Raw genomic sequence first — 115,343 nt, forward strand, 5'->3', positions numbered from 1 at the left:
TTGGTGGGTCGTGCAGGATTCGAACCTGCGACCAATTGATTAAAAGTCAACTGCTCTACCAACTGAGCTAACGACCCAATTTCCTTGCTGCTTTAACATCTTGCAAGATGTCTTGGCAACGGCGGCATATATTACTAATTTATCTTGGCAGCGCAACCTAAATTTTTGAACAAGGGGTTCAACTGCTTGTTCTTCACGCGAATGAGCCCAGAAAGCGGTCAAATCGACTAACTTCTGGGCTCATTATTTTTTCTGACTAACCGGCTACGCGACTTTTCGCCTGTTTGGCCGCCGCACTGGTTGGGTATTGTTTAATCACCTGCTGGAACACGGCTTTGGCTTTATCGGCCTGCCCTTTCTCCTGCATGATGATACCTACCTTGTACATGGCGTCCGGCGCCTTAGGTGACTTTGAGTAATTCTTCACCACGACCGCATAATAGTAAGCCGCATCGTCTTTCTTACCCTTGTTGTAATACAACTGGCCCAGCCAATAGTTGGCATTAGGCTGGTAAGTAGACTTTGGGTACTGTTTTACGAAGGTCTGAAAAGCAGAAATTGCCTGGTCATACTGTTTTTTTTCCAGCGCTAATGAAACAGCGGCATTGTAGTCGCTGTTTTCATCACCCTTGCTGGCCGGCGCTGCGGCTGTAGCGCCCGCAGACGCACTGTCAGCGCCTTCGGAGGACGCAGCCGCTGCTGCTCCACCCGCGGCACCCGCTGCGGCAACAGAGCTCTGAGCGCCGCCCTGGCTGATGCTATCCATCTGCTGATAGATTTGCTTTTGGCGTTCAACGACCTGATTCAGTTGATATTGGCTTTCCTGGATTTGCCCGCGGAGCGAGTCAATATCGCGCTGATTGTCAGAGAGTTGTTGCTGGAGTTGGTTTAAAAGCTGGCCTTGAGCATTGCTGATGCGCTCAAGCGAGGTGACACGGTCTTCGACCGAGCCGGAGCCGACATTACTGATTGGCGCTTGGGCAGTAGCGGCCCATGGGACCGCTACGCCAACCAGTAACGACAGACTCAACAAGTGACGTCTGAAGTTACTGTTCATGCGATTCTCTTAGTAAACCAGAACTGCACGACGGTTTTTAGCATAAGCCGCTTCGTCGTGGCCCAGTACTGCTGGTTTTTCTTTACCGTAAGAAACGATAGAGATTTGGTCAGCTGAAACGCCTTTACCTTGCAGGTACATTTTCACGGAGTTAGCACGACGCTCACCCAGGGCAATGTTGTATTCCGGCGTACCGCGCTCATCCGCGTGGCCTTCTACGGTCACTTTGTAAGACGGGTTGTTACGCAGGAATGCAGCGTGCGCGTCCAGCATCTGAGCGAACTCAGAGCTCACGTCATACTTGTCCAGACCGAAGTAAACAATGTTGTTCTTCTGCAGTTCTTGCATCTGCAGACGAGCTTGTTCTTCAGAAGACAGGTTGCTGCTGCCGTTTTCTGTACCAGTGCCAGCGCCAGCGCCCAGACCAGATTGGTCGTTGTTTGCGCTTTTGTTAGAACTACAAGCTGCTACAGCCAGGACTGGCAGTGCCAGCAGAAGCCCTTTCAGCACTTTGTTCAGTTGCATTTCTTTAATCCTTTTATAGTTTGCCATACATATTTACACATGCATCACAGATACGGCGACCAGGCAGGGAATTTGACCTGTCCATCAGTTGCCGGAAGACGCGCTTTAAAACGCCCATCAGTCGATACCAGTTGCAACACGGAGCCCATACCTTGCGTGGAGCTATAGATCACCATGGTGCCGTTTGGCGCAATACTAGGCGTTTCGTCCAGGAAGGTGCCGGTCAAAACTTGAACTGCACCCGATCCGAGATCTTGTTTGGCGATATGCTGAGCACCGTTGTTTGAGCTCACCATCACCAGGAATTTACCATCAGAGCTGACTTCAGAATCCTGATTCTGAGAGCCTTCCCATGTCAGACGCTGTGACGCACCGCCACTGGCACTGACTTTATAAATCTGTGGCCGGCCACCCTGATCGGAGGTATACGCCAGAGACTGGCCATCCGGGAACCAGGTCGGTTCAGTATTGTTGCTGCGCCCGTCGGTGATTTGAGTGATCTGGCCAGAGCCCAGATTCATCACGTACAGGTTCAGGCTGCCGCTTTTAGACAGCGCGAAGGCCAGACGGCTGCCGTCCGGTGAGAACGCCGGTGCACCGTTGTGGCGCGGGAACGAGGCGATCTGACGGATAGCACCGTTAGCCAGGGTCTGAACCACCAGCGCAGAGCGGCCGCTTTCAAAGGTCACGTACGCCAGTTTGCTGCCATCCGGCGACCAGGCCGGGGACATCAGTGGTTCCGGTGAACGGTGTACCACAAACTGGTTGTAGCCGTCGTAATCCGCTACGCGCAGCTCGTACGGGAATTTCCCGCCGTTGGTCTGCACAACGTAAGCGATACGGGTACGGAATGCGCCCTTGATACCGGTCAGCTTTTCAAACACTTCGTCACTGGCGGTGTGAGCAGAATAACGCAACCACTGCTTGGTCACTTTATACTGGTTCTGCGCCAATACGGTGCCTGGAGAACCTGAAGTGTCCACCAGTTGATAAGAGATCAGGTAGCCGCCGTCCGCACCAGGTTGAACCTGTCCGACCACGACTGCGTCAATGCCCAATGCAGTCCAGGCCGCCGGCGTCACTTCAGACGCGGTGGTCGGTTGCTGCGGCATGCGCGCTACGTCAATTGGGTTGAATTTGCCGCTGTTGCGCAGGTCTGCGCCGACAATCTTGCCAATATCTTCCGGAGGCGTGCCTGGGCCAGCCCATTTAAACGGCACCACACCAATCGGGCGAGCGGAGTCGACCCCTTGGGTGATTTCAATGCGAACTTCCGCGTGAAGAACGGAGGCCCACAGTATTAAAAAACCTAACGCTACTCGAAATGCCTGCTTCATCTCATCTCCCTTATCCAGGCGGGATGCCTGCGATAAATTAGCAGAATTTTAACAAACCAACGCAAACAAAACTACATAATCCCTGTTGGTTACCTTAGTACATCCCTGCGATATGACTTAGCTAATCAACCGTTATTGTGGCTTAAATACAAGGGTCGAATTCTTAAAGTGCTGATAAACGGCATCGCTCGGTGGTTTCGGGATCTTCGCCTGATTCGCAGCAGCTACAGCCGCCTGGCACAGGGCAGGATCGCCACCTACCGATTTCACGTCAATCAAAAAGCCATCAGGCCCCAGCTTGATGCGTAGGTCACAGGTCTTACCGGCAAACGAACTGGCATCATAAAACTTATTCTGAATTGCTGTACGAATCTGCCCCGCATAGCCATCAATATCGGCACCACTCGCCCCTGCAGCCTTGGCATTGCCCTGACCGGCCGGTTTACCGTCACCCTTCGCTTTAGCCCCGCCGCCTTTCGGCGCGTTTTTACCGTCCGCCAGGTCGCCAAACAGATCATTGACGTCCGAAGACTGAGCTGCCGCTGCGGCAGCCGCTTTCTTCTTGGCGTCTGCGGCTTTCTTGGCAGCAGCTTTCTCAGCGGCGGCTTTTTCGGCAGCGGCGGCTTTTTTCTCAGCTTCTGCAGCCGCTTTCTTCTCGGCATCAGCTGCGGCTTTTTTCTCGGCTTCTGCTGCAGCTTTCTTCTCGGCTTCGGCAGCGGCCTTTTTCTCTGCAGCTTCGGCAGCAGCGGCTTTCTTCGCTTCTTCCGCCTGTTTCTTGGCGGCAGCGGCAGCAGCCGCTTCTTTCTTGGCTTCAGACTCCGCTTTCTTCTGCGCGTCGGCCTGTGCTTTAGCGACTTTATCTGCCTCGGCCTTGGCCTTGGCGGCGGCAGCTTCCGCTACTTTCTGTTGTTCTTTGGCTTTCGCCGCGGCGTTCTCGGCCGCTTTTTGCTGTTCAGCAGCCTGCTTTTGTTGCTCCGCCGCCTGTTTTTGCTGCTCTGCGGCCTGCTTCTGCTGTTCAGCCTGTTCTTTCGCGTCCTGCGCCGCTTTTTCCTGCGCAGACAAACGCTCTTTCTCCAGCTCTTTCAGGCGCTGTTGCTCCGCCGCTTGCTTCTGCTGAAGTTCTTCGGCTTGTTGTTCCGCTTTTTTCTGGCGCTGCTTTTCAGCACGCTGCGCGTCGTTACTCTGCTGTTGCTGGCGGTTGTACTGCTCCACCACTGCCCCGGGATCGACCATCACTGCACCGACGACAGAACCATCGCCACCGCCGCCGGCACTGTTCATGTCGACGTTTTCTTGCAGCGATCCCCAAATCAGCAGGGCAATCAATACAAAGTGCAGAACGACCGAAACAATAACGGCGCGGTTCAGCTTATCGTTTTGCTCAGTTGCCTTTACCAAAATAGATTCCCAAAAACTGGTGTTGCTTATACGGGGTTCCTGAGCCAACGGCACAGGAACCGGGTTGCCACTGACCTTAGGGTCAGATTGGCTGGGTCATTAGCCCCACGGAAGCCACGCCCGCCTGATGGAGAATATTCAATGCCTTGATAATCTCATCGTACGGTACTTCCTTCGCCCCACCGATCAAAAAGACCGTTTTCGGGTTAGCCGCTAAACGCGACTTGGCTTCGGCGGCAACCTGTTCCGGCGGCAGCAGCTCCATGCGGTTGTGATCCACCACCAGGGTGTATTGACCCACGCCTGAAACCTCAAGGATCACCGGCGGGTTATCATCGCTGGACACCGTCTTGGAATCGGTGGCGTCCGGCAGATCAACCTCAACGCTCTGCGTGATAATCGGCGCCGTTGCCATAAAGATCAGCAACAGCACCAGCAACACGTCGAGCAACGGAACGATGTTTATTTCGGACTTCAGCTCGCGCCGATTACGTCCACGAACTCTCGCCATGCTACCTCCTACTTATTTGCTGTCGCTGGAGAAGGCCTGACGATGCAGAATAGCGGTGAACTCTTCCATAAAGTTGTCGTAATTCTGCTCAAGCTTGTTGACGCGCTGGTTGAGGCGGTTATAGGCCATAACGGCCGGAATAGCGGCGAACAAACCGATGGCGGTTGCGATCAGTGCTTCGGCGATACCCGGTGCTACCATTTGCAGCGTGGCCTGCTTCACCGCGCCCAGTGCGATAAAGGCGTGCATAATCCCCCACACGGTGCCGAACAGACCGATATACGGACTGATCGAACCCACGGTGCCGAGGAAAGGAATGTGGTTTTCCAGCGTTTCCAACTCGCGGTTCATCGAGATACGCATGGCGCGTGACGCCCCTTCGATCACCGATTCCGGCGCATGGTTGTTAGCGCGGTGTAAACGAGCGAACTCTTTGAAACCAGAGTGGAAAATTTGCTCTGAGCCGGTCAGGCTATCGCGACGCGCCTGGCTTTCCTGGTACAGACGAGAAAGCTCGATACCGGACCAGAATTTGTCTTCAAAGGCTTCGGCGTCACGCGTGGCCGCATTCAGGATGCGGGTGCGCTGGATGATGATCGCCCAAGAGGCCACTGAGAAGCATATCAAAATCAACATGATAAGCTTAACCAGCAGGCTCGCCTTCAAGAATAAATCTAGGATGTTCATGTCAGTCACTGCTTAAACTCCGCGACAATAGACTTAGGAAGCGCTATCGGCTTCATTTGGTGTGGATCAATGCATGCAATCAACACATCGGCCTGACTCAAGAGAGTCCCGTCAGAATTGACAATGCGTTGGGCAAACGTGAGAGAGGCCCCGCGCATTGAGGTGATTTCACTCTGCACTTCCAGCTGTTCGTCGAGACGAGCCGGAGCCAGGTAATCCACCGTCATGCGCCGAACCACGAAAGCGACATGTTCACTGAGCAGCTGCTGTTGATGAAAGTTGTGATGACGCAGCATCTCGGTGCGCGCTCTTTCAAAAAAGGCGACATAGCGGGCGTGATAGACCACACCACTGGCATCGGTATCCTCGTAGTAAACGCGAACCGGCCATCGAAACAACGTATTACTCACTCTACTTCCCAGCAATGCAATTTAACGGTGCTACTATACGCAAGACAGATCGGGTTGGGAATGGGTTACAAGAGGGGAACGAAAATAATTATGGGCCGGAAGGGCCCATAACTCGGGGTTATAACGGAGATTATAAAGAAACGTAAAGTAATCCTGCGGCGAGGATCACAATTGCCGGAAGTGGCGCGAAAAAAGCGCGCCATAACGTCCGCTGCGGTTTGAAGCCAACGCCGTGAACCACCCCGGCGCAAACTGCCCAAATCAGCAGCAGCCCTTCCCAAATCTCCAGCGAGCTGGTCTTCGCCGCAAAGCGGGTCGGATCCCAAAAAATACAGCCCGCCAAAATCAACGCCAGCACCAGTGAAAGGGCCCGGACAGGGCCCTTGTCAGTCATGGCGTACAGCTTGTCAGTTAATGACGAACTCATCACTTACCGTCTTGCTGTGCTTTTGAATCTTCGTGGTGCTCAAGCGCCAGCGCCGTGATGATACCGAAGGCACAGGCAAGAAGCGTTCCGAGAATCCAGGCAAAATACCACATGGTTTAGCTCCCTATCCTTAATACAGCGAATGCTTGTTGTTCTCGACGAAGTTTTTGTCGAGACGGCCGAACATTTTGTAGTACGACCAGCTGGTGTACCCCAGAACGATAGGCACGAAGATCGCCGCGACAACGGTCATCACTTCCAACGTCAACAGACTGGAGGTGGCATCCCACATGGTCAGGCTGATGTTAGGCACGGTGCTTGACGGCATCACGAACGGGAACATGGTCACACCGGCAGTCAGGATCACGCAGGCAATGGTCAGTGACGAAGTCACGAACGCCAGCGCGTCTTTCGACATGCGGGAGAACAGCACCGTAAACAGCGGCAGCACCACACCCAGGGCAGGCAATGCCCACAGCAGCGGATACTTGTTGAAGTTGATCAACCAGGCACCGGCCTGATGAGCCACTTCTTTACGCATCGGGTTAGACTCCGCCATGGTATCCAGCGCCGAGGTAATCACATAACCATCGATGCCTTTCACCAGCCAAATACCACCCAACAGGAAGAACACCGCCATCACCAACGTGGAGATCTGCGCCGCAGCACGTGCACGCAGGTGGATCTCACCGCTAGTACGCATCTGCAGGTAGGTTGCCCCCTGGGTCACCAGCATGGTCAGACTGACGACACCCGCCAACAGGCCAAACGGATTCAGCAGTTGGAAGAAGTTGCCGGTGTAGAACAGACGCATGTATTCGTCCATGTGGAACGGCACGCCCTGCAGCAGGTTGCCGAACGCCACGCCGAACACCACCGCCGGCACGAAGCTGCCGATGAAGATGCCCCAGTCCCACATGTTGCGCCAGCGGCTGCTTTCCAGCTTCGAGCGGTAGTCAAAACCGACCGGGCGGAAGAACAAGGCGGACAGCACCAAGATCATGGCGACGTAGAAACCGGAGAACGCCGCCGCATAGACCATTGGCCAGGCGGCGAACAGCGCACCACCGGCCGTGATCAGCCACACCTGGTTACCGTCCCAGTGCGGCGCGATGGAGTTGATCATCACCCGGCGCTCGGTATCGGTTTTACCGATAATGCGCACCAGGATGCCGACCCCCATGTCGAAACCGTCGGTGACGGCGAAACCGATCAGCAGTACGCCAATCAGGACCCACCAGATAAATCGCAGTACTTCATAATCAAACATACGTGGACTCCTGTTTAGCGCGCTTCCTGCACGGCGGCAGTCGGTTGTTCAAAGTGGTAGCGGCCAGTTTTCAGGCTGCTTGGACCCAGACGTGCAAATTTGAACATCAGGTACATTTCAGCCACCAGGAACAGGGTGTACAAGCCGCAAATCAGCCCCATCGAGAACAGAATGTCGCCCGCAGTCAGTGAAGAGTTGGCAACCGCAGTCGGCAGCACCTCACCAATCGCCCAAGGTTGACGACCGTATTCAGCCACAAACCAGCCGGCTTCGATGGCAATCCACGGCAGCGGCAGGCCATACAGCGCCGCACGGTGTAGCCACTTTCTCTGGCCAATGCGGCCACGAAGCACGCTCCAGAATGACAAACCGATAATCAGCAACATCAGCACGCCACAGGCCACCATGATACGGAAGGCGAAGTACAGCGGTGCTACGCGTGGGATCGAGTCTTTGGTCGCCTGCTGGATCTGCGTTTCCGTCGCGTCGGTGACGTTCTGGGTATAGCGCTTCAGCAGTAAACCGTAGCCCAAGTCTTGCTTGGCTTTATTGAACTCGGCGCGAACCGCCGGATCGGTATTGCCACTGCGCAACTCTTCCAGCAGTTGGTAGGCTTTCATCCCGTTGCGGATACGCACTTCATGCTGCGCCATCAGATCTTTCAGGCCGGTGACCTGAGTATCCGTTGAGCGGGTGGCAATCAGGCCGAGCGCATAAGGAATTTGGATCGCGTAGGAGTTTTCCATTTTATCCTGATTCGGAATACCGAACAGGGTAAAGGAAGCCGGAGCCGGTTGAGTGTCCCATTCGGCTTCGATGGCGGCCAGTTTGGTTTTCTGCACGTCACCCATTTCGTAGCCGGATTCATCACCCAGTACGATTACGGACAGTACGGCAGCCATACCGAAGCTGGCAGCGATTGCGAAGGAACGTTTGGCAAAGGCAGTATCACGGCCTTTCAACAGGTAGTAAGAACTGATACCCAGTACGAACATCGCACCACAGGTGTAGCCGGCAGCTACGGTGTGAACGAACTTAACCTGCGCAACCGGGTTGAGCACCAGTTCGGAGAAGCTGAGCATCTCCATGCGCATGGTTTCGAAGTTGAAGTCCGAGGCAATAGGGTTCTGCATCCAGCCGTTGGCCACCAGGATCCACAGCGCGGAGAAGTTTGAGCCCAGTGCCACCAGCCAGGTTACGGCCATGTGCTGCACCTTGCCCAGACGATCCCAGCCGAAGAAGAACAGGCCGACCAGCGTCGATTCAAGGAAGAACGCCATCAGACCTTCGATGGCCAGAGGGGCCCCGAAAATATCACCGACGTAGTGTGAGAAATATGACCAGTTGGTCCCGAACTGGAACTCCATGGTCAAACCGGTGGCCACACCCAGAGCAAAGTTAATTGCAAATAACTTGCCCCAGAATTTGGTCATATCTTTATAGATTTGTTTGCCTGACAGTACATATACCGTTTCCATAATTGCCAGCAAAAACGCCATGCCTAGCGTTAATGGGACAAATAAGAAGTGGTACATCGCCGTTAAAGCAAACTGTAAGCGCGACAGTTCGACAATATCAAACATCTTGACTCCTTGCTCCTCGCAGGAAGACTCCGACATGCGGTTATCGATATGACTTCGGGTGAAGCTACCGGTAACGCCCCGCAGTGAATGCCCTTAAACACAACAAAAATTTGATCCAGCTTCTCCGCTTTCAACCATGCATTCGACGCGGGCCGTACTGGCCAGTGCACTAAACACACCACTGAAAACCGACAACGGGTAACAAATGCAACAAGATCAACCATCCATATTCACCATGGATGATACTCGCCCAATCCCACACAATAAATAGGTTTTTACGTGATATGGGTTAGACTTTTGGTTACAGGTCAAATTTTAGCCCAAAGAGGTACTCAGCCCTAATTTGATCTGGAACAATTTAAGCCTATCTGAATTTTATTTCCAGATTCAGCTCACAATTTCTCATAATTATCTTGTGGTTATGTTACATAATGGTTTCGTAGTCTATCCAGGTACTTTTTGTGTTAAATAGATGTGATATTTAATGGTTATCTGTATTTAAATGAAGTCTCGAGTGTGAATGATGTTAACGTTTATTAACCTGCTAATAGGACAAGCTTAGCTTATTTTTTTACTCTGATAATTGTAGGCAATAAAAAGAATAATTATCGATAAAGCAGCGCTTAAATACGTCCGCCCATCCCCCCCCTTTAATTGATGCCGCTAACGCTCACCACGGCCACCGCAATGCCCTATTCCCTCTCGCGCAGGCAAAAAAAAACAGGGCCAGACACTTGGTCTGACCCTGCTTGAATACGGACTACCGCAGATTAAATTAGCGGTTCAGAACCGCTTTAACTGCCTCGCCGATGTCAGCCAGGCTGCGCACGGTTTTAACCCCTGCCGCTTCCAGCGCTGCGAACTTCTCGTCCGCAGTGCCTTTGCCGCCGGCAATGATGGCGCCGGCATGGCCCATACGCTTGCCTTTAGGCGCGGTAACACCCGCGATGTAGCCAACTACCGGCTTGGTCACGTGTTCTTTGATGTACGCCGCTGCTTCTTCTTCTGCGCTGCCGCCGATTTCACCGATCATGACGATCGCTTCAGTTTGCGGATCTTCCTGGAACAACTTCAGGATATCGATGAAGTTAGAACCTGGGATCGGGTCACCGCCGATGCCTACGCAGGTAGACTGGCCCAGACCGGTATCGGTGGTTTGCTTCACCGCTTCGTAGGTCAGGGTGCCGGAGCGGGAAACGATGCCCACTTTGCCTGGCAGGTGGATGTGGCCTGGCATGATGCCGATTTTGCACTCGCCCGGGGTGATAACGCCTGGGCAGTTCGGGCCAATCATACGCACGCCGGCTTCATCCAGCTTCACCTTGACGGTCAGCATATCCAGCGTCGGGATGCCTTCGGTAATGGTGATGATCAGTTTGATGCCTGCATCGATAGCTTCCAGAATGGAGTCTTTGCAGAATGGTGCCGGTACGTAGATAACGGACGCCGTGGCGCCGGTCGCTTCTACCGCTTCACGCACGGTGTTGAACACCGGCAGGCCCAGGTGCTGAGTGCCGCCTTTGCCCGGCGTCACGCCACCGACCATTTTGGTGCCGTAAGCGATAGCTTGTTCGGAGTGGAAGGTCCCCTGGCTACCGGTGAAACCCTGACAGATAACTTTGGTGTTCTTATCGATTAAAATGGACATTATTTACCCTCCACTGCCGCAACAACTTGCTGAGCCGCATCAGTCAGGCTGGTCGCAGCAATGATATTCAGACCGCTGTCCGCCAGTTTCTTGGCGCCCAGTTCGGCGTTATTCCCTTCCAGACGCACCACCACCGGGACGTTAACGCCCACTTCGGCTACTGCGCCAATGATACCGTCAGCGATCAGGTCGCAACGCACGATACCACCGAAAATGTTAACCAATACCGCTTTCACCTTGTCGTCGGACAGGATGATTTTGAAGGCTTCGGTCACGCGCTCTTTGGTTGCACCACCGCCTACGTCGAGGAAGTTGGCTGGCTCACCGCCGTGCAGCTTAACGATGTCCATGGTCCCCATCGCCAGGCCTGCGCCGTTAACCATGCAGCCGATGTTGCCGTCGAGAGCAACGTAGTTCAGCTCCCACTGTGCCGCACGGGATTCACGCTCGTCTTCCTGAGACAGGTCGCGCATTTCACGCAGCTCAGGTTGACGGAACAGCGCGTTACCGTCAGCGCCCAGTTTACCGTCCAGACAGATCAGATCGCCCTGCTTGGTCACCACCAGCGGGTTAATCTCAACCATCGCCAGGTCGCGCTCCAGGAACAAGGTTGCCAGGCCCATGAAGATCTTGGCGAACTGGCCAACTTGCTTGCCGGTCAGGCCCAGTTTGAAGGCCAGTTCACGGCCCTGGTAAGGCTGTGGGCCTGCCAGTGGGTCGATGGTCATTTTGTGGATCAGTTCCGGCGTTTCTTCCGCAACTTTCTCAATCTCAACGCCACCCTCGGTGGATGCCATGAACACCACGCGACGGCTGGCACGGTCTACTACCGCGCCCAGGTACAGTTCTTTATCGATGTCGGTCGCGGCTTCTACCAGGATCTGGTGAACCGGTTGGCCCAGCGCGTCAGTCTGGTAGGTCACCAGACGCTTGCCCAGCCAGGCTTCAGCGAAAGCGCGGATATCTTCTTTGCTGTTTACAACTTTAACGCCGCCAGCTTTACCGCGGCCGCCAGCATGAACCTGACATTTAACCACCCACGGGCCGGAGCCGATTTTGGATGCGGCTTCTTCCGCTTCACGCGGTGTGGTACAGGCGTAACCGGTTGGTGCCGGCATGCCATACCGAGCAAACAGCTGTTTTGCCTGATATTCGTGTAAATTCATGATGTTCTATCCATTCAGTTCTGAAGGTTTTAGCCGAGTCATTTTGGCGGAAAACCGCATGACTTTCGTCGGCCACATAGCACAGAGTGTGGGCGCGGCAATCTCTGTCATCCTTAAAGCTGCATCTTTGTTGGCTGCCTTCTCTCACCCCAGTCACATAGTTGACTATGCTCCTGGGGATTCGCTCCGTTGCCGCCGCGATGCAACTTCAATGATTTAAGATATACGCGCCCATCAGGGTTATACGTCCAGCAGCAGACGAGCCGGATCTTCCAGCATCTCTTTTACCGTCACCAGGTAACCGACGGATTCTTTACCGTCGATCAGGCGGTGATCGTAAGACAGTGCCAGATACATCATTGGCTGGATCACAACCTGGCCTTTAACCGCCATTGGGCGATCTTTAATGGCGTGCATGCCCAGGATGGCGCTCTGCGGTGGGTTGATGATCGGGGTAGACATCAGTGAACCGAATACGCCGCCGTTGGTAATGGTGAAGTTACCGCCGGTCAGCTCTTCCACAGTCAATTTGCCGTCACGGCCTTTAACTGCCAGCTCTTTGATTTTCTTCTCGATGTCCGCCATGCTCATGGTGTCTACGTCACGCAGTACCGGGGTTACCAGGCCGCGTGGGGTAGATACCGCAATGCTGATATCGAAGTAGTTGTGGTACACCACGTCGGTACCGTCGATGGAAGCGTTCACTTCCGGGAAGCGCTTCAGGGCTTCAACCACCGCCTTGATGTAGAAGGACATGAAGCCCAGACGTACACCGTGACGTTTTTCGAAGGCTTCACCGTACTGCTTGCGCAGGTCCATGATCGGCTGCATGTTGATTTCGTTGAAGGTGGTCAGCATCGCAGTGCTGTTCTTCGCTTCCAACAGGCGCTCGGCCACGCGTTTGCGCAGGCGGGTCATCGGCACGCGTTTTTCGCTGCGGCTGCTCAGAGCAGGCTGCGGTGCGGCTTCGACGGCGGCAGGTTTGTCGGCTTTTTTGCCGTTAGCCAGGTGCGCTTCCACGTCTTCACGGGTGATACGGCCACCCACGCCGCTGCCTTTGATGGCGGCAGCATCGAGATCGTGTTCGGCAATCAGACGGCGGATCGCCGGGCTGAGCGCGTCGTTGCTCTCTTCTTCCAGGCTGGCAGTCGCGCGCTGTGCAGGCGTGGCTTCTTTCTCCTGGCTCTTCTCAGCGGTCGGCTTGCCGGAGCTGTCGCCCGGGCGGATGCGGCCTAGCAGTTGGCGAGAAAGCACGGTTGCGCCCTCTTCTTCCACGATCGCATCGAGGATCCCGGCTTCACTTGCCGGAACTTCCAGAACCACTTTGTCAGTTTCGATTTCAACCAGAACTTCGTCACGCTGGACGCTGTCACCTGGTTTCTTGTGCCAGGTGGCTACGGTCGCATCCGCAACCGATTCAGGAAGGTCAGGTACCAGAATATCTACGCTACTCATTTAGCTTTCCCTTAATCTTTAACAATATTCAGCGCGTCATTAACCAGAGCCTGCTGCTGCTTCTGGTGTACGGACATGTAACCGACTGCCGGAGAGGCAGAGGCTGGACGTCCTGCGTAACGTAAAGAAGCCCCGAACGGCACCACTTCACGGAAGTTGTGTTGGCTGCAGTACCAGGCGCCCTGGTTCAGCGGCTCTTCCTGACACCAGACGAAATCATGCACGTGAGCATACTTCTCCAGCACCGCCTGAACGGCCTGATGCGGGAACGGGTACAGCTGCTCGATACGGATGATAGCCACGTCTTTCTGGTCGTTCTTGCGGCGTTGTTCCAGCAGATCGTAATAGACCTTACCGGAGCACATGACCACGCGTTTGACCGCTTTCGGATCCAACTCGTCGATCTCGCCGATAGCCGGCAGGAAGGTGCCGTTAGCCAGCTCTTCCAGAGACGAGGTTGCCAGCGGGTGACGCAGCAGAGATTTCGGCGACATCACCACCAACGGACGGCGCATACCGCGCAGCGCCTGACGACGCAGCATATGGTAGACCTGTGCCGGAGTGGACGGGATGCACACCTGCATGTTCTGCTCAGCACACAGCTGCAGGTAACGTTCCAGACGCGCAGAGGAGTGCTCTGGACCCTGGCCTTCGTAACCGTGCGGCAGCAGCATCACCAGGCCACACATACGGCCCCATTTCTGCTCGCCGGAGCTGATGAACTGGTCGATCACCACCTGCGCGCCGTTGGCGAAGTCACCGAACTGCGCTTCCCAAATGGTCAGGGTGCGCGGTTCTGCGGTGGCGTAACCATATTCGAACGCCAGTACGGCTTCTTCCGACAGTACGGAGTCCCACACTTTGAACTCGCCCTGCCCGCTGTGAACATTGGCCAGCGGAACGTAGACCGAACCGTTTTTCTGGTTGTGCACCACAGCGTGACGGTGGAAGAAGGTACCGCGACCGGCATCTTCGCCGGAAAGGCGAATCGGGATGCCTTCATCGACCATGGTGGCATAGGCCAGCGTTTCCGCCGCGCCCCAGTCGAACGCTTTGTTGCCTGCCGCCATCTCGGCGCGGTCTGCGTAGATTTTCGCTACGCGTGACTGCATTTCGATCGCTTCCGGCACGGTGCTGATGCGACGGGCCAGTTCCTGCAGGCGCTTCATCTCAACCTTGCTTGGGTACTCTTCATCCCATTCGTGGTTAAGGTACGGCGACCAGGTAAAGCTATGCAGGTTCATCGGACGCCACTCTTCAACCACGCAATCGCCGCGGTCGAGTGCATCACGATACAGGTTGACCATTTCCGTGGCATCTTCCAGGCTGGCGACTTTTTGTTCGGTCAGCACGTCAGCATAAAGCTTGCGCGGCGTTGGGTGTTTTTTGATCTTCTGGTACATCACCGGCTGGGTTGCACTTGGCTCATCGGCCTCGTTATGCCCATGGCGACGGTAGCAGACCAGATCGATCATCACGTCACGTTTGAAGGTGTTACGGAAATCCAACGCCAGGCGGGTCACAAAGGCCACCGCTTCCGGATCGTCAGCATTTACGTGGAAGATCGGCGACTGCACCATCTTGGCGATGTCAGTACAATATTCGGTAGAACGCGCATCCAACGGGTTGGAGGTAGTGAAACCAACCTGGTTGTTGATCACGATACGCACCGTGCCGCCCACTTCGTAGCCGCGAGCCTGCGACATGTTCAGGGTTTCCTGAACCACGCCCTGGCCGGTAATGGCGGCGTCACCGTGGATGGTGATTGGCAGTACCATATTGCTGCGCGCTTCGTCCAGACGGTCACGACGAGCACGAACTGAGCCCATGACCACCGGGCTGACGATCTCCAGGTGCGACGGGTTAAACGCCAGCGCCAGGTGAACCATGCCGCCTTCGGTTTCTACGTCGGAGGAGAAGCCCTGGTGATATTTAACGTCACCGGTGCCGAGGTGTTCTTTATGCTTGCCGGCAAACTCGTCGAACAGATCGGCAGGTTTTTTGCCCAGTACGTTGATCAACACGTTCAGACGGCCGCGGTGGGCCATGCCCAATACCACTTCGCGCGTACCGTTCTTACCGGCGTGACGCACCATCTCTTTGAGCATCGGTACCAGCGCATCGCCACCTTCCAGCGAGAAGCGTTTCGCCCCTGGGAATTTGGCACCGAGGTAACGCTCCAGACCTTCCGCTGCGGTCAGTTCGTTCAGGAAGCGGCGTTTCTCATCATCGGTAAAGCTGGCGTGCCCCACCACCGATTCAATACGCTGCTGGATCCAGCGTTTCTCTTCAGTGTTGGTAATGTGCATGTATTCCGCACCGATCGAGCCGCAGTAAGTCTGCTTCAGCGCGGCATACAGGTCGCCCAGCTTCATGGTTTCTTTGCCGATAGCGAAAGAACCCACGTTGAAGGTTTCCTGGAAGTCGGCTTCGGTCAGGTTGTGATAGGCGGGTTCAAGGTCAGGAACTTGCTCACGCTGCCACAGACCGAGCGGATCGAGGTTGGCATGCTGATGTCCGCGGAAACGGAAGGCGTTAATCAGCTGCAGTACCTTGACCTGTTTGGCATCGGTGTCTGGGTCGTTGATGGTGGTGTTGTAACGCGCGGAGTCTTTCGCCAGGCGGCGGAAGTAGTCACGCGTTTGAGAGTGAAGCTGATCGGGTTTTACACCCGCGGTTGGTAGCTGTTGAAAAATGGAACGCCAGCTATCTTCAACGGAGCCCGGATCGGTTAAGAAGTCTTCATAGAGCTGTTCTATGTAAGACTGGTTCGCGCCCGCCAGATAGGAGGAATCCAGCCAGGCCTTCATTGCGCCGTTCTGCATCATGATCCCTTAAGCTTTGAAGCTTTAGTTTTCGCCGTGGTTAACATAATTACCGTGATGGATACGGTTTGCCGTAGAAACGGTTCACTCGACGTACTTTTACGGTACGTTCTGCTATGGACCTTGCGGTCCCTTACAAGGAACCTCTAAAAACCGGCGGGCGAACCTGGCTGCATAGTGCCGCAGCCACGGGTCAGTTTTTAGAGGCTCCCTCCTTTGTGATGTGCGCCGGAAACTGCCCGGCGCAGCATCTCATTCCGCTTATGCGCCGCGTTGCAGCAGCATAGACTTGATATGACCGATAGCACGCGTCGGGTTCAAGCCTTTAGGACATACACTGACACAATTCATAATGCTATGGCAGCGGAAAACACTGAAAGCGTCGTCTAGATCGTCTAAACGTTCTTCGGTTTCCGTGTCGCGGCTGTCAATCAGGAAGCGGTATGCCGCCAGCAGGCCAGCCGGGCCAATGAATTTGTCCGGGTTCCACCAGAATGACGGGCAAGAGGTCGAACAACAAGCGCATAAAATGCACTCATAAAGTCCGTCCAGCTTGGCGCGCTGCTCTGGCGATTGCAGGTGTTCACGCGCCGGCGGGTTCTTGCCGTCGTTCTGCAGGTAAGGTTTGATCTTTTCATACTGGGTGTAGAACTGACCCATATCCACCACCAGATCGCGCACTACCGGCAAGCCAGGCAGCGGGCGGATCACAATCTTGTTGTTGCCTTTACGCAGCGACGAGATCGGGGTGATGCACGCCAGGCCGTTTTTACCGTTCATGTTGATCCCGTCGGAACCACACACGCCTTCGCGGCAGGAACGACGGAACGACAGGCTAGGATCTTTTTCTTTCAGCAGGATCAAGGCATCCAGCAACATCATGTCGCGACCTTCTTCCGCTTCCAGGCTGTAATCCTGCATGTGCGGAGCGTCATCAACATCCGGATTGTAGCGATAAATTGAAAATTCGAGTTTCATCAATCGATCTCCGCAATTAGTAAGAACGCACTTTCGGCGGGAATGCCGGGCGCAGCTTCGGTTGCATGTTCACTTCACGACGCGTCATGCTTTCCGATTGCGGCTGATACAGCGAGTGACACAGCCAGTTGGCGTCATCACGTTCCGGGAAGTCGAAGCGGCTGTGTGCGCCACGGCTTTCGGTACGGAAGTTGGCCGACACGGCGGTGGAAAACGCGGTCTCCATCAGGTTATCCAACTCCAGGCATTCGATGCGCTGGGTGTTGAACTCGCTGGAGGTATCGTCCAGACGTGCGTTCTTCAGACGTTCACGGATCACTTTCAGCTCTTCCAGGCCTTTCGCCATCGCATCGCCTTCGCGGAATACCGAGAAGTTGTGCTGCATGCAGGCTTGAAGCGCCTTACGGATTTCGACCGGATCTTCACCGGAACGGGTGTTGTTCCAGCGGTTCAGACGATCCAGCGATGCTTCTACATCAGAATCGCTGGCATCACGGCTTTCGCCCTGCTCCGCCAGAGACTCATGCAGATGCATGCCGGCGGCACGACCGAACACCACCAGGTCCAGCAACGAGTTGCCGCCCAGACGGTTGGCACCGTGCACTGAAACGCAGGCAATTTCGCCCACGGCGAACAGACCCGGGATCACCACGTCTTCGCCTTTTTCGTTCACGGTCAACGCCTGGCCGGTCACTTTGGTCGGAATACCGCCCATCATGTAGTGGCAGGTTGGGATAACCGGAATCGGCTCTTTCACCGGGTCGACGTGCGCGAAGGTGCGCGACAGTTCCAGAATGCCCGGCAGACGGGATTCCAGTACTTCTTTGCCCAGGTGATCCAGCTTCAGCTTGACGTGTGGGCCCCATGGACCGTCACAGCCGCGGCCTTCGCGGATTTCAATCATGATAGAACGGGCTACGACGTCACGGCCCGCCAGGTCTTTGGCATTCGGCGCATAGCGCTCCATGAAACGCTCGCCGTGTTTGTTCAGCAGATAACCGCCTTCACCACGGCAACCTTCGGTCACCAAGACCCCGGCGCCGGCGATGCCGGTCGGGTGGAACTGCCACATTTCCATGTCCTGCACCGGCACGCCGGCGCGCAGCGCCATGCCGACACCGTCGCCGGTGTTGATATGGGCGTTGGTGGTGGACTGGTAAATACGGCCCGCACCGCCGGTCGCCAGCACGGTGGCCTTGGCTTTGAAGTAAACCACTTCACCGGTTTCGATGCAGATAGCCGTGGTGCCGACCACTGCGCCATCCTGGTTTTTCACCAGATCCAACGCATACCACTCGGAGAAGATAGTGGTGTGGTTTTTCAAATTCTGTTGGTACAGGGTGTGCAGCAACGCGTGACCGGTACGGTCAGCCGCCGCAGCGGTGCGTGCCGCCTGTGCGCCACCGAAGTTCAGTGACTGGCCGCCGAACGGACGCTGATAAATGCGGCCTTCGTCCGTACGGGAGAACGGCAGGCCCATATGTTCCAGCTCCAGAACCGCTTCCGGGCCGGTTTTACACATATATTCAATGGCGTCCTGGTCACCGATATAATCGGAACCTTTCACCGTGTCATACATATGCCATTCCCAGTTATCATCGTGGTTGTTACCCAGCGCGACGGTGATGCCGCCCTGCGCAGACACGGTATGGGAACGGGTCGGGAATACTTTGGACAGCAGGGCACAGCTGGAGCCTGCTTGAGAAATTTGCAGTGCCGCGCGCATACCTGCGCCGCCTGCACCGATAACTACAGCATCAAATTCTCTGATCGGCAGTTTCATCTTATGCACCCCACACTACGATTGTTCCGTACAGTAAATAGACCAGCAACACGACAACAATCGCCAGTTGCAACACCAGACGTACCGCCAAAGGTTTGACGTAATCCGTCAATACCTGCCACAAACCGACCCAGGCGTGAACCAGAATCGACAGCAGCGTCAGCAGAGTGAACACTTTCGTAATAGAGGTGGCAAAGAAGCCGCGCCAGATTTCGTAGGTGAGATCCGGAGCCGTAACGAAGAAGCCCAGGATATACAGAACATACAGGGTGATGACGATAGCGGAAGCACGCAGTAACAACCAGTCGTGTACGCCGTTGCGTCCTAATGCAGAAACATTGTTTACCATACGAGGACTCCAGCCAGAACTGACAGCACGACGGTCAGACCGATCGCCACCTGGGCAGAACGGGTACCGGCAGCTAAACTCTCTTCGATATAGCCAAAATCCATTAACAAGTGGCGAATACCACCGCAAATGTGATAGGCCAGCGCCGTGAGGATGCCCCAGAATATGAATTTGACAACGAAGCTATTCATGATGGCGGCAGCCTGCATGAACCCCTCTTGGGAAGAGAGAGACAGGCCCAGCAGCCAGAGGAGGATACCCACGGCAACGAAGGTAATTACGCCAGAGACTCGGTGTAAGATGGACGCTATCGCAGTTACGGGAAACCGGATCGTTTGCAGATCCAGGTTGACAGGTCTTTGTTTTTTCACGTTTTTGCCCACACAGCTCTTATTATTTTCCTTCCTCCGGCCTGGGCGGGGATCAGACAGCGTTAAGAGCCAAAACCCTCACACGTCACGCGCTCAAACAACAACATCCTCTGTGCTTAAACGGCGCGTAGTTATAACGCTGGGTGCTCCTACTTCAGGGTATCCCGGAGACCTGGCGGCAGTATAGGAGGATCACATTCTGATTACAATTCCCATACAATCCCTTTGGTAACATTTCCCCCGAACAGTGATTTAGATCACGAATTTCACAATTGGCACAAAATTAATTATCTGATTTGACAAGAGATCAACAATTCCATTACATATAGGGGCACAAACGGTCCTATGATGCGCTATAGGTCAGCAGATACACTTCCCCCTGTGTTCAAGATATGCAACAGTGTATTTGGCAGAACCTATCCCAATGGCGGTTTTTGCCGGACATGTTTGCAGCAGTTCGCCGCAGATTAAACAAAATAAGGCATATAAAACAGTTTATTGGGATAGGTTCAACAACCCCCGAACACGTCGTAGGTAAGATTAACAGAATATAACGAATTCCGATGAATCGTTAACAACTGGTCACCCGCCTCGTTCGCCTGGTTAGCACTCTGTACCCTACCCGCGCATTTGCGCAGTCGCTCACAGAGTTAGCGTCCGCACCATTTTTTGCGGGCAACCTGAGGAGAATTAAGGTATTTCAGTTGTTAGAGGTTTTTAAAATAAGGCGCTAAGGAGACAGTAAATGACTGATAAGAAAGCGACGCTAACCATTAATGATGGTGAAGCTCCAATCGAACTGGGCGTATTATCCCCGACACTGGGCCCCGATGTCCTCGATGTCCGCGCCCTGGGCTCCAAAGGTTATTTCACGTTTGATCCCGGCTTTACCTCTACCGCTTCCTGCGAATCAAAAATCACCTTTATCGACGGTGACAAAGGCGTGCTGCTGCACCGCGGTTTCCCGATTGAACAGCTGGCGAAAGAGTCTTCTTACCTGGAAGTGTGCTACATCCTGCTGTACGGCGAGACCCCAACCGCAGAAGAGTTCGAAACCTTTAAAACGACCGTAACCCGCCACACCATGATCCACGACCAGATCACCCATCTGTTCCGTGGTTTCCGCCGCGACTCGCACCCAATGGCAGTACTGTGCGGCGTGACCGGTGCCCTGGCGGCGTTCTACCACGATGCGCTGGACGTCAACAACGAGCGTCACCGCGAGATCACCGCGTTCCGCCTGCTGTCCAAAATGCCTACCGTGGCGGCCATGTGTTACAAATATTCCCTGGGCCAGCCTTTCGTTTATCCACGTAACGACCTGTCCTACGCCGGTAACTTCCTGCACATGATGTTCGCAACCCCGTGTGAAGAATACGTGGTGAACCCTGTGCTGGAACGCGCAATGGATCGCATCCTGATCCTGCACGCAGACCACGAGCAGAACGCTTCCACCTCTACCGTACGTACCGCAGGTTCTTCAGGCGCTAACCCGTTTGCCTGTATCGCGGCCGGTATCGCCTCCCTGTGGGGGCCGGCACACGGCGGCGCCAACGAAGCCGCGCTGAAAATGCTGGAAGAGATCAAAACCGTTGAGCACATCCCTGAGTTTATCAAGCGCGCCAAGGACAAGAACGACTCCTTCCGCCTGATGGGCTTTGGCCACCGCGTGTACAAGAACTACGACCCACGCGCCACCGTGATGCGCGAAACCTGTCACGAAGTGCTGAAAGAACTGAACAAGAAGGACGACAACCTGCTGGAAGTGGCGATGGAGCTGGAACACATCGCGCTGAACGACCCGTACTTCATCGAGAAGAAGCTGTACCCGAACGTCGACTTCTACTCAGGCATCATTCTGAAGGCAATGGGTATTCCTTCATCCATGTTCACCGTAATCTTCGCCATCGCCCGTACCATCGGCTGGATTGCACACTGGAACGAAATGCACGACGAAGGCATCAAGATTGCCCGTCCGCGCCAGCTGTACACCGGCTATGCCGAACGCGATTTCAAATCCCAGGTGAAAAACAAATAACGCCGCTTTACCCTACATAAAGCAGCACAAGCCGCCCGATGGGCGGCTTGTGACTGCTGACAAACATATAGTTTGGCAGCAGTCACCAAAGGTTTGATAATAATAAGGAAAATCAATTTATTGATTTTCGGCTGATAACACAAAGGGGGAAAAACCACGCTTTTATCCCCCTTTGTCAATAATCTGAAGCCGCCCGATGGGCGGCTTTTTTTTTGCTATTTCTGACAGCCTGGACACCAATAAAACGGCCGCGACGACAACGAGGTACGGACGATCATCGCGCCGCAACGTTCACAGGGTTCACCGCTGCGGTGAAACACCTTGAAACTGAATAACGCGCCGTGATGACGGTTCTCATCCACCTGCCCGCGAGTCTGGTAAGACAGCCTCGGTACCGCCAGCAGGGCCTTTGCCAGCCGTTGCAAAGCCTCCGGTGACAGATCCTGCGGCTTATGCTGCGGTGCCAGTTCGGCCTGCCAGAGAATTTCGGCGCGCAGGTAATTGCCCAGCCCGGCGAGAAACGCCTGATCGAGCAACATGCCACCCAGTTGCCTGCGACGAAACTTCGGCGACAACAGTCGCTGTTCTACCGCGGTTTCCGTCAGCGTCATATCCAGCACGTCGGGGCCGATCCGTTGCAAAAACGGATGCTGTTCAATTTCTTCGCGCGGCCCCAGGGTAATATCTGACGCGCTGTACAACAGAATTGCCCGCTCCGCCGTTTCCAGCCGTACGCGCAGATCCCGTTTGGTTTCCGGCGTTTCCCCCGCGTTCACCACCTTCCACACGCCATACAATTGGTTATGGCTATAAAGCGTCAGCCCATTGGAAAAGTGGGTCAGTAACGCCTTGCCGCGCGGTTCGATAGCAATGATCCGCTCACCGATTAACCGGTCGCGATAGTGTTTAAGCTGGGGAAAGGCAAAACCGACGTCGGTCAGCGGCTGGTCGATCACCGCCGCCGCCAATGCATCTGCCGCCCGGCGAATCTCCGGTCCTTCCGGCATAGAATCACTCCTGAGTAGCCCCGACGCGACAAACCGCGCCGGGGGTAAAAACGGCGATTAATGCGTCGCGCCGCCGACGACTTTCAAATCGTGTTCAACCTGCAGCGCAATGGAAACGGCCAATTCCAGCGCAAACAGGACCGTGGTTGCCGCCATACTGGGGGCACCAGGATGGACAGCAGCCTGCTCCGGCAGATAAGGAATATGAATAAATCCGCCCTTGATCGCCTGCTGTTTGCTCAAACGGTGCAACAAGCCGTACATCACATGGTTGCAAACGTAGGTGCCGGCCGTTTGCGATACCGAAGCAGGGATACCCGCTTCACGCATCGCCTCGACCATAGCCTTGACGGGCAAGGTACTGAAATAAGCCGCAGGCCCCTTTTCAACGATAGGCTCGTCTATCGGCTGCTGCCCCTGATTATCCGGAATACGCGCATCGTCGATATTGATTGCCACGCGTTCCAGCGTAATGTCAGTCCGTCCACCGGCCTGGCCGATAGCTAACACCATCACTGGCTGCACGTCATCAATCGCCTCATTGAGCGCTTCCAGCGCCGCGCCGAATACGCAGGGCAGCTGGCGCGCAATAATGCGCGCGCCGGAAAGCTCCATATCATTGAGTTGCTTTACCACTTCCCACGAAGGATTAACGCGCTCGCCGCCAAAGGGCTCAAAGCCCGTGATCAATACCTTTTGCATGCGTTCTCCTTAAAGGAACATCAGGAAATAAAGCAGGAACACGTTCACCAGCAGCAGCAGCACCCCGGTCGGCACCTGCGCCTTGATCACCGCATTCTTGTCCGGCAATTCCAGCAACGCCGCCGGTACAATATTAAAGTTAGCAGCCATTGGCGTCATCAGCGTGCCGCAATAGCCGGAAAACATGCCGATGGCCGCCATCACCGCCGGGTTACCACCGTGTTGCAGCACCAGGATCGGAATACCGATACCGGCGGTGACGATAGGGAAAGCGGCAAAGGCGTTACCCATCACCATAGTCAACAGCGCCATACCGATGGCATAAACCGCCACCGCGATGAAGCGGTTATCCACCGCCAGATACTCTTGAGTCAGATGAGAGATGGCGGTACCGACGCCTGCGGTGGTAAACAGCAGGCCCAGCGTGGCGAGGATTTGCGGCAAAATAAACGCCCAACCGATGGAGTCCAGCAGGCGGCGCGCTTCCTGAATCGGCTGCAGCGCTTTCTCATGGGTCATTTTCACCGCAATGACCAACCCCAGCAAACAACCGACGGTCATCGAGAACAAAGTAATCAAGGTTGCGTGGTTACCGCTGCCGAATACCGCCGTTTGCAATGCAGGAATATTGTTGAACAGCAGCACGCCAATCACCGTCACCACCGGGATGGCCAGTGCCGGAATAAACAGCCGGTTACCCAGACGTTTCGCGCTCTCTTCGCGCTGCTGTGGGGTACGTTGATGATAGCTACCCAGACGCACGCCGCCAAAGCCGGCGATCAACGCCATCACCACGACCACCACGCCGACGATAATATGCAGCATGCGTTTTTCGTTGCTGCCCTCCCCCAGCACGTTGCCCAACAGGCTATAGGTCCAGTCGCCAACCAGGAACACCACACCGTACAACGCCCAGAACAAACCGGTGGTAATACGCCGCGGGTTGGCGCGATCGCGGAACGACATCACGGCGACAATCAGCAGCACCACGCCAGCCAGCCAATAGAGATATTGTTGTTGGAAAGTCATTGGGCATCTCCTTTGGCCTGCAGTGCCGCCTGATTAAGCTGCGACAATTCAGCGCTGAGCTGCTTATCCATCCGGTAAAGTCGAAACGCATGGATCAGGAAGGCGAAGATAGCGGTGGGAATGCCCCACAAGGCGATATGCAGCGGCTCGGTCTGGATACCGCCGGATTCCAGCATAAAGTTGTGCATGAAGATGATCGCGCCGAAGGCCACAAAAATGTCTTCGCCAAAGAACAACCCGACGTTATCCGTCGCGGCAGACATGGCACGCAGGCGGTGACGCGTACGCTCCGGCAGCTCACCGTAACGGTTTTCCGCAGCCCCTTCCGCCATGGGGGCCAACAGTGGACGCACCATTTGCGGGTGCCCGCCCAGGCTGGTCAGCCCCATGGCGGCAGTAATTTCACGCACGAACAGATAGACGATCAACAAACGTCCAGCGGTGGCGCTTTTGATCTTGGCGATCCATGCCTGTGCACGCTCTTTCAAACCGTGGCGTTCCAGCAAACCGATCACCGCCAACGGCAGCAGCAGGATCAGCGGCAGGTTACGGGTATTCAAGAAGCCCTCACCGAGTTTTTCCAGGATCACATCCAGCGGCATCAATGCCGCCAGCCCGGTGATAATGCCGGCGACAATCACCACCAGCACGGGGTTAAAGCGTAAAACAAACCCGACCACGATGGCGGCAATGCCAATCAGTGGCCATAAGTTAACAACCTGTTCCATAGCGCCTTCCTTTTCCCCTCGTCTTTCAAGCCACAGCGTTGTTAGCTGCATGGGCAAACGCCAGTCACTTACTCAAGTAAGCTCCTGGAGATTTACCCCCTTGCTGCCTGGCTGTGACTCGAAATCCATTGGGTATTATTGTGTTGTGTGTTGTGTATGTTTAATTATTTTTATTCTGCGCTGACGTTAATGCCTTCCACGGCAAAACGTTGGCGCAGCGTGCGCGCGTATTCCAGCGCATGTTCACCGTCGCCATGCAGGCAGACGGTTTCGGCCCGAACAGCGGCCCAGGTGCCCTCCAGAGTGCGAACCCGATGGTGGCGTACCATTTCCAGCGTTTGCGCCAGCGCCAGTTCGTCGCTGGTAATCAAAGCCCCTGGCTGGCCCCGTGGTACCAGCGTGCCATCGGCCTGATAACCGCGATCGGCAAAGACCTCTTGTCGCGTCGCCAAACCTTGCTTTTCACCGGCGCGGATCAGTTCGCTGCCCGCCAGCCCCACCAGACGCAAAGCCGGATCGACTGCTTTAACCGCGCGGGCAATGGCTTCCGCCAGCGCCGGCTCCACGGCCGCCTGGTTGTACAACATGCCGTGCGGCTTCACGTGCACCATTACCCCGCCTTCTGCACGGGCGATCGCCGCCAGCGCACCGAGCTGATACACCACCTGCGCATACACCGTTTCCGGCGGCAACTGCATGCGGGTACGACCAAAGTTCTCGCGATCGGGAAAACTCGGATGCGCGCCAATCGCCACGCCGTACTGCAGCGCCCAACGCACCGACTGGCGCATGGTTTGCGCATCTCCGGCGTGAAAACCGCAGGCGATATTGGCCGAACTGACCAATTGCAGCAGCGCCTGATCGTTAGCGCAGCCCTCACCCAGATCGGCATTCAAATCAACGTTCATCTAACCCCCAGGCAATCTGTTGGATAAAGTGCTCCTGTTCGGCCTTGGCGCGCTGCGCCTGGGCCAGGGTACAGGGTACAAAGTGGATAGCTTCGCCCAGACGGATTTGCGCCAGATGATAGAGATCGGCTTCGATCACGCAGGCAATGCGCGGGTAACCACCGGTAGTTTGAGCATCGGCCATCAACACAATAGGCTGACCGTTATGCGGCACCTGCACCACACCCGGCAACAGGCCATGAGACAACATTTCGCGTTCGGTGGTACGGTTCAGCGCGCTGCTGCCGTGCAAACGGTAGCCCATGCGGTTGCTCTGCGGGCTCAGTTGCCAGGCAGTACGCCAGAAAGACTCTTTCGCCTCTTCGCTGAATTCGTCATATTCCGGCCCCGGCAAGGCCCGGATACGGTTGTTGAACAACAGTTGTTTCACGCCGGTGCTTTGCTTTTGCAATTCGCGCCCCGCTCCCAACGGCAGGCAGTCGCCATCTCGCAGGTTACGTCCTTCCAGCCCGCCAAAAGCGGCTTTGTTGTCGGTGCTGCGTGAGCCGAGTATTTCCGGCACCGCGATACCACCGTCTATCGCCAGATAGCTGCGCATGCCACGTTTTGGCATTTTCAACATCAGCTGTTGACCCGCACTGACCTGATAACGCCAGCCGGTCCACAGCGGCTTGCCGTCCAGTTGCGCATCACAACCGGCGCCGGTCAGCGCGATCCAGCCTGGCCGGGTAAATTCGGCGCTAAATTGCCCGAGGGTGATTTCCAGCCCGGCGGCATTCGTATCGTTACCCACCAGCAGATTGGCGATCCTCAACGCGGGTTCGTCGAGCGCGCCGCCCTGGCTGACGCCCAGACGACGGAAACCGTTACGGCCCAAATCCTGCACCGTGGTGTAAATGCCCGCACGCAGGATCTTCAGCATACGCCCTCCTTCTGTGGCACAAACCGCACGCTGTCGCCAGGGCGCAGCAGGGTGGGCGGCATTTCATAGGGATTAAACAACGCCAGAGGTGTACGGCCAATCAACTGCCAGCCGCCGGGGGTCACCAGCGGATAAATACCGGTCTGACTGCCACCGATCCCCACGGAGCCGGCCGCCACCGACAGGCGCGGTTCGGCACGGCGCGGCGTTGCCAACTTGTCCGGCATGCCGCCCATGTAGGAGAAACCAGGTTGAAAACCAAGGAAATAGACTACGTAATCCGCAGAGGAGTGGCACTCCACCACCTGCTGCGGAGTCATGCCGGTGTGGCGCGCGACCTCATCCAGATCGGGCCCGTCCTGGCCGCCGTAGATCACCGGAATATCCACCTGACGTGATTCCGGCACCAGGATCTCCTCGCTGTCCCATCCCTGTTGCAACAGCGCTAACATCATTTCGGCATCGGCCTGCGGCGTCTTCAGCAGCAGCGTAAGGTTGTTCATGCCGGGCACCACTTCGCGCACGTCGGGATGATGATTCAGCTTTTCGGCCAGCGCCCAAATCCGCTGCTGGCTTGGCAGCGTCACCGGCGGCGACAGTTCAAGCACTACCGCGCGTTCACCTAACAGGTAACATCGTGCTCGTTGCACCCTTTTCTCCTTATTATTATCGCGATGAAAACACATCAGTTATGCGCGACAGCGCTCCGGCTGTCAATAGAACAACCTTCGAGAAAATAAGGGATTAGGCTATTAAAAGGATTCAGCCTCGGTATAAACCGGGCTGGATCCTCGGAGGGAAATCAGGCGGGATTTGGGATATCGATAAAGGTCACATCAAAACCATGCTGCTCAGCCAGCCATTCACCGAGCGCCTTGACGCCACCGCGTTCAGTGGCATGATGCCCGGCGGCAAAAAAGTGAATGCCCATTTCACGCGCGCTGTGAATGGTTTGCTCAGAAACCTCTCCGGTAATGAAAGCATCGACGCCAAATCGCGCGGCGCTGTCGATAAAGCCCTGACCGCCACCGGTGCACCAGGCCACACGGCGGATATGCGCCGGGGCGTTATCACCACAGTGCAGTACGGCCCGCCCGAGGCGGCTCTCAATACGTTGCTGCAGTTCAACGCCGGTCAGCGGTTGCTCAAATTCCCCGTGCGGCACCAGCGGTTCCACTTCGCCAATCACCCGAATGCCCAGTTGATGCGCCAGCTGCGCGTTGTTGCCCAACACCGGATGCGCGTCCAGCGGCAGGTGATAAGCGTACAGGTTGATATCATTGCTCAACAGCGTTTTCAGCCGATTGCGCTTCATGCCACGTACCGAGGGCGCCTCGTTTTTCCAGAAGTAGCCGTGATGTACCACAACGGCGTCGGCCTGGTGTTCCACCGCCGCATCCAGCAGCGCCTGACAGGCGGTAACGCCGGTAACGATACGCTGCACATGGGGCCGCCCTTCCACCTGCAACCCATTAGGGCCGTAATCCTGAAACGCGCCGGTATTCAGTTCGGTGTTGATCAACTTTTCAAGATCGAGGTTACGCATAAAAATTCTCTCTTCAATTCAAAATGTCTGGCGGTCGCCCTGTTCCATCAGGATAAATTTCACGCCCAGATCGTTGCCCTGTTCCAACTGCTGTTTGATGGTCGCCCGCACATCTTGCCCTTGCTTCAGGCTGGGTTTGATATGGCTGATGACCACCGGGAAATCCTTCAGCGATCCTTCTCCCCCACTGTACTGGGTCAAATTTTTCAACTCTTTCAACAACCATGCCGGCGTCAGGTGCCCGTAGAGATTTTTATCTTCAACCTCGTTGGGATAGGAGCTTTCGATGATCATGCCTTTCAGCTTTTTCTGCTCGATGAGCGGCCCCAACGCGCGCCAGGCACCGTCCAGATTGCGCGACTGCTCAAGCGCATCCGGGCCGGTATCACCGAAATAGGCGAAAGAGCCGCTGCGATCGGAGACCAGCAGCATCGAAGAAGGATACCGATCGTGGCTGAGCGGATACATTACGCCGCTCAAACCGGTCACGCCCAGGGTCACACGCTGCTGCGGGCGCACGGTTTGCAGCCGGTAAGTCCCCAACCGCGATCCGTTGCCGGAATCGGTGAAGTTGGGCCAGGCCTTCCAGTTAAAGTAATGATTGCGCAGGGTCAGAATGGTATCGGCCTGGGCATAGATATTCTTCTTGCTGTCCTCCGGCGAACCGATTATCAACCCCGCCACGTGGTCCAGATGACCATGGCTGATAAAGTAAGCGCCGATCAGTTGGCGGAATACATAACCCTGCGGAGTATAAGGCGCCGCCAGTTCAGGGGTCACCTGCGGGAAACTACCCTTCTCCAGCCCTTTGGCAATACCCGGTAACAACGAGCCGGCATCCAGCGCCAGATACTGCGGTTGGTTGTCGCTGCGGATCAGATAAGAGGTCAGATTGCCGTCGCTAACGCCGCCATCCACGCCCAGCGCCACCACGTCAAAACCGGCCAGCGCCAGGGCTGAATAGCCGCTCAGGCACAGGGCCAGCACCTTTTTCATCATTATTTCGCTCCTTGCTGTTGCCTTAATATTCCCCGCGCTTCGCCGCCTCAAAGGCCGCCAGCGTTTCCAGCCGCGCCTGCTTGTGGTCGACAATCGGCAGCGGATAATCCAGCACGCGCTGCTGTTGTTCTGCCCAGCGATGGGGTTGATGGATAGCATTGTCCGGTACATCCGCCAGCTCGGGCAACCATTTACGGATAAAAGTGCCTTGCGGATCAAAACGTTCGCCCTGAGTGGTCGGGTTAAAGATGCGGAAATACGGCGCGGCGTCGGTACCGGTGGAGGCCGCCCACTGCCAACCGCCGTTGTTGGCCGCCAGATCGCCGTCCAGCAGTTGCGACATGAAATAGCGCTCACCTTCGCGCCAGTCGATCAGTAAGTCTTTCACCAGAAAACTGGCGCTGATCATGCGTAACCGGTTATGCATCCAGCCTGTTTTATTCAATTGGCGCATAGCGGCATCAACGATCGGATAGCCGGTGGCGCCCTGCTGCCAGGCCTGCAGCAGCTCACTGTCGTTCCGCCAGCGTACCTTATCCGTCCAATCGATAAAGGGACGGTGCTTGCATAACGCAGGATAGGCCACCATCAAATGCCGATAAAACTCGCGCCAGACCAGTTCATTCAGCCAGCCAAAAGCGCCGCCGTCGGGATTTTCCAGCACCTGTGGGCATTCAGCACGCAGGCGGTTAAAGCATTGGCGCGGTGACAACACGCCAATCGCCAAATAGGGCGACAGGCCGCTGGTACCATCAATGGCCGGCAGATCGCGCTGCTTAAGATAGTCTTGCACCTGCTCCCGGCAAAAAGAACGTAATCGCTGCAAAGCCGCCTCTTCCCCGCTTGGAAAATCCCCGGTCGGCTCTGCCGGTGGATAATCGAACGCCTCAGGTACCGCAGGGGTGGGCAGTGCGCCACCGGCTCGCGGTTTGGGGGCGGGAACAGAGCGGATGTCGGATTCGGTCAGACGCTGGATAAAGGCTTTACGAAAAGGCGTATAGACCTTGTACATTTCACCGCCGCCGGTTTGCACGCTCCCCGGCGGCAGCAGCAGGCTGTCGTCGAAACTCTGGCAAATCACCTGCCCGGCTAAACGCTGTTCCAGCCGTTGGTCGCGCTGGCGCTCGTTGATTTCGTACTGGCGATTGTAAAACAGCGCATCCACCCGCTCCTGTGTGCAGTACGCCACCAGCCAATCCACTGCAGCTGAGAAGTCGTCGCATTGGTGATAGCTAAGGGGAATGCCGCGCTCGGCAAGGGCCTGCTGTACCTGCAGCAAACCCGCATGGATAAACGCCGCCTGACGTGGCGCCATTTGGTGCTGCTGCCATTGTTGCGGCGTGGCGATAAACACCGCCAGCACCCGAGCTTCGGGATCGCTACAGGCGGCGTGCAGGGCTTTGTTGTCGGTGATACGCAAATCGTTACGCAACCAGACCAGATGCGTGGTCATAAAACTCCTTGTCAATCAGTGGCCATAACGCAGGCGCAGCGCCTCTGGATAGGGCTCGAAATAGCGTTGGTCGGCCAGATAACGATCGGGGTATTCGGCCATGTAGTGTTTGAGCAGGGTTATCGGTGCCAACAACGGCTGCACCCCCTGCCGATAACGATCGATCAACTGCGCCAGTTCCTGGCGCTGCGCGGAGCTCAGATGATTGCGGAAATAGCCCTGCACATGCATCAATACGTTGGTGTGGTTACGACGGGTAGCCTTGTGCGCCAGCAGTTTCATCAGGCGACTGCGGTATTCTAGGGTGAAGGCTTCCAGCGAATCCCATTTATCGATGCCCGCCACAAAACGCCCAAGCTCCCGGTATTCCTGCTGCGAATGCGCCAACAGCGACAGCTTATAGCGACTGTGAAAGGCGATCAGGCCGCCGCGGCTCAGGCCTTTACGCCACAGCATGTTTAACTCATACAGCGCATAAACGCGTTCGACAAAGTTTTCCCGCAGCGTTGCGTCGTTCAGCCGCCCGTCCTCCTCCACCGGCAGCCAGGGCATTTGCCGCAGTAGCTCGGCGGTGAACAATCCGACGCCACTTTTACGCGCGCCGCTACCGTTCTCATCATACAGACGGACCCGCTCCATGCCGCAGCTTGGCGAGTTGGCGCAAACAATGTAACCGCACAGGTGCTGCAAAGCGGCGATTCGATGCTCGGAAAACTGCTGCATCCGCTCGGTTACGTCAATGCTATCGTCATTGCTGTGGCGCAATGCCACGTGATGTTGTTTTTTGATCAACCGCAGCGCCGGGCGCGGGGTCGGTAAACCGATGGCCATTTCCGGGCAAATCGGCTCAAAACGCACAAAAGGGGCCAGTTGTTCCACCGCAAAGGCCAGCCGTTTATGGCCGCCGTCAAAACGCACCGTCTCACCAAGCAGGCAAGCGCTGATACCGACCGGAATTTTGTCACTCATTGATAGGCTCCCGCAGCGTTGGATGTGACTAAAAGTGTAGAAGAATTCGCGCTATGACACGAACGCTATCGACACCATGCCCGAACCGCAGCCATAAAAAAACCCCCGCTGGAAAGCGAGGGTTTTCGTTGGGGCAAGCTGCGATCAGTAGAAATCGCAGGACGCCAGTTCCGCCTGTTGCAGCCAGACCGGCTTATCGCTGGTTTTTGACCAGACGCGGTGCAAATAGCTGTAAAAACGGGCGCGGTCGCTGCGGAACAGCATTACCGGTAAAGCCAACACACCTGCCAGGATCACTGCGCTGCGGCGCAGGAGAATCCGATGCAATGAATAAGCGTGATAAGTAGACATGCGAACCTCCTCAAAAACGCCTGGCCGTTGATTTACTGCGAAACAGCGCTGGCGTAAACAATAGAAACAAGACCATTTGGTAACTGGACAAAATTTTAGCGCAATTGATGAAAGTTTACTACTCATCCGACCACTGAATCGCACAAAAAATCGCAAATAATTCGCCAAATCCGTAATTTTGTTACATCAAGGTTAATAATTAACTAACCATTGGTTACATTGTGGTTATTTACGCCCTGTTTACGCAAACCTTCATCTTCACGCCCCCAAACAGGAGTCCAATCGCGCTACGCCCCCCAAAATCGAGGCTAAAAAGCCATTTTCTGCTGTAATTTCAGCCATTTTTATACTTTTTTTACACCGGCCAACGCTATTTTTTCATCTTCTTTCTACCGCCCTCCCTACACTCGCTCTATCAAAAACTACACCTCTGGAGGTGTCCCGTGAGTATCAGCGTTATTGGTGGTGCGCTGTTGGTTCTGCTGCTGTTGGGCTATCTGGTTTATGCCCTGTTCAATGCGGAGGATTTCTGATGGCAGCTTCAGCCTTTTTATTGATTGCCAGCTTCCTGCTGGTGCTTCTGCTGCTGGCGCGACCGCTGGGCGGTTTCCTGGCACGCCTGATTGAAGGAGAGCCGCTGCCGGCGCTGCGTCGGCTGGAAGCCGGCATTTGGCGTTGCTGTGGCACAACCCCCGCCGAAATGAACTGGTGGCAATACGCACTGGCGATCCTGTGGTTTAACCTGCTCGGTCTGGTGCTGCTGTTCGCGTTGCTGATGGCGCAAGGCTCGCTGCCGCTTAACCCACAGGGCTTCCCCGGCCTGTCCTGGGATCTGGCGTTCAATACCGCGGTCAGCTTTGTCACCAACACCAACTGGCAAGCCTACAGCGGTGAAAGCACTCTCAGCTATCTCAGCCAAATGGCCGGTCTGGCAGTGCAGAACTTCCTGTCCGCCGCGACCGGTATCGCCGTGGCCTTCGCGTTGATCCGCGCCTTCACCCGTCGTTCCAGCGCCACTATTGGCAACGCCTGGATCGATATGTTCCGCGTGACGCTGTATGTGCTGCTGCCGATTTCGCTGTTGATCGCTTTGTTCTTCGTCAGCCAGGGCACGCTGCAAAACTTCCTGCCCTACCTGCACATCAACACGCTGGAAGGCGCACAGCAGACGCTGCCGATGGGGCCAGTGGCCTCTCAGGAAGCGATCAAGATGCTCGGCACCAATGGCGGCGGTTTCTTCGGCGCCAACTCGGCTCACCCGTTCGAAAACCCGACCGTGCTGACCAACTTTGTGCAAATGCTGGCGATCTTCCTGATCCCCTGCGCGTTGTGTTTTGCTTTCGGTCAGGTTGCCGGTGAAAACCGCCAGGGCCACGCGCTGATCTGGGCGATGGCGCTGATCTTCGTGGTTGCCGTGGTGGTGGTGATGTTCGCCGAACTGGCGGGTAACCCTCATCTGGGCGAATTGGGCAGTGCCAGCAACATCAATATGGAAGGCAAGGAGTCGCGCTTTGGCATTCTCGCCACCAGCCTGTTCTCGGTGGTGACCACCGCGGCGTCCTGCGGTGCGGTCAATGCGATGCATGACTCCTTCACCGCGCTGGGCGGCATGGTGCCGATGTGGCTGATGCAGATTGGCGAAGTGGTGTTTGGCGGTGTGGGCTCGGGCCTGTACGGCATGCTGTTGTTCGTCCTGCTGACGGTGTTTATTGCCGGGCTGATGATCGGGCGCACACCGGAATACCTGGGCAAAAAGATTGACGTCTACGACATGAAAATGACCGCTCTGGCGATCCTGGTCACGCCGACGCTGGTGCTGTTGGGCACGGCGCTGGCCATCGCCACCGACGCCGGTCGTGCAGGCATCCTTAACCCGGGCGCGCACGGCTTCAGCGAAGTGCTGTATGCGCTGTCTTCCGCCGCCAACAACAACGGTAGCGCCTTTGCCGGCCTGAGCGTCAATACGCCGTTCTATAACCTGCTGCTGGCCTTCGCCATGTTCGTCGGCCGCTTTGGGGTGATCCTGCCGGTGCTGGCCATTGCCGGTTCGCTGTGTGCGAAGAAACGTCAGCCGGCGGGCAACGGTACTCTGCCAACCTACGGGCCGCTGTTTATCGGTCTGCTGATCGGCACCGTGCTGCTGGTGGGCGCATTGACCTTCGTACCGGCGCTGGCGCTGGGACCGGTGGCCGAACATTTGCAACTTTGGCTGGCCAAATAACAGGCGCATTCCCGTCGCCTTTCGAGCCGCAGCGTTGTTACCTGGCACTCGCTCACCCCAGTTACTTACTCAAGTAAGCGCCTGGGGATGAGCGAGTTGGGTGCCTAGTTGCAACTCGAAATCCATAGGGAATGAAATAAAGAGAGAGATTAAGAGATGACTCGCAAACAACGTGCGCTGTTTGAACCGGCACTGGTCCGTACCGCGCTGATCGATGCGCTGAAAAAGCTGGATCCACGCACCCAGTGGCGTAACCCGGTGATGTTCGTGGTGTATATAGGCAGCATCCTGACTACGGCCATCTGGCTGGCGATCCTCGCCGGACAGACCGACGGCAGCGCGGCTTTCACCGGCAGTATCGCTCTGTGGCTGTGGTTCACCGTGCTGTTCGCCAACTTTGCCGAAGCGCTGGCCGAAGGGCGCAGCAAAGCCCAGGCGGAAAGCCTGAGGGGCACCAAGAAAACCAGTTGGGCGAAAAAATTGGCCGCGCCGCGCCGTGATGGTGCCACCGAGAAAGTGTCCGCCGAAAGCCTGCGCAAGGGTGACATCGTACTGGTGGAAGCCGGCGATACCATCCCCTGCGACGGCGAAGTGCTGGAAGGTGGCGCCTCCGTGGACGAAAGCGCCATTACCGGCGAATCCGCCCCGGTGATCCGCGAATCCGGCGGTGACTTCTCGTCGGTGACCGGCGGTACCCGCGTGCTGTCCGACTGGCTGGTGGTGCAGTGCAGCGTTAACCCGGGCGAAACCTTCCTCGACAGGATGATCGCCATGGTGGAAGGCGCCAAACGGCGTAAAACCCCGAACGAAGTAGCGTTGACCATTCTGCTGGTCGCACTGACCATCGTGTTCGTGCTGGCGACCGCGACGCTGTTTCCGTTCTCGCAGTACAGCGTGGACGCCGCCAACGGCGGTTCGGTAGTCACCATTACCGTGCTGGTGGCGCTGCTGGTCTGCCTGATCCCTACCACCATCGGCGGGTTGCTGTCGGCCATTGGCGTGGCCGGGATGAGCCGAATGCTGGGGGCCAACGTGATCGCCACCAGCGGGCGGGCGGTGGAAGCCGCTGGTGACGTTGATGTGCTGCTGCTGGACAAAACCGGCACCATTACGCTGGGTAACCGTCAGGCCTCCGAGTTCTTGCCTGCGCCGGGCGTGAAGGAGCAAGATCTGGCCGACGCGGCCCAGCTGTCATCCCTGGCGGACGAAACGCCGGAAGGCCGTAGCATCGTGGTGCTGGCGAAGCAACGCTTCAACCTGCGCGAACGTGACCTGCAGGCGCTGAACGCCACTTTCGTGCCCTTCTCCGCCCAAACGCGCATGAGCGGCGTCAACGTGCAGGACCGGATGATCCGCAAAGGCGCGGTGGACGCCATTCGTCGTCACGTGGAGTCCAATCAGGGCCACTTCCCGCAGGCGGTGGACGAACTGGTCGCCAGCGTGGCGCGCACTGGCGGCACGCCGCTGGTGGTAGCAGAAGGCCCGCGCGTATTGGGCGTGGTAGCGCTGAAGGATATCGTCAAGGGCGGCATTAAAGAGCGTTTCGCCGAGCTGCGTAAAATGGGCATCAAAACGGTGATGATCACCGGTGATAACCCACTGACCGCCGCCGCGATCGCCGCCGAAGCCGGGGTAGACGACTTCCTGTCAGAAGCGACGCCGGAAGCCAAGCTGGCGTTGATTCGCCAATATCAGGCGGAAGGCCGTCTGGTAGCGATGACCGGTGACGGCACCAACGACGCCCCAGCGCTGGCTCAGGCTGATGTGGCGGTGGCGATGAACTCGGGCACTCAGGCCGCCAAAGAGGCGGGCAATATGGTCGATCTGGACTCTAACCCGACCAAGTTGATTGAAGTGGTGCACATCGGCAAACAAATGCTGATGACGCGCGGTTCATTGACCACCTTCAGCATCGCCAACGACGTGGCCAAGTATTTCGCCATTATCCCGGCGGCGTTTGCGGCAACCTATCCGCAGCTTAACGCCCTGAACGTGATGCATTTGCACTCCCCAGCCTCCGCCATTATGTCGGCGGTGATCTTCAACGCCCTGGTGATCGTATTCCTGATCCCGCTGGCGCTGAAAGGGGTGAGCTATAAACCGATGAGCGCAGCTGCACTGCTACGACGCAACCTGTGGCTCTATGGCGTGGGCGGTCTGTTGGTGCCTTTTGTCGGCATCAAGCTGATCGACCTGATCCTGGTCGCCTTGCACATCGCCGGTTAATCATTGAGAGGAAATGAAAATGTCTTATTTACGCCCTTCGTTGGTGATGTTGATCCTGCTGACGTTGATTACCGGTATCGCCTACCCGTTGCTGACGACCGGACTTTCACAGCTGCTGTTTTCCGGCGCGGCCAACGGTTCGCTGCTGTATCAGGGCGATAAGGTGGTCGGCTCCGCGTTAATCGGCCAAAACTTTACCAAACCCGAGTATTTCTGGGGCCGCCCTTCTGCCACCGGCGATTCGGCCTATAATGCGATGGCGTCCGCCGGCAGCAACCTGGCCGCCACCAACCCGGCGCTGGATAAAGCCATCGCCGAGCGTGCCGCGCAATTGCGTCTGGCCAACCCGGCGATGAAGGGCCCGATCCCGGTCGATCTGCTGACGGCCTCGGGGAGTGGACTGGATCCGCAGATCTCCCTCGCGGCGGCGCAATATCAACTGGCCCGGGTTGCGGCGGCGCGCCAACTACCGCCGGAGCAAATCGCCAAACTGATTGATCAAAGCACCGATCAGGCCACCCCCAACTTTATGGGCGAGTCGGTGGTAAACGTGCTGAAATTGAACCTGGCGCTCGACGCATTGAAATAATCCGTTGCGTGTTAAAGGATAAGTATCGGGTTCGGCGTGCCGAACCCGATATATATACCCAAAATAATTCGAGTTGCTTGTAGGCGGCAACTGAGTGAATCCCCAGGAGCTTACTCGAGTAAGCGGCTGGGGTGAGTGAAGGCAGCCAACACCCAAGCAGCTTGCAGTATGACGGGTACATTGCTGCAAAAGGAACTCCGATGGTGGATGAGGAACAACAACGCCCTGACCCTGACAGCCTGCTGGCGCTGGCCAATGAAAAGCCCCGCGGCCGGTTGAAGGTTTTCTTCGGCGCCTGTGCCGGGGTGGGCAAAACCTACGCCATGCTGCAGGAAGCCCAGCGGCTGCGCAGCCAGGGGTTGGACGTGCTGGTCGGCGTGGTGGAAACCCATGGCCGCAGCGAAACCGCAGCGCTGCTGAACGGCTTGGATCTGCTGGCGCAAAAACGCATCCAGCATCGCGGACGCTTAGTGCAGGAATTTGACCTCGATGCCGCGCTGGCACGCCACCCGGCACTGATCCTGATGGATGAGCTGGCGCACAGTAACGCCTACGGTTCACGCCATCCGAAGCGCTGGCAGGATGTGGAAGAGCTGTTGGACGCCGGTATCGACGTGCTGACCACCGTCAATGTCCAACATCTGGAAAGCCTGAACGACGTGGTCGGCGGCGTGACCGGCGTGCGGGTACGTGAAACGGTGCCCGATCACGTGTTCGACGAGGCCACCGAGGTGGTGCTGGTTGACCTGCCGCCAGACGATCTTCGTCAGCGATTAAATGAAGGCAAGGTGTACATTCCCGGCCAGGCCGAGCGCGCCATCGAGCACTTTTTCCGCAAGGGCAATCTGATCGCGCTGCGCGAACTGGCGCTGCGCCGCACCGCCGACCGGGTCGATGACCAGATGCGCGCCTTTCGCGATACTCAGGGCCGCGAGCGCGTATGGCACACTCGCGACAGCATTTTGCTGTGCGTGGGGCATAGCAGCGGCAATGAGAAACTGGTGCGTATCGCGGCGCGGCTGGCGGCCCGATTGGGTTGCCACTGGCACGCGGTATATGTAGAAACACCGAAACTGCACCGCTTGCCGGAAAATCAACGCCGGGCGATCCTGCGGGCGCTGCGGCTGGCGCAGGAGTTGGGGGCTGAAACCGCTACCCTGTCTGAACCTTATGAAGAACGTGCGGTGTTGCGCTATGCCCGCGAACATAACCTGGGCAAAATCATTATCGGCCGCCGCAGCGAACAACGCTGGAAACTGCGCGGCAGCTTTGCCGATCGTCTCGGTCGCCTGGGACCCGATCTCGATCTGGTGATCGTCGCGCTGGAAAACGACACCCCTGCGCCGCAGGGGAAAGAACATGATGGCCGCAACTTTACCGAAAAATGGCGCATGCAATTGCGCGGCTGCGCCGTGGCCGTTGCACTCTGCGCCCTGATCACCCTGCTCTCCCAATGGTTGTTGCCGGGCTTTGACCAGGCCAACCTGGTGATGGTGTATCTGCTCGGGGTGGCGATCGTCGCGCTGTTCTTCGGTCGCTGGCCCTCGGTACTGGCGGCGGTGATTAACGTCGCCAGCTTTGATCTGTTTTTCGTCCAGCCTGAATGGTCGTTTGCCGTCAGCGATATGCAGTATCTGCTGACCTTCGGCGTCATGCTGATCGTCGGCATCACCATCGGCAACCTGACCGCCGGCGTGCGTTATCAGGCGCGAGTGGCCCGTTATCGCGAGCAAAGAGCTCGGCACCTGTATGAAATATCTCGTGGGCTGAGCCAGGCGCTGACCACCGAAGATATCGCCAAAACCAGCCGCCACTTCCTTTCCAGCAGCTTCCAGGCCAAAACCGTCCTGCTACTGCCGCAGGAAGACGGCAAGCTGCAGCAAATGGTTGGCGAAACGGGCGGGCTGCTGTCGGTGGATGAGGCTATCGCCCGTTGGAGTTTCGACAAGGGCATGCCGGCCGGCGCCGGTACCGACACCTTGCCTGGCGTGCCTTACCAACTGCTCCCGCTCACCACGTCGAAACAAACCTTCGGCCTGCTGGCTATCGAACCCAGTAACCTGCGCCAACTGATGGTGCCGGAACAACAGCGGCTGCTGCAAACCTTTGCGGTGCTGATCGCCAGCGCACTGGAACGATTGCATCTGGCGCGCAGCGCCGAGGAAGCAAAACTGGACGCCGAGCGGGAGCAGCTGCGCAACTCGCTGCTGGCGGCGCTGTCCCACGATTTGCGCACGCCGCTGACGGTGCTGTTCGGCCAGGCGGAAATTCTGACGCTCGATCTGGCCGCGGAAGGCTCCAACCATGCTCCGCAGGCCAGTCAGATCCGCCAGCAGGTATTGAGCACCACCCGGCTGGTGAACAACCTGCTGGATATGGCACGCATTCAATCCGGTGGCTTTAACCTGCGAAAAGAGTGGCAGTCGCTGGAGGAGATCGTCGGCGCTTCGCTGCACATGCTGGAACCGCTGATGACCCAACACCAGATCAAGGTTGAGCTGCCGCCGGAGCTGATATTGGTTAATTGCGACGGCAGCCTGCTGGAGCGGGTTTTCACTAACCTGTTGGAAAATGCCAATAAATACGCCGGTATCGATGCTACTATCGGCATTCGCGCCCATACGCTGCCCGACTGGCTGGAAGTCGAAGTCTGGGACGATGGCCCAGGCATTCCTGAAGGGAAAAAACAGCTTATCTTCGATAAGTTTTCCCGCGGCAATAAAGAGTCGGCCATTCCCGGCGTAGGTTTGGGGTTAGCGATTTGCCGTGCCATTATTGAAGTGCACGGCGGCCGCATTTGGGCGGAAAACGGCGCTAACGGCGGTGCCAGCTTCCGCTTTGTGCTGCCGCTGGAAAAACCGCCGGAAATAGACAGCGAAGCCTTTGATCTCTAACCAACTCCAGGGAGCCTTGTGAGCAGCACGCCAACCAATATTCTGATTGTCGAAGATGAGAAAGAGATCCGGCGCTTCGTCCGTACCGCGCTCGAAAGTGAGGGGCTACGGGTGTTTGAAAGCGAAACGCTGCAGCGCGGGCTGATTGAAGCCGGCACGCGCAAGCCGGATCTGATTATTCTCGATTTAGGGTTGCCGGACGGTGACGGGCTTAACTATATCCGCGATCTACGCCAGTGGAGCGCCATTCCGGTGATTGTGCTGTCGGCGCGTAATGCCGAAGAAGACAAAATTGCCGCGCTGGACGCCGGGGCGGATGACTATCTCAGCAAACCGTTTGGCATCGGCGAACTGCTGGCCCGCGTGCGAGTCGCCTTGCGCCGCCATTCAGGCAGCCAGCAGGAGAGTCCGTTGGTCAGCTTTTCCGAAATCACCGTCGATCTGATCAACCGCCGGGTACTGCGCCAGGGTGAAGATCTGCATCTGACACCGATAGAGTTTCGCCTGCTGGCCGAACTGCTGGCCAACTCCGGCAAGGTCATCACCCAGCGTCAGCTATTAAGCCACGTCTGGGGACCGAACTACGTCGAACACAGCCACTATCTGCGAATTTATATGGGGCATCTGCGGCAAAAACTGGAGGCCGATCCGGCCCGGCCAAAACACTTGCTGACCGAAACCGGCGTCGGTTACCGCTTTATGCCATGAGGTGAAAGGGTGCAGCATGCGGTTAAGCTGATGCAATATTCGATTAAACGGGTGCAGCATGCGGCACCCCTACACGTTTTGGCCTTTCTTCAGCCCCACCATAAATTCTTTGAACGCCTCGCGCAGCGGGGCAAACACCGGGTGCTTGCGGTTTTCGATCATCACTTCAGAGAACAGCTTCAAGCCGACGGCGAAGGCCGCGCTGTTATTTTCGCCAAAGTTCAGATCTTCGCGCGCTTTGATGCGCTCAACGATGCCAAGAATATCGTCGTGGTTTTCCACCTCAAAACTCAGTGGCGTTTTCTCAACGGGCTCGCCTTGGCGATCGCTCAGGGCTTCAACGGTAATGCGGAAACGGTGGCCAGGCATCAGTTGTTTTCCTTATCTGTATCTGTTGGAGCAATGTTCATTTCACTTTCAATTTCCGCCACCGCGGTGAGCAGCGCCGCATTGATGCGTTCTACCTGCTGTGGCGAAAGATCGGCGCGCATCACATTGCCACGCAACAAACTGCGCAGGCGGTTCATGGCGTCGGAGATGCCTTCCGCCAGATTGCCATGATGATGGTGGCCGCGACCGGCACCGGCCAAACGGGCCAGGATCACATCGACGACGGCCTGGTGTTTTTGTAATTCACTCTGGCCCAGCTCGGTGATCTGATAGCTTTTACGGCCGTTGCCGCTGGTGATCGGCTCGAGGAAATCCTGCTCTTCCAGCAGCGTCAGTGTCGGATAAATCACCCCTGGGCTTGGCACATAGAGACCGGAAGACGCCTCGTCGATCGCCTTGATCAGTTCGTAACCGTGGCTCGGTTTACGCGCCACCAGCGCCAGCAGCACCAGCCGCAGATCGCCGTGTTCAAACATGCGGTGACGGCCGCCACGACCGCCGCGCCCTCCCCGGCCATGCTCTTCACCATGGTCGCCGCCAAAATGATGGCGACCGCCACGACGACGATGATGATGTTCGTGCCCTTCTTCGCTGTCATGGCGGCAGCCGTGACGACGGTGTAAATCTAAACGGTGAAACATAGTCTGTACCTCGCATTGGATAATCAGTTTACGAGGTGATTTAGATATATCTAAGTCACTTCGATATATCTAATCTAGATCGATATATCTAAATGCGCAAGAGGGGAAGAATGAAAAAGATATATCTAAATTGCAGACATAAAAAAAGCGCTGTTTTTACAGCGCTTTTTTTCAAGGGAGAGAGGCCTTACTTGGCAGAAGCCAGCACTTCGCTGACGATTTCTACCGCTTCGTGCTCGATCTTTTCACGGTGCTCAGCACCGAGGAAGCTCTCACAGTAAATCTTGTAGGCTTCTTCGGTACCAGAAGGACGTGCCGCGAACCAGCCGTTGTCGGTCATCACTTTCAGGCCACCAATCGATGCGCCGTTGCCCGGTGCCGCCGTCAAACGTGCGGTAATAGGATCACCCGCCAGAGTATCGGCCTTGACCATTTCCGGTGACAGCTTGGACAACGCCGCTTTCTGCGCAGAAGTTGCCGGTGCCTGAATGCGGTTGTAGCTCGGGGCACCAAAACGCTTGGCCAGGTCTTCGTAGTGATGCTGCGGATTTTCGCCGGTCACTGCGGTGATTTCCGCCGCCAACAGGCACATGATGATACCGTCTTTATCAGTAGACCACGGGGTAGCATTGAAACGCAGGAACGAAGCCCCTGCGCTCTCTTCGCCGCCAAAGCCCAGGCTACCGTCATGCAGGCCATCAACGAACCATTTGAAGCCCACCGGCACTTCCACCAGCTTGCGGCCCAAATCAGCCACCACGCGGTCAATCATCGCGCTGGAAACCAGCGTCTTGCCTACCGCTACGTTAGCACTCCACTGTGGACGATGCTGGAACAGATAGTTGATGGCAACCGCCAGATAATGGTTCGGGTTCATCAGCCCCGCAGGCGTAACTATGCCGTGGCGGTCGTAATCCGGATCGTTGGCAAACGCCAGGTCGAACTTGTCGCGCAGCGCGAGCAGGCCACCCATCGCCGGTTCTGAAGAGCAGTCCATACGGATCACACCGTCGTGGTCCAGGTGCATAAAGCGGAAGGTCTGATCGATAGCATCGTTCACCAGCGTCAGATCCAGCTTGTAATGCTCGGCGATACGCTGCCAGTAGGCGATGCCGGAACCGCCGAGCGGATCGACGCCCAGCTTCAGGCCGGCACGCTGAATCGCAGGCATATCAACCACGTCCACCAGCCCTTCAACATATGGCTGCACCAGGTCCTGCGCATGCACACGGCCGCTGGCCCAGGCCTTATCCAGCGATTGACGCTGAACGCCTTTCAACTGCAGAGACAGCAGTTCATTGGCGCGCTTTTCAATCACCGAGGTCAGATTGGTGTCCGCCGGGCCGCCGTTGGTCGGGTTATATTTGATGCCGCCATCTTCAGGCGGATTGTGGGACGGGGTGATCACGATGCCATCGGCCAATGCCCCACCGTTACGGTTGTGGCACAGGATGGCATGGGAGACCGCAGGCGTTGGCGTGAAGCCATTATTTTCCTGCACGATCACATCAACGCCGTTGGCGCTCAACACTTCCAGCACTGAAATGAAGGCAGGCTCCGACAACGCATGGGTGTCTTTACCCACGTAGCATGGACCGGTCACGCCCTGCTGATGACGCACTTCGGCAATCGCCTGCGCGATCGCGAGAATGTGGGCTTCGTTAAAGCTGTGGCGCAGCGCACTGCCGCGATGGCCTGAAGTCCCGAACTTGACCGCGTGTGCGGCGTTGCCCGCTTCAGGTTGCAGTACATAGTACTGCGACGTCAGCTGGGCTACGTTGATCAAATCGCTTTGCTGAGCCGGCTGCCCGGCACGTGGGTTATTCGCCATCGACATATCTCCCTAATCCCTGTCCTGCGGCCTGGCAATATGTCGCTCACGGCCACCATGACGGGCTGTTCGCTAAATTAGATAGTGCCGCAAACTTTTTCAGTCAGTTCCGTCGGGAACTGCATAGCCTGCATGATGTGTTCAACCATGCTGCGTTTGCGACCGGTATTGGTATTGGTGATCACCCAGTAAGGCGTGCCCGGAACGTGCTTTGGCTTGGTGTGCGTTCCGTTCGCCAACAGGGTTTGCTGATCGCCGGCAAAATAGGTACGGGTACGGCCATGTAACGCATCGGTGGCGCTGGCAAAGCCGGCCGCATCGAGGGTATACAGGGTGGAAAGTACCAGCATAAAACGGTTCACCGCTTTGCTCTGTTCGGCGTACTCGTCCGACAACAACAGTTCACGCACGGCACGTACGCGATCGCGCGGGCGCGATGCGGCAACGATTTTTTCCTGTTCTGCGCTCTGTGCGCTGGCGGCCGGCGCTGCACGTAACGGCTGGCCTGCGGTAAATTTCAACATACGGCGCAAAATATCGGACGCGCTCTCACCAATATGTTGCGTGTGGCTGGCAATATAGCGGTAGAGCTCTTCGTCGACTTCAATAGTTTTCATCTTTATCCAGTACTGTTTTTTTCTACTTAGAACCTGAAGCCAGATCCGGCATTCAAGCCATGGGATTATAAGGTTAAAAGCGCAGAGGCGAACATAACAATGTGCCCCAATACGGCAAAAGCAGACTAATACCTATAGCCCGCCGGACACCGGCGCTGCCAAACCTGCACCTTACCATGAAAAATCCACGTTTTATCCTATGGATTTTAAGTTGCAGCAAGTACAGCGAACAACCCTGCCGCTTGAAAGGCGACGGGTTTATTCATCGAGTGTTTTAATCATGATAACCTAATCTGAATCTCTCTCAGTATGAACTTCGCCATGAAATTACATTATCAACTGCTGGCCACCGAGTCCGATGCATTGCCGGTGATCCTGATCCACGGGCTGTTTGGCAATTTGGACAACCTGGGCGTGCTGGCGCGCGACCTGAACCAGCAGCACAGCGTAGTTAAAGTCGATCTGCGCAACCACGGCCTGTCACCGCGTTCTGAGGTCATGACCTACCCGGAGATGGCGCAGGATCTGCTGACGTTGCTGGACGATTTGCAGTTGGAAAAAGTGATTGTCATTGGCCACTCGATGGGCGGCAAAGCGGCCATGGCGCTGACGGCAATCGCCCCGCAGCGCGTGGAGAAGCTGATCATCATTGACGTTGCGCCGGTGGACTATCAAACGCGCCGCCACGACGAAATTTTTGTCGCGTTGCAGGCGGTAAGCGCCGCAGGCATTACCCAACGCCAGCAGGCGGCGGAATTGATGCGCGGCTACCTGAAAGAGGAAGGCGTGATCCAGTTCCTGCTGAAATCCTTCCACCAAGGCGAATGGCGTTTCAATCTGCCGGTGCTGATCGAAGAGTACGAGAACATCACCGGCTGGCAGGAAGTGCCGGCCTGGCCTCACCCGACGCTGTTTATCCGCGGCGGCCTGTCGCCTTACGTGCAGGACAGCTATCGCGAAGATATTGCCCGTCAATTCCCGCAGGCTCGCGCTCACGTCGTTGCCGGTACCGGACATTGGGTTCATGCGGAAAAACCGGAGGCGGTGTTGCGCGCCATTCACCGCTTTCTCGGCGAAGCCTGAGTCGCGCCAGGCCCAACAAATGGGCCGTTTCCCTCCCAAAGTCACCATCTGATGAAAAAACGCGCTAAAGATAACGGCTTAGCGCGTTTTCGGCTCAGTTAAGCATTGTCGTCGCTCTACCTGCTGGGGTAATATGGCGCGCTATAATTTTACCGCCGTGCCGAGCGTGTTCGCTAACGTCAGGCTGGGGTGAATTTGGGTTAGGGTTTATTGGCCCGAAGTGTGTTAACCGAACCGTCCGGAAGCGTGTAAGCGCTTTTTGATGCAAACTCCCTTGCAGTACCGCTACCTATGGCAAAAGAACAAACGGATCGCACGACGCTGGATCTGTTCGCAGATGAACGCCGTCCGGGGCGCCCGAAAACCAACCCGCTATCCCGAGATGAACAGCTTAGAATCAATAAGCGTAATCAGCTTCGACGCGATAAAGTCCGTGGCTTACGGCGTGTGGAACTGAAGATCAACGCGGATGCGGTGGACGCCCTGAACAAACTGGCGGAACAGCGTAATATCAGCCGCAGCGAGCTTATTGAGCAAATGCTGCTGGCACAACTGGCGGACGAGCAGCCAGAACATTGATCATTGCAGCCGCACATGCGGCGCGGCGTTAAGGATGACGCCCGATCAACACCGCTTTATTCCACCCGGCATCGCATTAAAGTGATAAATACCCGGGGTAAATTTCTGGCATGATACGCACTTACCGGTAAGAGATAATCTCTTGCCATGGCATCATTTTAATCGGTGTTATCGTAGTCTACGCTAACATCGTGAATGCAATTTATTGAATTTAAAGGTTATACGCGATATGGCTAATGTAGGCATTTTCTTTGGCAGCGACACTGGCAATACCGAAAACATTGCCAAGATGATCCAGAAAATTCTTCAGCAGCAGTTTGGTAAAGAGGTGGCTGAAATTCATGACATCGCCAAAAGCAGCAAAGAAGATCTGGAAGCTTTCGATATCCTGCTGCTCGGTATCCCAACCTGGTACTACGGCGAAGCGCAGTGCGACTGGGACGATTTCTTCCCAACGCTGGAAGAAATTGACTTCAACGGCAAGCTGGTTGCGCTGTTCGGCTGTGGCGATCAGGAAGACTACGCAGAGTATTTCTGTGATGCGATGGGTACCATTCGCGACATCATTGAACCGCGTGGCGCCGCGATCGTAGGCCACTGGCCGACCAAGGGTTACCACTTTGAAGCGTCCAAAGGCTTGGCCAACGACAGCCATTTCATCGGCCTGGCCATTGACGAAGATCGCCAACCTGAGCTGACCAACGAACGTGTTGAAGGCTGGGTAAAACAAATCGTCGAAGAGCTAAGCCTGGCCGAAATCGTCGGGTAACGCCAAAGGTTGAACAAAAGCCCTGCAAAGTGCATAGTGTGCCGGCAGGGCCATCATTGGCAGTACAAATTACTGCAATAGAAGCTACAGATTTGTAACTTCCCACACCATCAAGGTAGACTGAGTTTCCGGTTTATCCCATTCATCAAGACGTTGCATGTATAACATGCAATTGTGCAATTATAGCTTTGTTAACAACCGGCGGTTTCCATTTAGAGCAACCGGTTCTATAATGAGACGCAATTAACTCTTTGTGCCGACCGATGCCAAAGGCGAGAACGCCTCAACTTGATTAGCATAGTAACAGGACTGAATCCGCATGACTGACAACAACACCGCATTGAAGAAGGCCGGCTTAAAAGTCACGCTTCCGCGACTCAAAATCCTGGAAGTACTGCAAAATCCGGAATGCCATCACGTCAGTGCGGAAGATCTGTACAAAAAACTGATAGATATGGGCGAAGAAATTGGCCTGGCTACGGTTTACCGCGTACTGAACCAATTTGATGATGCCGGCATTGTGACCCGTCACAACTTCGAAGGCGGCAAGTCCGTGTTCGAATTGACCCAGCAACATCACCACGATCACCTGATTTGCCTGGATTGCGGCAAAGTGATCGAATTCAGCGATGAGTCTATCGAAGTGCGTCAGCGTGATATCGCCAAACAACACGGCATCAAGCTCACCAACCACAGCCTGTACCTGTACGGCCACTGTGAAACAGGTGACTGCCGCGAAGACGACACCCTGCACGACAAAAAATAATGTCCTAACCGGCATTGAAAACCGCCTTAACGGCGGTTTTTTTGTGCCTGCGATAATAGGATAAAAAATCCCCGGACAGGCCGGGGAAAGTTCACAGCGTTAAATACAACAATTGCAGCGGCACTTCTCTACAGCACTTCTCTCGCTTCCCACTTACACTCACAGCACTCCCCCACCCGCCGACACGCGGATGAGCAAACCTCTTCACAGCTCATACTCAAGAAACAGCAACCGATCAAAAAACAGCGACCAGGCGTGATCGAATACACCTCGAACACGGAACCCCTTGTTCAGATAGATTTGGCTGGCATCACTGCGTTGCCATACGCACAGCACGATATTTTTCGCCTGGTGCTGTTGTGCTCGCTGCCTTATCTGCGCAAACAGCTGGTTAAAATGCCCTAGCCCGCGGAATTGGCTCTCAATCGCCAGACTGCAGATGAAATAGTCATCCTCAGTGCACTGGCTTTGGACAAAGCTGTCATAAGCCTCATCAAGCGGCCTTATTTCATCGCGATAATGATAATCCGCTTCTATGCCATACAGCTCGCTAATGGTGGCCGCATTAAAAAAACCGACAAACTCTCCACGCCGATCGTAAGCTACCGTGATCAGCCCCAGATAAGGCTCAATATTTTGCGCCTGCTGTAATGACACCAGATCCAGCCCGGCTCGATTGCCAACAGAACAGTACTCAAGGTAGCTGGTACTGAAAATCAGCTTCGCCATACGGGTTTTATCTGTTTCACTCGCCTGGTGTCCAGGCAGAAAATGCAATGCCCCACCCGGCTCCGGCAAAACCGCCCCCCCTACCCCAGCGGTCGGACACCAGTAATTACCCGCCGTAATCTGCCGCCGGTTATCGGCGATCAGGTACTCGCCAAATAGCTGGTTTACCCGATCAAGCGTGCGGTCATGGGAAAGTACGGAATAATAGTGGTAATGGTCAATATCGGAACGGATCTGCGCTGGATAGGCCATACGCGGCACTTCATCAACGGTAAATATTTCCGCATAACGTGCCAGATCCAGCGGCTGCTCAAGCTGCCAGTCCACCTGCTCCAGCCGGCTGACGCATTGCCGGTAGCTGTGTTGCTCTTCCTGCGACAGCGGTAGTCGTTCATTGGTGATCACATCCTCCAGCAGACGCATTCCGCGAATACCGCAGGTGACGGCCTGTGGGTGCGCATCATAATGGACGCCATAATCCTGGCAGAAGCGATCGTGACTGAGGAAAGAGCGGCCTATGTGGCGACTCCACAGCTGATAAAAGGGATCAAACAGTTTGCGTTCATAATCCGAATTCTTGTCCGGGACTTCGCCGCTTTCCGCCGCAAAGATCTGATCCAACCCCGCCAGCATTCGGCACAGTGAGATATCGCCCTTGCGGCTGACTATCATGCCGGTTTCATCGAGAAACAGATTCAACCAGCTGACGTGGCTGACCTCGCCCTCAGCCAGGAACTGAAGATAATCAGGCACCTCTGGTTTGATCAAAAACAGCGTCGCCGACCGGTGGGGTATGGTATCGATATCCATATACAGCCCCCCCATCTCGATCAAAATCAGAAAACGGAAGTAGTCGGAAAGCGTGGCGTAATAGCGCTTATCGTGCAGTTGATGGATAAAGCCCAGGTTGTCGCCGACCCTTTTTTGCGCCAGTTCGCTCAGCGAATGCACCTGCAGGCGATGGTTGCCCGCATCATACTCCCCCAGGTAGCCGCCTTTTATCACCGGTACGGGGATGAAATACGCATCCCTTGCCAGCTGCTGTGCGTCCCAAACCCATAACATGCCGACCCAGTCATTCGTCTCGGTGCTAGCCACCGCCTGCTGCGCGGCCCCCCACTGGGAGATAACCTCTCTGGCGTCGTCAGGTATCGCGCCCCCCAGCCAGATCCGGTGCAGCCGTTTTTCACTCGCAGCCAGCGGGCGAGTAGGCACACAAAATAGTGAAGAACAGCGGGCGGCATCGAATAAATGTCCATGTGCAGCCCGCCACTCACGCAGTTGCGCGACACCGCGCTGATAACGCTCCAGCAGCAGCAACGAAGCCTCACGTTGATATTTCACAAACTCAAACTTTAGATCGTTGATCCGCGCCTCATATTCAGCCCGGAACAGATCATCCTGCATAACCCCCAAATGCCCGTCGTTAAGCTTCATCGGCCAGCATCCTTATCGATGACAGCGGCAGCGAAGAGCCATAACCCTGTGGATTTTTGCTCTGCCATGACCAGGCATCGCGCACCATTTTTTCCAGACTGCGTTTGGCTTGCCAGCCCAGCTTCTCTGCCGCCAGAGACGGGTCGGACCAACACTCGGCAATATCTCCCGCACGCCGGGGATTAAATTGGTAGGCGATTTTGAAGCCACAGGCGCGTTCAAACGCCCGAATAATCTCCAGCACCGAGTAGCCTTTACCGGTGCCCAGGTTATAGACGTTAAATCCTGGCTGCAGGTTATCCAGCGCTTTTAAATGCCCTTCGGCCAAATCCATAACGTGAATGTAATCACGTACCCCGGTACCATCGCTGGTAGGGTAGTCGTTGCCATACACCGGCAACACCGCGAGTTTGCCAATAGCCACCTGCGCCAGATAAGCCAGAAGATTATTGGGAATGCCGGCGGGATCCTCACCAATCAAGCCGGACTCGTGCGCCCCGGCCGGATTAAAGTAACGCAGCGCGGTGATCGCCATCTGCGGTGCCGTTGAAGCGAACTCCGCCAGGATCTGCTCGACAATCAGCTTTGAGGTTCCGTAAGGATTGGTGGTCTGCCCAACACGACAGCTTTCCGTCAGTGGGGTATATTCTGCCGGCCCATAGACGGTGGCTGAAGAGCTGAAAATAAATTGCTTAACGCCAGCATGGCGCATTCTGTCCAGTACGATCAATGAGCCGGAAATATTATTTTGATAATATTTCAGTGGCTCTTCGGTAGATTCTCTGACCGACTTCAAACCCGCAAGATGAATAACCGCATGAACATCATGCTGGCGAAAGATATGATCCAGCAAATGATGTTGCTGGATATCTCCCTGATAAAAAATTACTTTTTTACCGGTTAATCGCTCCACCCGAAACAAAGACTCTGGCGAACTGTTGGACAGGTTGTCCAGTACGACAACTTCCTCCCCCCTTTCTAACAGTGCCAATACCGTATGCGAGCCGATATAACCGGCGCCGCCCGTCACCAATATAGCCATCATATATCCTTGTTTGTGTTTAAAAATAAACGACTCACTCAGAAACCACCTAGACTTCCCGGGTTTTAAAACCGACAGGTAAAGCAATACAAAGCAGTAATATGGCTAACAGATAAACGGAGGAATGCGGCCCGTACTCGGTCAGGATCCCTTGTAATATTCCGGCCAGGATCACACCGGTGGAAATGCTGTTGGTGAACAACGTGGTGGCCATGCCCGCCCGCTCCGGCATCAAGTCCTGGAAATACAGCATGCCGACGGTGGCGAGAATGCCGATAAATATCGCGTTAAACAGCTGCCAGACTAGCAACCCAGCGGCCGAGGTAAACCACAGCATCCCGGCATAAAACAGTATGCCGGCCACCATCGCCCCCGCCATCATCAGGCGCTTGCCCACCCGATTTACATATCGGCCTACCAGGATCATGATGGGGATTTCTATCGCGGCCGCGATGCCCATCATCCAACCGGTCAGACTTTGCGGCAAACCCAACTCGGCCGTGATATACAGCGGCACATCAATCAGATACATGGCGCTGCAGGTCCACATCAATACCGAGGCGAAAAACAACCGGCTAATATCTTTATCGAAGACCGTTTTTTGCGGTATGCCGATTTCATTGCCCACAGGCGGGCGAGCCACCTCGGGTAATATCCACCAGGCCAGCAGCGTGACCAGCAGGAATATGCCGGCAGCAAACATAAACATCGCCGTAAAGCCATAATTCACCACCAGCATAAAAGCCAATGGCGGGCCAAAAACCCAGGCCAGAGAGAGTTGGGCGCGCATGATGGCGCTGAACATCGCCACGTTTTGCGATGACCGTTCCCCGTATTCACGCGCCAGGGCAAATAACTGTGGTATCGCAGTATTGGCGATGGCGGTTAACAGCACGCCTGCGGTAATTAACGTCAGATAATTGCGATTAAAAGCAAATAGCAGACAGTTTCCCGCCGCCAATAAATAACAGATTAAAATCAAATGGCGCCGGTCACGCTGACGATCTGATTTTTTCGCCAGCAAAAAACTGACAATAATGCCGACCCCGGCATTAACCGCATAAAAAAAACCGACCCATAATGAAGTCACCCGAACCTCGGTGGTGAGGAACAGGCTCAGGGTCGGTATTTGCAGTGCCCCGGCAATGCCAGAAAAAAAAGCAACGACCATAAAGGTCAGCCGTATCGAATTCATCGCTGATTACCGCCGGTCGCTGCTGTTAACCATCAATAACGGCCCGCCTGCGAACAGACGGGCCGTGGTTCAGGAGTTACACTTTCTCGGCGCGACTATAACGCTTGCCGTCCGGGCTCACAGCGCGGATTTGTACTTCACCGCTAACCCCAGGCTTGGCCTTGGCATCGTAACGTTGCCATTGCTTACCACCGTCGGTGGAATATTCAATGCCCAGACCCGGCAGCGAAATATTGGCTTCCAGCTTGCCCCCCACAACTCGGGCGCCTGGCACCGGCAACCGGTAGTTCACGCCACCTTTGTCCAGTTTTGCCAGCTCACGCTGACCGAGCAGGTTGGCAAAGCGCAACCAATCGCGGTCCAGCTTCTTGGTATCGATGAAGTGGGTTTCGCCGCCTTTATACTCCCGGCCCGCCCGGTAATCCTGCTCCCACTCTGCCCGGTGCCATGCGCGCTCAGCCACCGACAGCGAACGAGGGAAGATCATGTACTCCATTTGTTCGTCGGTTCGCTGGGTTTCGCTCCACATCTGCGCGGAAATACCGTAAGCCCCCGGCCAGGGCTTGACGCTCTTGGCGGTAAAGTGATTACCATCGCGATCAACCGAGGTTTCGGCGTTTTGCGGCAGGTTGTTTGGCGCAAAGCTGAACATTTTCTGTTCGTCGCTGAAACGCGTTCCCCAGTAGTAACCGCGCTCGTCCGGGTTCACCTCATACGGGAAGTCCATGTAGACATAATCCGGGTTTGAAAGGATCAGTTCGTAGCCCTTGTTCGCCCAGTCGTTGGCACTGTCGAACCCGCCCCAATACAGCGTATCCCAGAAGTTAACCCCGACACGCTGGGTAGCAAAGGCCTTGGCGTTTTTGGCATCTTTCAGGCCATCCTGCCAGGCTTGCATTCTGTCGATCCCATGCGCTTTCACCAATTGGCTGACTTCTACTCCGAAGTAGCTTGGCAGGTGCTCCATATCGGCGACCTTGCCATCTTTGATCATCGCCTGGCAGACCTGAGATTTTGCCCATGGCTTGTCTTCTTTGCTCTGATCGATGATGCCTTTGCCGGCTTCCGGCTTGTTCACATCGGTATAACCAGCACCTAACCGGATGTTTTTCGCCTCGTCACCGCCAAAGTGCCAGGTACTCAGCGGCTGCCCGGCCTCTTTATGCATCTGGGCAATCTCGCCGATCACCTTGTCGACAAAACGTTTGGATGAATCCAGGCAAGGGTTGAGATAGCTTTGGCGGTTGAAGTACTGCACCGAGGTGGTGTTAGAGGTATCGGTTGGATCCACTAAACGGAACTCGTTGGCCTCTTGTTCTTTACCGGCGGCATGCAGTTTCTTATAGCGCGCTTCCATTGAGACCACCGCCGCACGGGCATGCGCCGGCATATCGATTTCCGGGATCACTTCAATCTGGCGCGCCTTGGCGTACTTGATAATGTCGATGTAATCCTGGCGAGAGAAGAAGCCGCCATAAACCTCCGGCCCCTGGCCATACTGCGGCAACAGGCAGGTGGTTTCGCTCAAGTCGTGGCAACGCTGCCCACCGACTTCGGTCAGTTCCGGCAAGCCCGGAATGGCGATGCGCCAACCTTCGTCATCACTCAGATGGAAGTGGAATTTATTGAGCTTGTACGCCGCCATTTGGTCCAGCAAGCGCAACACCGCATCCTTCTGGTGGAAGTTACGTGCGACATCCAGGAAGATGCCACGATACTGGAAGCGCGGCGCATCTTTGGCCTCCAGCGTAGCGATTTTTACGCTGCCTTCGGTAGGCACTAATGACAAGATGGACTGCAGGCCATAGAACACCCCGGTCTGATCGAAACCAATGACTCGCGCTTCCTGCTTGCCGATGATCAATTCATAAGCGCCCGGTACCGCTAGTTCGCCTTTGAATATTCCCGGTTGGATATCGGTTTTGATCGGATAACCAGCTGCGTTACTGGTTATTCCCAACAGCGCGAAACGCTGGGCAACGGCGTCCGCCGCCGGTTTGGACAATGCGCTCAGCTCCAATGCAACGCCTTTGCTCAGATCAACATCCTGCGCATGCACTTTAACCTGCAACGGCGTTGGCACTATCTGACCGCGTAACGACGCGGTGGGTAAGGTTTTTAGCTCGGCGTTTTTCGTAAAGCGCGAGGCCGGCGTCATCAGGATGTTATTGTCGTCTTTGGTACGCTTCCACTGGTCGCCGGTAAAGGGCGCAACGAACTGGTTCAGATCTTCGGTATCGGTATTGACCAGAATTTTAGGCTTGGCATCGCCCGAGGTGGCGTACCAACGTGGCACGAAGTCGGTTTTAAACAGTTGCCAATATTCAGTGATAATCGGGATCTCTACCGTTTTCCCCGCAGGGAAGCCGGTAAATTTGTCGGTAGGTTCCAGCTTGTACAGATCACCGGTCAGGTGAGATATCTTGAACTGGTCGTTATCCACCCGCAGGGTCTGACGAGCGCTGTGAAAGTAAATCGCCCAGTCCTGACCGTTGATCTCCTGATTGTCGTTGGTCAGGCCGATCAGTACCTTGTTGCAAGCCGCCCAGTCGGCACCCAGCTTACCGCAATCCAGACCGTTTTCGGCTGCCCGGTTATCGACCATTTTCAAATTCAGTTTCAGCTGGCTCAGTTGATCCACCAGCGGCTGATTGGCCATCGCGTTCCCCACGCTGCCAAATAACCCAATGGTTGCCGTCAGTGCGGCAAGCGCGCTCAATTTGAATTTATTCATTTTTATCATCGTCCTTAATTGTTGTTATCGCGGATCTCTTTCCAAATCTGGCCACATTTGGCGTCATAAGCCTGGCCGTTACCGCTATGAACTGCCTGAATGCAGTTTTGATAATCCATCACCCGCACCGTTTCTTTCTCGGCGAACTGTTGATGCTGTTTCTCTTGTTTCAGTACGTTCAGCACTGCCTGGCATGACTGCAATTTTTCCGGTGAGCCCTCCGCGGTGTTGATACAGGCGCTGTAGGCCTGTTTCAATTTGGCATCTTCCGGCGGCGCCGCAGGCTGTACGCAGGCGCTCAACGTGGCTACCGCAGCCAACATCATCATGATTTTTTTCATCGTGTTATTCCCGTTAAATGACCCCGGCGCTGCCGCCGGGGAATATACCCGCGATCTTTCAAGCCGCAGCGTTGTTATCTGCACCAGCTGCAACTCGCAAGCTCTGGGTATGTTTAGAAAATGGTGAATGGCGCGATAACCATGAATTTGACGTCTTTCTCGTCCTGGAAGATGTTGCCGTAACCCCCGCCCCAGCTTGGGATATTGGTGTGGTTGTCGTATTGGGTGTAGTGCAGTTTCAGCAGCGTGCCTTTGGCGCGGCCTTCCTGAATGGTATACATGGCGTCCAGGCTCCAGGCGCTCTCTTTCAGACGCTGGCTCTGATCGTACATCGGGTTGGTGCTCGGTTTAGCGTCCCAGGCGTAAACGTAAGAACCGCCCACCGCCATGCCCGGCAGGTTCCAGTTGCTCAGGTCGTACATCACCCCGGCATAAACCGCTTTTTCGCCGTTGGCGTTAAAGTCGGAACGGTTATCCCACCACACGTCGAGGCGGCCGTTGGAAGAAGCATAGGTTGGCGTCATACGCTGCAGGAAGTAGCCCTGGTTGCCTTCGGCCTTGACCATGGTCCCTTCCAGGCGCCAGTTGAACTGGCCAGTGGTGTAACCAAAGGTCAGCGCCTGCAGCCAGGCCAGGCCGTCGTAAATACTGTTCGGGTCGTTCTTGTCGTTAATGCGGTCTTCGGTGCCATAGAATTGGTAACTGGTGGTCAGCGGGTTGCCTACCAGATCGAATTTATAAGACGCCTTGGTGAAGTACTGATTCACATAGCCCTGGGCTTGGCCGAATGCCGCCTCCAGCACCAAATCGTTTTTGAAGTCGTATTTGGCACCCAGCGAGTGCAGATAGGAGACACCGGTTTTTTTATCGTTCTGACGGAAGTCGTCCATCTCGATATGCCATGGCGCTTTATATTTATTGGTCCACATATAAGAGAAGCTCAACTCACCGGCATCGCCGTAGTCAAACTTGGCACCGGCCTCTGCACCCTGATAGGTGCCGGGCATAAAGCTCCAATGCGGCGCCAACAGAGTTTGGCCGCTTGGCTGGATATAACCGCCACGTGCCCAGACGGGGCCATATTTGAATTTACCGGCGGCTTTATACAGGCTGATGCCGCCTTTGTCGCCGGAGTAGTCTTCATCGTAGGTACGGTTTTTGGAAGAGAACGCGATTTCATTCGGGTGGCCGCTGGCGCTGGATTCAGCCAGCTCGATGGCGGTAAAGGCGCCGACGTCCAGGCCGAACATGTCCCAGGCATAGCCCGAGGCAAAATCCAGGCTCAGGTTGGCCGTCGAATGCGACAAGTTGGTGGTGTATTTATTGTAATCGTCACTGGTCGGATTGAGATCTTTACGGTCACGCTCACGTTGCCAGTAATATACGCCGCCGGTCATCGTGGAATCATCGATAAATCCTGCGGCTTTCGCCTCAGGGGCCATGGCAAACCCTGTTCCCAACAGCGCACCCGCGACTGCGAGCGCCAGCGTTTTACGCTGAGCACCGTGCGTACCCATAATGAAATTCCTCTTTGACTTAACTTTAAAAGTTGCAGCCGCCCGTGTTCACCACTGCCCTGCACGACTGCCAATAAAAACCCAATCGGGTAAAAAATATTGCTGACAGGGCTAAAACCCCACAGCACTTATTGCTACAGACAGACTATTTTTCGCGACGCGAATTATCAAATGAAATATCAGAGAGATTTGTCAAAGTATGACAAAGAGCACATATCGATGAGATTTTGTTACGCAGCTATGCAAGGAGAGTGTCGAATAAAAAATTCAATAAAATCAGAATAAATAATGATATGAGGTCAATATAAGACGATTAATGGTTTCAGCCGAATCAAAAAAGTCAGCCAGAGGAAAAAATATGAGAGCGCTCTCCAGATGACATTAATTCGCATCACGAATATATAAGACAATGTTATATGAGTGATGATTTATATCAAGAAATTACGGATACAACGGCCAGAGAAAAATTTAAACATTGATTGAGCGAACTACATCGCAACAGGAAAGGTAAATAACGGCGACAGACATAAAAAAAGCGCAACCGAAGTTGCGCTCTTATTGCGTTAACCACTTATCACTCAGGCACCGATTTTAGCCCAGGTGTCGCGCAAACCAACGGTGCGGTTAAACACCAGATGCTCTGCCGAGGAGTAACGATTATCGGCGCAGAAATAGCCCTCACGCTCGAACTGATAGGCTTTTTCCGGCTGTGCAGTTGCCAGGCTTGGCTCCACAAAGCCGTGCTTGATTACCAACGACTCAGGGTTAATGGTGGCAAGGAAGTCCTCTGCCGCTGCCGGATTTGGCACGTTGAACAGACGATCGTACACGCGAATTTCCGCCGGCAACGCGTGCTCGGCAGACACCCAGTGGATCACGCCTTTCACCTTACGGCCATCGGCAGGATCCTTGCTCAAGGTATCCGGATCGTAGCTGCAGAAGATAGTGGTGATCTCGCCTTCAGCGTCTTTCTCCACGCGTTCCGCTTTGATCACGTAGGCATTACGCAAACGCACTTCTTTCCCCAGCACCAGACGCTTGTATTGCTTGTTGGCTTCTTCGCGGAAGTCAGCACGGTCGATATAAACCTCGCGGCTGAACGGCACTTCACGGCTGCCCATTTCCGGCTTGTTCGGGTGATTAGGCATCGTCACCATTTCCACGCCGGAAGTCATATTTTCAATGACAATCTTAACCGGATCCAGCACCGCCATCGCACGCGGTGCGTTGTCGTTCAGCTCTTCACGAATGCAAGCTTCGAGCGCCACCATTTCAACGTTGTTATCCTGCTTAGTCACGCCGATACGCTGGCAGAATTCGCGGATGGATGCGGCGGTATAGCCACGACGACGCAGGCCGGAAACGGTCGGCATACGCGGGTCATCCCAGCCTTCAACGATTTTCTCGGTCACCAACTGGTTCAGCTTGCGCTTAGACATGATGGCGTATTCGAGATTAAGGCGTGAGAATTCGTACTGACGCGGATGACAAGGGATGGTGATGTTGTCCAATACCCAGTCATACAGACGACGGTTGTCCTGGAATTCCAGCGTACACAGCGAATGGGTGATCCCTTCCAGCGCATCGGAAATGCAGTGGGTGAAATCGTACATCGGGTAGATGCACCATTTGTTGCCGGTCTGGTGGTGTTCCGCGAACTTGATGCGGTACAGCACAGGATCGCGCATCACGATAAACGGTGACGCCATGTCGATCTTGGCACGCAGGCAGGCGCTACCTTCGGCAAATTCGCCGTTGCGCATTTTTTCGAACAGCGCCAGGTTTTCTTCCACGCTGCGACCGCGGTACGGACTGTCTTTGCCCGGCGAGGTCAGGCTGCCGCGATATTCACGGATTTGCTCAGGCGACAGCTCGTCGACGTAGGCCAGCCCTTTGTTAATCAGCTCTACCGCATACTGGTGCAACTGATCGAAGTAATCTGAGGAGTAACGGACGTTGCCGCTCCACTCAAAGCCCAGCCACTCCACGTCGTGTTTGATCGACTCAACGAACTCGATATCTTCTTTTACCGGGTTGGTGTCATCGAAACGCAGGTTGCACTGGCCCTGGTAATCTTTGGCGATGCCAAAGTTCAGGCAAATGGATTTAGCATGGCCGATATGCAGATAACCATTCGGCTCCGGCGGGAAACGGGTATGTACCGACGTATGTTTCCCTGAAGCCAGATCTTCATCGACGATCTGACGGATAAAATTGGTTGGGCGGGCTTCAGCCTCACTCATTTCACTATTCCTCAATGCAAAGCGCTACACATAACCGCCTATGATCCAACAAGCCACGCCCGGAAACAACCGTTTGTTTCACGAAAAATGCGGGGCGTTGCACCACGACAGATCGCCGCACCACAACGGGGCAGCTTTCGTCACCTATCGCCCATAAAAAAGCGGGAAGAGATTGCTCTCTTCCCGCCAAAGGTAGGGTGCGTTCCGTCATGACTCGTTAAACACCCCGGGTACTACTCAGGTAAATCGGTTTACTTTTGGATCTCGAACAGTTTGGTCTGGCCTGCGACCACAGAACCGGTCGCCAGCGCCGACAGGCCGGCGTAATCGTCAGCGTTGCTGACCACTACCGGGCTTATCATCGAGCGTGCGTTGGCGTTCAGGAAGTCCAGATCCAGTTCAAGGATTGGCTGGCCGGCTTTCACCTCAGCGCCCTCTTCAACCAGACGCTTGAAGCCCTGACCGTTCAATGCCACGGTGTCGATACCCATGTGCACCACAATCTCCGCACCCTTGTCGGTTTCCAGGCAGAAGGCGTGGTTGGTGTTGAAGATTTTCACGATGGTGCCGTCAGCTGGCGCCACGACGGTTTTATCCGTTGGGCGAATCGCCAGACCGTCACCTACCGCTTTGCTGGCAAAGGCTTCATCAGGAACCTGATCCAGCGCCACTACTTCACCGGTGACCGGAGCCACCAGCGACTCGAAGGCCACTTTCACCGCATTAGGCACCGCCTGTGCTTTTACTGCGGTCACACCGGCTGCCGGTGCCACTTCTGCCGCAGGAACCGGACCGGCTGCGATAACCGCACGCATACCGTCGGCAATGGCTTCCGCTTTAGAGCCCACGATGACCTGAACGGTTTGCTTGTTCAGTTTCACCACACCGGAGGCACCCAGGCGTTTGCAGCTTGCATCAAGCACTTTCGAAGAATCTTTCACGCTCAGACGCAGACGGGTGATGCAAGCATCAATGCCGGTCAGGTTGTCTGAACCGCCGATGGCACCGATATAGCTGCGAGACAGCGCGCGCAAGCCTTCGTCGGTGTTGCTGTTGGCTTCCGGTGCAACGATATCGTCAGACGCATCTTCACGACCCGGAGTTTTCAAGTTGAATGCACGGATAATGATGGAGAACAGTACGAAGTACACCGCGAAGGCGACCAGACCCATCACGACCAGCATCCAGACGTTTTTACTGGCGGCCGGCAGGTTGTACATCAACACATAGTCGATGGCGCCTGCAGAGAAGGAGAAGCCGGCGTGAATGCCCAGCAGGGTGGCTACAAACAGGCTGATACCGGTCAAAATGGCATGGACCAGATACAGCAGCGGAGCCAGGAACATGAACAGGAATTCAAGCGGCTCAGTCACACCGGTCAGGAACGCGGTCAGTGCCACAGACAGCAACATACCGCCAACCATTGGGCGACGCTCTTTCGGCGCGGCGAAATACATGGCCAGTGCCGCACCCGGCAAACCGAACATCATGATTGGGAAGAAGCCGGACATGAACATCCCGGCAGTGCCGTCGCCCGCGTAGAAGCGGTTGATGTCACCGTGGAAGATGGTGCCCGCGGCATTGGTGAATTCACCAATCTGGAACCAGGCGATGGTGTTCAATACCTGATGCAAGCCGGTTGGGATCAGCAGACGGTTAACGAAACCGAAGATGCCGGAACCCACAGCGCCCATGGACACAATCCATTCACCGCCGGCATGGATGGCATTCTGAACCGGTGGCCAGATATAACCAAAGATCGCCGCAAGGATTAAACAGAAAAAGCCGGTTGCGATAGGAACGAAGCGTTTACCGCCGAAGAAGGAAAGGAACTCAGGCAGTTTGATGCCGGACCAGCGGTTATAAACCGCCCCGCCCACCAGACCGGTAATAATACCGGCCAGCACGCCCATATTGATCGCCGGGTTGATGGTGACCATCGCTTTGGTCAGGATGAAGTAACCTACCGCACCCGCCAGTGCCGCTGAACCGGCATTGTCTTTCGACCAGGTTGCTGCCACACCGATAGCGAAGATCAACGCCAAATTATCAAAGATTGATCCACCGGCCTGTGCGATGAACGAAATATTGAGTAAGTCGGGCTGGCCGAAGCGGAGCAAAAGCGCCGCCACGGGCAGTACTGCGATTGGCAGTTGCAACGACCTGCCCAATCTTTGGAAAAAGCCGAGTATGTTCACCTTAATATTCCCCCTAATGCCCTTTTATGGGCTTTATCATATTTTACGCTAGCGCCATCACACACTGCGATTAACTCTGGACGAACGACAACAAAGTGGAGTGTAAAAAAATTATTTCGTATCGCAAATTAAAACCTCCTTTTTTGTGATTTATATCACCAAAAAGCAGTCTTAAGCTGCCACATTGCTAGCCATCACACAAAACTTATTTTATCATTAAAAAAATCATCGAACCTGACGCATCACGTGAGAATCATAAACCTGGGTTAGGCTTAAGACTCTCGTTCAGGCACGAACCAGTATAGCTTTAGTTTACTTACCCCAAGAGGTGTTAGATGAGACTTATCCCACTGAAAGATACTGCACAAGTCGGCAAATGGGCCGCACGCCATATCGTCCAGCGCATCAACGCATTCAAGCCTACTGCGGAGCGTCCGTTTGTGCTCGGCCTGCCAACCGGCGGTACTCCGCTGGAAGCGTACAAACATCTGATTGCGATGCACAAAGCAGGTGAAGTAAGCTTTAAGCATGTGGTGACTTTCAACATGGATGAATACGTTGGCCTGCCGCAGGAACACCCGGAAAGCTATCATACCTTCATGTACCGTAATTTCTTTGATCACGTTGATATCCCAAGCGAAAATATCAACCTGCTGAATGGTAATGCACCGGACGTTGACGCCGAGTGCCGCCAGTACGAAGCGAAAATCAAATCCTACGGCAAGATCAACCTGTTCATGGGTGGCGTTGGCATCGACGGTCATATCGCGTTTAACGAGCCGGCTTCATCTCTGGCCTCGCGCACTCGCATCAAAACCCTGACCGAAGATACCCGCATCGCCAACTCCCGCTTCTTTGGCGGCGACGTTAGCCTGGTACCGAAGTTTGCACTGACCGTAGGCGTGGGCACGCTGCTCGACGCTGAGGAAGTGATGATTCTGGTGACCGGCCACGCCAAAGCTCAGGCGCTGGAAGCCGCTGTGGAAGGCAACATCAACCACATGTGGACCATCAGTTGCCTGCAGTTGCATGCCAAAGCCGTTGTGGTGTGCGATGAGCCATCCACCATGGAGCTGAAAGTCAAAACCGTTAAGTATTTCCGCGAATTAGAAGCGGAAAGCGTGAAGAGTCTTTAATTCCTGCAGGGGGCTACGATGTTCGCTTTAACCCACGGCCGTATTTTTACCGGCCACGACGTACTTGACGACCATGCAGTGGTAATCGCTGATGGGCTGATTGAACGAGTTTGCCCGCTGGCTGAACTGCCGGCCGGCATTGAAACGCGCGATCTGGGTGGCGCTATCCTGGCCCCCGGTTTGATCGACGTGCAGCTTAACGGCTGCGGCGGCGTGCAATTTAACGATTCGCTGGACGCCATTTCGGAAGAGACGCTGGAAATTATGCAGCGTGCCAACGAAAAATCCGGCTGCACCAGCTATCTGCCGACGCTGATCACCAGCAGCGACGAATTTATGAAGCACAGCATCGAAGTGATGCGCGCTTATCTGAAAAAACACCAGAATCAGGCGTTGGGTCTGCACCTTGAAGGGCCGTACCTTAGCCCGTTGAAAAAAGGCACCCATAACCCGGCGTTTATCCGCAAGCCGACCAGCGAGATGATCGACTACCTGTGCGCGAATGCCGATGTGATCACCAAGGTGACGCTGGCGCCGGAAATGGTAGAGCCACACTTTATCAAGCAACTGACCGACGCCGGCATCGTGGTGTCCGCCGGTCACTCGAATGCGACTTACGAACAGGCCCGCACCGGTTTTGCTGCCGGCATCACTTTCGCCACGCACCTGTATAACGCCATGCCGTATATCACCGGGCGCGAACCGGGGCTGATGGGGGCAATTTTCGACACGCCTGAAGTCTACACCGGCATTATCGCCGACGGCCATCACGTGGCCTGGGCGAGTATCCGTAACGCCAAACGCATGAAAGGTGATAAATTGGTGCTGGTCACCGACGCCACCGCCCCGGCGGGTGCCGATATTGACCAATTTATTTTTGCCGGTAAAACAATATACTATCGCGATGGGCTGTGCGTGGACGAGAACGGCACCCTGAGCGGCTCTGCGCTGACCATGATTGACGCGTTGAAAAACAGCGTTGAACACGTCGGCATCGCGTTGGATGAAGCGCTGCGTATGGCGACACTCTATCCGGCGCGTGCTATCGGCGTGGACGATCGTTTAGGCACGATCGAAGCCGGTAAGGTGGCAAACCTGACCGCGTTTACCCGCGACTTTAGCATCACCAAAACGCTCGTTAACGGTAACGAGGTTTAACTAACATATATACCCAAAATAATTCGAGTCGCAGGTAGGCGGCAACTGAACGAACCTCAATGAGCATACACTGGTATGTGATTTGAGTGAGTAAAGGCGGCCAACACCCCTGCGACTTGAAGTATGAAGGGTAGACAGCGAGTAAAATTATTGATGAGTACTGGCGGACAGGCACAGATAGGGAACGTTGACTTAGTCAAACAACTCAACGGCGCGGCAGTTTACCGCCTGATCGACCAACAGGGTCCGATCTCGCGCATTCAAATAGCCGAACTGAGCCAGCTAGCGCCCGCCAGCGTCACTAAAATTACTCGCCAGCTGTTGGAGCGCGGGCTGATCAAAGAAGTCGATCAGCAAGCCTCCACCGGCGGCCGCCGCGCCATTTCCATTGTCTCCGAAACCCGGCATTTCCACACCGTGGCCGTTCGCCTCGGGCGTCATGATGCCACCATCACCCTGTACGACATGAGCGGAAAATCGCTCGGTGAAGAGCACTATCCGCTGCCGGAAAGAACCCAGGAAACACTGGAAAATGCGTTGTTCACCGCCATTGCGCAATTTATCGAAGACTACCAGCGCAAGCTGCGCGAACTGATCGCCATCGCGGTGATCCTGCCAGGTCTGGTTGACCCGGCGCTCGGAGTGGTGCGCTATATGCCGCACATCAGCGTCAGCAACTGGCCGCTGGTAGACAACCTGCAGCAACGTTTTAACGTCACCAGCTTTGTCGGCCATGACATCCGCAGCCTGGCTTTGGCCGAGCACTATTTTGGCGCCACCCGCGACTGCGAAGACTCCATTCTGGTGCGTCTGCACCGCGGCACCGGTGCCGGCATTATCGTCAACGGTCAGATTTTCCTGGGTAATAACGGCAACGTCGGCGAAATCGGCCATATTCAAATCGACCCGCTGGGCGAACGCTGCCACTGCGGCAACTTCGGCTGTCTGGAAACCGTCGCCGCCAATGCCGCGATTGAACACCGCGTGCGCCAGTTACTGACTCAGGGCTACCCGAGCAAGCTGACACTCGACGACTGCAGCATCTCCGCCATCTGCAAGGCCGCCAACCGCGGGGATCTGCTGGCCAGCGAAGTGATCGAACACGTCGGCCGCTACCTCGGCAAAGCCGTGGCCATTGCCATTAACCTGTTTAATCCGCAGAAAGTGGTGATCGCCGGTGAAATTACCGAGGCGGAAAAAGTGCTGCTGCCGGCAATCCAAAGCTGCATCAATACTCAGGTGCTGAAGGACTTCCGCAAGAACCTGCCGGTGGTCACCTCCGAACTCAATCATCGCTCGGCGATCGGGGCTTTCGCCCTGGCCAAGCGAGCAATGCTCAACGGCGTGCTATTGCAGCGATTGCTGGAAAGCTGATCCGCCGCCTAAGGCAGGTGTGTTATCTTCGCGTTTTGCCTGCCGCCAATCATGAGAAACAGCAACAATGACAATCAAAAACGTTATATGTGATATCGACGGCGTGCTGCTGCATGACAACACGCCAGTTCCCGGCGCCGATCTTTTCCTGGCGCGGATTCAGGAACAGGGCATGCCGCTGGTGGTGCTGACCAACTACCCATCGCAGACGGCGCAGGATCTGGCGAACCGCTTCTCCGCCGCCGGGCTTGAAGTCCCGGAAAGCGCGTTTTATACCTCCGCCATGGCCACCGCCGATTTCCTGCGCCGTCAGGAAGGCAAAAAGGCCTACGTGGTGGGCGAAGGCGCGCTGATCCATGAATTGTATAAAGCCGGTTTCACCATTACCGACATCAACCCGGACTTCGTGATTGTCGGGGAAACCCGCTCCTACAACTGGGACATGATGCATAAGGCCGCCTACTTCGTGAATAACGGCGCGCGCTTTATCGCGACCAACCCGGATACTCACGGCCATGGCTTTGTGCCTGCCTGCGGCGCGCTGTGCGCCCCGATCGAGAAAATCACCGGCCGCAAGCCGTTCTACGTCGGTAAACCCAGCCCGTGGATCATCCGCGCCGCGCTCAACAAAATGCAGGCGCATTCGGAAGAAACGGTGATCGTCGGCGACAACCTGCGCACCGATATCCTGGCGGGCTTCCAGGCCGGTCTGGAAACCGTGCTGGTGTTGTCCGGCGTCTCGACGTTGAACGACGTGGAAACCATGCCGTTCCGCCCGAGCTACATCTTCCCTTCCGTTGCCGATATCAATATTTTCTAATCGCTGAGGTGGCCATCACGGCCACCCCAGATTGTTGACAAAGGGGGATAAAAGCGTGGTTTTTCCCCCTTTGTGTCATTCAGCCGAAAATCAATAAATTGATTTTCCTGATTTATTTTCAAAACTTTTAGCGACTGCTGACAAACATTATATGTTTGTCAGCAGTCTCAGGTGGCCATCACGGCCACCTTATTTTCGTCCCAATTTGAATTTAATTTATTATTGTCGCGAAAAGGTTTCACCCCGCCCTCGTTAAAAATCCGCACTATGTATTTACGCCCCACCAATAATCCCTATTGACGGCGTGTGGAATTAATCTTACCTAAAATAACGAGGTTACTATGAGCTCCGATAACATTATCAATGCACAAGTTGCAGATGACGCAGCCGCCATGCCGGATATGTCCAATAAAAAAATCATGATGGGTTTTTGGCACAACTGGGCCGCCGGCGCCAGTGACGGTTATCAGCAGGGCCAATTCGCCAATATGAACCTGACCGACATCCCGGCCGAATATAACGTAGTGGCCGTAGCCTTTATGAAGGGCGTGGGTATCCCAACCTTCAAGCCTTACAACCTGTCCGATGCCGAGTTCCGTCGCCAGGTCGGCGTATTGAACAGCCAGGGCCGCGCGGTACTGATTTCTCTGGGCGGCGCCGACGCGCATATCGAATTGAAAACCGGCGATGAAGACAAACTGAGCAATGAAATTATCCGTCTGGTGGAAACCTACGGTTTTGACGGTCTGGATATCGATCTGGAACAGGCGGCTATCGGTGCAGCCAATAATAAAACCGTTTTGCCTGCCGCACTGAAAAAAGTAAAAGCGCATTATGCCGCAGAAGGTAAAAACTTTATTGTCAGCATGGCGCCAGAATTCCCCTATTTGCGGACTAATGGGACTTACCTGGATTATATTACCGCTCTCGAAGGGTTTTATGACTTTATTGCACCGCAATATTATAACCAGGGCGGTGACGGTATTTGGGTCGATGAAGCCAATGGCGGCAAAGGCGCCTGGATCACCCAGAATAACGACGCGATGAAAGAAGACTTTCTGTATTACCTGACCGAAAGCCTGGTTACCGGCACCCGCGGCTACACCAAAATCCCGGCATCCAAATTTGTGATCGGTTTACCTACCAACAATGATGCCGCCGCCACCGGTTATGTGGTCGACAAACAGGCGGTCTATAACGCTTTCGCGCGCCTTGACGCCAAAAACTTGTCGATCAAGGGCCTGATGACCTGGTCGGTGAACTGGGACAATGGCAAGAGTAAGGCTGGCGTGGCCTATAACTGGGAATTCAAAACTCGTTATGCCGCGCTTATTCAGGGAGGAGTCACCCCGCCGCCGGGAAAGCCTGAAGCGCCTACCGCGCTGAACGCCAGTGCGATTACCGCAACGTCGCTGACGTTGAACTGGGCTGCGGCAAGCAGCGTCAAACCGATTAGCCATTATACGGTTTACCGTAACGGCAGCGCCATTGGCCAAACCGGTGGCCTGTCGCTGCAGGACAGCGGCCTGACGGCAGCCACTCAGTACAGCTATTTTGTCACCGCCACCGACAACCAAGGCAATACGTCGCTGCCAAGCAGTGCGCTGGCAGTTAAAACCTCGGATGGCAGTACGCCTCCCGATCCGGGCGTGGCCGAGTGGCAGAACAACCACAGCTATAAAGCCGGTGACGTGGTGACGTATAAAGGCAAGAAATACACCTGCCTGCAGGCGCACACCTCCAATGCGGGATGGACGCCGGATGTGGCCTTCACCCTGTGGCAGTTGATCGCCTGATAGTCGGCAATGAGTTGCCGGTAAAATTACCCGGCAACTCATCCATTGATTGAAAAAATGAATATTCATCAATTTTTATATCATTTAACTGAACATCCGCTAATTTTCGACCTCCCCCAAACAACTATTTTTCGGCGCAGCGCTAAAACGCTTGCATCCCCTGCCGGTTTTGACGCATTTTCATAAACACAACGCAGCAAAACCGCGCCATCGTTGATGCAGCGGCCATGCTGCCTATAACAGCAAATACAACATCACAGTCTATGCCCAAAATAATTCGAGTTGCTTGTCGGCGGCAACTGAGCGAAGCCCCAGAAACTTACTCAAGGGGTGAGTGAAGACAGCCAACACCCAAGCCACTTGAAGTATGACAGGTATAAAAAAGTCGTTAGGAGAGTCGGTATATGTGTTCTATTTTCGGTGTGCTCGATCTGAAGTCCGATCCCGTTGAATTGCGTAAGAAAGCGCTGGAGCTGTCCCGTCTGATGCGCCACCGCGGCCCGGATTGGTCCGGTGTTTACGCCAGCGATAAAGCCATCCTGGTGCATGAGCGCCTGTCGATTGTCGACGTCAACAATGGCGCCCAACCGCTGTACAACGCTGCGCACACTCACGTTCTGGCCGTTAACGGCGAGATCTACAACCATCAGGCGCTGCGCCAGCAGTTTAGCGATCGCTACCAATTCCAGACCGGCTCCGACTGTGAAGTGATTCTGGCGCTGTACCAGGAGAAAGGCCCTGACTTCCTCGACGAACTGCAGGGGATGTTCGCCTTCGCGCTGTACGATTCAGAGAAAGACGCTTACCTGATTGGCCGCGACCATCTGGGCATTATTCCGCTGTACATGGGCCATGACGAATTCGGCAACCTGTATGTCGCCTCTGAAATGAAAGCGCTGGTGCCAGTTTGCCGCACCATTAAAGAATTCCCGGCGGGCAGCTACCTGTGGAGCCAGGACGGCGAGATCCGCGAATATTATCAACGTGACTGGTTCGATTACGACAACGTTAAAGACAATGTGACCGACGCCAATGCCCTGCGCAACGCGCTGGAAGACTCGGTGAAAAGCCACCTGATGTCCGACGTACCCTATGGCGTCCTGCTGTCCGGCGGCCTGGATTCTTCGGTGATCTCCGCCATTACCAAAAAGTACGCGGCACGCCGTGTCGAAGATCAAGAGCGCAGCGAAGCCTGGTGGCCACAGCTGCACTCCTTCGCCGTGGGTCTGGAAGGTTCACCGGATCTGCGCGCCGCGCAGGAAGTGGCAAACCACCTGGGCACCGTGCACCATGAGATCCACTTCACCGTACAGGAAGGTTTGGACGCCATTCGCGACGTGATTTATCACATCGAAACCTATGACGTTACCACCATTCGCGCTTCCACTCCGATGTACCTGATGTCACGCAAGATCAAGGCGATGGGCATCAAGATGGTGCTGTCTGGCGAAGGCGCGGACGAAGTGTTCGGCGGCTACCTGTACTTCCATAAAGCGCCGGATGCCCGTGAGTTCCACGACGAAACCGTACGTAAACTGTTAGCACTGCATATGTTTGACTGCGCGCGCGCCAACAAGGCGATGTCCGCCTGGGGTGTGGAAGCCCGTGTGCCCTTCCTGGATAAAAAATTCCTCGACGTGGCAATGCGCATCAACCCTAAGGACAAAATGTGCGGCAATGGCAAAATGGAAAAACATATCCTGCGCGAATGTTTTGAATCCTATCTGCCGGCCAGCGTCGCCTGGCGCCAGAAAGAGCAGTTCTCCGACGGCGTGGGTTACAGCTGGATTGACACGCTGAAAGAGGTCGCTGCCAAGCAGATCAGCGATCAACAGCTCGAAACCGCACGTTTCCGTTTCCCGTACAATACGCCGAGCTCCAAAGAAGGCTACCTGTATCGCGAAATTTTCGAAGAGCTGTTCCCGCTGCCAAGCGCGGCAGAATGCGTGCCTGGCGGCCCGTCAGTGGCCTGTTCCTCAGCCAAAGCCATCGAATGGGACGAGTCATTCAAGAAAATGGACGATCCTTCTGGTCGTGCAGTCGGCGTTCACCAATCCGCCTACAAATAATCACGCCGGGTTTTCTCCCCAAGGCGGGCCTCCGGGCCCGCCTTCAGGTTATTGACAAAGGGGGATAAAAGCGTGGTTTTTCCCCCTTTGTGTTCTTAGCCGAAAATCAATAAATTGATTTTCCTGGTTTATTTTCAAATCCTTTATCGCCTGCCGCCAAACATTATATGTTTGTCCGCAGTCTCAAGGCGGACCTCCGGGTCCGCCTTTTTGCTGATGTTTTCAACCATTAATTGCCTGAATTGATGCTTTTATCGCCATACTGTTCACAACCCAGACAAACGACACATCCAGCCGCTTTTTCGGGAAAAAACTTGTTGACGCAAAACGGCCATATACGCATAATGCGCCCCGCAACGCCGATGAAGGTTGCGCGAAAAAAGATGGCTACGTAGCTCAGCTGGTTAGAGCACATCACTCATAATGATGGGGTCACAGGTTCAAATCCCGTCGTAGCCACCATCTTTTTTGCGGGAGTGGCGAAATTGGTAGACGCACTAGATTTAGGTTCTAGCGCCGCAAGGTGTGCGAGTTCAAGTCTCGCCTCCCGCACCATTTCTTTTCATCGAGTTGCAGGCAACAGGTGGGGTATCGCCAAGCGGTAAGGCACCGGTTTTTGATACCGGCATTCCCTGGTTCGAATCCAGGTACCCCAGCCATCTTTTTTAGGATGGGGATGTTGCAAAAAAAGTTAAACGTGTTGATGGGGTATCGCCAAGCGGTAAGGCACTGGTTTTTGATACCAGCATTCCCTGGTTCGAATCCAGGTACCCCAGCCATACCAATGCTGTTGACTTTTAAAGTAAAATATCGAAAAATGGCTACGTAGCTCAGCTGGTTAGAGCACATCACTCATAATGATGGGGTCACAGGTTCAAATCCCGTCGTAGCCACCATATTTTACTGTTACACCATTGGGGTGTCGCCAAGCGGTAAGGCTCTGGTTTCTGATACCAGCATACCCAGGTTCGAATCCTGGCACCCCAGCCACATTTAGAAAAGCCCGCTTCGGCGGGCTTTTTGCTATCTGAAATTTGGCGAGACCGAATGAATAAGGGCGCGACATTGAACTGCGCCCTTGTAGGAAGGGCCGCCTACAGCCCCAACGCGTATTTCAGCGCATGTTCCTTCAACTTGCCCGCCCGCTGGGCCGCCATCAACGCAATATTGCGCGCCACGCAAAGCGGCGACAAATTATTGCTGAAAGCGGTATAAAACAGATCCATACCACTTTGCATCAGCAAGTTATCGGTGCGACGGCGACGCTGATAACGCATCAGCACCGCTTCGCTGCTCCAGTCTTCACCCAACTCGCGTGCATCACACAAAACCGCCAGCAAGGCTTCCACGTCACGATACCCCAGGTTTACTCCCTGCCCGGCTAACGGGTTGATGGTATGTGCCGCGTCACCGAGCAACACCAACCCCGACAACACATAGCGTTGCGCATGGCGGCGCGCTAACGGGAAAGATCCGGCCGCATGCACCTTCACTTCCCCTAAGCGGGCAGGAAAGGCTTCGGCGATCTCTTTCTCAAGCTGCGCTGGCGGCATCGCCTGCAGCTGGCGGATACGCTGCGGGCTGTCGTACCACACCAGCGAGGCCCATTGATCATATAACGGCAGGAAAGCCCGGGGACCGGAAGGGAAAAACTGCTGCCAGGTCGTATCTTGCTGCGGCTCGCCGGTATCGACGGTGATCAGCATGCAGGACTGGCGGTACTGCCAGCCGCTGGTGCCGATAGCGGCCAAATTGCGCACCTGCGAGTTGGCTCCATCGGCCCCCACTACCAAACGTGCTTGTAGCGTCTGTGAAGAGTCCAGCGTCACTTGCCAGTGGTCGTCATTCCGCTGCAGCGAACGCAGCCTGGCGGGGCAATAGAGCGTCAGATTTTCGCACTGCTCCAGCTGTTGCCAGAGCGCCAGTTGCAAAATACGGTTTTCTACCATAAAACCCAGCTCCGGCAGGCCGAGCGAGGCGGCGTCAAACGCTACCCGTGAAGAGGCCCACTCCCAGGTTTCCAATCGGCGGTAAGGCGCCGAGCGCATCGCTTGCACCGCCGGCCAGGCGCCGAGTTGTTTCAGCAACCCCACCGAGGTGCAGCCGATGGCGGAAATACGCAGATCCGGCGGGCTTTGCGCATCGAACGCCTGCGGCGCCTGATGTTCCAGCAAGGCCACCGACCAACCGGCCTGCGCCAGCCCCAATGCGGCGGCCGCGCCGACCATCCCGCCGCCTACCACCACGGCGTCATACCGTTTTTGAGATACGTTCATATTGGCTATGTTTTCTTAGTGAATTATCGCCATTCCCACCGGCATGGCGTTTGGCTCCAGTGTAACGGATTTTTAATTTGGCTTCAGGTCGCATGGTGTTTTCCCCGCGCTGGTCACAACGGCGTCAAATGTTTACAATAAGCGCCCTGCATGTCGCGTATCGCAACTTTCGTCCGCACTGAGTAATGGCAAGTCAATGACCAAAAAACTACATATCAAAACCTGGGGCTGCCAGATGAATGAATATGATTCATCGAAAATGGCGGACTTACTGGGAAGCACACACGGTTACCAATGGACCGACAACGCTGAAGAAGCGGACGTGCTGCTGCTGAATACCTGCTCGATCCGCGAGAAAGCGCAGGAAAAAGTTTTCGCCATGTTAGGGCGTTGGAAACTGCTGAAAGAAAAGAACCCGGCGCTGATCATCGGCGTCGGTGGCTGCGTGGCCTCACAGGAAGGCGAACACATTCGCAGCCGCGCGCCTTGCGTCGACGTCGTGTTCGGGCCGCAGACCCTGCACCGCCTGCCGGAAATGCTCAACCACGTGCAGGGCACCCGCAGCCCCATCGTCGACATCAGCTTTCCGGAAATCGAAAAATTCGATCGCCTGCCGGAACCGCGTGCCGAAGGCCCTACCGCCTTCGTCTCCATCATGGAAGGCTGCAACAAGTACTGTACCTTCTGCGTGGTGCCTTATACCCGCGGTGAAGAAGTCAGCCGCCCAAGCGATGACGTCCTGTTTGAAGTCGCCCAACTGGCGGCGCAGGGCGTACGCGAAGTCAACCTGCTCGGCCAGAACGTCAACGCCTATCGCGGCGCGACTTACGACGGCGAAATTTGCTCGTTTGCCGAACTGCTGCGCCTGGTGGCAGCCATCGACGGTATCGACCGCATCCGTTTCACCACCAGCCATCCGATTGAATTCACCGACGATATCATCGCGGTTTATGAAGACACGCCGGAGCTGGTGAGCTTCCTGCATCTGCCGGTACAAAGCGGCTCAGACCGTATACTGACCATGATGAAGCGCGCGCATACCGCGTTGGAATACAAAGCGATCATTCGCAAGCTGCGCAAGGCGCGGCCGGACATCCAGCTCAGCTCCGATTTTATTATCGGCTTCCCGGGTGAAACCCAGGCCGATTTCGAACAGACCATGAATCTGATTGCCGAGATCAACTTTGATACCAGCTTCAGCTTTATCTACTCGTCCCGCCCTGGCACACCGGCGGCCGATATGGTCGATGACGTCAGCGAAGAGGAAAAGAAACAGCGTCTGTACATCCTGCAGGATCGCATCAACCAGCAGGTGCTGCAGTTCAGCCGCCGGATGCTCGGAACCGTACAGCGTATTTTGGTGGAAGGCACTTCCCGCAAAAGCGTGATGGAACTGGCGGGCCGGACAGCCTGCAACCGCGTGGTGAACTTTGAAGGCACGCCGGATATGATCGGTCAGTTCGTTGATGTGGAAATCACCGAGGTTTTGACCAACACACTGCGTGGCGCAGTGGTGCGTACCGAACAGCAGATGGACCTGCGCGTGCATGAATCCCCGCAGTCAGTCATCGCCCGAACCCGAAAAGAGAACGCGCTGGGCGTCGGCATTTATCAGCCCTGACGCCCTCTCCGCAGTGCTGTAAGCCGTGGCGCCCGACGCCACGTCAGCGATTATCCTTATGACTTATCAGCCGGGTCTTCATGCCCGGCCATTTTCTTTTTTTTATTTTTTTGATTAAGAGGCGACATAACATGCAACTCCCACACTGCCCAAAGTGCAACTCCGAATACACCTACCAGGATAACAACCTGTTTATCTGCCCTGAGTGCGCCCACGAGTGGAGCGACAGCGCGCCGGCGGACGACAGCGATACGCTGATTGTCAAAGACGCCAACGGCAACCTGCTGGCCGACGGCGACGCCGTGACCGTAGTGAAAGACCTCAAGGTCAAAGGCAGCTCTTCCATGCTGAAAATCGGCACCAAAGTGAAGAACATCCGCCTGGTGGAAGGCGACCACAACATCGACTGCAAGATCGATGGCTTTGGCCCGATGAAGCTGAAATCCGAATTCGTGAAAAAGAACTGATCGCCAGCCCTGAATCTCCCAAGCATTACGCGGCTGTTTTGGCCGCGTTTTTCCTCCTTCGGCCCTTGAATTTTGCCGCCGACGCACAGATAGATCATGGGTAAACTTGCGCCAGTGCGGCGCACCATGAATAATTCAAGGTAGAGAGTTCAGGCTTGGCCCTGGACGCGCGTACCGAAAACCAACCAGGCCCGATATGAGCCTTGAGGAATAGTTTGAACGTCGCAACACAAGAAATTTTGTTAGAGCCGGCAGACAATAAGCGATTGCTCAGCCTGTGCGGCCCGTTTGATGACAATATCAAACAACTCGAACGCCGGTTGGGCATTGAGATCAACCGCCGTGACAACCGTTTCAAGCTGGTCGGCAAGAACCCGTGCGTGGTTGCCGCCGCCGATATCTTACGCCATCTGTATGTGGACACCGCTCCCATTCGCGGCGTGATCCCGGATATCGACCCGGAGCAGATCCATTTAGCGATCAAAGAAAGCCGGGTACTGGAACAGGTTGCCGACAGCGTGCCGGATTACGGCAAGGCGGTGACCATCAAAACCAAACGCGGCATGGTGAAACCGCGCACGCCGAATCAGGCGCAATACATTGCCAATATTCTCGATCACGACATCACCTTCGGCATCGGCCCGGCCGGTACCGGCAAGACCTACCTGGCGGTCGCCGCTGCGGTGGACGCATTGGAACGCCAGGAGATCCGCCGCATTCTGCTGACCCGTCCAGCGGTTGAAGCCGGTGAAAAACTGGGCTTCCTGCCGGGGGATCTGAGCCAGAAGGTCGATCCTTACCTGCGCCCACTGTATGACGCCCTGTTCGAAATGCTGGGCTTTGAGCGCGTGGAGAAGCTGATCGAACGTAACGTGATAGAAGTCGCTCCGCTGGCCTATATGCGCGGCCGTACGTTGAACGACGCGTTTATCATCCTCGACGAGAGCCAGAACACCACCATCGAACAGATGAAGATGTTCCTGACGCGTATTGGCTTCAACTCCAAGGCGGTCATCACCGGTGACGTGACGCAGATAGACCTGCCGCGCAACCAAAAATCCGGCCTGCGCCACGCGGTGGAAGTGCTGTCTGACGTCGAAGAACTGAGCTTCAATTTCTTCCATAGCGAAGACGTGGTACGCCATCCGGTGGTGGCCCGCGTGGTCATCGCTTATGAAGCCTGGGAAGCCGCCGAACAAAAACGCAAAGATGCGATTGCCGAACAACGTAAACGCGAGGCGAGCATCGCCTCCGAGCAGGAGACACCATGAGCCAGGTGATTTTGGATCTGCAGATTGCCTGTGCAGACAGCAACGGCCTGCCGGATGAAGCCACCTTCCAGCGCTGGCTGGAAGGCGTGCTGCCGCAGTTTCAGGAGGAGGCCGAGGTCACCATTCGCCTGGTGGATGAAGCGGAAAGTAACGAGTTGAACCTGACCTATCGCGGCAAGGACAAACCGACCAACGTGCTGTCTTTCCCGTTCGAAGCTCCCCCGGGTATCGAGCTGCCGCTGCTGGGCGATCTGATCATCTGCCGTCAGGTGGTTGAACAGGAAGCCATCGAGCAAGAGAAGGCGCTGGAGGCCCACTGGGCGCATATGGTTGTCCATGGCAGCCTTCATCTGCTAGGGTATGACCACATCGAAGACGATGAAGCCGAAGAAATGGAGTCTTTGGAAACCGAAATCATGCACGGACTGGGTTACCCGGACCCGTACCTGGCGGAAAAAGACCCCCTCTGACGTCAGCTGATTTCCCCGCAGCCCCCGTATGGGGCTGCCGCTGACTCCCCTAACTCTGACATGAGTGATATTAACTAAAACGCCATGAGCGACGACCATTCACAAAGCAATGACAGCCCCAGTCCCAAGAAGGGGTTCTTTACTCTTATCCTTAACCAGCTGTTCCACGGCGAACCCAAAAACCGTGGCGATCTGGTAGAGCTGATCCGTGATTCCGAGCAAAACGACCTGATCGATCCCGATACCCGAGACATGCTGGAAGGCGTGATGGATATCGCCGAGCAGCGCGTGCGCGATATCATGATCCCGCGCTCCCAGATGGTGACGCTCAAGCGTAACCAAACGCTGGAAGAGTGCCTGGACGTGATCATTGAATCCGCCCACTCGCGCTTCCCGGTGATCAGCGAAGATAAAGATCACATCGAAGGCATTCTGATGGCCAAGGATCTGCTGCCGTTTATGCGCGCGGAATCCGAGGAATTCAGCATCGACAAGGTGCTGCGCACCGCCGTGGTGGTGCCTGAAAGCAAGCGAGTAGACCGGATGCTGAAGGAGTTCCGCTCCCAGCGTTATCACATGGCGATTGTCATTGACGAGTTCGGCGGCGTGTCCGGCCTGGTCACCATCGAAGATATTCTGGAACTGATTGTCGGCGAAATCGAAGACGAATATGACGACGAAGACGATCTGGATATCCGCCAGCTCAGCCGACATATGTATACCGTGCGAGCGCTGGCGCCGATTGAAGACTTCAACGAAGCCTTCGGCACCCACTTCAGCGACGACGAGGTCGACACTATCGGCGGCCTGGTGATGCAGGCCTTCGGTCACCTGCCTGCACGCGGGGAAACCATTGAAATCGAAGGTTACCTATTTAAAGTTGCGATGGCGGACAGTCGACGTATCATCCAGGTTCATGTAAAAATTCCGGACGATTCTCCGCAACCGAAACTGGAAGAATAAATCAAACATGGCTAAAGCCTCTTTCCTTGAACGCCAGTGGGTTCGCGCCCTGCTGGCGCTGTTGACCGGCGCCAGCGGCACGCTGGCGTTTTCCCCTTACGATATCTGGCCGGCGGCCCTTGTCTCTCTGTTCGGCCTGTTGGCCGTAACCCTGAACCGCACCACCAAACAGTCTGCCTTGCTCGGTTTTTGCTGGGGTTTCGGTCTGTTCGGGACGGGAATCAACTGGGTTTACGTCAGCATTGCCGACTTCGGCGGCATGCCTTTCTCCATCAACATTTTCCTGGTCGTGCTGCTGGCGGCTTACCTGTCGCTGTATACCGGGCTGTTCGCCGGGTTGCTGGCACGTCTGTGGCCGACCACCAGTTGGTACCGTTTAGCGATTGCCGCCCCCGTGTTGTGGCAAGTCACCGAGTTTTTACGTGGCTGGGTGCTGACCGGTTTCCCCTGGCTGCAGTTTGGCTACAGCCAGATTAACGGCCCGCTGAAAGGCGTGGCGCCGTTGCTCGGGGTAGATACCATCACCTTTATGCTGATGGCGATCGCCGGGCTGTTGGTGTACGCCGTCAATCAGCGTCGGATCGCCGCGGCTGGGGTTGCCGTCGCACTGCTGTTGCTGCCGTGGCCGTTGCGCCAGCTGCACTGGTTTACCCCGCAACCGGACAAGGCGGTCAACGTCGCGATGGTGCAGGGCAACATCGCTCAGTCGATGAAGTGGGATCCGAAAGCGTTGGTCAGCACCTTGCAAACCTATTTGGACGAAACGCGTCCTTATATGGGCAAAGCGCCGATCATCATCTGGCCGGAGTCTGCCATTCCGGATTACGAAGCCAGCCAGAACGGCTTCCTGACCATGATGGATGACCTGATGCGCGCCAAAAACAGCAGCCTGATCACCGGTATTGTTGATGTGCGTGCTACGCCGCAGGGCCAGCAAATCTACAACAGCGCCATCGTGCTGGGCGAACCGACGCCGTACGTTTATCCGGCCAAGGACCGCTATAACAAGCACCATCTGGTGCCGTTTGGCGAGTTTGTGCCGCTGGAAACGCTGCTGCGCCCGCTGGCACCGTTCTTCGATTTACCGATGTCTTCATTCAGTCGTGGCGACTACGTCCAGCCACAGCTCAGCGTGAAAGGCTATAACCTGACGGCGGCAATCTGTTATGAGATTGTTCTCGGCCAGCAGGTACGCGACAACTTCCGGCCGGACACCAACTTCCTGCTGACCATCTCCAACGACGCCTGGTTCGGCCATTCCATCGGCCCATGGCAGCACTTCCAGATGGCGCGCATGCGTGCTCTGGAGCTGGGTCGCCCTCTGTTGCGCAGCACCAATAACGGCGTCACCGCCGCGGTAGACGCCAACGGTGAGGTGATCGCTGAGATCCCTCAGTTCACCCGCAAGGTGCTGGAGGTGAACGTCACACCAACCACCGGCATAACGCCTTATGCCCGTTTTGGCGCCACGCCATTGTGGATAATCACCCTGCTGCTTGGCGGCCTGGCGTTGATCCTCGGCCTGCGCCGTAAATAACCCCCCCGGGGCGCTGCCCGTCAGCGCCCCGCTTCCCTCATCCACCTTGCAGCTTGCCACGCCACACTCTCCCACGCGTCTAGCATAAAGCGTCGCCAAATCAATGCTTCTGGCACACTCCTTGCTTTAATTACTCTGTTATAGAGAGCCGATTTACTTTTACTGACGTTTTGTCGCACCTGTGCACAACTCAAGAGCATGACCGGCACCACAAAGGTGCATTGGGGTTTTGTTGCATTAATTTGGTGCGCGTGGCGTCTCAAAAAAAGAAACATTTTAGTTTCAATCCATTCACAATCGGCTATTTTCTAACGGTTATGTGTTCTAAGACTATCTTTATACTTGAGCAATAAATCTCCATTTAGAATCTGATGCTCTTTGAATTTGAGCCACCACAACAGCAAAGGAGTTGGACCATGCAAATGCGTAAATTGGCGTTATCGTTACTGCTGATCGGTATGGCAGGTAACGTAGCCCATGCGGAAGAACTGACCGGTACGCTGAAGAAAATCAAAGACAACGGCGTGATCGTTGTCGGCCACCGCGAATCGTCAGTGCCGTTCTCCTACTACGACAACCAGCAAAAAGTTGTGGGTTACTCCCAGGACTACTCCAACCAAATCGTTGAAGCGGTTAAGAAAAAACTGAACGCTCCTGATCTGCAGGTCAAAATGCTGCCGATCACCTCACAGAACCGTATCCCGCTGCTGCAAAACGGCACCTTTGACTTCGAATGCGGCTCGACCACCAACAACCTCGAACGCCAAAAACAGGCGGCCTTCTCCGATACCATCTTCGTGGTCGGTACCCGTCTGCTGGTGAAAAAAGGCTCTGACGTCAAAGACTTCAAGGATCTGGCGGGCAAACCTGTCGTGGTGACCTCAGGCACCACCTCTGAAGTGCTGCTCAATAAACTGAACGACAGCGGCAAGATGAACATGCGCATCATCAGCGCCAAAGACCACGGCGACTCCTTCCGTACCCTGGAAAGCGGTCGTGCAGTAGCCTTTATGATGGATGACGCCCTGCTGGCGGGTGAACGCGCGAAAGCGAAGAAGCCGGACCAATGGGAAATTCTGGGCACACCGCAGTCGAAAGAAGCCTACGGCTGTATGCTGCGTAAAGACGATCCTGAGTTCAAGAAACTGGTCGATGACACCATCGCTCAGGCTCAAACTTCAGGCGAAGCAACAAAATGGTTTGATAAGTGGTTCAAACAGCCTATTCCACCGAAGAACCTCAACATGAACTTCGAACTGTCCGACGACATGAAGCAACTGTTCAAAGAGCCTAACGATAAAGCATTGAACTAATAGAACAAGAGCTGGGGCGGCCGCCAGGCCAAACCAGCCCTGTTGATGGCTGGGACAGACAGGAATACGGGAGGCCGTTCCCCTCCCGTATTTTTCCCATAACGCATTACCGATGCCCGCACACATAAGTCAGCCCGACTGGCCGCGGCGCCCTCGGCGTTGAATAGTCATCAATCTTTAGGCGCTCTGCGCCCGCTTAACGGAGTTTGTTATGTCAATAGATTGGAACTGGGGTATCTTCCTGCAGCAGGCCCCGTTTGGGAATACCACCTACCTCGGCTGGATTTGGTCCGGCTTTCAGGTCACGGTAGCCCTCTCCGTCTGTGCATGGATTATCGCTTTCTTTGTCGGTTCGCTATTCGGTATTTTGCGTACCGTGCCCAACCGCTTTCTTTCCACCCTCGGTACCTGTTACGTCGAACTGTTCCGTAATGTGCCGCTGATCGTCCAATTCTTTACCTGGTATCTGGTGATCCCGGAACTGCTGCCAGCGAATATCGGCATGTGGTTCAAAACCGAACTCGATCCTAACGTGCAATTCTTTGTTTCCTCGATGCTGTGCCTCGGGCTGTTTACTGCCGCTCGCGTCTGCGAGCAGGTACGTGCTGCCATTCAGTCACTGCCACGCGGTCAAAGAGCGGCCGGGTTGGCGATGGGCCTGACGCTGCCGCAAACCTACCGCTACGTGCTGTTGCCGAATGCCTACCGGGTGATTGTGCCGCCGATGACCTCGGAAATGCTCAACCTGGTCAAAAACTCCGCCATCGCTTCCACTATCGGGTTGGTCGACATGGCTGCCCAGGCCGGCAAACTGCTGGACTACTCTGCGCATGCCTATGAATCCTTTACCGCGATTACGCTGGCCTATATCGCCATCAACGCCGTGATCATGCTGTTTATGCGGTTGGTAGAGAGAAAAGTGCAGTTGCCCGGCAACTTGGGGAGTAAATAATGTACGAATTTGACTGGGCATCGATTGTCCCAAGTTTCCCTTATCTGCTGCAGGGCCTGTTGATCACGCTGAAGATCACCGTGACCGCCATCGTCGTCGGTATTCTGTGGGGAACCGTTCTGGCGGTAATGCGCTTGTCGCCCATCAAACCGATCAGTTGGTTCGCTGCCGTTTACGTCAACCTGTTCCGCTCCGTCCCGCTGGTGATGGTGCTGCTGTGGTTCTATCTGGTGGTTCCAAGCTTATTACAACAGGTTCTAGGGCTGTCGCCGAAAACCGATATTCGCCTGATCTCGGCTATGGTAGCCTTTTCCCTGTTTGAAGCGGCTTATTACTCGGAAATTATCCGCGCCGGTATCATCAGCATCTCACGCGGCCAGTCCTCCGCCGCGCTGGCACTGGGCATGACCCAATGGCAGTCAATGAAGCTGGTGATCCTGCCGCAGGCGTTCCGCGCCATGGTGCCGCTGCTGCTGACCCAGGGCATCGTACTGTTCCAGGATACCTCCCTGGTGTACGTACTGAGCCTGGCTGACTTCTTCCGTACCGCCTCGACCATTGGCGAGCGCGACGGCACCCAGGTTGAAATGATCCTGTTTGCCGGCTTTGTCTACTTTGTTATCAGTCTCGCCGCCTCGGCGCTGGTAAGCTATTTGAAGAAAAGGACTGTTTGATGATATCCCTGAAAAATGTTTCTAAGTGGTACGGTCACTTTCAGGTTCTGACCGATTGCACCACCGAAGTAAAAAAAGGCGAGGTGGTGGTGGTCTGCGGTCCTTCAGGCTCGGGCAAGTCTACCCTGATCAAAACCGTCAACGGTCTGGAGCCGATCCAGCAGGGCAATATCCTGGTGAACGGTACTCCGGTCAACGACAAGAAAACCAATCTGGCGCAGCTGCGTTCCAAGGTCGGTATGGTATTCCAGCACTTCGAGCTTTTCCCGCACCTGTCGATCATCGATAACCTGACGCTGGCGCAGGTGAAAGTGCTCAAACGCGACAAAGACGCCTCGCGCGAGAAAGGCCTGAAACTGCTGGAGCGCGTCGGCCTGACCGCACACGCCAACAAGTTCCCCGGCCAGCTTTCCGGCGGCCAGCAGCAACGCGTGGCTATCGCCCGAGCGCTGTGCATGGATCCTATCGCCATGCTGTTCGATGAGCCCACTTCGGCGCTCGATCCGGAAATGATCAACGAAGTGCTGGACGTTATGGTCGAACTGGCCAATGAAGGCATGACCATGATGGTGGTAACCCACGAGATGGGCTTTGCCCGTAAAGTGGCGAACCGGGTGATCTTTATGGATGAAGGCAAAATCGTCGAAGACCGTAATAAAGACGACTTCTTCAACAATCCGGAGTCCGAACGGGCGAAGGACTTCCTGGCGAAAATCCTGCACTGATGCCTCGCCTGCGCCCCGCCCGGGGCGCAGTTTCATTCCCTCTTTCCGGCACTAAAAGCACTTGTTTCTCTCCGATTTTGATCCGATGCTCACTGGATAACAAATAAGGAGATAAACATGCCCCGCCCTATCATTATCGATTGCGACCCTGGTCTGGACGATGCCATTGCCCTTGCCATGGCGCTGAGTTCACCAGAATTGGACGTTAAAGCCATTACCACCTCCGCCGGTAACCAGACGCCGGAAAAAACCCTGCACAATGCGCTGGGTCTGTTGACGTTGATGAAGCGTGAAGACATTCCCGTCGCTGCCGGTGCTGCCGCGCCGTTGATGCGAGACCTGGTGATTGCCGACTACGTTCACGGCAAAACCGGCATGGGCAATACCCATCTGCCAACGCCCGCCATCCAGCCGGTGGCGCAAACTGCCGTAGAGCTGATCGCCAGCCTGCTACGCAGCAGTCCGCAGCCGATCACGCTGGTGGTCACCGGCCCCATGACCAATATCGCGCTGCTGCTGGCCCAACACCCAGAGCTGAAAGGTAACATTGAACGCATCGTGTTTATGGGGGGAGGTATGAATGCCGGCAACACCACCCCGGTGGCAGAGTTCAACATCTATGTCGATCCCGAAGCCGCCGAAATGGTGCTGAAATCCGGCGTGCCGCTGACCATGGCAGGGTTGAACGTGACTCACCAGGCGCTGGTGCTGCCACAGGATATCGAACGCATCCGTCAGATAAACAACGCGGTGGCGCAGGCGGTGGCCGAAATGCTCGACTTCTACCTGCCGCTGTACCTTAGCCATCCCCGTGGGCTGCCCGGTGCCGCGATGCACGACCCCTGCACCATCGCCTGGCTGCTGGCGCCACAGCTGTTTGGCAGTATCGAACGCTGGGTCGGCGTGGAAACCAAAGGGGAATATACCCTCGGCATGACCGTAGTGGATATCTTCGGTCAGAACGGCAAGCCGGCCAACGTTGAAGTGCTGACCGATATCGATCGCGAAGGCTTTATCGATCTGTTGGCCGAGCGCGTAGCCCGCTATTGACCACCGGGCGGGAAACCGCCCTAACATTCAATATTTTTGATTTAACTCAGCGAATTTTTACGCTATCACTGGGCCAGGCTTGCCTCTAAGATGCTGTTAAACGCACAGCATCGCTGATACCTTAGACCAAGCCTGGAGATAGCCCAATGAGTCGTATACTGGTCCTGAAATCAAGTATCCTGGGTGATTACTCCCAGTCTGGAAAATTAGTCGATTTTTTTGTTCAACAGTGGCATGAAGCACACCCCAATGACAGCTTTACGGTTCGCGATTTAGCCAACCCGACACTGCCGGAGCTGGATGGTGAAGTGATTGGCGGGTTTAGCGCCGGTGACAAACCTTTAACACCGCATCAGCAAAAGACGCTGGCACTTTCCGATGAGCTGATCGCCGAGCTGAAATCGCACGACACCATTATCATCAGCGCGCCGATGTACAACTTCAACATCCCGACGCAGTTGAAAATCTATTTCGATCTGGTGGCGCGCGCCGGCCAAACCTTCCGCTACACCTCTGAAGGCTCTGAAGGTCTGGTCACCGGCAAGAAAGCGATTGTGATCTCCAGCCGCGGCGGTATCCACGCGGATACGCCAACCGATCTGATCACGCCGTACCTGAAGCTATTCCTGGCGTTTATCGGCATTACCGACGTCGAGTTCGTGCTGGCGGAAGGCTTTGCTTACGGCCCTGAAGCAGCAGAAAAAGCCGCTCAGGAAAGCCGGGTTGCGGTGGCACAGAAAGTGCTGGCCAAAATCGACACCGCCCCGCAGGCTGAAGTGGCTACGGCCTCGGCTGGCGGAAGCTTTCTTGGCAACCTGATGAAAAAACTGTTTGGCTAAGAGCAGCGCCTGCCCTGACCTTTTCCAGCGGAGAGGCCAGGGCGCGCAGCAAGCTTAAGGTTCGAAAGGCCGACGCTGGAATTGGTCATGACCGCATTTCGGGCACAGCGGCAGCACTTCCGGCGTGTAAAACGCCAAATGATGGTGGCATTTTTCGCACACCAGATTACCCAGCCCGACAACCTCACCGCTGTGGTAAACGCCATGGTGGCTGACGTCCTTGAACACCTCGCGCCATTCCAACTGAGTTTTGTCGGTAATATCCGCCAGCTCCTGCCACAGGCTCTCCTTGATGACCCGCATGAAAACGCTGTCGGTAAACTCGTCCCGGCTCTCCTGATAACTGCGAGCGAACTCTTCCAGATCGCGCCGTACCGCCTGTGTAACCTGCTCAACTTCGTCGCGCGTCAGTTCACCCGCTTCGCTTAGCCGTTTTTCTGCGCTCGCGACCAGCGAGTCAATATCACGCTCGCCATTTTTCAGGCGTTCTGTCAGAGATGCCACCAATTCGCGGTAGTACTGAGCAACCTTGTTCATAATCTCTCCTCGATGAACTTACGTGACTGGGCTTACCTCCTAAACTATCCCTTATCATTTTAGCCGTAAATTGCTGATGTCACTTGGCAAGACATGGTTTCCTCAAGATGTGAGTCTTATCATGGCCGGTATTTTTTAAATACGTCGAGTCGGGCGCTTGGTGTTGTTGCCGGGAGGTCTTATCAGCTATGCTATGCGGATCTATAAGTACTCAACAGAATGCTACAGAAATCCCCCCGATAGGTTTCGAGTCACGGCCAGGCGGCCAGTACGTGAAACCCAAGAGCTTACAAAGGTAAGTGACTGGGTTGAGTGTACGCAGCCAACAACGCTGTGGCTTGAAAGATGAAGGGGGAGCTGTTTTACACCTACAGGACCACCAGCCGCCATGCAAGAGCAATACCGTCCAGAAGACATAGAATCGAACGTACAGCTTCACTGGGAAGAGAAGCAAACTTTCAAAGTTACCGAAGATGCGAGCAAGGAAAAGTATTACTGCCTATCCATGCTGCCGTACCCATCAGGCCGTCTGCACATGGGGCACGTTCGTAACTACACTATCGGCGACGTGATCTCGCGCTACCAGCGCATGCTAGGTAAAAACGTGCTACAGCCTATTGGTTGGGATGCGTTCGGCCTGCCGGCGGAAGGCGCTGCGGTTAAAAACAACACCGCACCGGCTCCGTGGACCTACGACAATATCGAATACATGAAGAACCAGCTGAAACTGCTGGGCTTCGGCTATGACTGGGATCGCGAGATCGCCACCTGCGATCCGGACTACTACCGTTGGGAACAGTGGTTCTTCACCAAGCTGTACGAAAAAGGCCTGGTCTACAAGAAGACTTCCGCGGTGAACTGGTGCCCACACGATCTGACCGTGCTGGCCAACGAACAGGTGATCGACGGCTGCTGCTGGCGCTGCGACACCAAGGTTGAGCGTAAAGAGATCCCACAGTGGTTTATCAAAATCACCGACTACGCCGATCAGCTGCTCAACGATCTGGACACGCTGGAAAGCTGGCCAGAACAGGTGAAAACCATGCAGCGCAACTGGATTGGCCGTTCCGAAGGGGTGGATATCACCTTTGACGTAGCGGGCAGCGACGAAAAGCTGACGGTTTACACCACCCGTCCTGACACCTTTATGGGCGCGACCTACGTGGCCGTAGCCGCAGGTCACCCATTGGCGCAGCAAGGCGCGGTGAACAACCCGGCGCTGGCTGAATTTATCGAAGAGTGCCGCAACACCAAAGTGGCCGAAGCCGAAATGGCGACGATGGAGAAAAAGGGCATGCCGACCGGCCTGTTCGCCATCCATCCGCTGTCCGGCGAGCAAGTGCCAATTTGGGTCGCCAACTTTGTGCTGATGGAATACGGCACCGGCGCGGTGATGGCGGTTCCGGCTCACGATCAGCGCGACTGGGAATTCGCCACCAAATACGGCCTGCCAATCAAACCGGTCGTTCTGGCCCTCGACGGCAGCCAACCGGATGTACAAGCTGAAGCGATGACCGAGAAAGGCACGCTGTTCAACTCCGGCGAGTTTGACGGTCTGGATCACCAAGACGGTTTCAACGCCATTGCCGACAAACTGGTCGCCAAAGGCGTTGGTCAGCGCAAGGTTAACTACCGTCTGCGCGACTGGGGCGTTTCCCGCCAACGTTATTGGGGCGCACCAATCCCGATGGTCACGCTGGAAGACGGTACCGTGATGCCAACGCCAGAAGACCAGCTGCCGGTGATCCTGCCGGAAGACGTGGTGATGGACGGCATTACCAGCCCGATCAAAGCCGATCCTGAGTGGGCGAAAACCACCGTTAACGGCCAACCGGCGCTGCGCGAAACCGACACCTTCGACACCTTTATGGAGTCATCCTGGTACTACGCGCGCTATACCTGCCCGCAGTACGACCAGGGGATGCTGGATCCAGCCGCTGCCAACTACTGGCTGCCGGTCGATCAGTATGTCGGCGGCATCGAACACGCCATCATGCACCTGATGTATTTCCGCTTCTTCCACAAGCTGCTGCGTGACGCTGGCCTGGTCGACTCCGACGAGCCGGCAAAACGCCTGCTGTGCCAGGGCATGGTGCTGGCAGACGCCTTCTATTACACCGGCAACAGCGGCGAACGCGTCTGGGTTTCCCCGGTCGACGCCAACGTTGAACGTGATGACAAAGGCCGCATTATCAAAGCCACCGATCCACAAGGTCGTGAACTGGTCTATGCTGGCATGAGCAAAATGTCGAAGTCGAAAAACAACGGCATCGACCCGCAGGTGATGGTTGAGAAATACGGCGCAGATACCGTCCGTCTGTTCATGATGTTTGCTTCACCGGCAGAAATGACGCTGGAATGGCAGGAATCCGGCGTAGAAGGGGCAAACCGCTTCCTGAAACGCGTGTGGAAACTGGCCTACGAACACCTGGAAAAAGGCGCCGTTCAGCCGCTGAACGTGGCAACGCTGAGCGAAGATCAGAAAGCGCTGCGCCGCGATCTGCACAAAACCATTGCCAAAGTGACCGACGATATCGGCCGTCGTCAGACCTTCAACACCGCGATTGCCGCCGTGATGGAACTGATGAACAAGCTGGCCCGTGCACCGCAAGAGAGCGAGCAAGATCGCGCCCTGCTGCAGGAAGCGCTGTTGGCAGTCGTTCGCATGCTGTATCCGTTCACTCCGCACGTGTGCTTCTCACTGTGGCAGGCGTTGGGCGGTGAAGGCGATGTGGATACCGCCGCCTGGCCGCAAGCCGACGAGCAGGCTATGGTCGAAGACTCCAAGCTGGTGGTGGTGCAGGTCAACGGTAAGGTTCGCGCTAAAATCACCGTGGCTGCCGATGCAACCGAAGAGCAGGTGCGCGCGCGTGCCGCTGAGGAGCATCTGGTCGCTAAATATCTGGACGGGGTCACGGTTCGTAAAGTGATCTATGTTCCGGGCAAATTGCTTAACCTGGTTGTGGGTTAACACAAGGAGGCGTTGTGCGACATCGTATTCTGACGTTGTTGCTGGGGTTGGCGGTGCTGGTCACCGCCGGCTGCGGTTTTCACCTGCGTGGTACCACGCAGGTCCCTTCGGAAATGAAGACACTGCTGCTGGACAGCTCGGACCCTTATGGTCCGCTGACCCGCGCGGTGCGTGAGCAGTTACGTCTCAGCGACGTGACCATCGTCAAGGATGCCAAGCGTAAGGATCTCCCTTCCCTGCGCATCATTGGCGCCACGGAGAGCCAGGATACCGCCTCTATCTTCCAGGACGGTAAAACCGCTGAGTACCAAATGGTACTGACCGTTCAGGCACAGGTGCTGATCCCGGGTCACGATCTGTATCCGCTAAACGTGAAAGTTTTCCGTTCGTTCTTCGATAACCCGTTGACCGCGCTGGCAAAAGATTCCGAACAGGACATTATTCGTCAGGAAATGCGCGAGCAGGCCGCCCAACAGCTGGTACGTAAGCTGCTGACGGTGCACGCTGCGGAAGAAGAAACCCAACAGAAAGCCGCTGCCGCCGGTGAAAAAGCGGCCAGTCGCGTAGATCAATGATTCGTATTTACCCTGAACAACTTGCCGCGCAGCTCCGAGAGGGGCTGCGCGCTTGTTATTTATTGACCGGCAACGAGCCGCTGCTGCTGCAGGAAAGCCAGGATCTGATCCGCCACGCAGCCCAAGAGCAGCAGTTCACCGAGCATTACAGCATTTCGCTCGACGCCCATACCGATTGGGATGCCATCTTCAGCATCTGCCAGGCCATGAGCCTGTTCGCCAGCCGTCAGACGCTGCTGCTGATCTTCCCTGAGAACGGGCCGACGGCACCGATCGGCGAACAGCTGATCAAACTGGCCGCACTGCTGCATGACGACATTTTGCTGATGCTGCGTGGGCCACGCCTGACCAAAGCGCAAGAAAACAGTGCCTGGTTCAAGGCGCTCAGCCCGCACGGCGCTTACGTCAGTTGCCAGACGCCGGAACAGGCGCAGCTCCCCCGCTGGGTCGCTCAACGAGCCAAAACCCTGAAGCTGGAACTGGACGACGCGGCAAACCAACTGCTGTGTTACTGCTACGAAGGCAACCTGCTGGCGCTGTCGCAGGCGCTGGAGCGGCTGTCGTTGCTGCATCCGGATGGCAAACTCACGCTGCCGCGCGTAGAACTGGCCGTGAACGATGCCGCCCACTTCACGCCATTCCACTGGCTGGACGCCCTGTTGGCCGGAAAAAGCAAACGCGCCTGGCATATCCTGCAGCAGATGCAGCAGGAAGATGTCGAGCCGGTGATCCTGCTGCGAACCCTGCAACGGGAACTGCTGCAGTTGCTCAACCTGCAACGCCGCATGGCGACAGTGCCTTTGCGTACGCTATTCGATCAATACAAGGTTTGGCAAAACCGCCGTAACCTGGTAACCCAGGCACTGCAACGGCTGTCCGGCACCCAGCTGCGGCAAGCGGTTCATCTGCTCGCGCAGATAGAAATCACCCTTAAGCAGGATTACGGCCAGTCGGTCTGGTCTGAATTGGAAACCCTGTCGATGCTGCTGTGCGGCAAACCTCTGGCCACGAGTTTTTCAGATGTCCACTAATCCGCAAGGCACTCCCGTTCTGCACGCCCTGTTTGGCGGCACCTTCGACCCTATCCATTACGGCCATCTGCGGCCGGTGGAAGCGCTGGCCGCAGAGGTTGGTCTGAACCGGGTCACGCTGCTGCCGAACCATGTTCCGCCGCACCGCCCTCAGCCCGAAGCGAACGCTCAGCAACGGTTGAAAATGGTGGAATTGGCCATTGCCGGTAACCCGCTGTTTGCGGTTGACGATCGTGAACTGCATCGCACCACCCCTTCCTATACCATCGAGACGCTGGAAGCCATTCGTAAAGAACGTGGCGCCGCCTTGCCTCTGGCGTTTATCATTGGCCAGGACTCGCTGTTGACGCTGCACAAATGGCACCGCTGGCAGTCGCTGCTGGATACCTGTCATCTGCTGGTGCTCGCTCGCCCGGGTTACAACGATCGCATGGATACGCCTGAGCTACAGCAGTGGCTGGAGCAACATCAGGTGAGCGATCCCGCCCAGCTCAGCCGGCATCCTCACGGATTTATTTATCTGGCCGATACGCCACAGCTGGAGATTTCGGCCACGGAAATTCGTCAGCGCCGCCATCAGGGACTCAACTGTGACGACCTGTTGCCGCGTTCAGTACAGCGCTATATCGAGTTACAGGGTTTATATCGCTAGCAACAGCCGCGTGATATACTGCGCCGCTATTTTTCAGGTATTCGCTGAAAACCCCGGAATCCTTAGCTGGCCGGGCAGTCACCAGCTGGCTTTCAGCGGCATCCTGCCGACTTATCATTGATTCAGGCCGCAAAACGGGCAAGTTGCCCGCCGCAGTCGAATGAACAGAACACACCCGAGGGGGAACCTTTGCAAGGTAAAGCGCTCCAAGATTTCGTCATCGATAAAATTGATGACCTGAAAGGCCAAGACATTATCGCTCTGGATGTACAAGACAAATCCAGCATCACCGATTGCATGATCATCTGCACCGGGACCTCTACCCGTCACGTGATGTCGATCGCCAACCACCTGGTGCAGGAAGCCCGCACCGCCGGTATGGAACTGTTCGGCATGAAAGGCCAGGAAGCCTCCGACTGGATCGTTGTCGACCTGGGTGACGTGATCGTTCACGTGATGCAGGAAGAGAGCCGTCAGTTGTACGAGCTGGAAAAACTCTGGAGCTAAGCGGTGAAACTGCAACTGGTAGCCGTCGGCACTAAAATGCCAGACTGGGTGCAGACCGGCTTTATGGATTATCTGCACCGCTTTCCGAAAGACATGCCGTTTGAGCTGACCGAAATCCCGGCGGGCAAGCGCGGCAAGAATGCCGATATCAAACGCATTCTGGAAAAGGAAGGCGAGCAGATGCTGGCTGCGGTAGGCAAAGGCAATCGCATTGTCACGCTGGATATTCCCGGTACGCCGTGGGAAACGCCGCAGTTGGCGCAACAACTCGAACGCTGGAAGCAGGACGGCCGCAACGTCAGCCTGCTGATTGGTGGCCCGGAAGGGCTGGCCCCGGCGTGTAAGGCCGCCGCCGAACAGAGTTGGTCGCTCTCACCGTTGACATTACCGCATCCTTTAGTGCGCGTGCTGGTGGCTGAAAGCCTCTATCGCGCCTGGAGCATTACAACAAATCATCCTTACCACCGGGAATAACCGGTGGTAATAGTGACAGAGTGAAATAAAGCAGCGGGATGAAAATAGAACGTAACCCTTTTCGCGACTATACGGCCGAATCCGCCCTGTTTGTACGCCGCGCCCTGGTGGCGTTCTTGGTCATCCTGGTGCTGACCGGCACCCTCATAGCCAATCTGTATAACCTGCAAATCGTCCGCTTTGAGGATTACCGCACCCGCTCCAACGAAAACCGCATCAAACTGGTGCCGATCGCGCCCAGCCGCGGCATTATTTACGATCGCAACGGCACTCCGCTGGCGCTCAACCGCACCATCTACCAACTGGAGTTGATGCCGGAAAAGGTCGATGACCTGAAAGCCACGCTACAGGCGCTGCGTTCAGTGGTCGATTTGACCGATGATGACATCACCAACTTCGAAAAAGAGCGCAAGCGCTCGCGCCGTTTCGTCTCTATCCCGGTGAAAACCGCCCTGAGTGAAGTGCAGGTGGCGCGTTTTGCGGTTAACCAGTTCCGCTTCCCCGGCGTAGAGGTCAAAGGCTACCAGCGTCGCTATTACCCTTATGGTTCCGCCCTGACCCATGTGATCGGCTACGTGTCGAAGATCAACGACCGTGACGTCGAACGCCTGGATAAAGACGGCAAGCTGGCCAACTACGCTGCAACGCACGACATCGGCAAGCTGGGCATCGAACGCTATTACGAAGAAACCCTGCATGGCAAAACCGGCTACGAAGAGGTTGAAGTCAACAACCGTGGTCGGGTGATCCGCCAATTGCATGAGCAACCGCCTTCCGCCGGCAAAGACGTCTATCTGACGCTGGATCTCAACCTGCAGCGCTATATCGAGCAGTTGCTGGTGGGCAGCCGTGCGGCAGTGGTGGTGAGCGATCCGCGCACCGGCGGCATTCTGGCTATGGTGTCCAACCCCAGCTATGACCCGAACCTGTTCGTCGACGGCATCTCCAGCAAGGATTACCAAGGGCTGCTCAACGATCCGAACCGGCCGCTGATCAACCGTGCCACGCAAGGGCTCTACCCACCCGCCTCCACGGTGAAGCCGTATATTTCCGTTTCGGCGCTCAGCGCCGGGGTGATTACCAAGAACACCATCGTCTTCGATCCCGGCTGGTGGCAATTGCCCGGCTCGGAAAAACGCTTCCGCGACTGGAAAAAATGGGGCCACGGCCGCCTGAACGTCACCAAAGCGTTGGAAGAGTCCGCGGATACCTTCTTCTATCAGGTCGCTTACGACATGGGCATCGATCGCCTGTCAACCTGGCTGACCAAGTTCGGTTACGGCGAATATACCGGCATCGATCTGTCAGAAGAGCGTTCCGGCCTGATGCCGACTCGTGACTGGAAATTCAAGCGCTATAAAAAACCCTGGTATCAGGGGGACACCATTCCGGTAGGTATCGGCCAGGGTTATTGGACGGCGACGCCGATCCAGATGGCCAAGGCGCTGACCACCCTGATTAACGACGGCAACGTCAAAACGCCGCACCTGCTGCAGAGCACCCGTATCAATGGCGTGCTGGTGCCTTTCCAGCAGGAAGAGAGCACGCAGATCGGCGATATTCATTCCGGCTTCTGGGAAATTGCCAAAGACGGCATGTATGGCGTGGCCAACCGCCCAAATGGGACGGCACGCAAGTACTTTGCAGGTACGCCATACAAAGCCGCGGCGAAATCGGGGACCGCGCAGGTATTCGGTTACGAAACCTATAACGCCCACAAACTCGCAGAGCACCTGCGTGACCACAAACTGATGACGGCCTTCGCTCCCTTCGATAATCCGACGGTTTCGGTCGCCATCATTCTGGAAAACGGCGGTGCCGGTCCAGCGGTCGGGACGATCACTCGTCAGATCCTCGACCATATCTTGCTGGGCGACAACAATACGCAATTACCGGACGCGGCTCCGCTGCCGCCTGGTGTAGAGGGTGATTAAGGTAGAACATGACTGAAAGCCAACAAAAAGCGTCGATCTGGACCAAAATCCATATCGACCCCACATTCCTGCTGTTAATTCTGGCCCTGCTGGTCTACAGCGCTTTCGTGATGTGGAGCGCCAGCGGCCAGGACATCGGCATGATGGAGCGCAAGATCGGCCAGATTGTCATGGGGTTGATCGTCATGGCCGTCATGGCGCAAATCCCGCCGCGGGTCTATGAAAGCTGGGCACCGTATCTGTATATTTTCTGCGTGATACTGCTGATTTTGGTGGATGCTTTCGGCCAGATCAGTAAAGGCGCCCAACGCTGGCTGGATCTCGGCTTCGTGCGCTTCCAGCCGTCCGAGATCGCCAAGATCGCGGTACCGCTGATGGTAGCGCGCTTTATGAACCGCGACGTCTGCCCCCCTTCGCTGAAGAATACGGCGATTGCGCTGGTACTGATTTTCCTGCCTACGCTGCTGGTTGCCGCACAGCCGGATTTGGGTACCTCGATTCTGATCGCCGCCTCCGGCCTGTTCGTGCTATTCCTGTCCGGCATGAGCTGGAAGCTAATCGCCGTAGCCGCCGTGCTGCTGGCGGCCTTTATCCCGGTGCTGTGGTTCTTCCTGATGCACGGCTATCAGCGCGACCGCGTTATGATGCTGCTCGATCCGGAAACCGACCCCCTTGGCGCCGGCTACCACATTATTCAGTCGAAAATTGCCATCGGCTCAGGCGGTCTGTCCGGTAAAGGCTGGCTGCATGGTACCCAGTCACAGCTGGAATTTCTGCCGGAACGCCACACCGACTTTATCTTTGCGGTGCTGGCCGAGGAGCTGGGGCTGGTCGGGGTACTGGTGCTGCTGGCGCTATACCTGCTGGTGATAATCCGCGGTTTGATGATCGCCGCCAAGGCGCAAACCACCTTCGGCCGAGTGATGGTCGGCGGGCTGATGCTGATTTTGTTCGTTTATGTGTTTGTTAACATTGGTATGGTCAGTGGTATTTTACCGGTAGTTGGCGTACCTTTGCCTCTGGTCAGTTACGGGGGTTCGGCGCTGATTGTGCTTATGGCTGGGTTCGGCATTATCATGTCGATCCACACGCATCGGAAAATGATGTCTAAAAGTTTATAAGAGGTGAGTAATGCGTAAGGAATGGCTTTGGGTCGGCGTAGTCGCGGTATTGCTTTCCGCCTGTACCGCCCCGACCACGGAACAGCAAGCGCCGCCGCAGCAGCCGTATAACGGACCGGTGGTGGAAATCGGTGGCGTTGAGCCTCAATATGAACCCTATAACCCTAATAACCTGCAGGATTATAAGGTTAATGGCGACACTTACCGCATTGTAAAAGATCCTCAGAACTTCTCGCAGACCGGTCTGGCCAGTTCCTATGGCGAAGAAGCCAGGGGGAATACCACCGCGCTGGGGGAACAGTTTGATCCTAACGGCCTGACCGCCGCACACCCGACGCTGCCGATCCCAAGCTACGTACGCGTGACCAACCTGGCCAACGGTCGCCAACTGGTAGTGCGCGTTAACGATCGCGGGCCTTACACCAAAGGTCGCATCATCGATTTGTCGCGAGCCGTCGCCGATCGTCTGAACCTGTCCAACAACACCAAGGTCAAGGTTGATTTCATCAACGTTGCCCCGGATGGCACCCTCAGTGGCCCTGGCACCATCGGCACTACCGTCGCCAAACAAAGCTATGCCCTGCCCGCTCGCCCGGATCTGGGCTCCAGCAGCATGGGAACTCCCATTCAACAGGACGTCCCAGTAGCCAGCGGTGCCGCCGTGCGCCCGATTGACAACAGCAGCCTGAACACCGGCGACGCGGCTCCGGCAAGCAGCGCCGGCAATAGCCGCAGCGGCTTCCTCGGCGCGCCAAGCGCCGTACCGGCCGGCGTGTTGGAAGGCTCAGAGCCTGAACCCGTCGCCATTGCCGCACCGGTCGCCGCGACCGCCGCCGTTGCAGCAAGCAGCGCCTCTTCAACAGGCGGCTATGTGGTGCAGGTCGGCGCGCTGAGCAGTGCCGAGCGCGCGCAAAGCTGGCAGCAAAGCCTGAGCCAAAAATTCGGCGTACCGGGTAAGGTTGCCGCCAACGGCAGCGTCTACCGCGTACAGCTCGGCCCGTTCAGCGATCGTCAGCAAGCGGCTCAGCTGCAGCAGCGCCTGGCCACTGAAGCGCAGCAACAATCTTTTGTCACTGCCGCACCCTAAACATAGACCGGCGGGCAATCGCGACCGATAAGCTGATTTTTAGCTGAAACATTTTCTTTCAGCAAAAGCTTGTAAAGCGTGATAAGTCAGAGGATTGACTAATGCCTGCCAGGATCTCATCTGTTATAGTGTGGCTCGTTTTTTAACTTTACCCTCATGGATGTTGTAGTCTCGATCATGAAACAAGTAACTTCTTTTCGCTTAATCAAGAGCATAGCGCTCGGCACCGTTATCGCGATGAGTGCAACCACCGTTGCGCATGCCGATGACGTTAATATCAAGACCATGATCCCAGGCGTGCCGCAGATCGATGCGGAATCCTACGTCCTGATTGATTACAATTCCGGTAAAGTTTTGGCGGAAATGAACGCCGATGCGCGCCGTGACCCTGCCAGCCTGACAAAAATGATGACCAGCTACGTCATCGGTCAAGCGCTGAAAGCAGGCAAAATCGGCCAGGAAGATCTGGTGACCGTAGGTCAAGACGCCTGGGCAACCGGCAACCCGGTATTCAAAGGCTCTTCCCTGATGTTCCTCAAGCCTGGCGACCGCGTACCGGTCTCCAAGCTGACCCGCGGCATCAACCTGCAGTCAGGTAACGACGCCTGTGTGGCCATGGCCGACTACGTGGCCGGCAGCCAGGACGCATTCGTTAACCTGATGAACACCTACGTCAGCAAGCTGGGCTTGCAGAACACCCACTTCCAAACGGTACACGGCCTGGACGCACAGGGTCAGTACAGCTCCGCACGCGATATGGCGTTGATCGGCCAGGCGCTGATCCGCGACGTGCCGGACGAATACGCGATTTATAAAGAAAAAGAGTTCACCTTTAACAATATCCGCCAGATGAACCGTAACGGTCTGCTGTGGGATACCAGCCTGAACGTGGACGGCATCAAAACCGGCCATACCGACGCCGCGGGCTATAACCTGGTGGCTTCTGCGACCGAAGGCCAGATGCGTCTGATCTCCGCAGTGCTGGGCGGTCGTACTTATAAGGGCCGCGAAACCGAGAGCAAGAAACTGCTGACCTGGGGCTTCCGCTTCTTCGAAACCGTTGCGCCACTGAAAGTAGGCAAAGAGTTTGCGTCTGAGCCAGTCTGGTTCGGCGATGCAGATCGCGTTGAGTTGGGCGTAGACAAAGACGTTTACCTGACCATCCCACGCGGCCGCATGAAAGATCTTAAAGCCAGCTACGTGCTGAACACCCCGGAAATTCATGCGCCACTGGCTAAAAACCAGGTTGTCGGCAGCATCAACTTCCAGCTGGACGGTAAAACCATCGACCAGCGTCCGCTGGTAGTGATGAACGAAGTGAAAGAAGGCGGTTTCTTCAGCCGTATCGTCGATTACATCAAACTGATGTTCCACCACTGGTTCGGTTAACAGTTGAAATGGGCAAAATTGCCCCCATATACTGATTAACATTAACTCCCGCTCCGGCGGGAGTTATAATTTATAGACTCGCTATATCGATAGCCGCACTCTGGAGCGCACATGAAAACTAAACTGAACGAACTGCTCGAATTCCCTTGCTCATTTACCTACAAGGTAATGGGCCTGGCACAACCCGAGCTGGTAGACCAGGTGGTTGAAGTGGTACAGCGCCACGCTCCTGGGGACTATAACCCGCAGGTTAAACCTAGCAGCAAAGGCAATTACCACTCCGTGTCCATCACCATCAATGCCACCCATATTGACCAGGTGGAAACCTTATATGATGAGTTGGGCAACCTTGAAATTGTCCGCATGGTGCTGTAATTCCAGCACAATCCTCTGCTTTTCAACCCGGGCCAGAGCATCCTCTGCCCGGGTTGCGCATTTTGAGTCAGCTATCCCAAAATGATTGGAGCTGCATCAAGGCGGCAAGCGGCCGAATCCCGCTGAGCTTACTTAAGTAAGTGATTCGGGTGAGAAAGCGTGGCCAACACAGAGGCAGCTTCAAGCATGAAGGGTATAAATGCTGGTCGCGGGCCAGAGCGCCCGGTATAATGGCTTTACCACTTCTGTAACCTGACGATGACTCTTTTGCAACCAGACAAGATCATTTTGCGTCAGCTGGGGTTGCAGCCCTACGAGCCTGTATCCCAAGCCATGCACAACTTCACCGATCGCCGAACCGAAGCCACGCCCGATGAGCTGTGGTTGGTTCAGCATCAGCCCGTATTTACTCAGGGCCAGGCCGGTAAAGCGGAGCATCTGTTAATGCCGGGTGACATTCCGGTGATCCAGAGCGATCGCGGTGGCCAGGTAACCTACCACGGGCCGGGGCAACAGGTGATGTACGTGATGGTCGATCTGAAACGCAGCAAGGTTGGCGTTCGCCAACTGGTCACGGCTATCGAAGATACCGTTATTAATACCCTCGCCCACTTTCACATTGAATCGCGTGCCCGTCCGGATGCGCCCGGTGTTTACGTGGGGGAGCAAAAGATCTGTTCGTTGGGTTTGCGGATCCGCAAAGGCAGTTCATTCCACGGCCTGGCCCTGAATGTGGCCATGGATCTCACCCCTTTCCAGCGTATCAACCCTTGCGGTTACGCTGGCATGCAGATGGCGCAGGTCAGCGCGCTGGCACCCGGCGTCGGCATAGAAGACGTACACCCCGTCCTGGTACAGGAATTTGTTCATTTACTCGGCTACCCGAAGGTCGAGCTTCGTAACTGGAACCTGCACGATTATGAGTAAACCAATTCAGATGGAACGCGGCGTCAAATACCGCGATGCAGACAAAATGGCGTTGATCCCGATTAAAACGGTGGTCACCGAACGGCAGGAGCTGTTGCGTAAACCCGAGTGGATGAAAATCAAACTCCCTGCCGACTCTACGCGCATTCAGGGCATTAAAGCCGCAATGCGTAAAAACGGTCTGCATTCGGTGTGCGAAGAAGCTTCCTGCCCGAACCTGTCTGAGTGTTTCAACCACGGTACCGCGACCTTTATGATCCTGGGCGCAATCTGTACTCGTCGTTGCCCGTTCTGCGACGTAGCCCACGGTCGTCCGGTAGCCCCGGATGCCAACGAGCCGGAGAAACTGGCTCAGACCATCGCCGATATGGGCCTGCGCTATGTGGTGATCACCTCGGTTGACCGCGACGACCTGCGTGATGGCGGTGCCCAGCACTTTGCCGACTGTATCGCTGCCATCCGCGCGAAAAATCCAACCATCAAGATTGAAACCCTGGTGCCTGACTTCCGCGGCCGTATGGATCGCGCACTGGAAATTCTGACCGAAACGCCGCCGGATGTGTTTAACCACAATCTGGAAAACGTGCCGCGTGTTTATCGCCAGGTGCGTCCGGGCGCTAACTACGAGTGGTCACTGAAGCTGCTGGAGCGGTTCAAGGAAGCGCATCCGCATATCCCAACCAAGTCTGGCCTGATGGTCGGCCTGGGGGAAACCAATGCGGAAATCGTTGAGGTCATGCGCGATCTGCGTCGCCATGGCGTCACCATGTTGACCTTGGGCCAGTATTTGCAGCCAAGCCGTCATCACCTGCCGGTGCAGCGTTACGTCAGCCCGGCCGAATTCGATGAAATGAAAGAAGAAGCGATGGCAATGGGCTTTACCCATGCAGCCTGCGGTCCGTTTGTTCGTTCCTCCTACCATGCCGATTTGCAGGCAAAAGGGATGGAAGTGAAGTAATCGCAGCAATGATTTGTTACGTTTCCCCCTGCGGAAACGGCAAAAAACGGATGTCCTCGCGGCATCCGTTTTTTATTGCCTGGCAGAAAGCGTGATTAAACGTCTTTCTTTTCGACGCTCTGCGGGTTGGCCTGGCTTTCTGCGGTGTTGGCTGGCGGTGGGGTGGTATCGTCGCCCACGGCCTTTTTAAAGCCCTTCAGCGCCGCACCTAAATCCGCGCCCAACGTGCGCAGTTTGCTGGTACCGAACAGCAAGATGATCAACACCGCAATCACCAGAAGTTTGGTAATACTGATCCCTTCCATACTCACCTTCTTATTCATATAGCGCTGCGAATGCAGCGAGAAAACAAACCTTGCCTGCGGGTATTTACCTACTTTCTCCGGAGCAAGACAACAGCAACATGTAACAGAGTGAGATCCCCACCACGGCTCAATTTTATCCGCACTGGGCATTAATCAGACTATTCTGAGTTTAGAAGCCGCGTGGTACGCTGTCACCCTGCTCATCATGGAGTTGCCGGATGTACAAGCCATCAGTCATAGATACCCGAAAATCCGGCCTTAGCTTTGCCAGACGCACCTATCTGCCGCGCATCGTCGGCCTGGGCATAGGTTCTCTGTGCGTATTTTCAGTTTTCTACACCCAAAACACCGCCCCATGGTTGTGGGTCCTGCTGATTTTGCACGGCTTTATCTGGCCACACCTCGCCTATCAATGGGCACGACGTTCCTCCCAGCCGTTCAAGGCCGAAATCCGTAACCTGCTGATCGATTCGTTTTTCGGCGGCCTGTGGGTGGCGATGATGGCCTTCAACGCCTTGCCGTCGGTGGTAATCTTATCGATGATGGGAATGAACAACATAGCCGCTGCGGGTAAGCCGCTGTTCTTCAAAGGCCTGGGGGCACAACTGGCCGGCGCTCTGACGATCGGCGCCCTGATGGGCTTTCCCTTTCAGCCGGAAAGTACGGCGTCGCAGGTCTACCTGTGCCTGCCAATGATCTACCTCTATCCGATACTGCTGGGGTTAGTCACCTACCGCACCGCCAAACGGCTGGCGGAAAAGAAACAGGAGCTGCTGCGCATCAGCATGCGTGACGGGCTTACCGGGTTGTACAACCGCCGCCACTGGGAGCATTTGCTGCATCATCAATTTGACAGCTGTCGCCGTTATCAGCACACCGCAACCCTGATCCTGATGGATATCGATCGCTTTAAAACCATCAACGACACTTTCGGCCATGCGTTGGGGGACGAAGCGCTGGCGGTGCTGGCGGAAGAACTGTTAATTGGTCTGCGCGCCGTAGATATTGTCGGACGCTACGGCGGCGACGAATTTGGCGCAGTGCTGCCCAACACCAGTGCCGAGCAGGCCAGCATTGCGTTATTGCGCATTCAGGAACGGCTCAATGAGGTCATTTTTCGCGAAGCCCCGCAACTGCGGCTCAACATCAGCGCCGGCATTGCGGATTATCACGGCGAGATGAGCGGTTATCTGGACTGGTTGAAAGCCGCAGACAATGCGTTGTACCGTGCCAAGAACAACGGCCGCAATCGGCTGGAGCTGGCCGTACCCGGCCATTGACGCCCAGAGTGACGACTTCCGCTTTTTCTGTCACTTTTGCTACTACAAAACGGGCTGCGCTAGGTGTAACATCCCCTATGCACAGCTAAACAGCCGTGCCGAACAACGGAGATGACATTCCTCCATAACCGCCCTCACAGGCTGATGATGTCTACGTAACCTCTCAGAGGGGTGCGTAGCGTTACGCCTGAACCTTTCTGAGTTTTATTTCCCCTTGAATGAAAGGTAGTTTCGACCATGTTGAGTTCTTTACTGGCAGTTTTTATTGGCGGCGGTCTCGGCAGCGTGCTGCGCTGGGCCATAAGCATGAAGATGAACCCGCTCAATGCGCACATCCCGCTGGGTACGCTGGCGGTGAACCTGCTGGGCGGTTTTATCATCGGCCTGGCTATGGCGATATTCACCCGGATGACACACCTGGATCCGACCTGGAAACTGCTGATCACCACCGGTTTTTGCGGCGGCCTGACCACCTTTTCCACCTTTTCTCTGGAAGTGGTGTATTTACTGCAGGATGGTCGTTTCGCCTGGGCGTTGGGCAATATGCTGCTCAACCTGGCGGGATCGCTGGCGATGACCCTGTTGGCGTTTATGCTGGTCATCTGGATCAACGGGCAATAAGTGATTTCGTTGCCTTAATGTTTCCTTAATCTCCCGTGCGCATAATCTCATCCAGTCACCCCAACTGGATGAGAACTCAGATGCCAAGCCTGCCAAGAACCATCACTGAAGTTGCCGCAACCCTGCTGTGCCTGCTGGTTGTTGTCGCCTTTATCAAGGTATATCTGTTCGCCTAAACCACAGCGCTTCCCCACCTTTACCCTTGCCCTATTGCCTATTGCCTATTGCCTATTGCCGTTGTTGCATTACAATTGAGAATGAACGTTCACACCCAGAAGGTGAACAACACATTTCTTGGCAAAGGATCGGGACATGATATCCACCAGCGACAGCAAGCAGGCTAAAGTACAGGCCCGCCGCGATCAGATTGTCGACGCCGCAAAACTCTGCTTTCGCCAGCACGGTTTCCACGCCGCCAGCATGGCGGAAATCGCGCATGCCTCGCAGCTGAGCGTTGGCCAGATCTACCGCTATTTCGACAATAAAGACGCCATCATCGAAGAGATCGTCAACCGCATCATCGCCAGTAAAATGCGCCGCCTGGAAGATCTCGGCGACCATATCAACCTGATCGCCGGCACTCTGGCAGCACGCAGCCTGTTTCAGCAACCGGGCGAAACTGAAACCGATCACATGCTGATGCTGGAAGTGACCGCTGAAGCCACCCGTAACCCGACGGTGGCGAAAATGCTCAGCGATGCGGAAACGCGCTTGTTCCACCATGTTTGCCAAAGCCTGCGTCGGCTCTACCCGTATTTCAGCGAGCAGGAAATTGCCGCCAGGGTGGAATTTATTGCCGTATTAAGCGAAGGCACCGGCTATCGCATACTCACCACACAAAAAGCCGACGTCAGCTTGCTGAACGGCTTATATCAACAAGCTATCTCTCACCTGTTCAGGAAACCTTAATCCTTATGACCAGACCATTAGCCAGACAACGTCTGGTGTACGCGCTCGTGCTTGGCCTGCTCGCCTCACTGGGGCCGCTGTGCATCGATCTCTACCTGCCCGCTCTGCCGGAGATGGCCGGAGAGCTGAATACCTCTACCGCCACGGCACAGCTCAGCCTGACCGCCGGCCTGCTGGGGTTAGGCGTCGGTCAGCTGATTTTCGGCCCTTACAGCGACAAGCTCGGCCGCATGCGTCCGCTGCTGGTGTCGTTAACACTGCTGCTGTTCGCGTCACTGTGGTGCGCGTTGGCGCCGAATATCGACCAGTTGTTGATTGCCCGCCTGTTGCAAGGGCTGGCCGGGGCCGGTGGTGCCGTCATTTCGCGCGCTATAGCCCGCGATCTCTATTCCGGGCATGAACTGACACGGTTCTTCGCCCTGCTGATGTTGGTTAACGGCCTGGCGCCGATCGTTGCGCCAGTGCTGGGGGGAGCCATGCTGCAGTTCATGGACTGGCGAGGAATTTTCGGCGTGCTGGCAGGTATCGCAGTGCTGCTGTTTACGCTAGCCAGTTTGAAGCTCAGCGAGTCACTGCCCGCGGAACGTCGCAGCCAGGGCGGGATTTTGGCGATGTTGCAGTCGCTGGGCGGCTTGCTGACCCAACGCCAATTTATGGGCCTGTGCCTGACGCAAGGTTTCGTCATGGCCGGGATGTTCGCCTACATCGGCGCCTCTCCTTTCGTGCTGCAACAGATTTACGGCCTCAGCCCACAGATGTTCAGCCTGTGCTTCGCCATCAACGGCGTCGGGCTGATTATTTCGGCGCAAATATCCAGTCGCCTGAGCATACATTGGGGAGAAAGAAAGGTGCTGAAAGGCGGCTTAACGCTGGCTGCGGTTTCCTCGCTGCTGCTGTTGCTGGCTGCCAGCCTGCATGCCCCGCTGGTGCTATTGCTGGTGCCGCTGTTCTTCTCGGTAGCGGTGATCGGCATCGTGGGCCCTACGGCGTCATCTTTGGCGATGCAAAGCCAAGGGGACAAAGCCGGCAGCGCCTCCGCATTGATTGGCGTGAGCATGTTTGCTTTGGGTGCCTGCAGCGTGCCACTTACCGGCCTGGGCGGCACCTCCAGCGTGTCGATGGCGCTAACCATCGTCGGCTGTTATGCCATCGCCATCGTGCTGTTTAAGCTGCTGGTACGTAAACCGCAGGCGTAAATCGTCGTAAAAAGGCAATAAAAAACCCGCTCTGAGAGCGGGTTTTAAGAATTTCGGCTACTGTAGCTTAGATAGCGATAACGTTAGCAGCAGATGGCCCTTTGGCACCGTTCGTGATTTCAAATTCTACACGCTGGCCTTCAGCAAGAGTTTTGAAACCATTGCTAGCGATGGCAGAGAAGTGAACGAAAACGTCCTTGCTACCATCTTCCGGAGTAATGAAGCCGAAGCCTTTGGATTCATTAAACCACTTAACGCTACCTTTAATCTTAGACATCAAACTTACCTTTAACGTGAATGTAAGACACAAAACGTGTGTCCAGTACAGTACAGCAATTAGACGGGATTTTGTCCACAACCTGGATCACATAAAAACGATAAAAAGTGAAAAAATCCGTCTCCGCCGCTGTAAACCACCCAGCCCCTTGGCCATTGCCGCCACGGGCAGTCCAATCCTCTCTAAACCCCAGCGAACAGCGGTCGAACGCCTGTTTGATGGGGCGTCAATGCGTATTGACGGCGTGATGCAGACACAATCGCTATGAAATATAACCATATAGTCTTTTTGCTTCCGGCCGCGCTGCACTAGGGTTAAAACTTGTTAACCACTGTGAGCCAAGACTATGACCAGCCAACTGGCCGAAAAAATCATCGCCTATCGCCGTGAACTGCATCAGAACCCTGAGCTGTCCAACCATGAGTTTGCCACGACCGCCCGCCTCACCCGTTGGCTGGAAGAGGCCGGTATCCGTATTTTGCCGCTCGGGCTGAAGACTGGCGTAGTGGCCGAAATCGGCAGTGGCAAGGGGCCGATCATTGCGCTGCGTGGCGATATTGACGCCTTGCCGATCGAAGAAATTTCCGGCGTGCCGTTCAGCTCGCAAAACAGCGGCGTGATGCACGCCTGCGGACATGATTTTCACACGTCGGTCATGCTCGGCGCCGCGCACTTGTTGAAAGCGCGTGAGGCGACTCTGCCCGGTACGGTGCGTATTTTCTTCCAGCCAGCAGAAGAAACCTTCAACGGAGCTCAACACCTGATCGACGCCGGTGCGCTGGATAACGTGGCGGCAGTGTTCGGTTTGCACAATGCCCCCGAATTGCCGACCGGCACCTTTGCCACCCGAGCAGGCCCGTTTTACGCCAACGTCGATCGTTTCCAAATTCTGATCACCGGCAAGGGCGCGCACGCTGCCAAGCCGGAGCAAGGGGTCGACACCATCGTCACCGCCAGCCAGATCGTTACCGCATTGCAAACCCTGCCCAGCCGCAGCTTCAGTTCGCTGGAATCCCTGGTGGTGAGCGTCACGCGTATCGAGGGCGGCAATACCTGGAACGTTCTGCCGCAGACCGTAGAGCTGGAGGGCACGGTGCGCACCCACAGTGATGCGGTTCGCCGTCAGGTACCGGATAAAATCCGCCAGGTGATTAACGGCGTGGCAGCCTCGCTTGGCGCAGAAGCAGAATTGCGCTGGCAGGCCGGGCCACCGGCGGTCATCAACGACCCACGCTGGGCAGCGTTCAGCAAAACCGTCGCCGCCGAAGCGGGTTACCGGGTGGAAGAAGCCGAGTTACAAATGGGCGGCGAAGACTTCGCGCTTTATCTGCATCATGTCCCGGGCGTGTTCGTCAGCATCGGTTCGGCAAGCGAGTTCGGCCTGCACCATCCGCGTTTCAATCCGGATGAACAGGCGATTTTCCCCGCTTCGCAATATTTCGAACTGTTGGCGGAGCGCACGCTGCAACAATTAACCACGGTGCCGGAAAAAGCCACCAGCAACGTGTAAACCTGTCTGATTATTATTTCGCGGCGTAGAGTATTCTGCGCTGCGATTTATTATTTCCCTCACCGTTATATTTGCTATTTTCAACATTTGAATATGCTGTTTTGTTGTTTTACATCCTGATGACGCTAATCAATAGTGGAGCTCTAAAGAGAGCGCCACACCGGCATTTAACAGGGTGAAAGCAATGAGCAACAGTGCGAATAATCAACGGCAATTACGTCTTGGCGCCATTTTGCATGGCGCGTCGGGAAATATGTCTGCCTGGCGGCATCCGGATGCCACCGCCGACGCCAGTATTAATCTCGATTTTAATATTGCCACGGCGAAAAAAGCCGAACAGGGTAAATTGGATTTCGTGTTTGTTGCCGACGGCTTATATATCAATGAGAAGTCCATCCCGCACTTTCTCAATCGTTTTGAACCGCTAACCCTGCTTGCCGCCCTGTCCGCAGCGACCGACAAAATCGGCCTGGTGGGCACATTATCCACCTCCTACAGCGATCCTTTTACCGTGGCTCGCCAGTTCGCCAGCCTCGATCACCTGAGTAAAGGCCGGGCGGGCTGGAACGTTGTCACCTCGCCACTGGAAGGATCCGCGAAAAATTTCTCGCGCGCCGAACATCCGGAACACAGCTTGCGTTACCGCATTGCCAGCGAATACCTCGACGTAACCAAAGGGCTGTGGGACTCGTGGGAAGCCGACGCCTTCGTGCGCAACAAGCAGAGCGGCGAATTTTTCAGTGCCGGAAAACTGCATACCCTGAACCATCAGGGAGAGTTCTTCTCTGTTCAGGGGCCACTGAATATTGGCCGTACGCCGCAGGGCCGTCCGATCCTGTTCCAGGCGGGCGCTTCGGAAGACGGCAAGCAATTGGCGGCCAAACACGCCGATGCCATCTTCACTCATCATGAATCGCAACAACAGGCGCAAGCATTTTATCAGGACGTCAAAAAACAGTTGGTGGAACAAGGGCGCGAACCGGATGACCTGCGGATCTTCCAGGGCGTCAGCGTGATCGTCGGTGACGATAATGAAGACGTGGAGCGTCAGTATTGGGAAACCGCGCGCCTGGTCAGCATCGAAAATGCGCTCAATTATCTGGGCCGCTACTTTGAGCACTATGACTTTTCGCGTCACCCGCTGGATGAACCCTTCCCAGACATTGGCGACCTGGGGCAAAACAGCTTTCGCAGCACCACCGACGCCATCAAACGCAACGCCCGTGAGCGCAATCTGACGCTGCGTGAAGTGGCGCTGGAGGCGGCCTCACCACGTCCGGTATTCGGCGGTACGCCGGAAGCGGTGGCCGACGGCCTGCAAAACTGGTTCGACACCCAGGCCGCCGACGGTTTCATCATCAGCGGCGGTACGCCAAATTCATTCAGCCACTTTGTCGACCGCGTAGTGCCCATTTTGCAACAACGCGGCCTGTTCCGCAGTGATTACAACGGCGACACGCTGCGCGATCACCTTGGCCTGAAGCAGCCACTGAACCAATTTACCCAATAACAATAATATTATTTTCAGGGATAGCTGCTATGCGAAATACCTTTACCGTCACCGCCGTTGCCGCACTCCTGGCTTCGTTAAGCCTGGCCGGCACGGCGCTGGCAGCCGGCACCGGCATCGATTTAAAAGCCAATGAAACCCGCATTCATGTGGCTAAAAACCCGCAGGCGATCGCCAAACTGCCGCAAGGTTTCCATTTCGTGCAACCGGGCAAGTTCACCGTGGCGATTGCCGCGCTCAATACCCCGCCGCTGGCGCTGTTCGCCTCGGACAATAAAACGTTGATTGGCAGCGAATCCGACATCGCACAGTTGGTCGCCGACAGTCTGGGCCTGGAACTGAACGTGGTGCAAACCTCGTGGGAAGACTGGCCGCTGGGCGTCGCCTCTGGCAAATACGACGCCGCCATCACCAACGTCACCGTGACCAAAGAGCGTAAGACACGCTTTGATTTCGCCACCTATCGCATCGATTCCCTCGGCTTCTACGTGAAATCGGGCGGCAAGATCACTTCGATTAAAGAGGCCAAAGACATCGCCGGGTTGAAGATCATCGTCGGCTCAGGCACCAACCAGGAAGCCATTCTGCTGAACTGGGACAAACAGAACCAACAACAAGGGCTGAAACCACTGCAGCCTGTCTACGTCACCGATGATGCCGCCGCCACGCTGGCTCTCCAGTCCGGCCGCGCCGACGCTTATTTCGGTCCCAATGTGATGGGTGCCTACAAGGCTGCGCTCAATGGCCGTACCAAACTGGCGGGCACGGTAGACGGCGGCTGGCCAAAAGTGGCGCACATTGCCGTCACCACCAAAAAAGGCAATGGCCTGGTGTCCGCAGTGAACGAAGCGCTGAACGGGGTGATCCAGGGGGGGCAATACGATCAGGTATTGAATCGTTGGGGTGAGAGCGTCGAACGCATTCCGCACTCGGAGATCAACCCACAGGGCTTGGGCGATTAGGAGCATACAGATGGCAAATGACGTTTTTATCCAAACGCTGCCGGACGATCCGCTGATCGAACCGGTGATCGCAGGGTTGTTCGACGAGTACCGCCGACGCTACGGCAACTATTTTGGTGACCAGGAGCAGGAAACGCTGGATCTGTACGCCCCACCACAGGGTGCCTTTATCGTGCTGCTGCGGGCCGGAGAGCCCATCGCCATGGGAGCTTTCAAACGCTACGATCCGCAAACTGCCGAGCTCAAGCGTATCTGGACCCGAACAGACCTGCGCCGACAGGGGCTGGCGCAGCGGGTATTGCAACAGTTGGAAACGCTGGCGCTGGAACAGGGTTATCGTCAGCTCTATCTGACCACCGGCTTTCGCCAGCCGGAGGCCGTGGGCCTGTATTTGAGCAACGGCTATCAGCCACAGTTCGATCCCAGCGTCGACAGTGAGGTCTACAGCCGCCCGCCCTACGACGGCCGACTGCCGTTTCGCAAAAGCCTGACAACAGCGGACGCACTCTGTTGCGCGCCGGAAAGGAAGATTGCCTAGGGGGCAGCCCCCTTCTTAACCCTTTTTTATCTGTTTCAGGAGATCTGCAATGTCCAAACAAGAAGTGTTAAAAGTGGTTCCCGCACGCTACCCGCTACGGCTGGTGGGCGCGCTGTTTTCAGTCTTTATTCTGGCGGCCATCGTCCAGTCGGTGGCGGCTAACGAACGTTGGGAATGGGGCGTATTCGCCGAGTGGTTCTTTGCACCGGCGGTGCTGTCGGGGTTGGGGCAGACCCTGCTGCTGACGCTGCTTGGCACCCTGTTCAGCATCATCTTCGGCACCCTGCTGGCGCTGGCGCGGCTGTCACGCTCTTATCTGCTGGCCTCGCTGGCGTGGGGGTATATCTGGCTGTTCCGCTCACTGCCGCTGATTCTGGTGCTGATTATTTTGTATAACTTTTCATACCTGTACGATGCGATTTCGTTAGGTATTCCCTTTACTTCGGTGGTGTTCGCCAGCTATCCGACCATCGATATTCTCAGCCAGTTCTCCGTGGCGGTGCTGGGGCTGACGCTGGTGCAATCGGCCTATACCGCAGAAATCATCCGCGGCGGCATTCTCGGCGTGGAATACGGCCAGCATGAGGCCGCGGCGGCGCTTGGCCTGCCGGGTTATCGGCGCACCTTTCGTATCATTCTGCCGCAGGCGCTGCGCTCCATCGTTCCGACCGGTTTCAACGAAATCATCAGCCTGGCGAAAGGCACTTCCATCGTTTACGTATTGGCGCTGCCTGAGCTGTTTTACACCATTCAGGTGATCTATAACCGCACTCAGCAGGTGATCCCACTGCTGATGGTCGCCACGATTTGGTACCTGTTCATCACCACCGCACTGTCGGTCATTCAGTATTACATTGAGCGCTATTTCGCCCGGGGCGCGGTCCGCGAACTGCCGCCAACGCCATGGCAGAAACTGGCCGGCTGGTTAAAACGTTAGGAGGATCCCATGTCCGAAGCCATTGATTATTATGCCCTGCGCGAAGCGCCGGTGCGCAACATTGTCCCGGTACCGGCCCGCGGCCTGATTGAGATCAGCAACGTGAGCAAATATTTCGGCAAGCATAAAGCGCTGGACGACGTCAGCCTGACGCTGCAGCCGGGAACCGTCACGGTCATTCTTGGTCCCTCAGGTTCCGGCAAGTCCACCCTGCTGCGAGCCATTAATCATCTCGAGCGCGTCGACGAAGGTTTTATCCGTATCGACGGCGACTACGTCGGCTACCGACGCAAGGGTGACAAGCTGTATGAGCTGAAAGAAAACGCCATTCTCAAGCAGCGCATCAACGTTGGCTATGTGTTCCAGAACTTCAACCTGTTCCCTCACCTTACGGTTCTGGAAAACATCGTTGAAGCGCCGGTGGTACATAAGATTTACTCGCGGGCCCAGGCCAAAGAGGTCGCTTATCAACTGTTGGATACCGTCGGCCTGCGGCACAAGGCGGATGCCTACCCGCGTCACCTGTCCGGTGGTCAGCAACAGCGTATCGCCATTGCTCGTGCTCTGGCGCTGAATCCAAAGGTGATTTTGTTCGATGAACCGACTTCGGCGCTGGATCCTGAACTGGTTGGTGAAGTGTTGGACGTCATCAAAGGGCTGGCGGATCTGGGAGTTACGCTGGTGGTGGTAACCCATGAAATTGGCTTTGCGCGCGAAGCGGCGGATCAGATTGTCTTTATGGTCGATGGGCAAATCGTCGAACAGGGGAATGCGCGACAGGTACTGAACCATCCGCAGCATCACCGCACCGTCAACTTTCTCAATAAGGTTCTGTAACTGCAGGGCGCCCAACGGCGCCCCGTTCTATCATGCCTGCGCGAAACGGCGTTTTTCGGCGACGAAATCCAGCGGTTTGATGCCGTGCTGGTTGCGATCTTCTTCTGTCTGCAACGCTGACGGAATAAACCAGGTCACTTCAAACAACAGTCCGTCTGGATCATGACCGTAAATGCTCTTGTGCACGCCATGGTCTTCCTCCAGCCCAAGAATACCCCGCTGCGCCAATTGATCGCGAATGCGCTCCAGTTCGTCCAGGCTATCGACCTCCCAGGCCAGATGATACAACCCGGCCGGAGGTTCGTTTTCCGCCGGCGGCTCGCCGTTAGCGCGAAAAACACCGGCCCGCTGCTGCCCCAGGTTCTTGCTGAACAGCGCCAAATCGTGATCATTATCCGAATCGGCCGCCTGGGTAAACACCGCTTTATCGGGGCTGCCTGAAGGTTTGAGCTTGAATCCCAGCACCTGATGATAAAAGTCCGCGCTGTGCTGCACGTCACTGACATACAACACCGCGTGGTTAAGCCGTTTAATTCCCATCGATTTTCCCTTTCAGAAATGAATAAAGTCAGGCTGAAAATAGCATGCGGCCACCACGCGGCTAAATGCCGTTATCGCATTATCAAATGCCGGGCACGCAATCTGTCACTGCAAGGCATTCCGCGCTATCATAAGCACTGTATTGAACGACTTTATGAGAATGATGATGAACGGCAAGATAACGACTTTTTTTGAAGACAAAGGCTTCGGCTTTATTACCGATGAGAACGGGGAAAATCGTTATTTTCACGTGATTAAAGTGCAAAACCCGGAGCTGATTAAGAAAAACGCGGCGGTGACTTTCGAACCGACCAACAACACCAAAGGCCCGTCGGCATTTGCGGTCAAGGTGCTGGCGTCGAGCAAGTACATCATCATCGCCAACGAAAGAATCAAAATCACCAGCATCAAATCCTTCAATACTTTCACCAAGGAAGTGCCGGTGAAAGCGGACGTGGATAAAGAAAATACCGTGCTGTCGGTTGGCCTGCTGATGAACCGCATCCGCCCGCAGTCTGAGGACGCGTCCCAGACCATGCAAACGCTGCGCATGCTGACCATCACCACCTTCCAGAACGACACCCATACCTTCTCCGAGCACGAGATCGACATGGACGAAACGCTGAAAGTGCTTAAAAGCCTGTAATCCCTTTCCAGGCGTATAAAAAACATTCAAAGCAATTTGATATCACCTGTGTTAGCGTGGGTTTTCACCTGACACAGGCCATTTATTATGTCTGATACCAGCAGTGTTAAAGGTTTCATCAACCGCTCAACCCAAATCGCCTGCCCGAAATGCGCCTATGTGACGACTCAAAAGTGCTCGATGCTGCGGCAAAAAGTCATGCTGATCTGCCCAAACTGCGGCACCGAGTTTGAACCCAAGCAGAACTGACGCCTTTATTTAAACAGAATGTGGTCCACGCTGTTGCCACTGATCACATTAAACGACTCCACCCTGTTACGCCCCTGCGACTTGGCGCGATAAAGCGCGATATCTGCCATATTCATCAGCTGTTCCAGCGATTTCACCTCATTCATCGCCAGATTGGCGACGCCAACGCTGATAGTGATTTTTAGCGGAACCTTGCCACCAGGATACAACTCGGTTTTTTGCACCAATTGCCGTAAATGCTCCGCCAACGCCACACCCTGCGCCGCCAGCGCGCGCGGCAGCATAATGGCAAACTCTTCACCGCCCAAACGCCCAAACAGTTGATCGTGACGCAGCTCGCGCCTGACAATGTGGGCGAATGAAGCCAATACCTGATCGCCGGCCAAATGGCCGTGGGTATCATTGATCTGTTTAAAGTGATCAATATCGATCAACAGCAGCGACACCGCTTCTTTCGATTTATATTTGTGCTCCAGCATTTCACCGGCCTTGCGCGTCAGTGCATTACGCGCCAAGACGCCCGTAAGTAAATCATGATTGGCACTGTGCTCCAGGCGCCGCAGCAGCTTACGGTTAACCGCGATTGAGCTGGAAAGGATCAGCGGCCCCATGACCAACATGGCAATGCCCAGACGGGCTGACATCAGCGTATCGAGGTAGGCATTATGGTTGTTCGGCGTTTCATACAGCATCAGGTTAGCCGAAATGCTGCTGATCTCGGTCATGCCGGTTAGCAATGTCAGCAGCGTCACGGTGAACAACTGATAGCGGACCGCGCACCACAGCAACGCAGGGATCGGAAAAGCAATCGCCCCCGGCCCGCCGATATACACGCTAAATACCAGTGAAAACAGCAGCGCCAATAGCGGCATACTGGCACGCAGCTGCCAATTGATCTGCAGGCGCAGCAGTTGTTTAAGCCGCGGGGCGGCCAGCAATACCGGCAGCAACAGCAGGTTGGTCGAGAACTGTTCGCTGAACCACGCCAGCCAGGCGATAATCGCCGTGTTGTTGTACAGGCTGTCATTGCGCAGTATCGACAGTGTCGATGCCACTGCCGCACCGCTCAGGCTGGCGGTGAACATATAGAGGATTGCTTGGGGTTTGCCCATCCGGCGCTGCGACTGCGGCAACAGCAGCATCACACCGTAACCGGTAGCAATCAGGGACATGTTGCAGGCATTCAACCACAGCGCCAGCGACAGGCTTTCACCGTTGGTCAAATCGGCGGCGATCATCCCCAGATAGGTGATCAACCACCCCGCAGGGCTGGCATAGGCCGGTTTGCGTAATAATAGACCGAGTAAAATCGCATTCACCGGCCAAAACAGAGAAAGCGAACCTATTGGACGTGTAAAAATACCCAGCAGGGAAAGTAAATAGGCCAGCAGAAAAAGCGTGATCAACTGGATGGCGACCGGCAATCCCTGCTTGGCGTTTATTCTGGCGTTCATCGCCTTACCCATATATTTATAATCACCAGAGCAATTCTATGCATATTCCCTCGCCCGACATGATGAGGAGGACATAACAATCAGAGTTAAAATTAAAAAATACAGACAGATCAGCAACAAAGATAGATTCGTTTTTAATTAACAGAATGCTCTTAACGCCATCGCTCACCGGTATCCTGCAATGCGAAACGGATTTTCACCCGCCCGAAAATAATGTTCAAGGATATCTAACAGCATAGCGTAAACCATCACCGATGATCACAACGCCAAAACCATAATAATAAGATGGGTATTTTACCTACCGCTCAAGCCATGCTGCCGGTTATTATTTTCCGGTAAGACGCAACGAAGCGCAATTCATAAAAAAAGCCCGCGCAATGCGGGCTCGCTTGAAGAGCAGCTAATTGACAGTTACGACACGATCATTGCATGACCCTGTTGCCGCTCATTGTATCGCCGGAAGCTTAAGCCCACCTTAGCAACAAAAAACCCGGCCTAGGAACCGGGAATATTTGTACGAAATGCAGTGTTAGCCCAAGCAGGCTAATAACGCACACTAATTTACGCCCCAATTGTGTAGAAAAAATGAGCGCCCCAAAGCGTGCGTATGAATAAAAGCGTACCTGGCTAATCTCCCCCCCTGCGCGTGCAAGGGGATAATGCTTACGCCAATTTGGCGGCAAATGCCGCAACGCGCTGGCCGTACAGCGTAGCCGTTTCCAGATCGCCCGACAGCATTTCATCCACGCCGGCGTCTGCTGGGGTCTGCACCAGCAGACCAACGGACCCGCCGAGGTTGTTCACATCGGTACGTTGCGCCGCCTTGGTATTGGCCGGCATCAGCCCCAGACTGACCCACAGACCACCATGCTGAGAGGCCAGCGTTTGCAGCGCGATCAGCGTCACCTGCTTGTCGCCATTCAGGCTGGCGCTGTTAGTGAAGCCACCAAAAACCTTGTCCTGCCATTTGCGGGTAAACCAGGCTTTTGAACTGGCATCGGCGAATTTTTTGAACTGCCAGGACGGGCCCCCCATATAGGTCGGCGAACCAAAGATAATGGCATCCGCCTCATCCAGTTTTTGCCAGGCTTCATCGCTGATATTGCCTTCCTGATCGATAGCGATCAGTTCAGCTTCGGCACCTTGTGCAACCACGTTTGCCAAACGTTCGGTGTGGCCGTAGCCGGAGTGAAAAATTACCACTGTCTTCGCCATTAGAAACTCCCTGATCGTTGTATAAGGGTGCCTATGGCACCCGGGGATACTCTGATCCAATCTAATCAACTGTCTCCGGGGTGAATACCAAATTTATCTGACAGAGTTATTCAAAAAAACCGGATGCTTATCAGCTCGCTCCTGACCGTTAACCCTGCTGCCGGGCGAAGTCAATAAACGCGCGCAGCGGCCGCGGCATTTGCCGATTAGCGGGATAATAAAGGTAAAATCCGGGGAAAGGCGGCGTCCAGGCCGTGAGCAACGAAAGCAACCGGCCGTCCCTCAGGGCCTCAGCCACCTGGCTCTCGAACAAGTAGGCAATCCCCAGCCCATCCATAGCAGCACGCACCAGAACCTGCGGTTCATCCACGATCAAGGGCCCCTCCACTGCAATCTCCAGCTTTTCGCCACCGCGCTCGAACTCCCAGCGATAGAGACTGCCATTCGTCGGCCAGCGAGTATTTAGGCAACGATGCTGTCGTAGCGCATCCGGCGTCTGTGGTACGCCGTAACGAGCCAGGTATGTCGGCGATGCGACGACACACATGCGTTGCTCGCCTCCCAGCGCAACCGCCACCATGTCTTTTTCCAGCCGCTCATGCAAACGTACGCCCGCGTCGAAACCGGCGGCAACAATATCCACCAGCCGATCGTCCACGCTTAGATCCACCACAATATCGGGATAATGTGCATTGAACGGCGCTAACAACGGGGCCAGATAATAAATCGCCGCCAAGCCGGACGCGTTAAGGCGTAGCGTACCCGCCGGTTGTAAACGCAGCGCAGCCGTCTGGGTGACGGCGGCCTCAATTTCGGCCAAGGCCGGCGAAAGGCGCGCTAACAGCTGCTCCCCCGCTTGGGTGAGGGCCACACTGCGAGTAGTGCGATTCAACAGCCGAACACCAAGCCGGGTCTCCAGATTACGCTGAGTCTGGCTGAGTGCGGAAGCGGACATACCCAGTTGCGCTGCGGCACGGGCAAAACCGCCATGCTCCACAATGGCAGCAAAAGCGCGCAGCTCTGCAAAGTCACTTCCTCTCATTATGCCTCCTGCGCTTAATAATTCATGAAGATTATAGCGTATTCAATCAGAGTATCGCGGGGCCTATTCTGGGGAAAAACCACAGAGGAATGCACGATGCATACATCACTGGCCCTAAACCACTACCGTCTACTGGGCCGTTCCGGCCTGCGCGTCTCGCCGCTGGCACTCGGCACCATGACCTTCGGCACCGACTGGGGCTGGGGGGCGGAACAGGCGGAGGCCCGCCGTTTGTTTGACGTTTACGTCGAGCGCGGCGGCAATTTCATCGATACCGCCAACCGCTACACCGAAGGCAGCGCCGAGCGTTTTGTCGGGGAGTTCGCTGCCGGACGCCGCGATCGGTTGGTAATCGCCACTAAATACACGCTGCCCATGCAACCTGATAATCCCAACTCCGGCGGCAACCATCGCAAGAGCATGGTGCGCTCAGTGGAAGACAGCCTGCAGCGCCTTAATACCGATTATATCGACCTGCTGTATCTGCACGCCTGGGATTTCACCACACCGGTGGAAGAGATCATGCGCGCCATGGATAACCTGGTGCGCGCCGGCAAGGTGCTGTACCTGGCCGTGTCGGATCTGCCCGCCTGGCAGGCCGCCAGAATGCAAACCCTGGCAGAGTTGCGCGGCTGGTCACCGCTGATTGGCCTGCAGATCGAATACAGCCTGCTGGAACGCACCGTAGAGCGTGAGCTGATCCCGATGGCACAGGAAATGGGCCTCGGTGTGATCCCTTGGTCACCGCTGTCCGGCGGTATCTTGAGCGGCAAATACAGCCGACGTGATTTGCAGCCCATGGGGGAAGAGAACGGGACAAGGCGCGCAATGGTACGCAATAAGGGCATGCTGACCGAACGCAATCTTGTGATTGCCGAACAGGTACAGGCGCTGGCCGACGAATCCGGCTTCAGCGCTTCGCAAGTGGCCCTGGCCTGGACGCTGCGTAACCCGGCGGTGACCGCCCCCATTATTGGCGCACGTACGCTGGCGCAATTGGAAGATAATCTGGGGGCATTAGACGTCCGGCTCACAGAAGAGCAATGGCAACGGCTGGAAACTGCCAGTGCCATCGAGCTCGGTT

Annotated in this window: 105 protein-coding genes, 7 tRNA genes, 1 pseudogene and 1 riboswitch (1 of these 114 running past the window's edge); of the genes and pseudogenes, 61 read left to right on the plus strand and 52 right to left on the minus strand. The window is 55.6% G+C overall.

The window, feature by feature from the left end; genetic code table 11:
- Position 1: 1 nt before the first annotated feature.
- From AC1RKG_RS13240 to sdhC, 20 genes are all read right to left on the minus strand, one after another.
- Positions 2 to 77 (minus strand) — tRNA-Lys (locus AC1RKG_RS13240).
- Positions 78 to 256: 179 nt separating this feature from the next.
- Positions 257 to 1,057: a cell division protein CpoB gene (gene cpoB / locus AC1RKG_RS13245; protein WP_493183238.1), complete on the minus strand. Its 801-nt coding sequence runs from the start codon at positions 1,055 to 1,057 to the stop codon at positions 257 to 259.
- A gap of 9 nt (positions 1,058 to 1,066) precedes the next feature.
- Positions 1,067 to 1,582: a peptidoglycan-associated lipoprotein Pal gene (gene pal / locus AC1RKG_RS13250; protein WP_020825686.1), complete on the minus strand. Its 516-nt coding sequence runs from the start codon at positions 1,580 to 1,582 to the stop codon at positions 1,067 to 1,069.
- Positions 1,583 to 1,626: 44 nt separating this feature from the next.
- Positions 1,627 to 2,919, minus strand: a complete 1,293-nt coding sequence (gene tolB, locus AC1RKG_RS13255) for a Tol-Pal system beta propeller repeat protein TolB (RefSeq protein WP_020825685.1) — start codon at positions 2,917 to 2,919, stop codon at positions 1,627 to 1,629.
- A gap of 132 nt (positions 2,920 to 3,051) precedes the next feature.
- A complete protein-coding gene (gene tolA, locus AC1RKG_RS13260) occupies positions 3,052 to 4,317 on the minus strand; it encodes a cell envelope integrity protein TolA (protein ID WP_217330919.1) in 1,266 nt (421 codons plus the stop codon).
- Between the two features lie 82 nt (positions 4,318 to 4,399).
- Positions 4,400 to 4,828, minus strand: a complete 429-nt coding sequence (gene tolR / locus AC1RKG_RS13265; protein ID WP_020825683.1) for a colicin uptake protein TolR — start codon at positions 4,826 to 4,828, stop codon at positions 4,400 to 4,402.
- Between the two features lie 12 nt (positions 4,829 to 4,840).
- Complete coding sequence (tolQ, locus tag AC1RKG_RS13270) at positions 4,841 to 5,524, minus strand: Tol-Pal system protein TolQ (protein WP_039992358.1); 684 nt, start codon at positions 5,522 to 5,524, stop codon at positions 4,841 to 4,843.
- Positions 5,521 to 5,925: a tol-pal system-associated acyl-CoA thioesterase gene (gene ybgC, locus AC1RKG_RS13275; protein WP_020825682.1), complete on the minus strand. Its 405-nt coding sequence runs from the start codon at positions 5,923 to 5,925 to the stop codon at positions 5,521 to 5,523. The genes tolQ and ybgC overlap by 4 nt, the downstream gene beginning before the upstream one ends.
- Before the next feature lie 130 nt (positions 5,926 to 6,055).
- On the minus strand, positions 6,056 to 6,352 hold the full coding sequence (gene ybgE / locus AC1RKG_RS13280) for a cyd operon protein YbgE (RefSeq protein ID WP_020825681.1): 297 nt from the start codon (positions 6,350 to 6,352) through the stop codon (positions 6,056 to 6,058).
- Positions 6,352 to 6,465, minus strand: a complete 114-nt coding sequence (gene cydX, locus AC1RKG_RS13285) for a cytochrome bd-I oxidase subunit CydX (protein WP_004949761.1) — start codon at positions 6,463 to 6,465, stop codon at positions 6,352 to 6,354. Before cydX ends, ybgE begins: the two co-directional genes overlap by 1 nt.
- 17 nt (positions 6,466 to 6,482) lie before the next feature.
- The gene (gene cydB, locus AC1RKG_RS13290) at positions 6,483 to 7,622 is read right to left on the minus strand and encodes a cytochrome d ubiquinol oxidase subunit II (RefSeq protein ID WP_020825680.1); all 1,140 of its coding nucleotides are present in this window, start codon (positions 7,620 to 7,622) and stop codon (positions 6,483 to 6,485) included.
- A gap of 14 nt (positions 7,623 to 7,636) precedes the next feature.
- Positions 7,637 to 9,205 (minus strand): cytochrome ubiquinol oxidase subunit I, encoded by a 1,569-nt coding sequence (gene cydA, locus AC1RKG_RS13295; protein ID WP_020825679.1) that lies wholly within the window; start codon positions 9,203 to 9,205, stop codon positions 7,637 to 7,639.
- A gap of 775 nt (positions 9,206 to 9,980) precedes the next feature.
- Positions 9,981 to 10,853: a succinate--CoA ligase subunit alpha gene (gene sucD, locus AC1RKG_RS13300; protein WP_020825678.1), complete on the minus strand. Its 873-nt coding sequence runs from the start codon at positions 10,851 to 10,853 to the stop codon at positions 9,981 to 9,983.
- The gene (gene sucC / locus AC1RKG_RS13305) at positions 10,853 to 12,019 is read right to left on the minus strand and encodes an ADP-forming succinate--CoA ligase subunit beta (protein WP_020825677.1); all 1,167 of its coding nucleotides are present in this window, start codon (positions 12,017 to 12,019) and stop codon (positions 10,853 to 10,855) included. Before sucC ends, sucD begins: the two co-directional genes overlap by 1 nt.
- A gap of 240 nt (positions 12,020 to 12,259) precedes the next feature.
- A complete protein-coding gene (odhB, locus tag AC1RKG_RS13310) occupies positions 12,260 to 13,474 on the minus strand; it encodes a 2-oxoglutarate dehydrogenase complex dihydrolipoyllysine-residue succinyltransferase (RefSeq protein WP_044548916.1) in 1,215 nt (404 codons plus the stop codon).
- 11 nt (positions 13,475 to 13,485) lie between these two features.
- The gene (sucA, locus tag AC1RKG_RS13315) at positions 13,486 to 16,299 is read right to left on the minus strand and encodes a 2-oxoglutarate dehydrogenase E1 component (RefSeq protein ID WP_020825675.1); all 2,814 of its coding nucleotides are present in this window, start codon (positions 16,297 to 16,299) and stop codon (positions 13,486 to 13,488) included.
- 261 nt (positions 16,300 to 16,560) lie between these two features.
- Positions 16,561 to 17,277, minus strand: a complete 717-nt coding sequence (locus tag AC1RKG_RS13320; protein ID WP_020825674.1) for a succinate dehydrogenase iron-sulfur subunit — start codon at positions 17,275 to 17,277, stop codon at positions 16,561 to 16,563.
- A 16-nt stretch (positions 17,278 to 17,293) separates the two neighbouring features.
- Positions 17,294 to 19,060 (minus strand): succinate dehydrogenase flavoprotein subunit, encoded by a 1,767-nt coding sequence (gene sdhA / locus AC1RKG_RS13325; protein WP_020825673.1) that lies wholly within the window; start codon positions 19,058 to 19,060, stop codon positions 17,294 to 17,296.
- A 1-nt stretch (position 19,061) separates the two neighbouring features.
- Positions 19,062 to 19,409 (minus strand): succinate dehydrogenase membrane anchor subunit, encoded by a 348-nt coding sequence (gene sdhD, locus AC1RKG_RS13330; protein ID WP_020825672.1) that lies wholly within the window; start codon positions 19,407 to 19,409, stop codon positions 19,062 to 19,064.
- Positions 19,403 to 19,792, minus strand: a complete 390-nt coding sequence (gene sdhC, locus AC1RKG_RS13335; protein ID WP_020825671.1) for a succinate dehydrogenase cytochrome b556 subunit — start codon at positions 19,790 to 19,792, stop codon at positions 19,403 to 19,405. The genes sdhD and sdhC overlap by 7 nt, the downstream gene beginning before the upstream one ends.
- A 733-nt stretch (positions 19,793 to 20,525) precedes the next feature.
- Between sdhC and AC1RKG_RS13340 the strand changes: the two genes are divergently transcribed.
- A complete protein-coding gene (locus AC1RKG_RS13340; RefSeq protein WP_020825670.1) occupies positions 20,526 to 21,818 on the plus strand; it encodes a citrate synthase in 1,293 nt (430 codons plus the stop codon).
- 215 nt (positions 21,819 to 22,033) lie between these two features.
- On the opposite strand, the gene nei is transcribed toward AC1RKG_RS13340, so the two are convergent.
- The 12 genes from nei to AC1RKG_RS13400 form a co-directional block, all read right to left on the minus strand.
- Positions 22,034 to 22,825 (minus strand): endonuclease VIII, encoded by a 792-nt coding sequence (gene nei, locus AC1RKG_RS13345; protein WP_046374263.1) that lies wholly within the window; start codon positions 22,823 to 22,825, stop codon positions 22,034 to 22,036.
- A gap of 57 nt (positions 22,826 to 22,882) precedes the next feature.
- A complete protein-coding gene (gene pcp, locus AC1RKG_RS13350) occupies positions 22,883 to 23,527 on the minus strand; it encodes a pyroglutamyl-peptidase I (protein WP_187962453.1) in 645 nt (214 codons plus the stop codon).
- Positions 23,528 to 23,536: 9 nt separating this feature from the next.
- On the minus strand, positions 23,537 to 24,556 hold the full coding sequence (locus AC1RKG_RS13355) for a DUF979 domain-containing protein (protein ID WP_493183239.1): 1,020 nt from the start codon (positions 24,554 to 24,556) through the stop codon (positions 23,537 to 23,539).
- A complete protein-coding gene (locus AC1RKG_RS13360) occupies positions 24,553 to 25,284 on the minus strand; it encodes a DUF969 domain-containing protein (protein ID WP_020825666.1) in 732 nt (243 codons plus the stop codon). The genes AC1RKG_RS13355 and AC1RKG_RS13360 overlap by 4 nt, the downstream gene beginning before the upstream one ends.
- A 170-nt stretch (positions 25,285 to 25,454) precedes the next feature.
- Positions 25,455 to 26,192 (minus strand): 5-oxoprolinase subunit PxpA, encoded by a 738-nt coding sequence (gene pxpA, locus AC1RKG_RS13365; RefSeq protein WP_122077608.1) that lies wholly within the window; start codon positions 26,190 to 26,192, stop codon positions 25,455 to 25,457.
- Entirely contained in the window at positions 26,182 to 27,114 is a 933-nt protein-coding gene (gene pxpC / locus AC1RKG_RS13370) for a 5-oxoprolinase subunit PxpC (protein WP_116691002.1), read from the minus strand. The genes pxpA and pxpC overlap by 11 nt, the downstream gene beginning before the upstream one ends.
- A complete protein-coding gene (pxpB, locus tag AC1RKG_RS13375; RefSeq protein ID WP_020825663.1) occupies positions 27,108 to 27,764 on the minus strand; it encodes a 5-oxoprolinase subunit PxpB in 657 nt (218 codons plus the stop codon). Before pxpB ends, pxpC begins: the two co-directional genes overlap by 7 nt.
- A gap of 152 nt (positions 27,765 to 27,916) precedes the next feature.
- Positions 27,917 to 28,660: a type 2 GTP cyclohydrolase I gene (locus AC1RKG_RS13380; RefSeq protein WP_128863919.1), complete on the minus strand. Its 744-nt coding sequence runs from the start codon at positions 28,658 to 28,660 to the stop codon at positions 27,917 to 27,919.
- An 18-nt stretch (positions 28,661 to 28,678) separates the two neighbouring features.
- Positions 28,679 to 29,659, minus strand: a complete 981-nt coding sequence (locus tag AC1RKG_RS13385; protein ID WP_048759467.1) for an MBL fold metallo-hydrolase — start codon at positions 29,657 to 29,659, stop codon at positions 28,679 to 28,681.
- 22 nt (positions 29,660 to 29,681) lie between these two features.
- A complete protein-coding gene (phrB, locus tag AC1RKG_RS13390) occupies positions 29,682 to 31,112 on the minus strand; it encodes a deoxyribodipyrimidine photo-lyase (RefSeq protein WP_493183241.1) in 1,431 nt (476 codons plus the stop codon).
- Between the two features lie 15 nt (positions 31,113 to 31,127).
- Positions 31,128 to 32,081, minus strand: coding sequence for a YbgA family protein (locus AC1RKG_RS13395; RefSeq protein ID WP_493183242.1), 954 nt, complete (start codon positions 32,079 to 32,081; stop codon positions 31,128 to 31,130).
- A 144-nt stretch (positions 32,082 to 32,225) separates the two neighbouring features.
- The gene (locus AC1RKG_RS13400) at positions 32,226 to 32,432 is read right to left on the minus strand and encodes a YbfA family protein (protein WP_020825658.1); all 207 of its coding nucleotides are present in this window, start codon (positions 32,430 to 32,432) and stop codon (positions 32,226 to 32,228) included.
- 443 nt (positions 32,433 to 32,875) lie between these two features.
- Between AC1RKG_RS13400 and AC1RKG_RS13405 the strand changes: the two genes are divergently transcribed.
- From AC1RKG_RS13405 to kdpE, 6 genes are all read left to right on the plus strand, one after another.
- Positions 32,876 to 32,965, plus strand: a complete 90-nt coding sequence (locus AC1RKG_RS13405) for a K(+)-transporting ATPase subunit F (RefSeq protein WP_004949718.1) — start codon at positions 32,876 to 32,878, stop codon at positions 32,963 to 32,965.
- Complete coding sequence (kdpA, locus tag AC1RKG_RS13410) at positions 32,965 to 34,653, plus strand: potassium-transporting ATPase subunit KdpA (protein ID WP_020825657.1); 1,689 nt, start codon at positions 32,965 to 32,967, stop codon at positions 34,651 to 34,653. The genes AC1RKG_RS13405 and kdpA overlap by 1 nt, the downstream gene beginning before the upstream one ends.
- Before the next feature lie 156 nt (positions 34,654 to 34,809).
- Positions 34,810 to 36,879 carry a potassium-transporting ATPase subunit KdpB gene (kdpB, locus tag AC1RKG_RS13415; RefSeq protein WP_020825656.1) on the plus strand — a complete coding sequence of 690 codons (2,070 nt, stop codon included), beginning with the start codon at positions 34,810 to 34,812 and terminating at the stop codon, positions 36,877 to 36,879.
- A 19-nt stretch (positions 36,880 to 36,898) separates the two neighbouring features.
- On the plus strand, positions 36,899 to 37,468 hold the full coding sequence (kdpC, locus tag AC1RKG_RS13420; RefSeq protein ID WP_048759470.1) for a potassium-transporting ATPase subunit KdpC: 570 nt from the start codon (positions 36,899 to 36,901) through the stop codon (positions 37,466 to 37,468).
- Between the two features lie 200 nt (positions 37,469 to 37,668).
- The gene (kdpD, locus tag AC1RKG_RS13425; protein WP_020825654.1) at positions 37,669 to 40,362 is read left to right on the plus strand and encodes a two-component system sensor histidine kinase KdpD; all 2,694 of its coding nucleotides are present in this window, start codon (positions 37,669 to 37,671) and stop codon (positions 40,360 to 40,362) included.
- Between the two features lie 18 nt (positions 40,363 to 40,380).
- On the plus strand, positions 40,381 to 41,070 hold the full coding sequence (kdpE, locus tag AC1RKG_RS13430; RefSeq protein WP_046374274.1) for a two-component system response regulator KdpE: 690 nt from the start codon (positions 40,381 to 40,383) through the stop codon (positions 41,068 to 41,070).
- A 69-nt stretch (positions 41,071 to 41,139) separates the two neighbouring features.
- Here the strand turns inward: kdpE and AC1RKG_RS13435 are convergent, their stop codons facing one another.
- The 4 genes from AC1RKG_RS13435 to seqA form a co-directional block, all read right to left on the minus strand.
- Positions 41,140 to 41,439: a DUF3861 domain-containing protein gene (locus AC1RKG_RS13435; RefSeq protein WP_020825652.1), complete on the minus strand. Its 300-nt coding sequence runs from the start codon at positions 41,437 to 41,439 to the stop codon at positions 41,140 to 41,142.
- Positions 41,439 to 42,101 (minus strand): PadR family transcriptional regulator, encoded by a 663-nt coding sequence (locus AC1RKG_RS13440; protein ID WP_493183245.1) that lies wholly within the window; start codon positions 42,099 to 42,101, stop codon positions 41,439 to 41,441. Before AC1RKG_RS13440 ends, AC1RKG_RS13435 begins: the two co-directional genes overlap by 1 nt.
- A gap of 187 nt (positions 42,102 to 42,288) precedes the next feature.
- Complete coding sequence (gene pgm / locus AC1RKG_RS13445) at positions 42,289 to 43,932, minus strand: phosphoglucomutase (alpha-D-glucose-1,6-bisphosphate-dependent) (protein WP_046375073.1); 1,644 nt, start codon at positions 43,930 to 43,932, stop codon at positions 42,289 to 42,291.
- Between the two features lie 77 nt (positions 43,933 to 44,009).
- The gene (gene seqA, locus AC1RKG_RS13450) at positions 44,010 to 44,549 is read right to left on the minus strand and encodes a replication initiation negative regulator SeqA (protein WP_116691007.1); all 540 of its coding nucleotides are present in this window, start codon (positions 44,547 to 44,549) and stop codon (positions 44,010 to 44,012) included.
- A gap of 309 nt (positions 44,550 to 44,858) precedes the next feature.
- Here seqA and ybfF point away from each other — a divergent pair, with 309 nt between their 5' ends.
- The 4 genes from ybfF to fur all read left to right on the plus strand — a co-directional run bounded on the left by ybfF (position 44,859) and on the right by fur (position 47,746).
- Complete coding sequence (ybfF, locus tag AC1RKG_RS13455; protein WP_020825648.1) at positions 44,859 to 45,632, plus strand: esterase; 774 nt, start codon at positions 44,859 to 44,861, stop codon at positions 45,630 to 45,632.
- 291 nt (positions 45,633 to 45,923) lie between these two features.
- A complete protein-coding gene (gene ybfE / locus AC1RKG_RS13460; RefSeq protein WP_004949692.1) occupies positions 45,924 to 46,211 on the plus strand; it encodes a LexA regulated protein in 288 nt (95 codons plus the stop codon).
- Between the two features lie 229 nt (positions 46,212 to 46,440).
- Positions 46,441 to 46,980 carry a flavodoxin FldA gene (gene fldA / locus AC1RKG_RS13465; protein ID WP_048759474.1) on the plus strand — a complete coding sequence of 180 codons (540 nt, stop codon included), beginning with the start codon at positions 46,441 to 46,443 and terminating at the stop codon, positions 46,978 to 46,980.
- A gap of 319 nt (positions 46,981 to 47,299) precedes the next feature.
- Positions 47,300 to 47,746: a ferric iron uptake transcriptional regulator gene (fur, locus tag AC1RKG_RS13470; RefSeq protein WP_020825646.1), complete on the plus strand. Its 447-nt coding sequence runs from the start codon at positions 47,300 to 47,302 to the stop codon at positions 47,744 to 47,746.
- A gap of 204 nt (positions 47,747 to 47,950) precedes the next feature.
- On the opposite strand, the gene AC1RKG_RS13475 is transcribed toward fur, so the two are convergent.
- From AC1RKG_RS13475 to nagE, 8 genes are all read right to left on the minus strand, one after another.
- Positions 47,951 to 49,912 (minus strand): glycosyltransferase, encoded by a 1,962-nt coding sequence (locus AC1RKG_RS13475; RefSeq protein ID WP_493183247.1) that lies wholly within the window; start codon positions 49,910 to 49,912, stop codon positions 47,951 to 47,953.
- Entirely contained in the window at positions 49,902 to 50,954 is a 1,053-nt protein-coding gene (gene galE, locus AC1RKG_RS13480) for a UDP-glucose 4-epimerase GalE (RefSeq protein WP_217330914.1), read from the minus strand. Before galE ends, AC1RKG_RS13475 begins: the two co-directional genes overlap by 11 nt.
- A 49-nt stretch (positions 50,955 to 51,003) precedes the next feature.
- Positions 51,004 to 52,149 (minus strand): MFS transporter, encoded by a 1,146-nt coding sequence (locus AC1RKG_RS13485; protein WP_122077590.1) that lies wholly within the window; start codon positions 52,147 to 52,149, stop codon positions 51,004 to 51,006.
- 76 nt (positions 52,150 to 52,225) lie between these two features.
- A complete protein-coding gene (locus AC1RKG_RS13490) occupies positions 52,226 to 54,883 on the minus strand; it encodes a beta-N-acetylhexosaminidase (RefSeq protein ID WP_493183249.1) in 2,658 nt (885 codons plus the stop codon).
- A 14-nt stretch (positions 54,884 to 54,897) separates the two neighbouring features.
- Complete coding sequence (chiQ, locus tag AC1RKG_RS13495; RefSeq protein WP_020825644.1) at positions 54,898 to 55,224, minus strand: ChiQ/YbfN family lipoprotein; 327 nt, start codon at positions 55,222 to 55,224, stop codon at positions 54,898 to 54,900.
- 113 nt (positions 55,225 to 55,337) lie between these two features.
- Positions 55,338 to 56,741 carry a chitoporin ChiP gene (chiP, locus tag AC1RKG_RS13500; protein ID WP_020825643.1) on the minus strand — a complete coding sequence of 468 codons (1,404 nt, stop codon included), beginning with the start codon at positions 56,739 to 56,741 and terminating at the stop codon, positions 55,338 to 55,340.
- 578 nt (positions 56,742 to 57,319) lie between these two features.
- Positions 57,320 to 58,984 carry a glutamine--tRNA ligase gene (gene glnS / locus AC1RKG_RS13505; protein ID WP_020825642.1) on the minus strand — a complete coding sequence of 555 codons (1,665 nt, stop codon included), beginning with the start codon at positions 58,982 to 58,984 and terminating at the stop codon, positions 57,320 to 57,322.
- 251 nt (positions 58,985 to 59,235) lie between these two features.
- Entirely contained in the window at positions 59,236 to 61,182 is a 1,947-nt protein-coding gene (gene nagE / locus AC1RKG_RS13510) for a PTS N-acetyl glucosamine transporter subunit IIABC (protein WP_041414298.1), read from the minus strand.
- A gap of 335 nt (positions 61,183 to 61,517) precedes the next feature.
- Between nagE and nagB the strand changes: the two genes are divergently transcribed.
- The 12 genes from nagB to AC1RKG_RS13570 all read left to right on the plus strand — a co-directional run bounded on the left by nagB (position 61,518) and on the right by AC1RKG_RS13570 (position 70,525).
- Positions 61,518 to 62,318 (plus strand): glucosamine-6-phosphate deaminase, encoded by an 801-nt coding sequence (gene nagB / locus AC1RKG_RS13515; RefSeq protein ID WP_012005664.1) that lies wholly within the window; start codon positions 61,518 to 61,520, stop codon positions 62,316 to 62,318.
- A gap of 18 nt (positions 62,319 to 62,336) precedes the next feature.
- Complete coding sequence (nagA, locus tag AC1RKG_RS13520) at positions 62,337 to 63,476, plus strand: N-acetylglucosamine-6-phosphate deacetylase (protein ID WP_020825639.1); 1,140 nt, start codon at positions 62,337 to 62,339, stop codon at positions 63,474 to 63,476.
- A 153-nt stretch (positions 63,477 to 63,629) separates the two neighbouring features.
- Positions 63,630 to 64,850 (plus strand): DNA-binding transcriptional regulator NagC, encoded by a 1,221-nt coding sequence (gene nagC, locus AC1RKG_RS13525; RefSeq protein ID WP_020825638.1) that lies wholly within the window; start codon positions 63,630 to 63,632, stop codon positions 64,848 to 64,850.
- A 67-nt stretch (positions 64,851 to 64,917) separates the two neighbouring features.
- Entirely contained in the window at positions 64,918 to 65,670 is a 753-nt protein-coding gene (locus AC1RKG_RS13530; RefSeq protein WP_020825637.1) for an HAD-IIA family hydrolase, read from the plus strand.
- 341 nt (positions 65,671 to 66,011) lie between these two features.
- Entirely contained in the window at positions 66,012 to 67,466 is a 1,455-nt protein-coding gene (chiC, locus tag AC1RKG_RS13535) for a chitinase ChiC (protein ID WP_493183251.1), read from the plus strand.
- 404 nt (positions 67,467 to 67,870) lie between these two features.
- The gene (asnB, locus tag AC1RKG_RS13540) at positions 67,871 to 69,535 is read left to right on the plus strand and encodes an asparagine synthase B (protein WP_020825635.1); all 1,665 of its coding nucleotides are present in this window, start codon (positions 67,871 to 67,873) and stop codon (positions 69,533 to 69,535) included.
- Between the two features lie 385 nt (positions 69,536 to 69,920).
- Positions 69,921 to 69,997: transfer RNA gene (locus tag AC1RKG_RS13545), tRNA-Met, on the plus strand.
- A gap of 8 nt (positions 69,998 to 70,005) precedes the next feature.
- Positions 70,006 to 70,090: transfer RNA gene (locus AC1RKG_RS13550), tRNA-Leu, on the plus strand.
- Between the two features lie 29 nt (positions 70,091 to 70,119).
- Positions 70,120 to 70,194, plus strand: a tRNA-Gln gene (locus AC1RKG_RS13555).
- A 45-nt stretch (positions 70,195 to 70,239) separates the two neighbouring features.
- A tRNA-Gln gene (locus AC1RKG_RS13560) sits at positions 70,240 to 70,314 on the plus strand.
- A 40-nt stretch (positions 70,315 to 70,354) separates the two neighbouring features.
- Positions 70,355 to 70,431: transfer RNA gene (locus AC1RKG_RS13565), tRNA-Met, on the plus strand.
- Positions 70,432 to 70,450: 19 nt separating this feature from the next.
- Positions 70,451 to 70,525, plus strand: a tRNA-Gln gene (locus AC1RKG_RS13570).
- Between the two features lie 104 nt (positions 70,526 to 70,629).
- Here the strand turns inward: AC1RKG_RS13570 and ubiF are convergent.
- Positions 70,630 to 71,811: a 3-demethoxyubiquinol 3-hydroxylase gene (gene ubiF / locus AC1RKG_RS13575; protein ID WP_410529225.1), complete on the minus strand. Its 1,182-nt coding sequence runs from the start codon at positions 71,809 to 71,811 to the stop codon at positions 70,630 to 70,632.
- Positions 71,812 to 72,007: 196 nt separating this feature from the next.
- Between ubiF and miaB the strand changes: the two genes are divergently transcribed.
- The 12 genes from miaB (at position 72,008) to AC1RKG_RS13635 (ending at position 83,693) form a co-directional block, all read left to right on the plus strand.
- The gene (gene miaB, locus AC1RKG_RS13580) at positions 72,008 to 73,432 is read left to right on the plus strand and encodes a tRNA (N6-isopentenyl adenosine(37)-C2)-methylthiotransferase MiaB (RefSeq protein WP_020825633.1); all 1,425 of its coding nucleotides are present in this window, start codon (positions 72,008 to 72,010) and stop codon (positions 73,430 to 73,432) included.
- A 131-nt stretch (positions 73,433 to 73,563) separates the two neighbouring features.
- Complete coding sequence (locus AC1RKG_RS13585; RefSeq protein WP_020825632.1) at positions 73,564 to 73,899, plus strand: zinc ribbon domain-containing protein YjdM; 336 nt, start codon at positions 73,564 to 73,566, stop codon at positions 73,897 to 73,899.
- Between the two features lie 215 nt (positions 73,900 to 74,114).
- The gene (locus AC1RKG_RS13590; protein ID WP_046374285.1) at positions 74,115 to 75,170 is read left to right on the plus strand and encodes a PhoH family protein; all 1,056 of its coding nucleotides are present in this window, start codon (positions 74,115 to 74,117) and stop codon (positions 75,168 to 75,170) included.
- Complete coding sequence (gene ybeY / locus AC1RKG_RS13595; protein ID WP_115059640.1) at positions 75,167 to 75,640, plus strand: rRNA maturation RNase YbeY; 474 nt, start codon at positions 75,167 to 75,169, stop codon at positions 75,638 to 75,640. Before AC1RKG_RS13590 ends, ybeY begins: the two co-directional genes overlap by 4 nt.
- 84 nt (positions 75,641 to 75,724) lie before the next feature.
- Positions 75,725 to 76,603 carry a CNNM family magnesium/cobalt transport protein CorC gene (gene corC / locus AC1RKG_RS13600; RefSeq protein WP_012005653.1) on the plus strand — a complete coding sequence of 293 codons (879 nt, stop codon included), beginning with the start codon at positions 75,725 to 75,727 and terminating at the stop codon, positions 76,601 to 76,603.
- Positions 76,604 to 76,610: 7 nt separating this feature from the next.
- Positions 76,611 to 78,140, plus strand: a complete 1,530-nt coding sequence (lnt, locus tag AC1RKG_RS13605; RefSeq protein ID WP_493183252.1) for an apolipoprotein N-acyltransferase — start codon at positions 76,611 to 76,613, stop codon at positions 78,138 to 78,140.
- A gap of 416 nt (positions 78,141 to 78,556) precedes the next feature.
- Positions 78,557 to 79,453 (plus strand): amino acid ABC transporter substrate-binding protein, encoded by an 897-nt coding sequence (locus tag AC1RKG_RS13610; protein ID WP_020825628.1) that lies wholly within the window; start codon positions 78,557 to 78,559, stop codon positions 79,451 to 79,453.
- Between the two features lie 211 nt (positions 79,454 to 79,664).
- Positions 79,665 to 80,405 carry an amino acid ABC transporter permease gene (locus AC1RKG_RS13615; protein WP_017891917.1) on the plus strand — a complete coding sequence of 247 codons (741 nt, stop codon included), beginning with the start codon at positions 79,665 to 79,667 and terminating at the stop codon, positions 80,403 to 80,405.
- A complete protein-coding gene (gltK, locus tag AC1RKG_RS13620; protein WP_020825627.1) occupies positions 80,405 to 81,079 on the plus strand; it encodes a glutamate/aspartate ABC transporter permease GltK in 675 nt (224 codons plus the stop codon). Before AC1RKG_RS13615 ends, gltK begins: the two co-directional genes overlap by 1 nt.
- A complete protein-coding gene (locus AC1RKG_RS13625) occupies positions 81,079 to 81,804 on the plus strand; it encodes an amino acid ABC transporter ATP-binding protein (protein ID WP_020825626.1) in 726 nt (241 codons plus the stop codon). Before gltK ends, AC1RKG_RS13625 begins: the two co-directional genes overlap by 1 nt.
- A gap of 117 nt (positions 81,805 to 81,921) precedes the next feature.
- Positions 81,922 to 82,854: a pyrimidine-specific ribonucleoside hydrolase RihA gene (rihA, locus tag AC1RKG_RS13630; protein WP_493183253.1), complete on the plus strand. Its 933-nt coding sequence runs from the start codon at positions 81,922 to 81,924 to the stop codon at positions 82,852 to 82,854.
- A 146-nt stretch (positions 82,855 to 83,000) separates the two neighbouring features.
- On the plus strand, positions 83,001 to 83,693 hold the full coding sequence (locus AC1RKG_RS13635) for an FMN-dependent NADH-azoreductase (protein ID WP_493183254.1): 693 nt from the start codon (positions 83,001 to 83,003) through the stop codon (positions 83,691 to 83,693).
- A gap of 54 nt (positions 83,694 to 83,747) precedes the next feature.
- Here AC1RKG_RS13635 and AC1RKG_RS13640 read toward each other — a convergent pair whose 3' ends face one another.
- Positions 83,748 to 84,230: a zinc ribbon-containing protein gene (locus AC1RKG_RS13640; protein ID WP_046374288.1), complete on the minus strand. Its 483-nt coding sequence runs from the start codon at positions 84,228 to 84,230 to the stop codon at positions 83,748 to 83,750.
- A gap of 388 nt (positions 84,231 to 84,618) precedes the next feature.
- Between AC1RKG_RS13640 and leuS the strand changes: the two genes are divergently transcribed.
- The 13 genes from leuS to lipA all read left to right on the plus strand — a co-directional run bounded on the left by leuS (position 84,619) and on the right by lipA (position 98,231).
- Positions 84,619 to 87,201, plus strand: a complete 2,583-nt coding sequence (leuS, locus tag AC1RKG_RS13645; protein WP_048759487.1) for a leucine--tRNA ligase — start codon at positions 84,619 to 84,621, stop codon at positions 87,199 to 87,201.
- A 14-nt stretch (positions 87,202 to 87,215) separates the two neighbouring features.
- Positions 87,216 to 87,776, plus strand: a complete 561-nt coding sequence (gene lptE, locus AC1RKG_RS13650) for an LPS assembly lipoprotein LptE (RefSeq protein ID WP_020825621.1) — start codon at positions 87,216 to 87,218, stop codon at positions 87,774 to 87,776.
- Entirely contained in the window at positions 87,773 to 88,807 is a 1,035-nt protein-coding gene (holA, locus tag AC1RKG_RS13655) for a DNA polymerase III subunit delta (protein WP_020825620.1), read from the plus strand. The genes lptE and holA overlap by 4 nt, the downstream gene beginning before the upstream one ends.
- The gene (nadD, locus tag AC1RKG_RS13660; protein WP_048759491.1) at positions 88,797 to 89,459 is read left to right on the plus strand and encodes a nicotinate-nucleotide adenylyltransferase; all 663 of its coding nucleotides are present in this window, start codon (positions 88,797 to 88,799) and stop codon (positions 89,457 to 89,459) included. The genes holA and nadD overlap by 11 nt, the downstream gene beginning before the upstream one ends.
- A gap of 189 nt (positions 89,460 to 89,648) precedes the next feature.
- Entirely contained in the window at positions 89,649 to 89,966 is a 318-nt protein-coding gene (gene rsfS / locus AC1RKG_RS13665; RefSeq protein WP_020825618.1) for a ribosome silencing factor, read from the plus strand.
- 3 nt (positions 89,967 to 89,969) lie between these two features.
- Entirely contained in the window at positions 89,970 to 90,440 is a 471-nt protein-coding gene (gene rlmH, locus AC1RKG_RS13670) for a 23S rRNA (pseudouridine(1915)-N(3))-methyltransferase RlmH (protein WP_004949595.1), read from the plus strand.
- A 38-nt stretch (positions 90,441 to 90,478) separates the two neighbouring features.
- Positions 90,479 to 92,374, plus strand: a complete 1,896-nt coding sequence (mrdA, locus tag AC1RKG_RS13675) for a peptidoglycan DD-transpeptidase MrdA (protein ID WP_020825617.1) — start codon at positions 90,479 to 90,481, stop codon at positions 92,372 to 92,374.
- Positions 92,375 to 92,382: 8 nt separating this feature from the next.
- Positions 92,383 to 93,495: a peptidoglycan glycosyltransferase MrdB gene (gene mrdB, locus AC1RKG_RS13680; RefSeq protein ID WP_020825616.1), complete on the plus strand. Its 1,113-nt coding sequence runs from the start codon at positions 92,383 to 92,385 to the stop codon at positions 93,493 to 93,495.
- 10 nt (positions 93,496 to 93,505) lie between these two features.
- The gene (gene rlpA / locus AC1RKG_RS13685; protein ID WP_130015899.1) at positions 93,506 to 94,582 is read left to right on the plus strand and encodes an endolytic peptidoglycan transglycosylase RlpA; all 1,077 of its coding nucleotides are present in this window, start codon (positions 93,506 to 93,508) and stop codon (positions 94,580 to 94,582) included.
- Between the two features lie 177 nt (positions 94,583 to 94,759).
- The gene (gene dacA / locus AC1RKG_RS13690) at positions 94,760 to 95,971 is read left to right on the plus strand and encodes a D-alanyl-D-alanine carboxypeptidase DacA (protein ID WP_020825614.1); all 1,212 of its coding nucleotides are present in this window, start codon (positions 94,760 to 94,762) and stop codon (positions 95,969 to 95,971) included.
- Between the two features lie 111 nt (positions 95,972 to 96,082).
- Positions 96,083 to 96,346 carry a DUF493 family protein YbeD gene (ybeD, locus tag AC1RKG_RS13695; protein ID WP_020825613.1) on the plus strand — a complete coding sequence of 88 codons (264 nt, stop codon included), beginning with the start codon at positions 96,083 to 96,085 and terminating at the stop codon, positions 96,344 to 96,346.
- 258 nt (positions 96,347 to 96,604) lie between these two features.
- Positions 96,605 to 97,273 carry a lipoyl(octanoyl) transferase LipB gene (gene lipB, locus AC1RKG_RS13700; protein WP_020825612.1) on the plus strand — a complete coding sequence of 223 codons (669 nt, stop codon included), beginning with the start codon at positions 96,605 to 96,607 and terminating at the stop codon, positions 97,271 to 97,273.
- Entirely contained in the window at positions 97,266 to 98,231 is a 966-nt protein-coding gene (gene lipA, locus AC1RKG_RS13705) for a lipoyl synthase (protein WP_020825611.1), read from the plus strand. Before lipB ends, lipA begins: the two co-directional genes overlap by 8 nt.
- A gap of 95 nt (positions 98,232 to 98,326) precedes the next feature.
- On the opposite strand, the gene tatA is transcribed toward lipA, so the two are convergent.
- Positions 98,327 to 98,536, minus strand: a complete 210-nt coding sequence (tatA, locus tag AC1RKG_RS13710; RefSeq protein WP_020825610.1) for a Sec-independent protein translocase subunit TatA — start codon at positions 98,534 to 98,536, stop codon at positions 98,327 to 98,329.
- A gap of 218 nt (positions 98,537 to 98,754) precedes the next feature.
- Here tatA and AC1RKG_RS13715 point away from each other — a divergent pair, with 218 nt between their 5' ends.
- The 4 genes from AC1RKG_RS13715 to AC1RKG_RS13730 all read left to right on the plus strand — a co-directional run bounded on the left by AC1RKG_RS13715 (position 98,755) and on the right by AC1RKG_RS13730 (position 102,542).
- Positions 98,755 to 99,816, plus strand: coding sequence for a diguanylate cyclase (locus tag AC1RKG_RS13715; protein WP_409324740.1), 1,062 nt, complete (start codon positions 98,755 to 98,757; stop codon positions 99,814 to 99,816).
- Positions 99,817 to 99,914: 98 nt separating this feature from the next.
- Positions 99,915 to 99,977: riboswitch (Fluoride riboswitch) on the plus strand.
- A gap of 76 nt (positions 99,978 to 100,053) precedes the next feature.
- Positions 100,054 to 100,437, plus strand: coding sequence for a fluoride efflux transporter CrcB (crcB, locus tag AC1RKG_RS13720; protein ID WP_046374295.1), 384 nt, complete (start codon positions 100,054 to 100,056; stop codon positions 100,435 to 100,437).
- A gap of 312 nt (positions 100,438 to 100,749) precedes the next feature.
- Complete coding sequence (locus tag AC1RKG_RS13725; RefSeq protein WP_020825607.1) at positions 100,750 to 101,346, plus strand: TetR/AcrR family transcriptional regulator; 597 nt, start codon at positions 100,750 to 100,752, stop codon at positions 101,344 to 101,346.
- 5 nt (positions 101,347 to 101,351) lie between these two features.
- Positions 101,352 to 102,542: a multidrug effflux MFS transporter gene (locus tag AC1RKG_RS13730; RefSeq protein ID WP_174573864.1), complete on the plus strand. Its 1,191-nt coding sequence runs from the start codon at positions 101,352 to 101,354 to the stop codon at positions 102,540 to 102,542.
- 67 nt (positions 102,543 to 102,609) lie between these two features.
- On the opposite strand, the gene cspE is transcribed toward AC1RKG_RS13730, so the two are convergent.
- A complete protein-coding gene (cspE, locus tag AC1RKG_RS13735) occupies positions 102,610 to 102,819 on the minus strand; it encodes a transcription antiterminator/RNA stability regulator CspE (protein ID WP_002210315.1) in 210 nt (69 codons plus the stop codon).
- Positions 102,820 to 103,165: 346 nt separating this feature from the next.
- Here cspE and AC1RKG_RS13740 point away from each other — a divergent pair, with 346 nt between their 5' ends.
- The 6 genes and pseudogenes from AC1RKG_RS13740 to AC1RKG_RS13765 all read left to right on the plus strand — a co-directional run bounded on the left by AC1RKG_RS13740 (position 103,166) and on the right by AC1RKG_RS13765 (position 109,113).
- Complete coding sequence (locus AC1RKG_RS13740) at positions 103,166 to 104,329, plus strand: M20 peptidase aminoacylase family protein (RefSeq protein WP_115059652.1); 1,164 nt, start codon at positions 103,166 to 103,168, stop codon at positions 104,327 to 104,329.
- 184 nt (positions 104,330 to 104,513) lie between these two features.
- Positions 104,514 to 105,837, plus strand: a pseudogene (locus tag AC1RKG_RS13745) (LLM class flavin-dependent oxidoreductase); the annotation flags it as partial.
- Positions 105,838 to 105,868: 31 nt separating this feature from the next.
- Positions 105,869 to 106,801 carry an ABC transporter substrate-binding protein gene (locus tag AC1RKG_RS13750; protein WP_493183408.1) on the plus strand — a complete coding sequence of 311 codons (933 nt, stop codon included), beginning with the start codon at positions 105,869 to 105,871 and terminating at the stop codon, positions 106,799 to 106,801.
- A 10-nt stretch (positions 106,802 to 106,811) separates the two neighbouring features.
- Complete coding sequence (locus tag AC1RKG_RS13755) at positions 106,812 to 107,339, plus strand: GNAT family N-acetyltransferase (protein ID WP_046374299.1); 528 nt, start codon at positions 106,812 to 106,814, stop codon at positions 107,337 to 107,339.
- Between the two features lie 49 nt (positions 107,340 to 107,388).
- On the plus strand, positions 107,389 to 108,276 hold the full coding sequence (locus AC1RKG_RS13760; protein ID WP_020825601.1) for an amino acid ABC transporter permease: 888 nt from the start codon (positions 107,389 to 107,391) through the stop codon (positions 108,274 to 108,276).
- A gap of 9 nt (positions 108,277 to 108,285) precedes the next feature.
- Positions 108,286 to 109,113 carry an amino acid ABC transporter ATP-binding protein gene (locus AC1RKG_RS13765; RefSeq protein ID WP_020825600.1) on the plus strand — a complete coding sequence of 276 codons (828 nt, stop codon included), beginning with the start codon at positions 108,286 to 108,288 and terminating at the stop codon, positions 109,111 to 109,113.
- Positions 109,114 to 109,143: 30 nt separating this feature from the next.
- On the opposite strand, the gene AC1RKG_RS13770 is transcribed toward AC1RKG_RS13765, so the two are convergent.
- A complete protein-coding gene (locus tag AC1RKG_RS13770) occupies positions 109,144 to 109,653 on the minus strand; it encodes a VOC family protein (protein WP_197820233.1) in 510 nt (169 codons plus the stop codon).
- Positions 109,654 to 109,819: 166 nt separating this feature from the next.
- On the opposite strand from AC1RKG_RS13770, the gene AC1RKG_RS13775 reads away from it, so the two are divergent.
- Together AC1RKG_RS13775 and AC1RKG_RS13780 are read left to right on the plus strand one after the other, a co-directional pair.
- Positions 109,820 to 110,299 carry a cold-shock protein gene (locus AC1RKG_RS13775; RefSeq protein ID WP_041415242.1) on the plus strand — a complete coding sequence of 160 codons (480 nt, stop codon included), beginning with the start codon at positions 109,820 to 109,822 and terminating at the stop codon, positions 110,297 to 110,299.
- Positions 110,300 to 110,386: 87 nt separating this feature from the next.
- Complete coding sequence (locus AC1RKG_RS13780; RefSeq protein ID WP_020825597.1) at positions 110,387 to 110,548, plus strand: YnfU family zinc-binding protein; 162 nt, start codon at positions 110,387 to 110,389, stop codon at positions 110,546 to 110,548.
- A 5-nt stretch (positions 110,549 to 110,553) separates the two neighbouring features.
- On the opposite strand, the gene AC1RKG_RS13785 is transcribed toward AC1RKG_RS13780, so the two are convergent.
- The 3 genes from AC1RKG_RS13785 to AC1RKG_RS13795 form a co-directional block, all read right to left on the minus strand.
- Positions 110,554 to 112,002, minus strand: coding sequence for a GGDEF domain-containing protein (locus AC1RKG_RS13785; protein WP_493183256.1), 1,449 nt, complete (start codon positions 112,000 to 112,002; stop codon positions 110,554 to 110,556).
- Between the two features lie 663 nt (positions 112,003 to 112,665).
- Positions 112,666 to 113,217, minus strand: coding sequence for a flavodoxin family protein (locus AC1RKG_RS13790; protein ID WP_020825595.1), 552 nt, complete (start codon positions 113,215 to 113,217; stop codon positions 112,666 to 112,668).
- Between the two features lie 148 nt (positions 113,218 to 113,365).
- Complete coding sequence (locus tag AC1RKG_RS13795; protein WP_174573860.1) at positions 113,366 to 114,259, minus strand: LysR family transcriptional regulator; 894 nt, start codon at positions 114,257 to 114,259, stop codon at positions 113,366 to 113,368.
- Positions 114,260 to 114,355: 96 nt separating this feature from the next.
- Here AC1RKG_RS13795 and AC1RKG_RS13800 point away from each other — a divergent pair, with 96 nt between their 5' ends.
- Positions 114,356 to 115,343, plus strand: the 5' portion of a protein-coding gene (locus tag AC1RKG_RS13800; RefSeq protein ID WP_493183257.1) for an aldo/keto reductase. The gene runs 74 nt beyond the window's last position; 988 of the gene's 1,062 nt are visible here — the first part of the coding sequence; the start codon lies at positions 114,356 to 114,358; its stop codon lies beyond the right edge, outside the window.

The organism is Serratia sp. GW822-FHT06D09 (assembly GCF_058799515.1).

Coding starts and splice junctions, on each gene's coding strand:
- cpoB (WP_493183238.1), bottom strand. CDS start 1,057: ATGAACAGTAACTTCAGACGTCACTTGTTGAGTCTGTCGTTACTGGTT.
- pal (WP_020825686.1), bottom strand. CDS start 1,582: ATGCAACTGAACAAAGTGCTGAAAGGGCTTCTGCTGGCACTGCCAGTC.
- tolB (WP_020825685.1), bottom strand. CDS start 2,919: ATGAAGCAGGCATTTCGAGTAGCGTTAGGTTTTTTAATACTGTGGGCC.
- tolR (WP_020825683.1), bottom strand. CDS start 4,828: ATGGCGAGAGTTCGTGGACGTAATCGGCGCGAGCTGAAGTCCGAAATA.
- ybgE (WP_020825681.1), bottom strand. CDS start 6,352: ATGAGTTCGTCATTAACTGACAAGCTGTACGCCATGACTGACAAGGGC.
- cydX (WP_004949761.1), bottom strand. CDS start 6,465: ATGTGGTATTTTGCCTGGATTCTCGGAACGCTTCTTGCCTGTGCCTTC.
- cydB (WP_020825680.1), bottom strand. CDS start 7,622: ATGTTTGATTATGAAGTACTGCGATTTATCTGGTGGGTCCTGATTGGC.
- cydA (WP_020825679.1), bottom strand. CDS start 9,205: ATGTTTGATATTGTCGAACTGTCGCGCTTACAGTTTGCTTTAACGGCG.
- sucD (WP_020825678.1), bottom strand. CDS start 10,853: ATGTCCATTTTAATCGATAAGAACACCAAAGTTATCTGTCAGGGTTTC.
- sucC (WP_020825677.1), bottom strand. CDS start 12,019: ATGAATTTACACGAATATCAGGCAAAACAGCTGTTTGCTCGGTATGGC.
- odhB (WP_044548916.1), bottom strand. CDS start 13,474: ATGAGTAGCGTAGATATTCTGGTACCTGACCTTCCTGAATCGGTTGCG.
- sucA (WP_020825675.1), bottom strand. CDS start 16,299: ATGCAGAACGGCGCAATGAAGGCCTGGCTGGATTCCTCCTATCTGGCG.
- AC1RKG_RS13320 (WP_020825674.1), bottom strand. CDS start 17,277: ATGAAACTCGAATTTTCAATTTATCGCTACAATCCGGATGTTGATGAC.
- sdhA (WP_020825673.1), bottom strand. CDS start 19,060: ATGAAACTGCCGATCAGAGAATTTGATGCTGTAGTTATCGGTGCAGGC.
- sdhD (WP_020825672.1), bottom strand. CDS start 19,409: ATGGTAAACAATGTTTCTGCATTAGGACGCAACGGCGTACACGACTGG.
- AC1RKG_RS13340 (WP_020825670.1), top strand. CDS start 20,526: ATGACTGATAAGAAAGCGACGCTAACCATTAATGATGGTGAAGCTCCA.
- nei (WP_046374263.1), bottom strand. CDS start 22,825: ATGCCGGAAGGACCGGAGATTCGCCGGGCGGCAGATGCATTGGCGGCG.
- pcp (WP_187962453.1), bottom strand. CDS start 23,527: ATGCAAAAGGTATTGATCACGGGCTTTGAGCCCTTTGGCGGCGAGCGC.
- AC1RKG_RS13355 (WP_493183239.1), bottom strand. CDS start 24,556: ATGACTTTCCAACAACAATATCTCTATTGGCTGGCTGGCGTGGTGCTG.
- AC1RKG_RS13360 (WP_020825666.1), bottom strand. CDS start 25,284: ATGGAACAGGTTGTTAACTTATGGCCACTGATTGGCATTGCCGCCATC.
- pxpA (WP_122077608.1), bottom strand. CDS start 26,192: ATGAACGTTGATTTGAATGCCGATCTGGGTGAGGGCTGCGCTAACGAT.
- pxpC (WP_116691002.1), bottom strand. CDS start 27,114: ATGCTGAAGATCCTGCGTGCGGGCATTTACACCACGGTGCAGGATTTG.
- AC1RKG_RS13380 (WP_128863919.1), bottom strand. CDS start 28,660: ATGCGTAACCTCGATCTTGAAAAGTTGATCAACACCGAACTGAATACC.
- AC1RKG_RS13385 (WP_048759467.1), bottom strand. CDS start 29,659: ATGATGAAAAAGGTGCTGGCCCTGTGCCTGAGCGGCTATTCAGCCCTG.
- phrB (WP_493183241.1), bottom strand. CDS start 31,112: ATGACCACGCATCTGGTCTGGTTGCGTAACGATTTGCGTATCACCGAC.
- AC1RKG_RS13395 (WP_493183242.1), bottom strand. CDS start 32,081: ATGAGTGACAAAATTCCGGTCGGTATCAGCGCTTGCCTGCTTGGTGAG.
- AC1RKG_RS13400 (WP_020825658.1), bottom strand. CDS start 32,432: ATGTCTACTTATCACGCTTATTCATTGCATCGGATTCTCCTGCGCCGC.
- kdpA (WP_020825657.1), top strand. CDS start 32,965: ATGGCAGCTTCAGCCTTTTTATTGATTGCCAGCTTCCTGCTGGTGCTT.
- kdpB (WP_020825656.1), top strand. CDS start 34,810: ATGACTCGCAAACAACGTGCGCTGTTTGAACCGGCACTGGTCCGTACC.
- kdpC (WP_048759470.1), top strand. CDS start 36,899: ATGTCTTATTTACGCCCTTCGTTGGTGATGTTGATCCTGCTGACGTTG.
- kdpD (WP_020825654.1), top strand. CDS start 37,669: ATGGTGGATGAGGAACAACAACGCCCTGACCCTGACAGCCTGCTGGCG.
- AC1RKG_RS13435 (WP_020825652.1), bottom strand. CDS start 41,439: ATGCCTGGCCACCGTTTCCGCATTACCGTTGAAGCCCTGAGCGATCGC.
- AC1RKG_RS13440 (WP_493183245.1), bottom strand. CDS start 42,101: ATGTTTCACCGTTTAGATTTACACCGTCGTCACGGCTGCCGCCATGAC.
- pgm (WP_046375073.1), bottom strand. CDS start 43,932: ATGGCGAATAACCCACGTGCCGGGCAGCCGGCTCAGCAAAGCGATTTG.
- seqA (WP_116691007.1), bottom strand. CDS start 44,549: ATGAAAACTATTGAAGTCGACGAAGAGCTCTACCGCTATATTGCCAGC.
- ybfF (WP_020825648.1), top strand. CDS start 44,859: ATGAACTTCGCCATGAAATTACATTATCAACTGCTGGCCACCGAGTCC.
- ybfE (WP_004949692.1), top strand. CDS start 45,924: ATGGCAAAAGAACAAACGGATCGCACGACGCTGGATCTGTTCGCAGAT.
- fldA (WP_048759474.1), top strand. CDS start 46,441: ATGGCTAATGTAGGCATTTTCTTTGGCAGCGACACTGGCAATACCGAA.
- fur (WP_020825646.1), top strand. CDS start 47,300: ATGACTGACAACAACACCGCATTGAAGAAGGCCGGCTTAAAAGTCACG.
- AC1RKG_RS13475 (WP_493183247.1), bottom strand. CDS start 49,912: ATGAAGCTTAACGACGGGCATTTGGGGGTTATGCAGGATGATCTGTTC.
- galE (WP_217330914.1), bottom strand. CDS start 50,954: ATGGCTATATTGGTGACGGGCGGCGCCGGTTATATCGGCTCGCATACG.
- AC1RKG_RS13485 (WP_122077590.1), bottom strand. CDS start 52,149: ATGAATTCGATACGGCTGACCTTTATGGTCGTTGCTTTTTTTTCTGGC.
- AC1RKG_RS13490 (WP_493183249.1), bottom strand. CDS start 54,883: ATGAATAAATTCAAATTGAGCGCGCTTGCCGCACTGACGGCAACCATT.
- chiQ (WP_020825644.1), bottom strand. CDS start 55,224: ATGAAAAAAATCATGATGATGTTGGCTGCGGTAGCCACGTTGAGCGCC.
- chiP (WP_020825643.1), bottom strand. CDS start 56,741: ATGGGTACGCACGGTGCTCAGCGTAAAACGCTGGCGCTCGCAGTCGCG.
- glnS (WP_020825642.1), bottom strand. CDS start 58,984: ATGAGTGAGGCTGAAGCCCGCCCAACCAATTTTATCCGTCAGATCGTC.
- nagB (WP_012005664.1), top strand. CDS start 61,518: ATGAGACTTATCCCACTGAAAGATACTGCACAAGTCGGCAAATGGGCC.
- nagA (WP_020825639.1), top strand. CDS start 62,337: ATGTTCGCTTTAACCCACGGCCGTATTTTTACCGGCCACGACGTACTT.
- nagC (WP_020825638.1), top strand. CDS start 63,630: ATGAGTACTGGCGGACAGGCACAGATAGGGAACGTTGACTTAGTCAAA.
- AC1RKG_RS13530 (WP_020825637.1), top strand. CDS start 64,918: ATGACAATCAAAAACGTTATATGTGATATCGACGGCGTGCTGCTGCAT.
- chiC (WP_493183251.1), top strand. CDS start 66,012: ATGAGCTCCGATAACATTATCAATGCACAAGTTGCAGATGACGCAGCC.
- asnB (WP_020825635.1), top strand. CDS start 67,871: ATGTGTTCTATTTTCGGTGTGCTCGATCTGAAGTCCGATCCCGTTGAA.
- ubiF (WP_410529225.1), bottom strand. CDS start 71,811: ATGAACGTATCTCAAAAACGGTATGACGCCGTGGTGGTAGGCGGCGGG.
- miaB (WP_020825633.1), top strand. CDS start 72,008: ATGACCAAAAAACTACATATCAAAACCTGGGGCTGCCAGATGAATGAA.
- AC1RKG_RS13585 (WP_020825632.1), top strand. CDS start 73,564: ATGCAACTCCCACACTGCCCAAAGTGCAACTCCGAATACACCTACCAG.
- ybeY (WP_115059640.1), top strand. CDS start 75,167: ATGAGCCAGGTGATTTTGGATCTGCAGATTGCCTGTGCAGACAGCAAC.
- corC (WP_012005653.1), top strand. CDS start 75,725: ATGAGCGACGACCATTCACAAAGCAATGACAGCCCCAGTCCCAAGAAG.
- lnt (WP_493183252.1), top strand. CDS start 76,611: ATGGCTAAAGCCTCTTTCCTTGAACGCCAGTGGGTTCGCGCCCTGCTG.
- AC1RKG_RS13610 (WP_020825628.1), top strand. CDS start 78,557: ATGCAAATGCGTAAATTGGCGTTATCGTTACTGCTGATCGGTATGGCA.
- AC1RKG_RS13615 (WP_017891917.1), top strand. CDS start 79,665: ATGTCAATAGATTGGAACTGGGGTATCTTCCTGCAGCAGGCCCCGTTT.
- gltK (WP_020825627.1), top strand. CDS start 80,405: ATGTACGAATTTGACTGGGCATCGATTGTCCCAAGTTTCCCTTATCTG.
- AC1RKG_RS13625 (WP_020825626.1), top strand. CDS start 81,079: ATGATATCCCTGAAAAATGTTTCTAAGTGGTACGGTCACTTTCAGGTT.
- rihA (WP_493183253.1), top strand. CDS start 81,922: ATGCCCCGCCCTATCATTATCGATTGCGACCCTGGTCTGGACGATGCC.
- AC1RKG_RS13635 (WP_493183254.1), top strand. CDS start 83,001: ATGAGTCGTATACTGGTCCTGAAATCAAGTATCCTGGGTGATTACTCC.
- AC1RKG_RS13640 (WP_046374288.1), bottom strand. CDS start 84,230: ATGAACAAGGTTGCTCAGTACTACCGCGAATTGGTGGCATCTCTGACA.
- leuS (WP_048759487.1), top strand. CDS start 84,619: ATGCAAGAGCAATACCGTCCAGAAGACATAGAATCGAACGTACAGCTT.
- holA (WP_020825620.1), top strand. CDS start 87,773: ATGATTCGTATTTACCCTGAACAACTTGCCGCGCAGCTCCGAGAGGGG.
- nadD (WP_048759491.1), top strand. CDS start 88,797: ATGTCCACTAATCCGCAAGGCACTCCCGTTCTGCACGCCCTGTTTGGC.
- mrdA (WP_020825617.1), top strand. CDS start 90,479: ATGAAAATAGAACGTAACCCTTTTCGCGACTATACGGCCGAATCCGCC.
- mrdB (WP_020825616.1), top strand. CDS start 92,383: ATGACTGAAAGCCAACAAAAAGCGTCGATCTGGACCAAAATCCATATC.
- rlpA (WP_130015899.1), top strand. CDS start 93,506: ATGCGTAAGGAATGGCTTTGGGTCGGCGTAGTCGCGGTATTGCTTTCC.
- dacA (WP_020825614.1), top strand. CDS start 94,760: ATGAAACAAGTAACTTCTTTTCGCTTAATCAAGAGCATAGCGCTCGGC.
- ybeD (WP_020825613.1), top strand. CDS start 96,083: ATGAAAACTAAACTGAACGAACTGCTCGAATTCCCTTGCTCATTTACC.
- lipB (WP_020825612.1), top strand. CDS start 96,605: ATGACTCTTTTGCAACCAGACAAGATCATTTTGCGTCAGCTGGGGTTG.
- lipA (WP_020825611.1), top strand. CDS start 97,266: ATGAGTAAACCAATTCAGATGGAACGCGGCGTCAAATACCGCGATGCA.
- tatA (WP_020825610.1), bottom strand. CDS start 98,536: ATGGAAGGGATCAGTATTACCAAACTTCTGGTGATTGCGGTGTTGATC.
- AC1RKG_RS13715 (WP_409324740.1), top strand. CDS start 98,755: ATGTACAAGCCATCAGTCATAGATACCCGAAAATCCGGCCTTAGCTTT.
- crcB (WP_046374295.1), top strand. CDS start 100,054: ATGTTGAGTTCTTTACTGGCAGTTTTTATTGGCGGCGGTCTCGGCAGC.
- AC1RKG_RS13725 (WP_020825607.1), top strand. CDS start 100,750: ATGATATCCACCAGCGACAGCAAGCAGGCTAAAGTACAGGCCCGCCGC.
- AC1RKG_RS13730 (WP_174573864.1), top strand. CDS start 101,352: ATGACCAGACCATTAGCCAGACAACGTCTGGTGTACGCGCTCGTGCTT.
- cspE (WP_002210315.1), bottom strand. CDS start 102,819: ATGTCTAAGATTAAAGGTAGCGTTAAGTGGTTTAATGAATCCAAAGGC.
- AC1RKG_RS13740 (WP_115059652.1), top strand. CDS start 103,166: ATGACCAGCCAACTGGCCGAAAAAATCATCGCCTATCGCCGTGAACTG.
- AC1RKG_RS13750 (WP_493183408.1), top strand. CDS start 105,869: ATGCGAAATACCTTTACCGTCACCGCCGTTGCCGCACTCCTGGCTTCG.
- AC1RKG_RS13755 (WP_046374299.1), top strand. CDS start 106,812: ATGGCAAATGACGTTTTTATCCAAACGCTGCCGGACGATCCGCTGATC.
- AC1RKG_RS13760 (WP_020825601.1), top strand. CDS start 107,389: ATGTCCAAACAAGAAGTGTTAAAAGTGGTTCCCGCACGCTACCCGCTA.
- AC1RKG_RS13765 (WP_020825600.1), top strand. CDS start 108,286: ATGTCCGAAGCCATTGATTATTATGCCCTGCGCGAAGCGCCGGTGCGC.
- AC1RKG_RS13770 (WP_197820233.1), bottom strand. CDS start 109,653: ATGGGAATTAAACGGCTTAACCACGCGGTGTTGTATGTCAGTGACGTG.
- AC1RKG_RS13775 (WP_041415242.1), top strand. CDS start 109,820: ATGAACGGCAAGATAACGACTTTTTTTGAAGACAAAGGCTTCGGCTTT.
- AC1RKG_RS13780 (WP_020825597.1), top strand. CDS start 110,387: ATGTCTGATACCAGCAGTGTTAAAGGTTTCATCAACCGCTCAACCCAA.
- AC1RKG_RS13785 (WP_493183256.1), bottom strand. CDS start 112,002: ATGAACGCCAGAATAAACGCCAAGCAGGGATTGCCGGTCGCCATCCAG.
- AC1RKG_RS13790 (WP_020825595.1), bottom strand. CDS start 113,217: ATGGCGAAGACAGTGGTAATTTTTCACTCCGGCTACGGCCACACCGAA.
- AC1RKG_RS13795 (WP_174573860.1), bottom strand. CDS start 114,259: ATGAGAGGAAGTGACTTTGCAGAGCTGCGCGCTTTTGCTGCCATTGTG.